The organism is Lonsdalea quercina subsp. quercina, assembly GCF_000688655.1.
In the GTDB taxonomy this organism is placed as follows: domain Bacteria; phylum Pseudomonadota; class Gammaproteobacteria; order Enterobacterales; family Enterobacteriaceae; genus Lonsdalea; species Lonsdalea quercina.
The window spans coordinates 230,687-346,029 of the sequence record NZ_JIBO01000006.1; the positions used below are offsets into that span (position 1 = coordinate 230,687).

Consider the following 115,343-nt stretch of genomic DNA (forward strand, 5'->3'; position numbering starts at 1 on the left):
GTTTCCCATTCAACGTTTTGTTTAATCCAGGCGTTACGACGGCCCATTGGGATAACCTAGCCCTCGCTTTTAGCCGATGTGGCGTAAGTGCGTAGATGTAGAGGGGGGAAACCATCACGGCTGTTAACATGATTTTCATACTGCGAAACCTTCCATTATGACTATCCGCTATCCGCGCTCTCCTGCTCATATAATTGTTTAGAACCGCAAAATAATAGCTCGTTAATAATAACCCTCGCCATGAAGAGAAAATATTTCTCTAATGAGAAGTGAGAGCAGAATCAATCTTTTTCTGAAAAAGCCATATCGAAAACAGATAATCAATTGTATTCCAACGAAAACTTATTCTACAGAAGCATTTTTTTACTTAAAAACACATAGAGCAAAAGAGAATTTTCTTCTAAAACACCTTGATTAGTAATGTTATTATAAAAAATAATTCTCTTAGCTTTTCATCATAATATTTCCGGAAGGTGAATTTCATTTCTGGAGATTATGTCATGCCGAAACTAAATGAAGATGTTTTTCTGCGGTGGCTCAAACAGGAAGTCAAACCCGCGCTGGGATGTACAGAACCCGTTGCCATAGCCTTCGCGGCCGCTATGGCCTGTAGATATTTAAACGAACCCTGTGTCAGTATTCGTGGTTTCATATCTGAAAATCTTTACAAGAATGCAATGGGCGTCACCATTCCCGGCACCCATTATGCTGGCATTGCTATGGCCGCTGCGGTGGGTGTTTTTGGCGGTAATCCTGACCAGGGACTGGAAACACTTAAGGGACTGACAGATGCACAAACGGAGCAGGCGAAAGAAATGGTCAGCCAGGGCAGGGTCAATATCACAGCTCAGGACNCTCCCGACTTTATCCATATAGACCTAACCGCTACAGGAGCAGTTAACTGCTGCCGCATCGTGATTAAAAAAAGCCATACACGTATTGAAGAGCTTTATATCAATGACCTGCCAGTGTCTCTGAAACAACAAGTTAATGAAGAAATATCAGAAACCTCCCCACAAGAATTTTCCATTGAGAATGCCTTTCATTTCATCACAACGGTACCGCTGGAAAAAATTGAATTCATTATGGAGGCCGCCAAGCTTAACAGCGCCTTATCGCAGGAAGGGCAGAGAAAACCTTATGGCCTTAATATTTCAGGGACACTGACAGCCACCGTCAGACAAGGCCTGATGAGCAATGATCTATTATCGAAAATGCTTATCCAAACGGTGGCCGCTTCAGACGCCAGAATGGGCGGAGCGCCGGTGACAGCCATGTCCAACTTCGGCTCAGGTAATCAGGGCATTACTGCAACCATGCCTGTCGTGGTCCTTGCTGCGGAACTTAAAAGCAGTCAGGAAGAACTCATCAGGGCACTCGCCTTATCCCACTTAGTGGCAATTTCTGTCCACGCCCGTTACACCCGTTTGTCCGCACTGTGCGCCGCGTCCACCGCCGCGATGGGGGCCGCGGCGGGGATGGCATGGCTGTTTACCCGCGACCTGAATGTCATTCAGGCGACCATCATCAATATGGTTAGCGATATCAGCGGGATCATCTGCGATGGTGCATCTAACAGCTGTGCCATGAAGGTCTCCTCCGTCACGATGAGTGCATTCAAGTCCGTGCTCATGGCCAAGCAAGGCACACAAGTGAGCAGTCACGACGGTATCGTTAGCCAGGATGCAGAACAGACGATCAACAACCTTAGCCGTCTGGTGAATGAAGCTATGCCTGCAACAGATAAAAAAATTATCCACATCATGACTGAAAAAGATGCTCTGGCGGATAGCTGAGCGCGGATGAATATATCACCCGGCCAATTGAGCGCATGTGCGCAAGTTGGCCCAGGAGAAACGTGATGAATAAAAAGGCGACAGTTTTAAGGGGTATTAGCGCTGTAATGCCTCTCTGTATTGGAGATTTCCCGTTTTCATTTATCGTTGGAGCCCTTAGCGTCAGCATGGGGATGAGTGTCTGGCAGAGTACCGCGTGGTCATGCATTGTGATCGCAGGTTCAGCACAAATGCTGGCATTGAATATGCTAAAAGCCGGTGCCAGCCTGGGCGTCATTATATTCACTACTTTTGTTATAAACCTTCGTCATGTGCTTTATAGCGCATCCATGGCAGAAAAGGTCAGGGAAGCATCTTTATTTAAAAAATGCTTTATTTCTTACGCCCTGACCGATGAAGTCTACGCCACAACAATAAAAAACATGGATGAAAACAAAAGCGATAAATATCTTTTCTATTTCACGGTTATGTCGACTTTCTGGATTTTCTGGGTATTGGCCGATTTTCTGGGCGCCGTCATTGGTTCATCTTTCCCAGATATTGAGAAATACGGTCTGGACTTTGCGATGGTTGCCGCTTTTATTGCCATTGTGGTGCCTCAGATTAAATGTCAGGCCTGTACGGTAGCCGCATTGGTTGCTTCAGTATCTGGTGTACTGCTCGTCATTATTCCTTGTTCTCTGGGCATCGTAGTGGCTTCCTTATTAGGTATATCAGCAGGCTTAAGTATTGACCTTATGGAAGAAAGAAAGATTAATTCAGAAAACACCCTTCACGAACCGCTTCAGAATAATAAGGTAGCCGAAAATGAATAATAGTTATTTTATTGCCCTGACGTTAGGAATGGCCGCAGTGACATTCCTCATTAGATTCTCCTTTATAGGAATAGCAGGGAAACTGAATATGAGTGAGCGAGTAAAAAAAACACTTCGCTTTGTTCCCGCCACGGTGTTACCGGCAATCATTACTGTTCAGATTTTAGAGATAAATTCACACATGCAGTTTGATCTTCAAAATCCCAAAGTTATCGCAGCGATTATTTGCACACTGATAAGTTTCAGGTTTGGCCTAATCTGGGTTGTTATCAGTGGCGTGGGATCACTGCTTTTGTTAAGCCATTTTATGTAACGGAAAGAGGTAAACATTCATGAAAATTATTAATACGAAAAACGCCCCTGCGGCTATTGGTCCTTATGTTCAAGGGATCAATACCGGCAACGTGGTCATTACATCAGGTCAATTACCTGTAGAACCGCTATCCGGAGTTATGCCGGATGGGATTGAGGCGCAAACACATCAATCACTGGAAAACGTGAGAGCCGTAATAGAAGCTGCGGGCCTGGACGTAAGTAACATCATCAAGACGACAATATTTGTTAAAGACCTGAATGATTTTTCAGCAGTAAATAGTGTCTATGAGGCTTTCTTTACTCAGTACGACGCTTCTTTCCCAGCACGTTCCTGTGTTGAAGTCGCCCGACTACCTAAGGATGCAAAAATAGAAATAGAAGCCATCGCGGTTGCTTAATCGCATGGGTCAATCATACAACAGCAGCGGTGAGGCTGCTGTTGTACCGCTAAGCGTTAATTCTCATCTGTCCACATCTCCCGGATTGTTCCCCCCAAAGGCATCCTTTTTTAACGTAGATTGATTAAACATTGTCTAACTACGGTGATCTCAACCCTTTCTGATGGAGCGCGAAAGTAGAGTTATGCAGCGCGTAACACGTGCTGTTTTGGGCCTTTCTCGATTAAAAAGCCAATGCCATTCTGTGGATTACCATTGTCATTCGTCCCGTGAGGCAAATAGACGAAGAAACTACCGCACCTGATGTCATCAGATGCGGTGCCGACACGTTTACGCGTCGGACTTGATCAGCTTCAGGACATGCCCCAGACGTTCACGCTGTTTCGGCTTGATATCTCGTCCTGCGGCGTAGCCCGCATTGCGAATAATGGTTTCATTCAAACCAATTAGCCAGTCGTAAATGTAGTAGGCCGTGCTGTTGGTCGGCGTCACGGACAGACGCGTCAGACGCTGTGTCGCGCCAAAACTGCCAGCCTGCTTTTCGGGACGAGCAAAGATTTTCTGCCCTTTATTCACCCGGCTCTCTGGACGTTCCGCTTCTTTGACTCGCTGGAAGCCCAGCCAGGCGACAAAGTCGCCCAGCACGGTCAACGCACGAGAGACCTGACGGTCGGTTTTATTTTCCCGATTCAAATCCAACTGCTCTGCGTTCACCAAGACCGTCAGCAACTCTTCTTCAATTTTCAGGCGAATTCCGGCGGTGATCAGTTCTTCCACCAACATTTCAATGGTAGGCCGAGCCACACCGAGCAATTCGATAATGGCGTCGTTTTCCGGCAAATTACGCAGATGCATGATCCAATAACGATAGACGCTGCGAGCGAACTCGGCTTCGTATCCCTGACTGTCCGCAATATCTGTCTCCGGGGCCTCAGGCTCTAAGGCGTCTTTGGGGTCTTCACCAACCGGTTCATCGCTGAACAGGTCGATTTCCAGCCCCACACCAAAGGGTTCATAGCTCGCCAACGGCGCAACGGCGTCCGAATCGTCCTGATGCGCGTTGAAATTGCGCGGAGATGACTCCTGCTGTTGCATATATAGCCTGCGCAGCTCATCACGCGACGGTAACAGACGCTCCAACATCTCGCCGTGAACGCCGGTACGCGTCTGCAACGCTTTCAGCATCGACTCGGCGATTTGCTGTTTTTTCGCTGGCGCGTCCGCACCGGTAGGCTGATACCAGCTACCCAACAGATTCTCTGTCAGCTCACGCTGCAACTCGCTCAACTGTTCGTTGACGCGGTTAAGTTTCACCTCGCGGCGAACTTCCGCATCCAACCAGGCCGCCATGCGATTTACACCGCGTTTGTCCAGCGCCAGCATTGTTCCCCAAGCATCGCCGGGATTGCCGACGTAGCGTTGAACCGCTTCATCGTTGTTATGCCCATGGGTGAAACGACGGTCGAATTTGGTGACCGCCCATATTAATCCGGGTTTACGTCGGCTGCGGACCTGTGGGTTTTCACCCTGGGTATGACGCACCCAATAGTCCAGCGCTTTACCGACAGTCTTCACGTCCTGCTTACCCGCTGCGGCCGTACAGACCAGCAGCACATTCATCTCCTGACTGTCGGTATAGCGTTCCAACAGGTAGGCGCGTTTAGCATAGAGCAGGGTCTGCGCCAGCGGGTGAGGGGCGCTCCGTAACGGACGGCTGAAGTCTTCTTCTNCCTCATCCGGCTCATCGTTCACCAGACTGAAACCGGGGAAGTCCAGCAAATCGACCTGTTCGAACAGCGTTTCACGCGGTGCGTTGAGCAGCGGAATTTGCAGCTCAGCCGTCAGCATCATCAGCTCCGCCAAAGACAGCTCGACGGTTTTCGCTGCACGGCCGCCCACGATAGGACGCACCTGTACGCTCATGTCGGCCGGGCTATTCAGTCGATCGAACAGTCCGGCATTCAGGATACCGCCATCGGCGTGGAGGCTTTCATCAACCAATACGGACAGCGGCGCCAACACTTTCCGCGCACTGGAGAGGTGTTGCAACGTATAGGCAAAGTAGCGGTAGGCGGCCGTGATATCAGCCTGTTCGGCCCACAACAGAGAGAATAGGCTGGCGCGATCGTCTGCGCTTAGGAAAGGCGCTAACTCCACCGCCGTCGGCCAGAACTGGCCAGCCAGGATCGTCTGACGCTTGGCGTCGTGACGCACCAGATAGTCCCACAGCGCGACCACGTCGTCACTGTCCATACCAGGCACCGGCGTAGTTTGCCGGTGCATCGCCAGCATTTTCAGGTGCTCGGCGATGTGCTGCTCATCCAGCTCTTCATTCGCCGGAGTACGCCGGTGATACAAAAAAGCATTCGCCATAATCCGCGCGATATCCGCTTCATTCAGCAATTTCAGCTGAACCGGATTCGGCGTGTTTTTACCTTCAGCCTGACGGGTAAAGCGGGTCACAAACGCCGAAGACTGGCCGGTTGGATTGAGATGCTTTTGATAGTCCAGCGTCAATCCGCCGACGCTGGTTTCCAGCCGACCGTTTTCACCCGCGGCCAGAGAGGAAATCAGGTAGGACTTGCCCACCTGTGACAGGCCGAAGAAACCCATCGCGATTTCTTTAGTCGCGGAGTCCATCAGGTCGCGCGCCTGATTACGGCTGCTGCGCAGCTTGATGCTCAGGCGATCGGCTTCCATATCCAGACGCGGTACGTTGCGCCGCGTATCGTCCAGCCAGGCTATCGCTTCGTCGATGCCCTGAGAAACGGATTGCAGCTGGCGACTGAGTCGGCTCGATAGTTGTTTGGGCGTTAGTGGTTTCATTTCTTAAAGACGCTCCCGCTATCGATCCAGTAATGAGTCATGCCCGAGCCGGTGCTGGCCAGGGTATTCAGACGGAGTTTCAGATGTTGTGGCGACACCGGTTCGCCATCGCCCAGAATCGCCTCGGCAATCTCGAAACACTCCGGCGTATCGTGGCCTTCGCCTTTGACGACGTCCAGACGCACATGCAGCACGCTGTCGCCCGCGACTTTTCTTGCCAGCTCGGGATCCACAATCGAGAGGGAGTACAGAGGAGAAGCGGGCCAGCGGTCGTTATCCAACTGACGGAAACCGAGGCACAGCGATCCGCGTACGTCGAAACCGGGCTGCTCGCGCAGGCTGAAGTCGGGGACATCCAGATCGATATCGTGGTAGTAAACATTATCCGTGGTCAACGCCTGGCTGCTGTCCAGCATTCCCAGATAACGCACGGTCGAATAAGGCTGGAAATCGCCAGCCTTGAAATAGAAGCCCGGCAGACGCAGGTCGAGCGCCAGCAGGCACAACATGGCACCCACTGCCGCAGTCGATTTCGGATTGTCGATCCGGCCGCGCTTGTTAAACGGATACCAGTCGCTGGTGTGGTAACCATCCAAAGACAGCATGCGGTTGATCGGCAGCGGTTGAAGATGGCGGAACAGGGCTTGAATACCGGGGAAGCGCGAAGGGCGTCCTGTTAACAGCAGCACGTCGCAGGCGTAAAGCGAGACGACTTCGGACATCAGACGCAGGTGCTGGGTGATGCTCATGCGGTTGGACAGGAACTCGGCGTGCAGCTTGCTTAAGCGCAGAACCAGCGGCACCTGCAAAATATCGAAGCCGACTTCTTCTTCCGGCAGCTCGCGCTGCACGCCGCTGTTGACGTAATCCAGGACTTTCTGCGTCGGCAGTTGGCTCAGCAGCTCGCCGAAGGTTGCGTCAATCTCGGCATTTAGATCCAGCGGATCGAAGTTTTCATACGCCTCCAGCACCGCCTGGCCGATCGGGATGAACAGCTGCAAGGTCACCTGCTGACGCAGCGTCAACTGACCGTCCATCCGGCCTTCGCTACCAAACAGGCGGGTCATCACGCCTTCCGGGCTGGTCATGCCGGCTTTTTTCAGCGCGGCTTGCAGCGCAGGAAGGACGTACATCTGAATGACGTCAAGCAGGATATCGTCGCCCGCGACTTTGAATCCTTCACGGAAGAGCAGACGCGGAATGATCTTCACATTGCTGCCGACGCCGTCGTCCAGCCAATACTGCGTGATAGCAAGGTCGGTCGTGCCGCCGCCTATATCAATGGAGGCGATGCGCAGCGTTTTGCCGGGCTGCTCATCGTCCGCAAGCTCTTTGTCGGGACGCGCCATGCTGGCGAAGAACGCTTCCGCTCGGCCGCCGAAATTCACCTGCGCTTCGTTATACAGGTACACCATCTGGCCGCAGGTTGCTTCGTCCCACTCCATCTGGACTTCCGGCACAGGAACGCGGCTTAGCGCTTTATCCTGCGACGTGTGGAAGTCTTCATCCGCCGGGTGCCAGCCCATGGCTTTCCATACCAGTCCGATGGCTTCATACATGCGGCGACGGAAGATCTCCCGCTCCGGCTTCGGCATTGCCGAGGGCAGGGTCAGAATGATGTTGCGCAGCTGACGCGGCGCGTTGGCGTGGATCATTTTCTGGCGCTGAGCCGCGCTATTCATCTGCATCAGCGCCTGCGCCAGCAGTTCGGACAGCATGAATGTCATGACCGCGCTGCGGCTGTAGTGGGGCGCGAATACCGGCAGTCTCTCGTCCAAAGGGAGATTAAACAGCGGCTGACCTTCGTCGTTGATCAGCATGGTCAATGGCATCGCCGTCGCCAACGGTTCCTGCTGGGCTGCGCCCACTGGCTGACCAAAACGCCAGCCGGGCATGTAAGGTTCCTCATCCCACAGATAGCGACGCGGGCTAGAGATACCGCTGGAGCCTTCCGTCCCCTGACGCTGTAGCGCCATACGACTGGCCTCGCGTCCGACACGGGTGATGGACGGCCATACAAAAGCGTCTTCGCGACCGCTTTCATACGAGAAATTCTGTTTGCCGAATTTGGCCTGTGCAAACTCCACGCGGCTGTCGAACAGCTCATTGTACTGATAGTGGGGTTCGCTCAGATCGCGGACCTGCATTTCATAAGTCTGCTTCAGACCATTGCTTTCGTCCGCATGATCTTCCACCAGAATACCGGCGGTGTGCGAGTTGCCGACATCCAGGATCAGGTCGACGTTGACGGCCGGTTCCTGCAACGTACTGGCCGTGATTTGCACCTCAGGGATTTCCAGCCGGTTGCCAAGAACGTCCAACAGATTAAGGAAATGCGCCTGATATTCGAAGTCGCGTAAACCCTGACGAATTTCATGCGGCTTGCGGCGTTCCTGTTTTGCGGCCTGCTGGGAAAAAGTCTCGCGCNGCCAGCCGTCGACCCAGGTCATATCCAGAAACTCGTACAGCTCGTCACTGTGGTAGGCCAGCGTATAGTTTCTGCCGGTATTGATATCGTTCTCGGTCGGCGCCAGCGACTCATATTCGTGGCTTTCAGGATAGACCTTGGTATCGAAGGCGAGACAGATGCGATGCGTGTTGCCGTCGTCATCCGGCTCCTCAAGCTCCAGAACCTGAACGCGCGCCCAGTTATAAGGACCGCCGAGGAACGTACGGGGCGGGTTGAAACGGAAGAACGGCAGCGGCAACCAGGCCTGGCTCAGCAGGTTCAATGATTGTTTTACCGTGAAGTTCGACTCTGGGTTTATCGCCTCCGGTAAAACATTCGTTTCGCCCGGCAGCACGAACTTGCCGTTGTTTTCGTTGTAAATCAACCGCAGGAGAGGGCCATTGGCGCTCTTGCGGATAAACCGGTTGGCAATGTCTGCCTCAGAATCAAGTTTAATCGCGAAATCAAGAAACTGGATACCGCTATTCTGAATCAGCGTAATGCGTTGTTTATAATCAGTAATGGTTGCCAGCATTATTATTTACTCTCACGCTTAATCGTCATCGGTAATATCGTATCGGCGTCAAAACGACCTTTACAGTCCGCCGCCTCAGCGCTGTCAACCCGGTTACAGATGACTTCAGGCATGCTGTAACGCGAGCCGTCGCTGCAACGCGCACGATAACGGCTGTTGATCACCAGATTGCCCGACTGATGCAGCCCGGCTTCGACGTCCGCGCGACAGGTGACTTTATCGCCATAGGTGAATCTCACGCGGCCTTTACCGTTATGGATCTGATACTTCAGCACCGGCGGTTTGCCGGTCAGCGGGTTTTTCACGATGGCGGTCGCCTGCCAGTTACCGTTCAGGAAGCGAACGGAACCAACGCGGATGGACTCCGGCGGCATGACCAGCACGCCTTTAGGCGCTGGCGTTACGTGCGCAGCGTCGCTGGCAGGTGCGTTTTCCGGCGCTTTTTCTTCAATCGCCACCGCGGGCGGGGCGACGGGCGGCATTAAGGTAGCATCGCCCAACGGCAGCCCCGCAAAGCTCAGAAGCGGAGATTCAACCGGCGAAGTCGTTGCATCCAGCACGCGTTTCTCGGGTTTGACAACCACCGTTGCAGGCGTTTTCTCTGAAGGCGGCAACGAAACACAACCACGGATCTGCATGCCTAACGTGACCAGCAAACCGGCGCAGGGGATCAGCCACCACGCACGCATCCAGACAGAACGCGCGACGGATTTCGGTTCGTCCGGCATGACGAACACCGGAGCAGGTTCAACGGGGAGGGGCTCTGGCTCAGTCGCCTGTTCAGGCTCTTGAGACTCGGGTTCAGGGGCTTCAACCGGTTCAGGCTCGGGTTCAGGGATTTTCTCGATTACAGGCGGTTCGGGCGGCGCCACGGGGCGCAAGCATTCAAGCGCATCGGCGCGGAATTTCTTACCGAGATTGACGAAGCCCCAGAAGGTAATAACCGGCCTGTCATCCACCAAATAGACATGGTTAGGGCCGGGAAACTGAATGGCTTTCGCCAGAAGGACGCCAAACAGTTTTAGCGCGGGTTTTTCGGAAGTCTGTGCCTTCTCGCTAATCTCGGCGATGGTTCGCTGGTACTGCTCCAACAATTCAAGCGCATGCTCGCGCTGTTCATCGCTCGCCGCCATCCAGGACGTCATTTTTCCTGAGATGGGCGCATACCAGTCGATGCGATCGCCTTTTTCATTGGGCTGGGGTATTGCCAGACAGTCAGCGATCGGCTGCTGTTTACGAAGACGCAGTGTTTCCCTGAGTTGCAGCGCCGAAGCGTAAACGGGCTGTCCGTTCTCTCCTAACGCCAGAAAGTCGTCCAGATTGCCACTGCGTAAAAATAGTTTTGCCACGCCAAAGAGACCTTGTGTAGTAGATGTTTCACGGCAGAAAAAGCTCGGTATATGTCTGCGCCAGCGTAAATTCTACCTTTTTGCAAGCAATTCAAACGCCAAAAGAAACGGCAAAAGGAGTAAATGCTTGCCTTATCAGCGTTAATTTTGCCCATACCAAGGGTAGTCCGTAACGCAAGGTAATGAAATGTCGAGCAGCGATCCCCTGAACCTCGGCAAAGGCCGGCCCCGCCGACGTAAGGGGAAGCGAATGGACGAAAAGAGTGCGCGGCCGCACCGGATTTGCACGATGAAACCTTTTTACTGCGGTATTCCCAGTTTGGAAAACAAACGGTTCTCTAAGCATTTCCCCCGGTGAGCCGATATCTCCGACGTCCCCAGAGGTTTCATCGCGCATTCAGTCAACACGTTACCCGTTAATCTATCTGTCTCCGCTTCCCGCGCTCTCGACAGATGGCATAGATAGTGCTTATTCCCCACTGGGTCAGCACGCGTCGTCGTACCAAAAAGGCCGGCTTCCCATCGCAGTATCGCCGTTTTTTAACGCATCCTCAGGATGTACGATGACATTGATAATCAGGGGAAATGAATAATGACAGCGCTTAGCATGCCGATTCGGGGCTCTGCCCGCACCAAGTGGATTCAAATGGTGTTGGGATTGATCTGCATGGCCTCGATATCCAGTCCGCAATACGTTTGGACCTTAATGACCAAACCGTTAACAGAGAAAATCGGCGTCAGCCTGCCTGAACTGCAAGTGACGTTTTCTCTGCTGATTATCCTGCAAACCTTCTTCTCGCCGTTTCAGGGCAAGCTGATTGACCGTTTCGGGCCACGTCTGCTGATCTCACTGGGAACGCTGTTGTCAGGACTGAGTTGGGTGCTCTCCGCACAGGTTCAAAATCTGGCGATGCTGTATCTGGTCTACGGTTGTCTGGGGGGGCTGGGAACAGGGATTGTGTACGTCGGCGTCGTAGGTTTGATGGTGCGCTGGTTCCCGCGTCATCGCGGATTCGCCGCGGGCATGGTGGCCGCAGGCTATGGCATGGGGGCAATTTTTACCACGTTCCCGATTTCAATGAGTCTGGACCAACAGGGGCTGGAGTGGACGCTGCTGGTCTTCGGAAGCATTTTCGCCGTAGTGGGCCTGCTCGCCAGCCAGGGATTGAAAGTGCCGGAGGAGGAAGACACCGCGTCACAGCCGCCCAGTAAACTGGAGCAAAGCCGTCGGCAGTTTACGTCCAAAGAGATGCTGAGGCAGCCGTTGTTCTGGCTGATGTTTCTGATGATGACGATGATGTCGACGTCCGGCCTGATGGTCACTTCGCAAATGGCGGTCTTTGCGCATGACTTCGGCATTACCAGCGCGGTCGTGTTTGGGATGGCGGCGCTGCCGCTGGCGCTGACGATTGACCGATTCACCAACGGATTGACTCGTCCTTTATTCGGCTTTATCTCTGACCGCTTCGGGCGTGAAAAGACGATGTTCATCGCCTTTGCTTTGGAAGGGTGCGCCATGACGCTCTGGCTGATGTCACGGGACAACGCATTGCTGTTCGTGCTGCTGTCGGGCGTCGTGTTCTTTGGCTGGGGGGAGATCTTCTCGCTATTTCCTTCAACGCTGACCGATACATTCGGCACGCAAAACGCCACCGCTAACTATGGCTGGTTGTATATGTCGCAGGGCATCGGCTCCATTCTGGGAGGGCCGCTGGCGGCCTTGCTGTATCAATACACGCAGGGATGGCACGTCGTCTTCGGCTGCGCGATTACGCTGGATTTTGTCACCGCGGCGCTGGCGATAGGGGTACTAAAACCTTGGCGTTCCAGGTTTATCCGCAGTCATAGCTAATGAGGCCTGCGGGGCCTACGGCTGCCTGCCCGTATGCTCTCAAAATAGTGGCTTTTGTGCCATACGCGGTGCTATCCCCCAACGCTAAGCGTGTTGATATTCTGTTTATAGGAACTCGATCGCAGTATAGTTAGAGTTAACTTTATTTTACTTTTGATTGGGTATCATGAAAAAGACCGTTGTTATGACGTTAATCCTAATAAGCTTGACGGGTTGTGTTCAGTATCAGTGGGTTAAGCCCGGCACCGACAAGCAGCAGGAGGTTATTGCTGAAACGCAATGTAAAGCGCAGGCGCTCAGGGATTTGCCACCTGACAATCAAATCTCGGGCAAGTACACATCTAAAGATGAAAAACATAAAACTATTAGTACAAGCTACTCAACGAGTGATGAAAATGAGAGTAAGCGAGACATCCTGGTGAAAGACTGCATGTATCGCAAAGGCTGGACACAGATTGAGATCCAGCATTGAGAAATAGTTGAAATTTCCTGCTGAAGATAGCCCCACATATATATGTGGGGCTTTATTAAAAATATTTATCTTTTAATCATATTGGTGATCTGACCACGGTTGATTTCATGTTTGAGACCACCCGCATCCTTATGGGTTACCAGTCCCGTAAATCAGTTGGCGCCTGACGCATTGCAGTGGGTGGACGGGACGATATCCAGGGGCAAACATGCATGATGTGATATTTGTTGAGTCTGAGTGATAACCGCTTTCTCACAGGCGTACAGGCAGTGACCGAAGACGTTGCCCCGGTCACAACCGCCGATCATCCAAATAAACCCCGCAGATAATGCGGCTCACAGCGCAAATATTGCGGCGAAACCGGTATCGTATCGCCCAGCTTAGCGGCGGCATGCCACGGCCAGCGGGGATCGAACAGTACGGCGCGGGCGAGGGCGATGAAATCCGCCTGCCCGGTTGCAATAATGGCTTCGGCCTGTTCCGCTTCGGTGATCAAGCCCACGGCAATTGTCGCGATGCTGACCGATTCGTGGATCCTGGATGCCAACGGCACCTGGTAGTTAGGGCCTACGGGGATGTCCTGTTCGGGAGCCAGGCCCCCGCTGGAGACATGGATATAATCGCAGCCTAACGCTTCCAGCTGTTTTGACAAGCTGACCGAGTCTTCAACGTTCCAGCCGCCGTCAACCCAATCGGTGGCGGAAATCCTCACGCCCACAGCGATAGAGACCGCTTCCCGGACGTCCGCGAAGACCTCCAACACCAACCGCATACGATTTTCCAACGAACCGCCATAGGCGTCGCTGCGGTGGTTGGATAGGGGGGAGAGAAACTGATGCAACAGGTAACCGTGGGCGGCATGCAGTTCAATCAGATCGAATCCCGCCTTTTCAGCCCGTTCGGCGGCAGCAACAAAATCTGCCCGCAGCTGGTGGATTTGCTCCATCGTCAGCGCCTCCGGCTGGCGGCTATCCGCATAGGCCAGCGCGGAAGGGGCCACCGTCTGCCAGCCGCCATCGGAGATGGCGACATCCGCGCCCCCTTTCCAGGGTTCCGCGGTAGAGGCCTTGCGCCCCGCATGGGCAAGCTGAATACCGAGCTTGATAGGTGAATAGCGTCGAATATTTTCTACCTGTTTCGCCAGTTCGGCGGCCTGTTCATCGTTCCAGAGCCCCAAATCTTTAGGGCTGATGCGGCCTTCGGGCTGAACCGCGGTCGCTTCCAGAATCAACAAACCGGCGCCGGATTGTGCCAGATTACCCAAGTGCATAGTGTGCCACTCGCTGGGGAACCCTTGTTCGGCGGAGTATTGGCACATTGGGGCGATGATGATGCGATTATCGAGTGTCAGCGCTCCCAATTTTGATGGGGTGAAAAGTTGGCTCATACGTTTGCCTTAGCGGTGAGAATAAAATGATGGAACCGAAATCGTTCGTTGAGTAATCAGTGTAAGCCAGAATCATCAAGGCGTCAGGGGCGATTCGGGCGAGCCCATCACAACAATAGGCCATTGACGTTCCGCGAAATCAGGCAAGATCGGTATGACTTCCTATACTTACTGTTCAGTCTCATGAACAGGAGAGAAAGCATGACCATTCACAAGAAAGGGCAAGCCCACTGGGAAGGCGATATCAAGCAGGGCAAAGGTACGGTATCGACGGAAAGCGGTGCGTTGAATCAACAGCCGTATGGTTTCAACACCCGTTTTGAAGGTAAACCAGGTACTAACCCGGAAGAGTTGATCGGTGCCGCGCATGCTGCCTGTTTTTCAATGGCGCTGTCGCTGATGCTGGGCGAAGAAGGTTTTACACCGGACAGTATTGATACCACGGCTACGGTATCGCTGGACAAAGCTAACGGCGGTTTCGCCATCACAAAAATCGCGCTGGAAAGTGCGGTCAAGGTGCCTAACATTGAAGACGCGACCTTTGACAACATCATCAAAAAAGCCAAATCCGGCTGCCCAGTTTCTCAGGTTCTGAACGCCGAGATCACACTTCAGTACAAACTTAACTAATCTCGCATCACCGTTGCCTCCGGGACGCTTCCCGGAGACAGTTGACTGACGTCCGGTTGGGCTTCAGACGACGAGAAAGAACCAAGGGAACACGACAAATAACGTCCTTGTCATCTTCAGGCACGCCTCCATCCCATTCAACACTGAGAATCGACACACCTTTTTAGTCGGTCCGCACCCGAAAATCTATCAAGTGTAATATGAGAAACCGTGTCGCCAGCGGAATCGTTAAGAACGATGACATAAAACGGCACAGCAGCGAAAAGGTGAGGGATGCTCAACTCAATGATTTACAGTAAAGGTTACATCTCGCCACAAACTCAATTTAACATAATATACATTATACGAACCAAGGGTGGGGATGGCAGAATCTGGTGGGAATCGTTGACACAGGCCGTCAACTGGCTAGTATCGATGATGATTCAAAATCATCCGTTTACTCCGAACGAATCAGAATCAAGTGTCTATCCGCAGTAAGTGAACGGCCTGNCCTCACCACTCAGGCCCGTTCATCCTCGTTATTAAGCAATGAATTACAGAAGGCATGATCATGAATATGGACTTATCACATCTAGCCAAAATGACGCCATACGCAAACGGACATTTTCGAGTTGCTTTTCGGCTCAAGTAGTAGCGGATGTCTACAACTCCAGTAAGCGCTCAAGCGGCTCAAGCGGCTCAAGCGGCTCAAGCGGCTCACTTTATCATCTACAATCTTCGAACTCTGGATGATGAAGACATCCTATGAATAGAAATATCTCCCTGCTATGCCCTGTGTGCGGAAATACCGAGATGGAACACGAGGAAGAGCGTGAAGTCGTCAGATGTGTAGGCTGCGGGAAAGAATTCACTAATGATGAGTTAATCCAAGAAAACGGGGGAAGTATTGACGCCCATGTAAATGAAATAAAAAAAGAGTTGACAAAAGATATTAAAAAACAATTTAACGATATGCCCAAAAAAGCATTTAAGGGAAGTAAAAATATAAGGATTAAATAATGACAACAAGTGATGCCATCGCTTTAGCTGCGCTTGTAGTATCGATTTACACTATCATATCATCAGAAGTAAAATCGAGAAAAAGCGATATAAAACAAAAGGATATAAAGGATGAGCAAGACAAGTTACGTAAGTTGCTTCTGGAAAAAGAAACAAAGTCAGCAATCAATGAGATGAAGGCAGAGCTTGGTGCTCGTCTCGTAAAAATAGCCAGAAACAATTATAGACTAAAGATATTTAATAGAGGGAGAGTTGAAGCTAAAAATATAGATATTCATTTCCCTAATAACGATGGTAATGAATATCTTTCAATGCATGATGTAGATGATAAATTTCCATATGAGGTATTACACCCGCAACATGGAATTGAAATTTTAGCGGGGATAAGCTCTGAAAGTAAAACTAAATACCGAATAAAACTCATATGGGATGACAATTATAAAAAAAGGAATGAAGAGGAGTTTTTCATTTCTATATAAATTGGTTTTCACAATGACGTTATGCTAAGGAGGCCGCTGCGGGAGAGATCTTCGCAGCGGCCTTTTCAACATGAAAAATCAAGCTAGCAATACGCGTAATTGCTAGCTTGAAACAAACACCCATGCTCAGTGATACTTTAGTTCAACGTGAATTTCGCCACGCCTTGATTCAAGCGCTCCGCCTGCTCTTCCAGCGACGTGGCCGACGCGGACGCATCCTGCACCAACGCGGCGTTTTGCTGAGTGACATGATCCATCTCGGAAACCGCCAGAGAGACCTGATTGATACCGCTGCTTTGCTCATCGGAAGCCAGCGCGATTTCGTTCATAATACTGGTCACATTATTGATCTCGACGACAATTTCCTTCATCGCATTGCCGGCGCTGTTCGCCAGCTCCGCTCCTTCTTTCACGCCGTTCTCAGAATCTTTGATTAATCGGGTAATATCCGTCGCCGCGTTGGCGCTGCGCTGAGCCAAATTACGCACCTCGGCGGCCACAACGGCAAACCCCTTACCCTGCTCTCCCGCACGGGCGGCCTCAACCGCGGCGTTAAGCGCCAGGATGTTGGTTTGGAACGCGATGCTGTTGATCAGTGCGATAATCTCGGAAATCTTGTCCGAACTACGAGTGATATTCGCCATCGACTCAACAACCCGATCCACAATGTCCCCCCCTTCCGTCGCCTTTTTCGAGGTGTTGCCGACGACCGTTCGGGCATGGTGCGCATTGTCGGTGTTTTGCTTCACTGTCGCCGTCAGCTGTTCCATGCTTGCGGCCGTTTCGGCCAGCGCTGCTGCCTGCTGCTCGGTGCGTGCGGACAAATCGGTATTCCCGACGGCGATTTTGCTAGAGCTGCTGTAAATGGATGCAGCGCTGTCACGCACGGAAAAAACGGTGTCATAAAGCGATTGCTGCATCTGCTGTATATTCTTGCCAAGAACACCAATTTCATTTTCACCCGTCGGGATATGAGGCTGTGTTAAGTCCCCATGAGCGATGGCCTGAACACGGGACACCCAATATCGAGTAGGATTGATAATGACGCGGCGTATAATGACAAAGGTCATAAAGACGAGCACAAGCGTCAGTATGAACGAGGCGGCCATCAGAATATAACTCAGCCTAGAATTGCTTTGAGCGTTTTCGTTGATCGCCTTTTCTCTCTCGACGCGGTACAAATAAGAGGCTTTCAACGGCACATCATATTTAACGTCTAATTCATCTACGACATCAGACTCAAAATTATTAATCTCCTGAGCCGTTCCTGTTTTAGCCAGATTGAACATCGGGGTGATGCCGATGTTAATATAATCATTGTATCTGCTTTCAAGTTCGCGATCGCGGGAGAGTTCGGATTCAGCACGATTGCCACGCTTGATATAGCCATTGAACATCTGCTGAGACAGCGAAAGGCGCATCTCAGCCGCACTCATACTGGAATTGTAACGCCCCATCTGTCCATTATTTCTGCTGTTTGCGGCATGCATCAGGTTCATTCTCGCCGCACGCATATGGTTAGCACTGTCAACCAGCTCCATACGCACATTCAGTTCCCGGTTGGAATCGTCCAGGGACAATTGTCCCTGCCACAAAAAGTAAGACGCTGTACCAATGGCCACCGCGAACAAAACTAAAACGATGGAGAAAACGAGGATGAAGAGTGGAGTCAATCGTAAATTTTGCCCCCCGCGTAACGCGACTTTTTCCCTACCGGCCGCATCTCCCTCGACGGGTACCCATTCATTAAGATCATGGCTCATATTATTTTCCCATAATATTGTATATTTCGGTTTGGTTCTGGACGTTGAGTATTTCCTGAGTCAATATCGGCATTTAAATGAAGAAATTGATTTTTTCTTCCAATACAATGAAAAAAATTTATCAGCGATGGGTAGTTAGCCATTTCAATAATTACAATATGATATTTTTATATCATGAAAAATAATCCTTAGAAATAGATGCAGAATGAGGGGTCGATTTTTCTGAATACCGCGTTTTTTTCCACTATAATGACGATCCAATCCCAACGCGGAATGAGAGTTATGCCCAGATTAACCCAGAAAGACATGACAGAAAGCGAGCAACGTCAGCTCAAAACCCTACTCGACCAGGAAAGGAAGAAGCACGGCAGACCGCTGACTAACTCAGAAAACAACCATCTGAAGGACGAGTTCATCGATAAGCTGATGCGAGAAAAGGAAATTGTCGCCAAACAAGCCCGCGCAGAAAAAAAGAAAAACAAGTTTAAACCTGATACCTCCGCAACTTATCAGTGGTCTGCAAACACCCATCTTCGTGGTCACCGTTGAATGATTATTGAGTTATTCAACGCTCAATAATACTGTTTTTAATAACACAAAAATAATGCTCTTCCTTTTCAAGGGGGCGCATTATCTTAGGCCGTCTCATACTCGGACAAATAATCTTGATTAAGCCACTGTGCTGTTTTATAAACGTAGCGTTCTAAAGAACATATAAGTAGGACTTGTTAGTGTTAATATAAATAATAACGCCATTTCATCTTTATCGATATTCAACATCGGGTTTCCATTATTTTCTTAATAACTTCATATTGGACGTGAACATGAAAATTAAAACACCTCTATTAATTCCTTTATTAATATCTCTTTCGTCAACGGCATTCAATAATGCGCACGCATCCTGGGGTATCAACGATGTTTGTCAGGGCTATGCGACAGCTACCGGCTCCGGATATTCTGGCGGCGCTCTGCTATTAGATCCTATATCCAGTGACATGGAAATTACGGCATTGAATGGCAACCAGCTCAACTATAACGGCATCAACGCCGCTATGGCGGGGGCTTATCTGAAAGTGACCGGTCCTAAAGGCAGCACGACCGTGTATGTGACCGATATTTATCCCGAAGGTGGCGATTGTGCGCTAGATTTATCTTATAACGCCTTTCAGAAAATAGGCGATGTGCAGGACGGCATAATTAATATCGAATGGCAACTGGTTGAAGCTCCGGTATCAGGTAATGTCATCTACCGTATTAAGGATGGTTCAAACCCTTATTGGGCCGCCGTGCAGGTGCGCAATGCCAAATACCCTATTATCGCCATGCAGTATATGAAGGATAACAGTTGGGTCACGGCGCCAAAAATGAACTATAACCACTTCATTCTTGAGAATTTGGGAAACAAGGTCACAAAAATCAAATTCACCGATATCAAAGGGCGTCAGTTAGAAGATGTGTTGCCGCAAATGCCGGAAAGCACGTCTCAGGCCTATATGGTGATCGGCAACGTTCAATTGCCGTAATGCGCGCCAAGTGTCGGCAAACTTAAGCGTTGTTTGACCGTACACGACACTCATTCTTTGATGATGGCCAGGCAGACTCCCTGCCCGGCCATTTGTATTGCCCCTCTCGCACCGTGTGGTCGCTCGCTCAGCCTCAAAGATCTCCAGTTTTGCGTCAGACCTGAAGTCTGTGAAAAAATAGGCATCATCTTGTTCTCAAACTCATTTTGAAGCGTGTTATACGCCGGAGATTCACATTGGCCGCACTCAGCAAGGGTTTACTGGAAGAAATACTGGAAGACGTCCGTCCGTTGATTGGGCAAGGCCATGTTGCGGATTACATCCCTGCCCTGGCCAGCGTCGCGCCGGACCATCTGGGGATCGCGGTTTGCGGCGTTGATGGTTCATGCTATCAGGCGGGCGATGCCGACACGCGTTTCTCTATCCAGTCGATATCCAAGGNCCTTTCCTTGTCCTTGGCGCTCACGCGTTATCAGGACAACGAGATCTGGCGCCGCGTCGGCAAAGATCCGTCGGGACAGCCTTTCAACTCGCTAGTGCAGCTGGAACTCGAACACGGCAAACCCCGCAACCCTTTTATCAATCCCGGCGCACTGGTCGTCTGCGACATGCTGGAAACCCGACTCGCCGCTCCGCGTCATCGGATGCTGGAACTGGTGCGTTCGCTAACCGAACAGCCCGACATCGACTACGACCGCACGGTGGCGCAGTCTGAATTCGAACATTCCGCTCGCAATGCCGCGATCGCCTGGCTAATGAAATCTTTCGGCAACTTCGATAACGACGTTCCCAAGGTACTGCAAACCTACTTTCACTACTGTTCACTCTCGATGAGCTGTGCCGAACTCGCGCGCTGCTTCCTTTTTCTCGCCAGTCATGGACGTTCACAGGGCAATACGCCCGCATTACTGTCTTCGCGTCAGACGCGTCAGGTGAATGCATTACTCATTACCAGCGGCATGTACGACGGCGCCGGTGAGTTTGCCTGGCGGGTGGGAATGCCCGCGAAGTCAGGCGTCGGCGGGGGCATCGTCGCCATCGTGCCGGGAGAAATGAGTATTGCTGTATGGTCGCCGGAGCTGGATGCATCCGGGAACTCGCTCGCGGGTATCGCCGCGCTTGAACGGCTGTCAGAACGCCTCGAGTGGTCGATTTTCTAGCATCAACTATGCAGGCCGACGACGTCTTCTCCTGACGCCCTGGGCCACAATGTTCAACTTAAATTCAGGGAGTCTTAATGAAAAACCAGTCTTATGTCACCTATAACCGCGAAGATACCGCCCGATTACTTAGCTTTTCTGCGCTGGTTGATGCGATTGCCCACGCCGCGGAAGAGTATGCGACAGGCGGGATCCTCAGCCCTGAGCGACTGGTGGTTCCCCTGTCGGAAAGCGCGGTCATGCTGAGCATGCCGGCCGTCAGCCATGATGTGGCTATCCACAAACTGGTGAACGTCGTCCCGGATAACAAAAGCCGTCACATCCCTACCATCCACGGGTTAGTCACGGTATTCGACGCACAGACCGGCGCTCCACTCTTCGTGCTCGACGGGCCGGAAGTCACCGGGCGTCGCACCGCCGCCGTATCCATGCTTGGGATTCGTACCTTTATGCAGGCGGCTCCTGAGGAAATTCTGCTCATCGGCACCGGCACGCAGGCGGTTTATCATCTGCAAGCCATTGCCGACCTGTATCCAAACTGCAAGGTGTGGGTCCGGGGATCCCGTCCCGGACGCGCTGAAGCCTTCTGCGAACAGCACGCGTCTCTTCATCCCTCGCTTGCCCCCTGCGAATTCGATGCACTCCCGGAGAGCGCCAACGTCGTCATCACCCTCACGACCAGTACTTCCGCGTTTTACCATGCGGATGCGCGTCCGGATGTGTTGGTCATCGGCGTCGGCGCCTTCAAACCGAACATGGCGGAAATCGGTTCCCGCACGCTGGCAGGGAGCGATATCTACGTTGACGACCCCGAGGGCGCAAAACAAGAAGCCGGCGATTTGCTTCAGGCTGGCGTGGATTGGGCCTCCGTCCGATCGCTGATTAGCGCCTTACGTGATGAACCGGCGACAAGACGGCCGATCGTGTACAAAACGGTGGGTACGGGGGCGTGGGATCTGGCGGCGGGTCGCGTCGCCCGCGCCGCGCTGGGAATTTAAATCTGCCTCCCCCTCTCCCTGCTACCGGCAGGGAGACTCGGCTGCGGCTCATCAAGTTGCACAAATGGAAATACGTGCATACGCTTAGTGAAGCGTGAAATGCAGCGGCCGAACTCATCGTTCTGATTTTAAGACTATTTTCTACTGTCAACGCTGCGTCCCTACACCTGCCAGAGTAACCCTGTTATGTCCCCCTATCATCATTAACGGAGGTCAAATGCCTGAATGTGCTGCTGAATGGGTGATATTTACCGATCTGGATGGTTCGCTGCTGGACCATGACACTTATCGCTGGGACCCTGCGTTGCCGTGGCTGGCACGCCTGCGGGTCGCACAGGTGCCGGTAATTATTACCACCAGTAAAACGGCCGCCGAAGTGGCGCCGCTGCAACATTCTTTGGGGCTTGGCGACATCCCGTTCATCGCCGAAAACGGCGCTTTGGTGACGCTTCCCGCGTCCTGGGAGAATCATCCTGATTTCCCTCGCAAAATCTTTAGCGCTGACTACCTGAGTCTCTGTCGAATATTAAACCGTTTGCGAACCGAATATGCGTTTGATTTTAGAGGGTTTTCAGATATGACGGACGCCGAGGTAGCCGATATAACAGGGCTGCATATGAGCGATGCGGCACTTGCACGGCGCCGGGAAGGTTCAGAACCATTGATATGGTTAGGCAATGACGTTGAACTGGAGCGCTTTGCCGCTTGTCTCAAGCCCTACCAGCTCGCGATAACTCAGGGTGGCCGCTTCTACCATGTAATGGGCAAATCCGTCAGTAAAGGCCATGCGGTGGGATGGCTGACGAAGCAATATCAATTACGGACCGGAACTACCATAACCACTGTGGGACTGGGAGACGGACCGAATGACGGCTCCCTGTTGGAGGCCACTCAGCACGCCGTCATCATTAAAGGTGCCGTGAGCGACAAAGTGACATTGTCACCTAAATATCGAGGTGAAGTCTACCACACGGAATGCCCAGGGCCACGGGGCTGGAGTGAAGGCCTCAGCCACTACCTCGGTCAAATCATAGCTGATTAATTAAACGGTTTATCGTTAAGGGAGCGTGAAGGCATGAGCGATTTTTATCAGGATGGCATCATCACCAACTTTCATAACCTGACTCAGCGTAGCGTAGAAGAGTTGGAATACGATCTTCAGGTGTTTTCAGGCCAAAACAGCATGGGTCTGATTTTGCCTTCGCTTTTTTCAGAGCTTGAGGGCCCGGCCCTCGGCAACATTGTGGACATGTTGGCGCAAGTGCCGTATCTGGGAGAAATCGTTATCGGGCTAGACCGAGCCGATCGCGATCAGTATCAGTTTGCTCATTCATTCTTCTCGCGACTGCCTCAGCGCCACCGGATTTTATGGAATGACGGTCCGCGCTTGACTAAATTGAGTCAGGAACTCGCTGAAAAGGGGCTGGCGCCGATGGAACCGGGCAAAGGCCGTAACGTCTGGTTCTGCGTGGGCTACATTCTGGCGTCTCGCCGCTCGTCCTGTATCGCGCTGCATGATTGTGACATTGTCACCTATGACCGCCATATGTTGGCCCGCCTGCTCTATCCCATCGCCAACCCTCACTTCCACTACGACTTCTGCAAGGGCTACTACGCCCGCGTCGCCGAAGGCAAACTGAATGGACGCGTTGGCCGCCTGCTGGTGTTTCCTCTGCTCAAATCGCTGCAAAATGTGTATGGCAACTCGGATTTTCTGGAATATATGCGCAGCTTCCGTTATCCGCTCTCCGGCGAGTTTGCGATGCGCAGCCACGTCTTGCGCAACCTGAGGATCCCAAGCGACTGGGGACTGGAAATTGGCGTTCTGTCGGAGATTCATCGCGGCACGGCGACCAGCCGTATTTGTCAGGTGGATATCGCGGACAACTACGACCACAAACATCAGCCGATGTCGGAAAACGATCCGAACGCCGGACTACAGCGTATGGCAATGGACATCACCAAAGCGCTCTACCGTAAATTGGCGATTCAGGGGGTGAATATCACCACCGACTCCTTCCGTGTGCTGCGCGCAACCTACTATCGTACGGCTTTGGACATGATCGATTCGTTCGAGCATGACGCCCGCATGAACGGTTTGCATTTCGACCGTCATACGGAAGAGTCCGCGGTGGAGCTGTTTGCCGATGTCATCACGCAGTCGGGTCAGGTCTTTAGCGAAAGCCCCGGAGACAAGCCGTTCGTCCCCAGCTGGAACCGTGTGCAGTCCGCGTTTCCGGATGTATTGGAACGCCTATACGAAGCGGTGGAAGCCGACCGTCAGGATATAGCCTCCGAATGACACGTTAGGTTAAGGGAGTTGGCGGTGGGTCCTACCGCTTGGCCGCCGCCTTCTGCGTCGCGGCTCGCAGCCATGCAATAAACGCGACCTGGTCACGAGGGACGTCCGCGCACCGTTCAGGCGGCGCGACGTCGGGAGAACCACACACTCGGTTCAGGCAAGCGCCAGTAAATATAACTTGTTGTTGATAATGCATATTGACTGAAGAAGAAACGGGTTGTCAGAACACCTTAAATCGCCCGTCTTTGCCCTCGGTTTGTCGCCCTGAGTTGCAATATCCCCCCTATCGACCATGATTGGAATGACCATGACCATCGCGCAGTAAAGAGGAACTGACATGATTATTTTTATTACTGGAGCCACCGCTGGATTCGGTGAGGCAATCACCCGACGTTTCATCAAGGAAGGCCACCGGGTTATCGCCTGCGGTCGCCGCCAAGAGCGTCTGGATGTGTTGAAAGAGGAGTTTGGCGACTCGCTGCATACGCTCCGTCTGGACGTACGCCATCAGCGGTCCATTGATCAGGCCATCACATCCTTGCCTGCCGCGTGGCGCAAGATCGACGTGTTGGTGAATAATGCCGGGCTGGCGCTGGGGCTGGAGCCTGCGCAGCAGGCCTACGTCAACGACTGGGAAACCATGATCGATACCAACAACAAAGGCCTGGTGTTCGTGACTCGCGCCCTGTTGCCGGAAATGGTGAACAAAAACGCCGGTCACATCATCAACATCGGCTCTACCGCCGGTAACTGGCCTTATGCCGGCGGCAACGTCTACGGCGCGACGAAAGCATTCGTACGCCAGTTCAGTTTAGGGCTGCGCGCGGACCTTTACGGTAGCCGGGTTCGCGTCACCAATCTGGAACCGGGGCTGGTGGGCGGCACGGAATTCTCCGGCATCCGCTTCAAAGGCAACGAAGACAAGGTTCAGCAGACCTACGACAAAACCAACCCGCTGCAGCCGGAAGACGTCGCCGAGGCGGTATTCTGGGTGGCGACGCTGCCGGAGCACGTCAATATTAATACGATGGAAATGATGCCGGTCAGCCAGACCTACGCAGGGCTGAAGGTTTATCGCGACGAGTAACCGACGTTGTAATGAGCACCGCTAGTGAAATAAAAACGGGAAGGCGATCTCACGAGCGCTTCCCTTTTATACTTCACGGAGTTTGACATCACCGACGCGATGCGTCGTCGCCGTCAGGGCGTTGAGCGCCGCTCGCTGACTTGCTGGCCGACGCCGCCCGCAGGACATCGCTCATCCTTAGGATTTTCCAAGGCCGAAGTCACCTGAACCACCATCACCTTGGCAGGTTCTTTACCCACCGCCCCCGACATATGGCCGACTTTATTGCCGAACGTTCCGGCATTTTTGTCATAGCCAAAGGATATTTCTCCCGGCCCCATTTCTACCCGTTTGCCATCCATCGTCTGAACAAACCAACGCCCCGATAGCGGGATAATCCACTGCGGGGATGGGTTCTTATGCCAGGGACCAACCCAGCCTACCGGCATAATGTTAAAGACATAACGCGACGTGAGCAGATCCTCTTGAGACACCCATTCGGGATCGCCTTTTGCGCTGAATTGTTCAAGTTTCAACGTATCCAACTGACACTTCGCCTGATGAGAAATGCCCGCTTTATCGACCCAGACGCTCCAATAAGGGATCGTATTGCGGATATCCGACGCCTGCGCCTGACTCAGGCCCGCGACCAGTAGCAAGGGAAAAAGAAGACGTCGATTATATATCCAGTGTCTTAACATATTTCCCCCTTCATTATGTAGAAGCTGCCATCCACCATCGTGTAAAACGCACGTGAGTTTTTTTTTCACAACATTATCGCGATGAATCCCCGTCGACTTATCGTCCTCCTGCCCGTCAATCAGAGAGTCATCAACCGGCAATGACTCCCATTGAAAGGGGATATTCATAACCGTTCCCGCCCTATCGCCGGCACTCAACTCGGCGGTCACCTTGTCGCTCGCCTCAGAATAGGTATTTTTCATCACGAGCTGCGGACTGAACGTGTTCACGAAAGACGAACCTGCGTAGGGAAATATTTCTTTAGTACTCATCAGACCTCCTGAAACCAAGAAATGGCAGCGCAAGTCGCTGTCGACAAGTATCAGTATAGTTTGAGCGGCTACTAGTCCAGTCCGACCACACGCGATTGACGTGGATGCCCGGTCGGTTATAGTTTCGTTGTCACAGACAACGTTATTGTTTTGGCATCACGGCGAGAATCGCGTTGGCACATACCGAATTCAGGGTGAAACATGAACACAAAATCATACCCATCAGCACTGCGTTTTATTATTCCGCTGTCACTGTTGTTGGCCACGGTGAGTTCGCTCCCCGCTCACGCGCAGACGGAGCATATTATTGTGGATAACGGCAACAGCGCGTTATCCAAGGAAACGGCTCGCCAGAGCAAGGAGCAGTGGGACGAAACCCAGCGACTTCGTAAGAAAGTGAATCAGCGGGTCGAGAAAGAGTTTGATAAGACGGCAAACGCGATTGACGGTAGGGAACGATGCACGACTAGCGCCAACGTCAACGCCTATTGGGAACCCAACACGTCCCGCTGTCTTGACCGCCGTACCGGCCGCACTGTCATGCCGTAACTTTTCGTCTACGCTTGTAGGGAGTTCCGACCCTTGTCCCGGCATCCAACCGGGCAGTCGTTAGGTTTCTTTGAACAAAGGTGATGAAATGAAAAAAACGATAATGTTGAGTGCCGCGCTTTTCGTGATTGCCCCCCTGGCAGCACAGGCATCGTGTGAAAGCGTTCGTGACGCTATCTCACACAAAATCATCCAGAACGGCGTACCGGAATCTGGCTTCAAGCTGGATATCGTTCCTAACGATCAGGTAGGTCAAGCTGGCGGACAAGTTGTCGGTCATTGCGAAAACGACTCGCAAAAGATTGTTTATACCCGCTTTGCGGAGGGTGACGCCCCTACGGAAAGCACGCCTACAGCGCACGCCCCGCAATAAATCAGACCCTAGTTTACCGCGTCCCGCGAAATCAACCTCGCGGGACGCGTTCTTCGCTCTGCGGTTATCGCCCCACAGACGCCTCTCCGCTGACCCAGACCTCAACCTGATGCAGACCACCATCATCCCGTAGCGGAATCAAACCGTGACTGACGCCCTGACCATCCAGCGTCATGCGATCCTCATGCTCGCCGCGTTTTACGGTAATGACGTATTGGCTGCCGCCTTCCTGATAGCGGATCTCCAATTGAGGCCAGTGGGCCGGGAGATGCGGCGCGACGGACAGGCTATCGCCGTGACGAGTGATCCCCAACAGCGACTCGGTGATGAGCCGATAGGACCAGCCCGCAGAACCGGTATACCAGCTCCAGCCGCCGCGTCCGTTATGAGGATTGACCGCGTAGATGTCGGCACAGATAACGTAAGGCTCGACCTTATAGCGCTGCGCCGATGCCGGTTCCAGACTGTGATTGATCGGGTTAATCATCGACATCAGCTCCCAGGCGCGTTCGGTATTGCCCATTTCCGCAAAGGCCATCACCGCCCAAATCGCCCCGTGCGTATACTGACCGCCGTTTTCGCGAACGCCCGGCAGATAACCGCGAATGTAGCCGGGGTTAGGACCATCACCATCGAACGGCGGCATCAGAAGTTTGATGATACCGGACGCATCGTCGATTAACTGTTCGTCCAGCGCCTTCATGGCTTTCTGCCGATACGCTTCATCGCCCGCGCCGGACAAGACCGACCAACTCTGCGCGATAGCGTCAATTTTGCACTCTTCCGACGTGTGTGAACCCAGCATCTCGCCATTATCGAAATAGCCACGACGATACCAGTCACCATCCCAGGCGTGGGTATTCAAGTTCTCTTTCAGCGTCGCCGCGTTATCCCGATAAAAATCAGCCTTCTCCGCCAGGCCACGCGTCTCAGCCAGCCTTGCATAGCGCTGCAATACGGTATATAGGAAGAAGCCAAGCCAGACACTCTCCCCCCGGCCTTGCAATCCCACCAGATTCATACCGTCATTCCAGTCGCCACAGCCCATCAACGGTAGCCCGTGCTGCCCCATCCTCAGACCATTTGCTATCGCGCGTTCGCCATGCTGCCACAGCGTTTCTATCGTAGAGCTGATACCCGGCTGTTCATAGCTCGACTCTTCGCCGGGGTTGAGCAAACGTCCTTCAAGATAGGGCACCGGCTGATCCAGCACGGCGATATCGCCGGTGACCTCCACGTAATGGCAAATAGCCAAAGGGAGCCAGAGATAGTCGTCCGAGCAGCGCGTGCGCACGCCGTTACCCAGCGGCGGATGCCACCAGTGCTGAACATCCCCTTCGATAAACTGACGTGAGGCGCAAAGGAGGATTTGCTCGCGCATCCGCTCCGGCGCGATATGTGTCAGCGCCAGCGAATCCTGCAACTGGTCGCGGAAACCAAATGCCCCCCCGGATTGATAGTATCCGCTGCGGGCGTTGATACGGCAGGCCAGCGTCTGATAAAGCAGCCAGCCGTTCGCCAGCAGATTGGTGGCCGGGTCCGGCGTCGTGATCTGCATTTTTCCCACAATGGCGCGCCAATATTGCTGCACGCGTTCCAGCTCGCTGCGCGCGCGAGTTTCGCCAAGATATTGCTGCATCAGTGCTTCCGCCTGCGCAGTATCCTGTCCTACGCCCAGCGTGAAAATCAGCGTATGCTGGTCGCCGTCGATCAGCGCAAGCGCCGACTGTACCGCGCCGCACGGGTCGAATCCCGCACCGCTTCTGTCGGAGAGACGACGCAGCTTCAGCGCTGCAGGCACCATTCGCGAACCGTTGCGACCCAAAAATTCGCGCCGGTCGCCACAGATGGAACAATGCGCGCCGGTCACGGCAAAGAATGCGGTTCGCTCTGAACCATTGCCGGTATAGTAGTTCTTGGCCAATATCGAGCATCCGCGCTCGACCGGCGTTCCCTGCGTCACGATGTGCATCGCGGACTTGGATCGCAGATCGCCAAGCACCCACTCAGCATATCCGGTGGCGGAAAGTTTACGCGGCCGCCCAGATTTATTGGTCAACGTCAGGATAAACAGTTTTACCGGCGCGTCTTCAGCGACAAACACCGTCAGCTCGCTGTCGATCCCTGACTCGCGATGTTCAAACACGCTATACCCGAACCCATGGCGCGTCAGGTAGGCTCCCCGTCCTCTGACCGGCAGCGCCATCGGCGACCATACGTGACCGCTCTCTTCATCGCGCAGATAGAAAGCTTCGCCGGAGGCGTCGCTGACCGGATCGTTTTCCCACGGGGTCAGGCGATATTCATGAGCGTTTTCGTACCAGGTATAGGCCTGACCGCTCTCGGAGACCACCGTGCCGAACTCCCGGTTGGCGATCACATTGGACCACGGCGCCGGCGTGTTTTCCCCTTCGTTCAGGACGATGTGATACTCGCGCCCCTCCTCAGAAAATCCGCCCATGCCGTTAAAGAACTGCAACTGACTGACGTCCGGGGTGAACGGCGTATGACGGTCCGGCAGCGCGGGGCTGATAGGAATGAGCGGTTTTTGCAGCAATAGCGTGTTCTGCATCCGCTGATTCAGTTGCTCGATCACGCTCTCGCCGCGGTCGTCCAGAACGATAGTGGCCGCGCTCATCAGCAGTATGCGATCTTCGTGGGACATGTGTATATCGCCTCGCACGAAGATGCCGCCGGGTTTATCCAGTTGGCTGGACGCATCGCCTGCGGAAATCAGGCCCAAAATCTGGTTTTGCAGATCTTGCTGATAGCCGCCGAGGTCGGCATTGATAATCACCAGATCTACCGGCAGCCCTTTCATACGCCAGTAGCTGTGAGCCTGAACCAACGTCGCGACCAACCCGATATTGACGCTGCTGCTAACGGACAACAGCACAATCGGTAAATCGCCGGAAATTGCGTTCCCCCACAGCCCCGACTGCCCGCGTCGGTTCGCCATGATCGTCTGCGCATCGGCCCGCAACTCCTGCGTCGGGAATAGCACGCCGCCCGCCAACCGGTTAAACAGGCTCGCATCATCTTCATTGGCATTCAGCTGGCGCAGGACGATTTGACTGTGGGAGCGAGCCAGCTCGAACACGCGATCCGCGATATTGCGGTCACGGTATTTTTCCAGCAGAGCAATGGTTGGGTCTCGCGCCTCGGTGATGCCGTAGACCAAATCGACCACGACGGGAATGCCCGGCTCTAGTTGGATCCGCTGGCGGACCGCCATGATTGGGTCAAGCACCCCGCCCGCGCTATTGGCAAGTGCGCCGTCTCGTTCCAACGCCAACGGCGTTGCGCTGTTGCGGCCCCGGCCGATAAAGGCGGCGCGGTCGGTTTCAAAGGAGGTCGCCCCGCTGTTATGACCATGAACGACCATCGTATGGAATAACCACGGGCACGCTTCTTCCGGCTCTCGCGGACGGCGATGACAGAGAATCGCGTCCTGCTCCGGCAACAGCTCCGTCTGTACGAACAGATTGCTAAAGGCCGGATGCGCGAGATCGTTAGCCGCCGATGCCAGCACCACTTCGGCATAGGAGGTTATCTCAATGCTACGGGGCTGACGGCCGCGATGAACCAACGTCAGACGACGTAGCTCAATATCATCTTCCGGCGACACCACCACATGAGTATGTACGGTCAGCGAACCATTGACGCGGATGAACTCCGCGCCCGCGTCTGTGAACACGATGCGATGCTGTCCTTCCTGACCGGCCACGGGCTGCCAGGTATTGCTCCACACTTCCCCGGTCGCCGTATCTTTCAGGTAGCAAAATGATCCCCGGTTATCGCAGGTGCTATCCTGACGCCAACGCGTTAGCGCCAAATCGCGCCAGCGGCTGTAACCGCCACCGCCCTGCGTCAACATCAGGTGGTAATCGGCGTTGGACAGCAGCTGGACTTCCGGGATCGGGCTGTCGACATCGCTAAATTCTCGAATATCATACTTCGCGGGTTTGAGTACCCCTTCATGCGACTCGAAGTGTCGGCGCGGTCGATACATCTCAACCACCTCGGACATTCGCTCTTGCAGCAAAAGTCGCGCAGACTGAAACATCGGGTTACTAGCGAAACGTTCCACCATGGGCGCATCGAGCAGTACGTGGGATAGCGCAAGCAGCCCCATCCCCTGATGATGCGCCATGTATGAGCGAATGATGGCGTAAAACTGACCTTGCGCCAGACGCGACGTCGTATAGTCCAGCGCCTCATAGAAACCGTAATTCCCTCGGGCGCCATTATTCTCCAGCGTCGTCAGGTTCTCGCACGCTTTGGCGGGATTAATCATCAACGCCAGTAAGGTGGCATAAGGCGCGACCACCGTATCGTCGCCCAGTCCGCGCCGCAGCCCCAGGCCGGGCACGCCGAACGCGTGATACTGATAATTGCGGTTGGCGTCAAAGGTATAGTAGCTCGACTCGGAAATGCCCCACGGCACGCCGCGAATCTTACCCCACGCCATCTGGCGGTTCACCGCGGACTGGCTCATCAGCTCCAGCAACGTCCCGGGGTAGTCCGGCATGACCAACTGCGGCATCAGATATTCAAACATCGATCCGCTCCACGACATCAGCGCCGGTTCGTTATCAATCACCGTAAACAGCCGCCCCAACGCGTACCAGCTTTTGGTCGGCAATTGATTAGCCGAGACGGCGACGAAGTTCGTCAGTCTCACTTCTGACGGCAGCAGGTCATAACTGCTGCTGTCCATGACGTTGGCATCGCAGTTGTAACCCACGCTGAGCAGATGCGTCACCGGGTTATAGAGGAACCGGAAATCCATATTGGCGTGGTCGCTCAGGCGTTGTTCCAGCTCGGACAGAATTGACAACCGCTGACGCGCCAGTTCGATGGCGGAGGACATGGCGATAGCGTGCGCCGTCGTGACCGACGGCGTGTACTGCGCCAACCAGACCAGCGAGGGTAGCGTGGTGACGGCGCGGTCCTCTTCCGTCATCCAGCCCAACAGCTGAGACCATTCCTGACTGATCCCGCTGATCTGGGCGTCCAGACTCTCGGCCCACTGGCGAATAACATGACTTTCAGCCGCGGCCAGCTCAGCCAACGCATGGCTTAACCCCAGCATCGCCTGTAGCTCGGCGTCGAAGCGAAACAGCGGCGCCTCATGCGCCGAGGCCCATTTTTTACGGAGCTGATTCAGCACGCCGGGCGCGCGCGTCCAAACGCGTTCGAGCAGCGACAGCGTGTCATCCAGCCCCGCCAGAATCCGGTTCACATCCATGACCGGCTGCGTACGCATAGCGACCAACCCTGAACGGAGCGTCAACAAATGTCCCGCCAGGTTGCCGCTGTCGACGCTGGAGATATAGCGTGGTGCCAGAGGCGTCAGGGTGTCAGTGCTGTACCAGTTGTAAAGGTGACCGCGAAAATGCGCCATTTTGTCGAGCGTATCCAGCGTCAGCGATGTCCGGTTGATCACGCTGGCCTGACTGACATAGCCGAAGTCCCATGCCGTCAGATTCGCCAACAGCGCCAGGCCGATGTTGGTCGGCGAGGTTCGGCGCGCAATAATCGGTCCTGGCTCTTCCTGAAAGTTATCCGGCGGCAGCCAGTTTTCTTCTGCGGTGACGAACGTTTCAAAAAACAACCAAATCTCACGGCTATGCTCGCGCAGCCGCCGACGTTGATCGTCCGTCAGCCCCGCTTTCTTCCGCTGCGGCTCCCGGCTTAACCAACACAGCAAGCGCGGCGACAGTAGCCATAGCACGCCCAGCGGAACGGAAACCACCTGTAACAGCGGATTTAAGTAGGCCGTCAGCGCCATCAGCAGCACCGCCGCGACCGGATTAGCCCACATCACCAGATAGTATTGTTGGGGGGCGTTGACGCGGCGCAGCAGATGATGACCGAGTCCCGCATCCAGACTCACCCAGTCTTGCAGGTGTCGCTTGCTGATCGCCAGACGCCACAGCGTCACGCCGATCGCTCGCAGGGTATTGACGCTTTCATACGGCAGCGTCGACAGGTTCATTCCAACACGCATCAGTCGCTGCAACGCAGTATTGAACACGGTTCGTAAGTGCTGCGAGAACGTGCGCCGCCGATTTTTTCTGATCAGTTGATAAATCAGCGTTAGCACGGTAGGCAATAGCAGAACCATAGCGACGGCCGTCAGCCAATTCGCCGGATTGGGCGCCCAGGTTAATGCGTAAAACAGCACGATCAACAGACTCGGGGAATACAAACTCCGCCGGAGGTTATCCAGCAGCTTCCAGCGGGACAACCCGCTCAACGGATTGGCGACGCGCCGACGGTCTTCCCGCCTAACGTAAAAACCCAGCCAGTTCAACAGTTGCCAGTCCCCGCGGACCCAACGGGTGCGCCGCGCCATATCGGCCAGATAACAGGTGGGATACTGTTCATACAGCAATACATCGCTTAACAGCCCGGAACGGGCATAGCACCCTTCGAGTAAGTCGTGGCTCAGTACCAGGTTTTCCGGACAGGAGCCTTCGTTAGCACGGCTAAACGTATCGACGTCGTAGATCCCCTTGCCGACGAAAGATCCTTCGCTAAACAAATCCTGATAAATATCCGACGCCATGAACGAATAGGGATCGTTGCCGGGAATGGCGCTGGACAACGCCGCGTACCGGCTCTGGCCATAACGGGGGATTTCCTCCGCCAGACGCGGCTGCAAAATACCGTATCCGGCAACCACGCGCCCTTTGTCCACATCGAAAACAGGCTGGTTAAGCGGATGCGCCATTGCGCCCACCATCTTGTGCGCGGCGTCGCGCGGCAAGACGGTATCGCTATCCAGCGTGATGACATATTTGATGTCGTCCAGCGCTTGGCGCTGGTTGCCGACGACGGTGTCGAATTCATGACTCTGCTGGCGCAGCCAGCGGTTTACCGCCTGAAGCTTGCCGCGTTTACGCTCATAACCCATCCAGACGCCCTGCTTCTCATTCCACTGAGGATCGCGGTGCAACAGAAAGAACAAAGCGTCGACCGGGTTCGCATACCGCTGGTTCAAGCGGTGAATGTGCTGGCTGGCATAGGCCAGCAGCTCGTCGTGCCACGGCTGCGTCTGGGTGGTGGAGTCCGGAAAATCCGTCAGCAGCGCAAAATAGAGATTTGGAGAGACGTTGCTGAGATAGCAGACTTCCAGGCTATTGATCAGCTTATCGACGCTGGCCCGGCTGCTGAGCAGGCATGGGATAACGACCAGCGTCCGAGAGTCCGAGGGTATGCCCGTGGAAAAGTCGAGTCTCGGCAGCGGGCTTGGCGTCCGCGTTTGCAGGGTGGCATCGCCCAGCAGATCCAGCACCAGTTGGCTAAAGACGATGACCGCGGGGATCGCCATCAGCCATAGCGTCCATCCTATGCCGGCTTCGTGGGTTCTCAATAGCAGATCGGCGCTCAGCGCGGTGGTCAACAGACTCAGGCTGCCTAGCCACGACAGAAGCGGCTCCTGATTGAACCAATGTCGCAGCCGCGTAAACGGTGGATAATGCACCTGAAGTTGCTGTTCCAGCGCAGCCCGGCCTTTGTCCACCAGGTAGTAACCGACGTGGCGCTTGCGCCCGCCTTCCGGCGCCGCTTTCGCCATCGCCAGAACGGCATCCGCCACCTCAATTTCGCTGTAGGGACACTGCCGGGACAGAATTTCGATGGTATGACGATAGTAATCTCGGGTATCAAAATGCATGGCGGCGTAAATGCCAGCGGGATCCTGCAATAATCTCTGTTCAACCAGACTCATCGACTCCGCAAAATCCGGCCAGTTGGTCTCGCTGAGCTGGCGCAGGCTGGCGATGCTGTTGCTGACCGAGAGCTGATTGATTGCCTGCTGCTGGTTGAAGCGGTGGATCATGGCGTCGGTGGTCAACCCCTCCTCGGCCAGCCGTTGCTCCACCCAGGTCAGCGGCAGCGCCAACATGTTGCCATGACCGCGCAGGCGACGAACCATTTCCGCCACAAACGAGTTGGAACGCGGTGGGTTGGACCGCGCCATATCGGCAATGATGATAATCAGGTTGGACGGATCGATTTCAGCGCCTTCCAGAAACTTATCGACCCAGGCATCGGCAAGATTGCGCTCCTGCTGCGCGGTAGCCACCTTCACGCTGACGCGTCTGAGGTTGTCGATAATGGCGAGCCGCAGCATCGCGGGCAACGCCCATAGTTCGCTGAGCGTCAGCGGCGTAATTTCCTGATAAGCGGATATATACCGCATTAACGTCTTGGCATCGAAGCGGCCGTCGCCATGGGCGATGGCTTCAGTCGCGATGTCGTAAATGCGCGGTCCATTAAACGGTGCACCCAACTGCGGCAGCCCCTTGCCGAAGTTTTTCGGCAAATGCTGAAAAACCGCGCGAATGTGTTCTTCAATCAGATAGAAGTTATCAAGCAGCCATTCCCCTGCCGGTGTAATCGCCGTTTTATCACTGGCGTTGATTACATCACAACTGCGGGTGAGTACCGTCTCATGCTCCGCCAGGTTTTTCAGCAAATAATACGGCGCATTTTCCTGTGTCAGTTTGTGGGAACGAGCCAATTTTCGGCCATAACGCTCCATTTGGTCGGCCGAAAACAATTCGGCTTTAATGGTCGTGTCGGGGTGTTCGCCAGGCTTCAGCATCGGCCCTTTTACGGGAAATGTGGGACGTGGTTCAGACTTAAACCAAGCAAGGAAATTTTTATTCACGCAGATACTCCTGAGCACGGACGCCAAAAGGCAGCCAATCACACTGCAGGAAAGTGTTCGTGCTTGATAATGGGAATCAGTGAATGGTGAAAAACCGTGACTTCACGAAGTCACTGCGGGCTACGTGTTAAAAGTAGCAAAGTCTGATGTAAACGCTCAACTTTCGAGCGATGGAACCCAAAACCCGGCAAGAATCGCCGGGTTTATGAACGCGGGGGGACTGACCGGCGTGAAAGCGCCGCTCGATAGGTTATTGCTCCAACGCGGACAAGTCGATATAGGAAGACAGTTCACGCTGTTCCGGACGCGGCAGATAAGGCAGCTCGCCCAGCTGCGGAGCCGGGATTTTTTTGCGCAGCGCGTTGATGACTTCGGCGTAATTCGCCAGACCGGGATTGATACGGTTAGCGACCCAACCCACCAACGGCAGCCCGTCGTTGAGAATGGCCTGCGACGTCAGCAGCGCATGGTTGATGCACCCCAGTTGAATGCCGACCACCATGACGACCGGCAACTGCTCCTGTATCACCCAGTCTGAGTATGTGCGCATGTCATTCATCAGCGTACGCCATCCACCGCTGCCTTCGACCACTACGGCATCCGCCATCGCAGAGATTTGCTGGAGACCTTCCGTCATGGCGCAATAATCGATGGTCAGCTCGCTGGCGCTAATCTCATCTTCAGGCAGCGCTATCGGATTGATCTGGTGATAAGGAAGAGAAAGGCTGGAAGCCTCCTGTAAGATCATCGCATCTTTGTTACGCAGCCCTTCCGGCGTTTCGATACACCCTTTGCCGATGGGCTTATAGCCCACAACCGTTTTGCCAGACTTCGCCAGCGCCTGCAATAACGCTTTTGATACCACCGTTTTACCAATGGCCGTATCCGTGCCTGTAATGAAAATACGTTTTAACATGAAGATACCACTCCGGAAGGAACCACCAAGGAAATAGATAAAATGTAAAATTCAATGTCGAAGTCAAAAGTCTAGGCGATAGCCGGAGCTGCCAGCTTGCGTTAGCTCAATATTTTGTTTTGCAGGGGCCACTAATTAGCGAATAATCGGGTATTTACGATCAGCCTTGCAACAATTTAACCAACAGACTGCCGTTGTACAACGCATCCTTTATCAACGCAGCGCCGGGCATGGTGCCCTGATTATAAAATTCGGTGGCGGTCACCTGCACATTATGACTGTACACGGGGAGCGATTGCTGCCGAATGCATGCCATTATCGCCGGATGAAGAATGTCCGCGGCGCGATTCAGCGGCGAGCCCACCAGAATTTTATCTGGGTTGAACAGGTTGACCATAATCGCCACGATCCGCCCGACATTATGGCCAACGTCCACGATAATATCGTTGGCGAGCGGATCGCCTCGCAGCGCAGCTTCACACAGGGTCTCCGCCGTCAGCGGTACACCATGCAGCGCCGAACTCATGGATTGAGACAACCGCTGCTGCACCAACTCCAGAATGCTCTCAGTGCTGGCGACCGTCTCCAGGCAACCGTGATTCCCGCAATAGCAGCGTTTACCATAGGGGTCGACCTGCGTATGACCAATTTCAATCAGGTTACGGCTACCCGCGTGCAGGATCTTTCCCCCGGTAATGACGCCTGCGCCCACATTGTGATCGATAACAATTTGAATCACATTCTGATAACCGCGCGATGCGCCAAACAGCGCTTCCNCCATCGTCCAGGCGCAAATATCATGCTGCAGGTAAACAGGGACGCCGATATGCTCAGACAATGCGGGGCCGATCGCCATTTCATGAACATCGAAGAACGGCATGCGGTGAATAATGCCGGTGATCGCATCGACGATCCCCGGCGAGGTAATGGCGATCGCCGTCAGCCTTTCAAGCTGTCGTTGATGACGGCTAAAGAAGGCGTCCACCTCTTGCAGGATGCGAGACAGCAACGGTGTGGGATGCTCGGCGGGCATCGGCAGCGTCTCTTCCGTGACCAGCGCGCTGCTGAGGTCCCGCAGGGCCAGCGTCATGGTATTGCGACTGATACGCATCGCCAGATAGTGCCACCCCTTCGTTTCGAGCACCAGACCCACAGCGGGACGCCCCCGGCTTCCGACATCGGGAAACTCCGTTTCATGGACCAGATGCGCTTCCATCAGTTCGCGGACGATTTTAGTGATGCTGGCTGGCGCCAGTTGGGCTTTTTTTGATAATTCGATGCGGGAAATGGGACCGAGTTTGTCAATCAGGCGATAAACGGCCCCTGCATTTATCTGCTTAATTTGGTCGATGTGTCCGGGCTGACCGGTGGCAATCACGCTGAAGCGACTCCTGATTTATCATGCGATGTTGTTATTTTTTACACTGCAAAATAAAAAACTGCGGCCATGGTGTCGCTTTTCATAAAAACCGTCAACTATTTGATTCGTTTTGTGATTTACCGCACATATTTGAGCCGGAGTGATTCAACATCAGCGAAATCAGCGTCTGTGCGGCGGTGCTGATCGGCCGTCGCTGATGCGTGACCAGCCACATTTCGCTAATGGCGTCTTTCTCCTGTAACGACAGATATTTCACCCCATCCACCTTGATACGCCTGAATGAGGCTGGCAACAGAGAAACCCCAAGGCCGGACGACACTAGCCCGACGATGGTCATCGCCTCTCCCACTTCCTGCGTAATATAGGGTTTCACGCCATAGTTTTTGAGCAAGGTCATCACTTCGTCATACATCGCCGTTCCTACTTCGCGGGCAAAGAAGACAAAGGGTTCTTGCGCGAGCTGGCGAACGCTGATGCAACCCTCCGGGGCCATCGCCAGGGGGTGTTCCTGATGAACGACGGCCACCAGGGGTTCATGCAGCAATACCTGATGACGCAGTGTGTCGGGCAGCGGGTTGTTACGCATGACGCCGATATCCAGCTTGCCGCTTAGCAACGGTTCGATCTGCTGTTTGGTGTTGATCTCCACCATCTGGATATGGACTTCGGGGAACGACTGGCGAAACTGAAGCAGGCTGCGGGACACGGATTTGACAAACGGCGCTGACGAGGTGAAACCAATATTCAACTCGCCCACCTCTCCGCGCTGAATGCGAGCGGCGCGATCGGCTGCCTGATTCAACTGATTGATAATGGCCCAGGCCTCTTTCAGAAACTGCGCCCCGGCGGGCGTCAGCCGAACCGTACGATTATTGCGATCCAGCAGCCGGGCGCCGATCTGCTCTTCCAGAATCTGAATTTGCTGGCTTAGTGGCGGTTGAGAGATACGGAGTTTTTCGGCGGCGCGCCCGAAATGCAGTTCTTCGGCAACGGCAATGAAATAACGCAGGTGACGCAGCTCTATATTCATATTTCAAAACTATCATTCATGATGATTAATATATTATACAAAAGAATCTGGCAGTTCTATGATCCTGGTTCCGTTTACAATAATGTCCTCTAATCCAGATAAGGATCGATTGTGAGTACCCCGCTGTCTTCACAAGGAATAGCGTCGACCATCACTGATGACGCAGACCCTCTCCCTAAAAGCACCTCTTCTATTTACAAAACACCTTATATCAAACGCGGTACCCCAGCCTTTATGCGAGTCACTTTGGCGCTGTTCTCCGCCGGCCTCGCCACCTTTGCCCTGTTATACTGCGTTCAGCCCATCCTCCCTATTCTTTCTCAAGATTTCGGCATTTCGCCAGCGACCAGTAGCCTCTCGCTGTCCGTCTCGACCGTGACCTTGGCAGTCGGGCTGCTTTTTACCGGCCCCATCTCTGATAGCGTCGGTCGCAAGAACGTCATGGTGGTCTCCCTGCTGCTAGCGGCCTTCTGTACGCTGGTCTGTAGCTTTATGACCACCTGGCAAAGTGTGCTGATTATGCGGGCGCTACTGGGACTGTCGCTGAGCGGGGNCGCCGCCGTCGCCATGAGCTACCTCAGCGAAGAAATTCATCCCAGCGTCATCGCTTTTTCAATGGGTCTGTATATCAGCGGGAACTCGATAGGCGGCATGAGCGGACGTTTGATTACCGGGGTACTGACGGATTTCTTTCCCTGGCGCGTCGCGATTTTCGTTCTGGGGATCGTGGCCTTGTTCGCTGCGTTGGCATTCTGGCGTATGCTGCCTGAATCACGCCATTTTCGCGCAGGTTCTCTGAAGCCGAAAACGCTCTGGATCAATGCGCGCCTGCACTGGCGTGATGCGGGCTTGCCGCTCTTGTTCCTCGAAGGATTTCTACTCATGGGTTCCTTCGTCACCCTGTTCAACTACATCGGCTACCGTCTGCTGGATGCGCCTTATTATATGAATCAGGCGGTCGTCGCCCTGTTGTCCGTCGTTTATTTGACGGGCAGCTATAGCTCGCCGCGCGCGGGTGCCATGACGGCAAAATACGGACGTGGCCGGGTCTTGGCTGGCGCCGTCTTACTGATGTTGACCGGATTGATATTGACGCTGTTCTCGCCGCTGGTCCTCGTATTTGCAGGCATGATGCTGTTTGCCGCAGGCTTTTTCGCCTCGCACTCAGTCGCAAGCAGTTGGATCGGCCAGCGCGCGCACCGCGCGAAAGGCCAGGCGTCATCAATGTACCTCTTCTTCTACTATCTCGGCTCCAGTTTGGCTGGCACCACCGGCGGGTTCTTCTGGTATCAGTTCGGTTGGCCAGGCGTCGTAGGATTCCTGGCTGCACTACTGCTGCTGGCGTTCTACATCAGCTTCCGCTTAAAAGCGCTGCAACGTTAATCCCATCGCCCTTCTTCCCTGATAAGCCAACGGTATAAACACGGTTGTCTCATTGGGGAAGTTGGTTTATAACTTATAGTATGTTGTAACTAATGAGGGGNTTTATGGCCGCTTACGATTTAATCGAACGAATGCATCAGCACTTTATTGCGCTGGAGAAAGAACTCCGGGAAATGCAGGAGCAGTTTTCACAGCTTAAGCTCGCCGCCGCCCGCGTGTTCACGCTCCCTCAGATAGAGAAAGGCCGTGAGCATGACCCGATCACACAGATAGCGGTGACGCCGGCGGAAGGCGAAGCCGCGCGCGAGCTGGCGTTGAAACATTTTCAGCGGCTATTTATCCATCATTATGCGGAAAACATCAGCAGCAAAGCCGCTATTCGCCTGCCCGGCGCCCTTTGCTTCACCGTTGATGAAACGGAGTTTATTGAGGCTGAGCAGCGTATTGAGCACATCAATACGTTAAAGAAGGCGCTGGAATACATCATCACCGTCGAGTCAGGGCTTGCGCCCGAGCAGCGATTTGACTTCGTACATACGCACCTGCGCGGGCTGATCACGCTGAGCGCTTACCGCACTATTCCGATGATCGTTAATCCGGCATCCGTCCGTTTTGGCTGGGCCAACAAAAACATTATCAAGAAGGTGACGCGCGACGACGTGTTGAAACAGCTGGAGAAAAGCCAACAGTCGGGCCGCACGGTTGCGCCTTATAGCCAAGAGCAATGGGCATCGCTGCTGGAACAGGAGATATCTGATGTCAAACGCCTGCCGGAGCAGGCATTACTGAAGATCAAACGACCGGTGAAAGTACAGCCGATTGCGCGGGTCTGGTATCAGGAACAGCAGAAGCAGGTGCAGTATCCTTGTCCTACGCCGCTCATCGTCCTGTGTCGTCAGAGCGACGGCGCATCAGCGCCCATCCTGGGCGATCTGAATGATTACGATGCCGACAGCATCAAGCACAAGCATAAACCCAAAGCCCATCCGTTACGGCTGCTGATCCCGCGACTTCATCTGTATACCGACGAAAGCGCTTAGCGCTTCAGGCTACCCACCATGTCTTCCGGGCGAACCCACTCATCGAACTGCTCGGAAGTCAGATAGCCCAGTTTCAGAGCCGAGGCTTTCAGCGTCAGCCCTTCCTTGTGCGCTTTCTTCGCGATTTCCGCAGATTTATCGTAGCCAATGTGCGGATTCAAGGCGGTCACCAGCATCAGCGAGTCATTAAGCAACTGTTCGATACGCGGCCGATTGGGTTCGATGCCGACGGCGCAATGCTCATTGAAGCTCTTGATTCCGTCCGCCAGCAACCGCACCGACTGCAAGAAGTTATGGATAATCATGGGCCGATAGACGTTCAGTTCGAAGTTGCCGGAAGCGCCGCCGATGTTTACCGCGACATCGTTGCCCAGTACCTGACAGCACAGCATCGTCATCGCTTCGCACTGCGTCGGATTCACCTTGCCCGGCATGATGGAACTTCCCGGCTCGTTCTCAGGAATGCTTAACTCGCCGATGCCGCAGCGCGGTCCCGACGCGAGCCAGCGAACGTCGTTGGCGATTTTCATCAATGACGCCGCCAATCCCTTCAGCGCGCCGTGTCCCTGCACTAGCGCGTCGCAGGTGCCCAACGCTTCAAACTTGCTCGGCGCCGTGACGAACGGCAGACCGGTCAGAGACGCCAGTTCCGCCGCAACCCGCACCGCATATTCCGGATGCGTGTTCAGCCCGGTCCCGACGGCGGTGCCCCCCAATGCCAGCTCGGATAAGTGAGGAATAGTATGTTCGATGTGTCGCTGACTATGCTCCAGCATGACTGACCAACCGGAGATCTCCTGCCCCAGCGTCAACGGCGTCGCGTCCTGCAGATGGGTACGGCCGATCTTGACGACGTCATGATATTGCACCGCTTTGGTTGAGAGCGTTTGCTGAAGCGTTTTCAGTTCGGGGAGAAGATGCTCGAGCACTGCGGTCACGGCGGCGACATGCATCGCCGTCGGGAAAACATCGTTGGAACTTTGGCTCTTATTCACATCGTCATTGGGATGAACCAGGCGTTCATTGCCGCGCCCTCCCCCCAGCAGTTCGCTGGCGCGGTTCGCGAGCACTTCATTCATATTCATATTGCTCTGGGTTCCGGAACCGGTCTGCCAGATCGCCAGCGGAAACTCGTTCGGATGTTGCCCCGCGAGTACCTCATCCGCCGCCTTGATGATCGCCTCGCCGCGATCCTTTGGCAATAATCCCAGATCGAGATTCACTTTCGCCGCCGCACGCTTGGTCTGCGCCAGCGCATGGATCAGCGCCCGGGGCATTTTCTCTTCTGAGATACGAAAATGTTCCAGAGAACGCTGGGTTTGCGCTCCCCACAGCCTGTCGGCGGGCACATCAACCGGTCCCATAGAGTCTTTCTCAACACGGATATCGGGCATGACCTATCTCCTTTGAAGATGCGTTTATTTTCGGATAATTGAGGTACTTGTCGTTATGGTATCGTCGCGGATAAAGCATTACCATGATGGGTATCGAGGTTCTGGATCATCACCCGTCCCCCTGAGTCTTTAACCCTTAGTTCACTACGTGAAATCATCAATAACACTAGGATCCCGTTATGCAGAAAATGCTTAACCGTATTCAGCATTATGCCTGGGGCAGCCCAAGCGCGTTGACCGAGCTGTACAGCATGGAAAATCCCGACAATCGTCCAATGGCGGAACTGTGGATGGGGGCTCACCCCAGCAGCAGCTCTCTGTTGGTGGACAATCAGGGGCAGCAGGTCAGCCTGCGGGATATCATCACCGCCGACCCGGAGCGTTATTTGGGCCAGCGCATCGCACAGCGTTTCGGTGAGCTGCCGTTTCTGTTCAAAGTGTTGTGCGCCGATCAGCCGTTGTCCATTCAGGTTCATCCCAGCAAAAGCGCCGCCGAGGAAGGTTTCGCCCGTGAAAACGCGGCGGGCATTCCCGTCACCGCTGCGGAACGTAACTACAAAGACGCCAATCACAAGCCGGAATTGGTCTTCGCGCTCACGCCGTTCAGCGCCATCAACGGGTTTCGCAAACTTGAAGAAATCGCCGAGCTGTTGCAGCCGCTGGCGGGCGCGCATCCGTCCATCGCCGCCTTTTTACAGCAGCCTGACCGTAAGAGCCTGTCGATGCTGTTCGCCAACCTGCTCGAAATGAGCGGAGAGCAGAAAGAGACCGCTATCGCGACCCTCAAAGCCGCGCTTAACAGCCGTAGCGGCGAGCCCTGGGCAACCATTCGCAACATCACGCGCTTCTATCCGGACGATAACGGGCTGTTCTCTCCGCTTCTAATGAACGTCGTCACGTTACAGCCGGGCGAAGCCATGTTTTTGACGGCGGAAACGCCCCACGCCTACCTGAATGGCGTCGCGCTTGAAGTCATGGCCAACTCAGACAACGTGCTGCGCGCCGGGCTGACGCCGAAATACATCGATATTCCCGAACTGCTGGCCAACGTGCAGTTCGAACCTAAACCGGCCGAAACGCTGCTGACGCCCCCTGTTGTCAGCGAGCAGTCATTGACCTTCTCCGTGCCGGTTGACGATTTTGCTTTCTCCCTTCACGATCTCACGGCACAGCCGCACGTGCTGGCTCAGGAGAGTGCTGCTATTCTTTTCTGCGTCAGCGGAGAAGCCACCGTGGAAAAAGCGCAACAGCGGATCACTCTGCAACCGGGAGAGTCCTGCTTTATCGGCGCTGATGAATCTCCCGTGCAGATTCACGGTACGGGTCGCATTGCCCGCGTTTATAACTAGACTTTAAACAGCATGATGCTGACGCCCCGATGAGGGGCGGTACTACACAAGATAAAAAAGGATACATAGCGTGACGAAAAAAACAGTCGTGGCCGTAGGGGTCATTATTGCTCTAGGCGCAGTTTGGACAGGAGCTTCCTGGTTTACTGGCAAACAGGTCGAAAAGCACATTGGTGAATTCACAGACAACATCAACAGCCAGTTGAAAACCAACTATCCCAACGCCGGGCTGAAGGTCAGCTACCGTGATTATCAGCGCGGCCTATTCAGCAGTCACCTGACGTATGTACTCCAGTCCGACGGCACTGCCAGCGACCATCAGGTGCTGGACAACAATCAGGAAGTCGTCTTCAACGAAACGCTCTATCACGGACCGTTCCCGCTGTCTCAGGTTAAACACCTGAATCTGATCCCGTCTATGGCGTCCGTGCACAGCGAGCTGGTGAAAACCGACGCCGTCGCGCCGCTGTTCGAACTAACGAAAGACGCTCCGTTCATCAACGCGGAAACGCGCGTAACCTATAGCGGCGATACCCACTCCGATATTCATCTGGCGGCGATCGATTTCCAGAACCCGGACCAGAAACTGAACTTCAGCGGCTCCGATCTGAAACTGTTCGTGGCGCGTGACCTCAGCCAGGCTCACATCGTGGGTAATATCGCTAATCTGGCGACCGAGAAGAAAAACCAGTTGGGCCAGAATGAAATGCTGACGCTGCAAGATCTGGCACTGGACTCCACCTCGCGTAAAAGCAAGTTCGACATCAATGTCGGTGATGCCAACATCACCCTGAAAAAACTAACGCTGAACGTCGAAAACGAAAATGGGCTGACCGTCAACGATGTGAACATCTCCAGCGAAAACAATGCGGACGACGNGAATCTGTCAGGGAAACTGGGTATCGACGTCGCCTCCGTCGTCGTGCGCGACCAGAATCTGGGCGCAGTGAACCTGAAAGCCAGCTTCGCCGGTGTCGATGGCCACGGATTGAAGCAGTTCTCCGACGCCTATCGCGCCAAGTTCCAGACGCTGATGTCCAGTCCGGAACCGATCACCACCGATGAATACCAACAGCAGATGGCAATGGTCGTGCTGCATAACCTACCGCAGCTGTTGAAAGGCAATCCGCAGATCCACATCGCGCCGCTGACCTGGAAGAATGCCAAAGGACAGAGCGACTTCAATCTGGCGCTGGATTTGACCGATCCGCTACAGAAAGACCACAACGCCATCACTGGCGTGTCTGATGAAGAAGCGCTGATCCGCCAGTCGATCAAAAATGTGGACCTGAAACTCAATTTGCCGCTGAATATGCTGACGGAGCTGTTCGTCCAGACCGGTCCGAAAGTGGCCAACGACAACGATAAAAAGCAAATTGAAGCGATGGCCCGCCAGCAGGCGCAGCTGATTGCCGGCGTCGGCCAGATGAGCCAGCTGACGGTCACTAAGGACCATGCGATCACCAGCTCGCTGCAATACGCCGACGGCACCGTGNCCTTCAACGGCCGCAAATTGACGCTGGCGGAATTCATCGCGCCGTACATTTCCGTCCCCGCTCAGGACGCGCCGCAAGCCGTCCCTGCGCCTGCCCCGCAGGCACAGTAAACCAGCACGTAGCAGGCGCCTTCCCGGGCGCCTGCCCTTACACCGTCGCCCCCCAATCCGCCCATTATCGCCCAGACACCCCGCAAAACGGCCTTCCGCTACCGCCATGTCGTAACCGTTGAGCATGAACTTTTCTGCGAATAAATGGTAATTTGACCGAGTTTATTCTTATACTAACGGCTATTTACTGACTCATTGATTTCTTTAATAAAGAGTAAAACATGATTGATCCGCACATCCCACTAACAGATATCCACCGCCACCTGGATGGTAATATCCGTCCTCAGACCATTCTTGAGTTGGGCCGCCAATTCAATATCGCGTTGCCGGGACAGGATCTGGAGTCGCTGCGTCCTCATGTGCAAATCGTCGATAATGAACCAGACCTGCTTAGCTTCCTGAAGAAACTTGACTGGGGGGTAAACGTGCTGGGTTCTTTGGACGCGTGTCGTCGCGTTGCCTACGAAAACGTTGAGGATGCGATCCGCGCCGGACTAGACTACGCCGAGCTGCGTTTTTCCCCTTACTACATGGCGCAGGCCTATCAGCTTCCGTTGGAAGGGGTTGTTGAAGCGGTCATCGACGGCATTCACGCCGGCTGCCGTGACAATGATGATAAGATCATGATCCGCCTCATGGGGATTATGAGCCGCACCTTCGGGACTCAGGCCTGTCAGCAGGAGCTGAGTTCACTGCTCGCGCACAAAGACAATATCACCGCGTTGGATTTGGCGGGCGATGAGTTGGGGTATCCCGGAGAGCTGTTTACCGACCACTTCCGTCAGGCGCGAGATGCCGGCTGGCATATCAGCGTGCACGCAGGTGAAGCCGCAGGTGCGGAAAGCATCTGGCAGGCAATTAACCAGCTGGGCGCGGAGCGTATCGGCCACGGCGTTGCAGCGATTGTCGATCGTAAGCTGATGGAGTACATGGCTGAGCACCAAATTGGCGTAGAGTCCTGCCTGACGTCCAATATCCAGACCAGCACCGTTCACTCTCTGCTCGCCCATCCGCTGGTGCACTTCCTGCGTTACGGCTTGCTCGCCACGATTAATACCGACGACCCGGCCGTACAGGGGATCGAAATCCAGCATGAATACAACGTCGCTGCGCCGCAGGCCGGATTGACGGAGGAAGATATTCATCAGGCTCAGCTAAACGGCCTGACTGTCGCCTTCATTGGCGAACAGGAAAAGGAGCAACTGCGTCAGAAAGCGAAACAGCGCGCGGCCTGATACTGTTCTCTGACAGCCCCCCACCGCTGAATTGATGCGATGGGGGGCTACATCAACACCTTCCCGCCTTATTCTGCCCCCTTCTGTCCGTGAATCTTCGTCTCCTCTCTCGCTCGCTGAACGCCTACATCCGTTTTGAATTCGCGCATGCCTAATCGCTCATCCGGCAACATTCGTTACCAAGGGTCCCGGTTTGGGTCGTTTCATGGATGAATGGCAACTACAGCGAGCTTCATTGACGTTATCCGCGCCCCGAGATAACCCCTGCCGCTGAATTCAATGTCCATGTTGGCGCCATGCCAGCCAGTTGAAGACGACGTTAGAGAAGCAAGAGGCATTCCGAGGATAAGGCGCGTGGATAGGACACAAGGACACCAGGGACAATCTGGAATGAACATCGGCCGCATTAGCACAAGTCTGTAGGGAAGGAAGAGGCGCTAAAACAGCCACGCCATGAGTTCTTGCTCATGGCGTGGTATCTTCGCGATTCGGAATGGGATCACTCTTCGGCGCTGTCTGCCTCTGCCGGCCGCTGAGCATAACGCTGGGCCAGCGTGGCGCACACCATCAACTGTATCTGGTGGAAGATCATCAGCGGAAGCACCATGGCGCCGACGGCCGCAGCAGGAAACAACACGTTGGCCATGGGGATGCCGTTAGCAAGACTTTTCTTCGAACCGCAGAACACGATCGTGACCTCATCCGCCTTCGAGAAGCCCAGTTTGCGCGCGGCCATAGTGGTGCACACCAGCACAATTCCCAGCAAGACGAACGAGCACACCACGATAGACAGCAAAGACCAGCCGTTGATTTGATGCCAAATACCCTGAACGACCGCCTCGCTAAACGCGACGTAAACCACCAGCAGTATCGATGAACGGTCAGTGATATTGACCAGCTTGCGATGGCGCTGTACCCAGTTGGCGATCAGCGGACGCGACAGATGACCCAGAACAAACGGCACCATCAATTGCAGGATGATCGACCCAATCGCATGCAGCGTATCCGTCTGTCCGCCTTGCGTATGCATGAGCAGTCCGACCAGGACCGGCGACAGAAAGACCCCGAGAATACTGGATGCCGACGCGCTGCAAATCGCCGCGGCCACATTGCCGCGCGCCATAGAAGTGAACGCAATAGCGGACTGAACCGTTGCTGGCAACGCGCAGAGATAGAGAAATCCAAGATAGACGGTCGGCGTGAGTATTTCTGGAACCAGAAACGACATGGCCAGACCGAGCAACGGGAACAGAACAAACGTGCTGGCGAAGACCACCAAATGAAGACGCCAATGGCTAATGCCGGCGCCAATCGCTTCCCGAGATAACTTCGCACCATGCATGAAGAACAGCAGGGCGATGGCAGCGGTCGTCAGGTATTCAAAGAACACCTTCACTTCTCCCTCACAGGGAAAGAACGAAGCGGTGATGACCACCAGGACCAGAACTAACAGGAATTTATCGATCTTTAAACGTTGCAACCATCCCATAACGAAACGAAATCCTCTCAATAAACAGTACAGGCGATCCTGAGATCGCCTGTGAGATAGAGAGATAATATGTGGAATAAATACCCACAACGCTAGCTATTTTTTAGCGTCACCGCGCATTTTTTCTGATTGGAAATCAGCCCAAGTTCGATCAATTCCATTACTTTGATCGCCTGCGTCACCGGAACCGGGTTTTCACCCTGACCATTCAACGCGTCGCGAACAGCGGCATAATAGGCCGTGTAATTACCGGGGATTGTCGTCACCGCTTCCTCCACCGCCGAGCCTTCCCGGTTCAGCATCAGCACGCCATCGCGTTCATCGTGTCCCCATAGCGTATCGTCATCCGGCATGTGTCCTGCCTTCAATTTCGCCTCTTGAGGGTCGAGGCCATATTTCACGTAACTGCCGTGGCAGCCGTGGACGATGTAGCGTGCGGTTTCCGCGACAGCCAGCAACGTACTGTGCAATACAACGCGGCGCTGCGGATAAATCAATGTCGCATGGAAGTAGTCGGCGGATTTCCCCCCAGGACGCAGTTGGGCGAGATCCGCATGAATGGCGACCGGCGCGCCAAACAGCTGCAAGGCCTGATCGATAAGATGGGGTCCCAGGTCGTACCAGATGCCGCTGCCCTCACTGCCGTCTTCACGCCAGCGCTGTCGAATTTCCGGACGGTAGCGATCGATGTGGGATTCCATATACACCACGTCGCCCAACACACCGCTTTGCACCAGATGTTTGAGGGTCAGAAAATCGCTGTCCCAGCGGCGGTTGTGGAAGACGGACAACACTTTTCCCATGTGGACGGCAACCTGATGCAGCTCATAAGCCTGAGACAGCGTGACGGTAAACGGTTTATCCACCACCACATGCTTGCCTGCCTCCAGTGCGCGTTTTGCCAGGGGAAAGTGCGTATCGTTCGGCGTGGGTATCACGATGAGATCGATTTCCGGGTCGTCGAATAACCCTTCCGGTTTCTCGGCTACCCGCACAGACGGCCAATCTTCATGCACCTTTTCCGGATGCCGACTTGATACCGCCACCAATGTCATCCCAGGCGTTGCGGCAATGAGCGGTGCATGAAACGTCTTGCTCGCATAGCCATATCCCAACAATCCGACACGAATGGTATCTGCCATAAATCATTCCCCCAGCCTGAGCGACAGGCTTTTCCCGTTGTAATGGAACGGCCAGTATNCCACCGCGAGCTTTACAGAATTATCGGATAACGCCATCAATACGCCGCCCCTCTCTTGCCTGTTCCTTCTGTTCAGGCTTTATACACGACCATCTGGGCGGTCGCGTGATCAAGTGATGTGAGTACGATCACAATTTCATCCCGAAAAAAGAAACCGGTTTCAGAAACCGGTTGCAACATAGAATTCAACCCGCCTACACTCCTCATCAGTGAGTTAAAGCCATCCAAGAGCGAGGTTTTTATGGCCACATTTCCGAAAGATTTCTTATGGGGCGCCGCCACCGCAGCCTATCAGGTCGAAGGCGCACACGACGCCGAGGGCAAAGGCCCATCGATTTGGGATACGTTCTCTCATCTGCCCGGCACCACCTTTGAAGGGACCAACGGCGACATCGCCGTCGATCACTATCACCGATTCCGTGAAGATGTCGCTCTGATGGCGGAGCTGGGCTTGAAGAGCTATCGCTTCTCCCTCTCCTGGCCACGACTGCTTCCCGAAGGACGCGGCAGGATCAATGAAGCGGGCGTCGCGTTTTATAGTGCGTTGATCGATGCGCTGCTGGAGCACGGCATCCAGCCCATGATCACGCTTTATCACTGGGATTTGCCGCAGGCGCTGCAAGATCAAGGCGGCTGGGAATCCCGTCAGACGATCGATGCTTTCGAGGAGTATGCCCGCCTCTGCTACCAGCGCTACGGCGACCGCGTCAAGCTGTGGTCGACGTTCAATGAAACCATCTGCTTTATCGGCTTCGGGTACATAACCGGCGCTCATCCCCCCGGTGTTCGCAACCCGGCCCGCGCTCTGCAAGCCTGCCACCATGTGTTTATCGCCCATGCGCGCGCCGTCGCCGCTTTCCGCCAGTCCGGCATTACCGGAAAAATCGGTTTCGTCAACGTACTGCAAACGAATACCCCCCTCGACGACACCCCGGAGAACGTCGCCGCGTGTCAGCTGGCGGACGGGATTTTTACCCACTGGTTATATGATCCGGTATTACGAGGCGAATATCCGATAGAGTTGCTGCATCTGGCGCAGTCAAGCCTCGGCGCGCCGGTGTTCGAACCGGGCGACGAAGCGCTGCTGCGCGACAACGTCTGCGACTTCATCGGCCTGAATTATTACAAGCGGGAAACGGTGGCGGCGAATCATGGGGAATCGCGCCTGCAAATCAATACCACGGGCCAAAAAGGCAGTGCGCATCAGGCCGGAAACGAGTTTGGGTTTAAAGATCTGTTCAAATTCGTGCGTAATCCTAACGGGGTCTACACCGACTGGGACTGGGAAATTTATCCCCAGGGACTGACCGAGGGCATCATGAATATCAAGGAGCGCTACGGTGATATCCCGATATACATCACCGAGAACGGTTTGGGCGCCAAAGACCCCATCGTGAATGGCGACATCGTGGACGACGACCGTATCGACTATCTGCGTCAGCACATCGATGCCGTCGGGGAGGCGATTGCGCAAGGCGCCGACGTTCGGGGCTACTACCCTTGGTCATTCATCGACCTGCTGAGCTGGTTGAACGGCTTCCAGAAGCAGTACGGATTCGTGTATGTCGACCATCAGCATCAACTGGCCCGTAAACGTAAGAAGAGCTTTTTCTGGTATCAACAGCTCATTCGCCGCAACGGCGAGTCTCGCTAATGCGTCAGTAAAGACGTATCAACCTCAGGCGTTTCGTCTCATAACGGGGCGCCTGACCCGCGCCTATCCTGTCACGAAGGGGCATGCACTCCCCGTCACACACATCATCGCCTCTTCTACTCTTCATCGTTCGATCGTCTCCCCAGACTGGCCTGCGAGCACAAGTTAGACGTTCAGTCTCCGGCAGCCGTCGATGACGGGCGTTCAGGTTGTCGAACCTGGGACAATACCGGATAATATGGCGATTTTATTTTGTAAGTACTGTATGAGCGAATACCCGCGACTACCGGTTGGCGCCTTTTGGCGAACGTGTCGGCTCTTACGGGCTTTACCCGACTGGTGAAATGGTGATGATGAATTTTTGGATGACGATAGCCGCACTCGGCGCACTGACGCTGACGGCGAGTTTGATGCTCGGCTACGCCTCACGCCGACGTACTCTGCGGCACCCCCCCCCCTCCGTTGAACAGCTGGAAGATCTGCTCCCGCAGACCCAGTGCCGCCAATGCGGTTACGCGGGCTGCCGTCCCTATGCGGAAGCCATGATTCACGACGGCGAACAGATCAATAAATGCGTGCCGGGGGGCGAACCTCTGATGCATAAGCTGGCTGAGCAGATGAACGTAGAACCGCAGCCCTTGCCGGATGATGCGATGCCGGGCAAGCCAGAACGCCAGGTCGCACGCATTGACGAAAGCCGTTGCATCGGCTGCACCAAATGTATTCAGGCCTGCCCGGTGGATGCCATTGTCGGCGCCGCACGTGCTATGCATACCGTCGTCAGCGAACTCTGTACCGGCTGCAATCTGTGTGTTTCCCCCTGCCCGACCGACTGCATTGCGCTGGACCCGGTCAAACCGACCCCCGACAGCTGGAACTGGGACCTGAACACGATCCCGGTGCGCGTTTTACAGGGGGGGCATCATGTTTAATTTACTGACTGCCTTCGGGAAAAATCGCATTTGGCCCATGAAGGGCGGCGTTCGCCCGCCGCAAATGAAATCGCCGTCGAATCAGATACCACTGCGTCGACTGCCGCTGCCTGACCGACTAATTATTCCACTTCAGGCCCATCTGGGACCGGACAGCGATCTGTGCGTACAGGTCGGAGAGCAGGTATTGCGCGGCCAGCCGCTGACGCGAAGTCTCGGCACAACGGTGCCGATACATGCCCCCACATCCGGCACGATACAGGCTGTCCGCTATCATACCGCCACGCATCCGTCCGGGCTGCCGGTGCTGAGCCTGATCCTGACACCCGACGGCGCCGATCGTTGGGTGGAACGACGCCCCTTGCCGAACTATCGCCAGATCGCGCCGCAGACGCTGCGGGATCATCTGCATCAAGCGGGGATCACGGGCCTTGGCAGCATCGGATATGCCACAGAGTCCCCTTGGCCAGAGACACCGTGCGACATTGACACACTCATCATCAATGCCGCCGAGTCGGAACCTTACCTCACTGCCGATGACCGCTTGATGCAAGAGTGCGCGGCCGATCTGGCCGTCGGTATCGACATTCTCGATCGCCTCTTTGCGCCTCAACGTATTTTATTGGGGATCGAAGATAATAAGCCACAGGCTATTGCTGCGTTAAAACAGGCGTTGAACGCGTCGTCGCGCGTACAAATCCGGGTCATCCCTACCCGCTACCCCTCCAGCGATGCCGCCGTGCTGACGCGAATACTCACCGGCAAAATCCTCCACGACGGCCAGCCTTCCACCCATGTGGGCGTCTCGGTGCAGAACATCAGCACCCTTTACGCCGTGAAACGCGCGGTGATTAACGGCGAGCCGTTGACAGAGCGAGTGGTGACGGTAGCGGGTCAGGCGCTTCAACAGCCAGGCAATGTCTGGGCGCGACTCGGTACGCCGGTTCGCTTTCTTCTGCGTCAAGCCGGCTATCGGGTGACCCGCGGACAACCCACGGTGATCGTGGGCGGTCCGATGACGGGATTCACGCTGCCGGAGCTGGATGTCCCGATCCTCCCGAGCAGCAGCGCGATACTGGCGCCGTCACAAGATGAAATTCAGCCCGAGACGGAGGAGCAGTCCTGTATCCGCTGCGGCGAATGTGCCGACGCCTGTCCTACGGGCCTCCAGCCGCAACAGCTGTTCAAATTGATCCGCGACGAAGACCATGAACAGGCGCGCCAGCATCGCTTGTCCGCCTGTATCGAATGCGGCGCGTGCGCCTATGTTTGCCCCAGCCATATACCACTGGTGCAATACTTTCGTCAGTCGAAAGCTGAGATTCAGTCGTGGGAACAGGAAGCCCTGCGCGCCGCCGCCGCCAAAGCGCGTTTTGTCGCGAAAAAAGCCCGGTTGGAGCGTGAAAAACAGGCACGGGAACAGCGACATCAACGAGCCGCAACGCCTGTCGCGCCTGCACCGAAGACGCAAACTGCGCCATCGGTGGACGTCAAGCCTGCTTTGGGGACGACCAGCATCACCTCTGGCAAACCCGGTGCCGCCGTCATGGCCGCCATTGAACGCGCTAAAGCGCTTCAGGCTGAAGTTAAGGTGACGCAACCGCCAGCAGCAGCCACGACTCATCAGCCCGCGCCGACTGCCGATGCTATGCCGACCCGCCCGTCGGAAAACGATCCCCGCAAAGCCGCCGTGGCCGCCGCTATCGCTCGGGTTAAAGCCCGCAAGGCCGCGCAGCAGCAGGCGTCTTCGCCTGACGCCTCACCGGTCGCAGCCGAGGAGATGAATACCCAAGCGCCGCTGAATGCCGGAACGGAAAACGATCCCCGCAAGGCCGCCGTAGCCGCCGCTATCGCCCGCGTTAAAGCCCGCAAGGCCGCGCAGCAGCAGGCGTCTTCGCCTGACGCCTCACCGGNCGCAGCCGAGGAGATGAACACCCAAGCGCCGCTGAATGCCGGAACGGAAAACGATCCCCGCAAAGCCGCCGTAGCCGCCGCTATCGCTCGGGTTAAAGCCCGCAAGGCCGCGCAGGCATCACAGAGATCTCAAACGCAACCTAAGTCTCAAGAGGAATAAATGGCTTTCAGAATTGCGAGCGCGCCGTTATTGCATCAACGGCAGACGACCTCCGGCATGATGCGATGGGTGATTTTGACCTGCGTGCCGGGTATCGCCGTACAGAGTTATTTTTTCGGCTACGGCACGATCATTCAGATAATGCTGGCCATAGTGACGGCGTTTGTCGTCGAGGGAGTGACATTGTCACTTAGAAAACAGCCCGTCGCGGCTACGCCTAAGGACAACTCAGGGCTTTTGACTGCGGTGCTGCTCGGTATTATTCTGCCGCCGCTGGCGCCTTGGTGGTGGGCCATTCTTGCCACGTCGGTGGCCGTCAGCGTGAAACAGCTCTCCGGGGGGTTGGGACACAATCGTCTTAACCCCGCGATGACGGGCTATGTCCTGCTGGTGCTGGCATTCCCCACCTCGATACTCCATGGTTTCTCAGCGGGCGCCCCCCAAGATGTGATCAGCACGCTACAGACCCTGTTCTCCGGTCAACGCGCGTTTGCATCGTTCGACCTCTTCACAGTCCCGTCTCTTGCGTTCAATACGGGTGTCGCCACACTCCCTGCGGGAGAACCGCTTGCCAAGCTATTCGACCACATCCTGTTCAACGGGTTTTCCGCTTCATTGCGTTGGGTGTGGATCAATCTGGCTTTCCTGGTCGGCGGCCTGTTACTGCTGGCCCGGGGCGTCATTCGCTGGCAGATCCCCGTGAGCTTTTTACTGGCGCTGTCGTTCTGCGCGCTCGCAGGTCGACAGCTTCAACCGGAAATCTGCGCCCCATTGTCGCTGCATCTGTTTTCTGGCTTTACATTACTGGCTGCTTTTTTCATCGTCACCGATCCCGTCACCTCGGCGACGACGGATAAAGGGCGTCTCCTGTTCGGCGCACTGACCGGTGCGTTGGTTTGGGTTATCCGTACCTACAGCGGTTATCCTGAAGGGGTGGCTTTCGCGGTGTTGTTGGGAAATCTTGCTGTTCCCTTGATTGATCGTCTCACGCAACCCCGAATATCGTCTCAGTAATGTTGAACGCTATAATGCTGGCGCTGAGCGACAATCTCGCCGTTCTGGAATGTCGTCGTGAATGCAGCGATCCCAGCACACACGCCATTGCGGTCTTTGAAGAAGGCTTTACTGCATCACTATGAATAAAGAAAAACGACTCGCCATACTGACGCGATTAAGGGAAAACAACCCTGAACCGAGGACCGAGCTACATTACACCTCGCCCTTCGAACTGTTGATTGCCGTTCTGCTCTCGGCGCAGGCCACGGATGTCAGCGTGAATAAAGCGACCGCCAAGCTTTACCCGGTCGCCAATACGCCCGAAGCCATGCTGGCGCTGGGTGTGGATGGCGTGAAAAGTTATATCAAGACGATTGGGTTGTTTAATAGCAAAGCGGAAAACGTGATCAAAACCTGTCGAATGCTGATTGAACATCACCAGGGGCAGGTGCCTGAAAATCGGGCAGCATTGGAAGCCCTCCCCGGCGTCGGCAGAAAGACGGCGAATGTGGTGCTGAATACCGCGTTCGGCTGGCCGACCATCGCCGTCGACACTCACATTTTCCGCGTGTGCAACCGTACCGGTTTTGCGCCCGGTAAGACGGTGGAGCTGGTTGAGGAAAAACTGCTGAAGGTCGTGCCGGCGGCATTTAAGGTAGATTGCCATCACTGGCTTATCCTGCATGGGCGCTACACCTGCGTCGCCCGCAAACCGCGCTGCGGTTCCTGCTTGATAGAAGATCTCTGCGAATACAAAGAGAAGGTCGACGTCTGAGGAAGGGTTATCACGGCCAGGAGTGAATCCTTTGGCCGTGAGAGACACTGCGCGGTTATTTGACGGGCAATACCACCTCTTTGAACATCGCTTCGATCTCTTCATTCGAGCGCAGCGCGATGGCGGTATCCACCACATCACGCGTCAAATGAGGGGCAAAACGCTGGATAAAGTCGTACATGTAGCTACGCAGGAAAGTGCTGCGCCGAAAACCGATTTTCGTCGTGCTGTAACTGAAGATATCGTCGGCATTCAGTTTGACCAGATCGGGTTCCGTCTGCGGGTCGNCCGCCATATTCGCGATAACCCCCACGCCGAGTCCCAGACGTACGTAGGTTTTAATGACGTCGGCATCCGTTGCGGTGAAGACGATCCGCGGCGTCAGACCGGCGCGGTTAAATGCCGTGTCCAGTTCTGAACGTCCCGTAAACCCAAAGGTGTACGTTACAATCGGGTAAGCCGCCAGCTCTTCAATAGTGATGTTGGTTTTGGACGCCAACGGATGATCGGGCTTGACTACCACGGCGCGATTCCAGTGATAGCAAGGCAACATGATCAGATCTTCATACAGATGCAGCGCTTCGGTGGCAATGGCGAAGTCGGCCGATCCTTTTGCCACCGCTTCCGCGATTTGCGTGGGCGAGCCTTGATGCATATGTAAAGACACGCGCGGGTAGCGGTCGATAAAACCTTTGATCACATCTGGTAATGCGTAGCGCGCCTGAGTATGTGTGGTGGCGATATACAGCGACCCCTTATCGGGATAGGTATGCTCACCAGCGACCGCTTTAATGGCTTCGACCTTGGACAGCACCTCCCGAGCAATACGGATAATCTCCTGCCCGGCAGGCGTCACCTGTGTTAAATGCTTCCCGCTGCGTGCAAAAATCTGAATCCCCAACTCATCTTCCAGCATCCGGACTTGTTTACTGATGCCCGGCTGGGAGGTGTAAAGGCCTTCCGCTGTAGAGGATACGTTCAGGTTGTGATTAACAACTTCAACAATATAACGAAGCTGTTGCAATTTCATAATTTATCCCATTCCAAATTGAATAGTGCGCACGACATCTTATGTTTGGACGTTTCTTGCAATGACAGACTACTACATCAACTACAACGGCATAAATCTCTGCCATATAAATGCAATTTAATCATAAGCACATTTTTTATATAACTTATTTTTTACTTTGTTCGGAAAAAGTCGACTTATCAACGCCATGTTACCCTATGCCAAGTTTCCCGGCTTCAGGTAGATGACGCGACTTTTCGTCAACCCCAAAAAAAACGCTGTTTTTTTGACCTTGCACAGTTTTTGAATTGTTCGAAATAGAAGTCCGGGCCGAGTTTCGCCTTCGGCCGCGAAGAGATGAAGAGGAGAAAGCGAGGAGACAATGCCTTTCAGCTTTTGTAAAATGTTAACATCACGTAAAACGAATTAACGACCACGCCATGAAAAAAAACAAACGATTCCGCCGAATCGCCCTTATTTTACTGCTGTTGCTCATCTATCTTTATCGCGACACCCTTAATCCCTTCAAACCCGACTGTTCTGCCAAAAATCCACAGGCGTCTCAGTTGGAAGAGTGCAAAAAACCCATCAAGGAAGTCGCGCCGGGGTTTGAAATTTAGATCCCCGTCATATAGCCCCCGTTCCCTGACAACTCCGCGTCCGAGCGCGATGTGCATCGATGACAATCGCACATCGCTCGCGCCGCATGAAGAACACCCCGGCTGACCCGGGGTGAAGAACTGAACGGCAGGCCAGAAAATGTCCCCGCCTTCCCGTCGCCCTCAGACTGCACCGCTGCGCTTTTACCGCTGCTCGGCAAACGCACCACGACGTCTCTCGGAGAACAAGGCTTCCAACGTTACCCTCCGCCAACCTGCGGTTAGGCCGTCAGCTCTGACAGCGACAGGNGGGTGATCTTCTCTCCGGCGACCGCCGCATCGATACCCAGCAGGGAACCGCCCGCGCCGCGCAGATTCAGATTGGTGTTGCCGTTATCGCCTCCCAGCACGCTTTTCACCATACCGACGGCCTGTTTAAACTTATCCATACTTTCACTGGTCATTCCGTCGTCATCCGGCTTGCTCAGCGCCTGCGCCCAGCTTTTGTCGTCCTGGACCGGCGACGAGGCGTTATCCTTCTGGTACTCCGGTTTGCCAAAAATTTCAGGATACTGGTCCATGAGCTGACCGATGATCTTGGCCGTGCCGCGATCCTCTTTGTTGACGAAATTGCGATCCACGCCGTCCCGATGAGTGTCGATATTATTCAGCGCCTGCAAACCGGCATTTTTGCCGACCCCGGAACCGACCGCGTTCCCCAACTGGGTGAAGTCAGAGGTCGTGCTCAGTCCCTGAAGACCGTTGCCGCCCAGCGATAGTGAAGACGACGTACCAGCGCTGCCGCCTGCGTTATTCCCCAGCAGTAGCGTCAGCGCATCTTTCACCCCCTGGCTATAGGCCGCTTTGTTGGCCGGGGTCGCCTGACTGTCGCTCAGCAGCGCACCGCTATTGCCGCTCTGACTCAGCGAATTGACCGTATCGCTGCCGAGCAGATTCTCCAGCGCCTTGGCAAACAGTTTATCGACGGCTTCCGTATTTTGGGTGTCGATGGGAGACAGTCCGCTTTTCGTCCCGGTGCCGCCGGTCTGCAAACCACTCTGCGTATTATCGGACTGACCTTTGCTGGCAAACATCAGAGCCGTCAGCAGGTCGGCCAGCTTATCGAGGGTGCTGCTCAGTTGATCGGCGCTGCCGCCCTGTGTTTCCGTCCCGCCGGACAGAGATCGGTAACTATCAACCCCCGAGGTTTGAGATCCGAAATCCGCGCCAGGCGTGGTCTTGATTGATATTTGAATCATGCTATTTCCTTATCCATTTGATGAGTCGTGGCAATGTCCTGCTATGACGTGCGCAACGCTGCGTCATAACGCCGGTACCTGCGGCAAACGCCTGCGCGATACTGCTAAATAAGTGACCCAAAGCGTCAAACAGTTCCTCTTTGTGATGGTTTCCTCGCCATCAATCCGTTCTTTCCAGCGCTTCACACTCCACGCCCGCCAGTTGAAACAGCTCACGCACCACCTGCGGATATTCCACGGCCGGTTGCCGAAGCAGCCATCCAATCGTCAGCACGTTGGTTTCCCGCAGGAAGATATGGGCGCCTTCGGTCTCGGCGTCACGGTCGTAGCGACGACTCAAAATCTGTCGCAACAGTCCGGGATATTGCCTGCCCGGCTCAATCGACAGCTCCAGCGCCCAGCCATCGAGTTCCCCGAATTGGAACCGCAGTTCAATGCCGGACTGCGCCAGCCAACGAGTCGGCTGCTGCCGGTTCATGGCGGCGATAAACGCCGCGCCGTTCTCAACATCGATTAACCTACTCTCCGTCATGGCAGCGCAACCTGAGTAAAATCAGCCACGCCAGTGCGCAGGTCCGGCTGCCACCAGATCACTAGTTGATGGTTTTCCGGCTGGGGACGACAGGAAACGTCCGCACACTGGGCCGTCGGCGTTTTAGCCGCACAGGCGCTCAGCAACAGCGCCAAACAGCACGAGAACAACTTGGGATACATGCTTTTCTCCTTGAAGCATCAGGGTTGGATCAGGGAAGGACGCGTCGGCGCAGCCAGACGGGCCGGCAGCAGCGCAAGGTACACTTCGGTCGACTGTCCCGGCGTCAATGTCGTTCTTGGCCAGGCCGCGACCGCCAGCGTGCGACGCCCCTGGCAGGTAGCCTCATCGAAACGCAGTGGCTGCAACCCGCGGTTTTTCACCACGCCAACCGCCAGCGTGACGGCATCATTGCTGTACCACTGGTGACGGCCGCTTTCGTAAGCCAAACCGCGCGCGCTTCGGCAGACCTCATTCAGGCGACTGCCCGCGCTATCGGCGTGAAATCCGGCGGGCGTCTGACCGCTGGCCAGATCGCGCAGCGCATTCTCCACCATGCCGTAGAGATCGGTTTTGCTGTTGCGCTGCGTGACGCGCCCCATTACGGCCTGTAGCTGCTGGCGATTATCCTGAGAAACATAACGGGTGGGATCGTTCTGGTCGCCAATGAGATGCGGCGTGAGGATAAACAGTCGCTCGCGTCGGGAAACCTCATGCCGCCGGGAGGNGAACAATTTGCCAACCCACGGGATATCGCCTAGTAACGGCACCCTTCGGTCCCGATCGCCGCTCTCCTCGACGTGAAAACCGCCCAGCACCAGCGCGCGGTTTTCGCCAATCAGCGCCTGTGTGCTGACCGTCCCGCGCTTCACACCAGCGGCATTGCCCTCCGCGTTCGTCTCCAGCTGTCCGTCCTCGATGTCGATTACCAGCTGGATGCTGCTCTGGTCGCCTTTACCGATCACCCTCGGCGTCACCTGTAGGCTGGTGCCCGCCGTGACCGGCTGTATGTCGGCCACCCGTTCGCCGGTCGCGGTAATAAAGGCGGTCCGGCTGAAGTCCACCACCGCAGGCTGATTTTCCAGCGTCAGCACCGAGGGATTCCCCACAATCGAGGCGGTGCCTTCGCCTTCCAGCGCCTGAATATCGGCGAAGAAACGCTTGAAATCGCTGACGAACAGCGTGCTGGAGCCGGACATCAGACTGGCGCCGCCGGTCACCGATCCCAACTTGCCCTGCCAGTTCGCTTCCAGCCTTGAAAGCGCCGTGCGGTCGACGTCGAGGATAACCGCATCGATATTGACCAGATTTTGCGGAATATCGATGCTGTCGATGAGTTGCTGATATTCCGGACGTCGTTTCTCGTCATCCCGAATCAACAACGCGTTATTGCGCACGTCGGCAGACACCTTGCCATCAAGCGCCGCTTTGCCGGCACGGCTGCGGAGAGGCGTGCGCGTTGCCCAGCGCGTTAGCACGTTGCGCGATTCGCTCTCCAGCGCTTTGTTGGAGTAGCCGGTGGCTGGTTCGCCCCCAGCCGTTGCATTAGCCCCGCTATCGGCGGCCGTTGCCCCGACGGGCGGAGTCCGATTGCCATCCATTAACTCGTTCAAAATAGTGGCGACGCCTGGGATCACCAGCGTCTGGTCGCGATAGTGAATTGTGCGGTCGGATACCGCAGCGAAGCGCAACGGAAAATTCATCACCTTGTGGCGCTCTTGCCGNCTTTCGCGTTTACGAGCGAAGCCGCTAACCAGATTGACGTACTCCTGAGGCCCGGTGACCAGCACCACGCCCTCCTCCGGCAACTCCCCCCAGCCAAAGTGCGGGTCGAGCAGACCGATACCGGTCAGTGCCTGCTTCAGATCGGGCACGGCTTCCGGCGAGATCTCCAGACTCNCCGACGTTTGTTCGTCCTGTGGACTGACATACAGCGTGTTGCTGTACACAAACCATTGAAAATGGTGTTCCAGCGCCAGCCGGTCGAGAAAGGCCACCGGACTGTCGGCCCGAATTTTACCGTTGACCTCGCTATCAGAAAGTTCACCAAGCCTCAGTTCAACACCGTGACTGTCGGCAAAACCCTGTAATACCTGCGATAGCGGCGCCTTTTCCGCCGAATAGGCATAAGCGCCCTTATTCCACGACGACGGCGTGGCGGCATGCGCTAACGGCACCATCCCGATCGCCACCAGCGACCAGCACAACAGACGATAAAGAGCGAATAGAAATGAACAGATCAGGTTACGCATGCCAATCTCCTTGCGACCAGGCCAGCGTGTGTAGGTTAGTGACCGGGAGGTCGGTTTTGCGGCGTTCCGGGAACAACAGTCCCTGCCAGGCATCCCGCTGATTCACCAAGTTTTCCAGCGCGCGGCAAAGCGCCTGAGGCTCATCCGGCTCGTGGCGCATCAGTAGCCAGAGCTGTTTGTCCGCTTCGGCGTAGGCCAGCGCGGCCGCCTGCCAGCCAAAGCGCTGCAGCGAGGCGGTTGAAAACACCAGCGCCCGCGGCAGTAAGGCATCGTCTACCTCCTTCCCAGTCGTCAACCGCGCCGAACAGCCGATGCCGCGCGGATAGCGGGTCAGCAAAACCGGCCCGCCGTCGATATCAAGCGAGAGCGGGCCGTCCACGCTGTTCAGCCAGTGTTCAATGAGGTGGATCAGCTCAGTTGAAGTCATTGATGATGGCCTTGGCCAGACCGTGTTTGACGCTCAGTAGCTGTCCGGTCGCCCAGTTGGCGTTGGCGTAGTCCATGCTGGCTTCAAAAAAAGCATGACTGTCCGCCATGTTTGCGCCCTCTTCCGCCACATTCAGCGCCATCGCATCCAGCTGCGACTGGGCATCGACAAACGCGGTATCCAGCCGACGCTGTATTCCCACCGACGAAGACATGATGCGTACTCCTGTAGTTGTTGAACCTGCCATTAGGTGGTCAACCATTCGCGGTGGTTCCAGAGGAGGGAAAAAGTTCGAACGAGGAGGCACTACATCAAAGGATTGGGGCAGAACNCCCGCCACGCCGATCCTTCCAAATCATGCTCAAAGGATCGGCATCCCATCAGCATGCGGGGGCCGATGGGCGCTTAGCCGATGAGGCGTCGGGAAGTTCGACGCCACGCGACGGCCGTGCAGGCTAAGGCGTAGAAGCAGGCGCAGGGATCAGCTGTTCCACCGCCCGGCGCCAGCTCAGGTTCATGACGCCCTGAGGCGTCATAAGCTGCAGTTCATCTTTATTCAATACGTCGTCGGTGGCTAATTGCCATCCCAAATGCGTGTGGTTTTCCAGCCAGTTCGCGACCTGCGCCTGCTGCTCGGGATGACAATAGAGCACACCGCGCCCTTCGCCGCTCTGATGGCGCAATAGCTGGCGCAGTAACGCGGAGGTACGCTGCTCGTCCGGTACGTCTTGCACCAGTTGGCGCATCGCATCATTCAGCACCTGACCCGCCTGTTCGGCCATAAAGGCCTCCATCTGCGCCCTTTCCTGTTGCCATCCGCGCAGGATGTCGTCCGCCTGTTGCATAAAACGCGCCTCGGCCTGCCGAATCGTCCGCCCTNCCTCGGTCTCCGCCCGGTTCTCAGCAGCCGCCAACAACGCCTTCGCTTGCCGTTCGGCGGTCTCAATCACCTGATTCCCACATTGATGCTGCTGTAGTCGGTCCGCTTTGATGACCGTGTCTTCCTCGGTATCCCTACCCGTAACTAGCTTCAATTGTTTTCGTGTCAGCATACAGATTCCCTTTTTTCCATTTCACTCAAGCCTCTCTTCTATGACGAACAAACACGCCGACGTCGTCACCGTCCGGCGCAGCGCTAAGGCGCGCTTTCCATATCGCAGCGTCGCACAGCGCGTTCACTCGACTTACGGGCAACGCCGCTGCGGGCGTCTCCTCAACACCGACGCTCCATGAGCGGGGAAACAGCAGTCGAACACGCGGCCAAGCGGCTGCGGATAAACAATGCCTCAGCAGGCAAAGCGCATCGCTCTGCCGCCGTGCGGTAAAACTCAGGTTTTCGGGCAGCCAGAGTCCAGGGCGCAGCGCTTTCGCCAGCCGCCGGCACCATTGCGCCGGCGCCGGCGGCAGGGGACGCTCCGGCGCACGGCAGACGGACGCGATCAGCTCAAGCGCCCAGACGCGCTGGTCCGGCGTCAGGGCAATCAGTGCCCACAACGTCTCCGAGGGGGGATCCGGCAGGCTTTCCGGCAGGCTCCAACGCGCGCGCATACACGAATGCTGATGCAGGGACAGACTCTCCATCGCCGTTCGCCCTCCCGCCAGCCCGGCATCAACCTGCCAGCTGCCGTCCGCCTCCAGAATGCAGCCGTAGGCCCACCAGCGGACCCATCTCAACTGCGACTCCCGGCTCATTCCCTCAAGGAGCGTCATCGGTCAGGACTCCTGCGTCGTCGGCTTTTTACGCGCTTGCTGTTGCCGCCACCAGGGCTTCGCCATCAGTCCGCCCACGCCCCCGGCTATCACCAATGCCAGAAAAAAACCGGCCCACTGGAGGTGATTGACCCCTTGCGGCGTCAGCTTCAGCGGTCCCAGCGAGACAGTTTCCACGCTGTCCTGATAGGGCTTAGCCAGAGAAAAAACGATGGACAGATCTTTGTCGCTTTTTCCGCTCAGTCCCGGAATACTGCTGGCGACCATGCGCCGAATGCGCGGCCTGATGCTGTCCGGATCCAGATCAGCGCGATGTTTGATGAAAACAGCCGCCGAGGCGGGTTGAATCGGCTCGCCGGGGGCAATACGCTCCGGCAGGACCACGTGCACGCGGGCGACCACAATGCCGTCGATCTGGCTAAGCGTGGACTCCACTTCTTGCGACAACGCATAGATGTAGCGCGCCCGCTCTTCCAGCGGTGTTGAGATAACCCCGGTTTTCTGAAAGACCTCGCCCAGATTGGTTCGGTTCTGCCTCGGCAGCCCGGCGGCATTCAGAATATTCACCGCTCGCTCGATATCGTAGGCGTCGATCAGCAACGTAATGCCGGTTTTATCGATGCTTTTCTCAGCATCGATGTGATAACTGCCAAGTTCAGCAATCACCTCGTTGGCATCGTTTTCCGACAGATTGCGATACAGCTCCACTCGGTCGCCGCATCCCGCCAGAATCCAGATGAGCAGCAGGAGCAACCCGCGTTTAAGCGCGCAGTGACGCATGACTTCAACCTCACTGTAAATTAGTAATCTTTTCAATACTTTGAACGCTTTTTGCCACGACTTTCGCGTTGAGCAAACTCTCGAGATAAAACGAAGACAGTGTCCGTGTAGCGTCCATCACATCCTTGGGATTATTACTATTAATGCTTTTTCCGACCTGTCGTTCGGCTTTCTGCCTAAGCCCGTCGAGATGGCTGGAACGGCCAGCCAGCGCATCAATCCAGACGGCATTGCCCTTTTCCGGCTCATTCGCCGTCGCGCCGGGCGAGATCGCCGTGCTAAACCACGATACGTCTTCCGCCGCGGGCGCCGTCGTCGCGTCTTGTCCGTCCATGCCCGACAAGGCGTGGCTCGCACCTGAAATCTGAGAAATTTTCATCCTGTTTCTGCCTCTTACCGATGAAATTTCNCCTATAAAAAACCGGGGGAATCCCCCGGCCATTCGATTAGCGATAACGGCGATCAGAACTGGATCGACTTCGCAGTTTTGGTGCTGGCGTTCATCGCTTTGGATGCAGAGTCCATCTGCATATCGGCGATGGAGTTCATCGCATCCGTTTTCATTTTCTGGCTCTGAGCCGCCGTGGTCATGGCGGTGGTTTCCGCCATGGTTTTATCCAGAGTCTGCATTGAGGCCAGGGATGCGGCACTTGAAAGTCCAAACATGTTGTTATCTCCAGTGAATAAGGGTCGTTGAGAGTGTGGTGAACCGGATGACGACCCTGTCATCGTGTTCATCTATTAAGTAGGAGATAGCGGTCAACGGTTCCGGATGAACTCAACTTTTTCGCAGCCAGCCCTCAGCCCGTCAAAATCCACGTGAGGAGACCTTCAACAGCTTCAGGCGGTGATAAAGGGTTCGTTTGGGGATCCCCAATTCTGTCACCACGTCGTCAATACAGTGGCCGTTGCGCCGCAAAGCATCCTGAATCAGAAATTTTTCGATGCGCCGCAGCCGGTGCTTTAGCTGCGTCGGCGCCGTCCCGGCCTCGGAGCGCGATGCCAGCGGGGAAAGCCCTAGCACCCAACGTTCGGCGGCGGCTTTAAGCTCGCGAAGATTGCCCGGCCAGCTATGGGTCAGCAGCCGCTCGTTCACCTCAGCGCAAAGGGCAGGCGCCGGGCGGTGCAGCCTTTCGGCGGCGGCACGCGCAAAGCGCTGGAACATGGGTAAGATGATGTCACTGCGGGAGCGTAGCGTGGGCAGCTGGATTTTGACCGTATCCAGACGAAAATAGAGATCGCGGCGAAAACGCCCCTCTTCCACCAGCTTGATAAGCGGCGTCTGCGTCGCGACGATCACTCGCATGTCCACGGGCTTGAACTGCGTACTGCCCAACCGCTCGATGCCGCGATTCTCGAGCACGCGCAGCATCTTGGCCTGTAACGTCAGCGGCATGCTATCGATCTCGTCGAGAAACAAGATGCCTTTATCCGCGGTCTCCAGGTAGCCGGCGCGCGAGCGGTTGGCGCCGGTATAGGCGCCGGACACCACCCCGAACAGTTCACTTTCCGCCAAATTTTCCGGGACCGCGGCACAGTTGACCGCCACCAGCGGTCCTGAACAGCCGGAGAGGCGATGAATTCGTCGTGCCAGCGTATCTTTTCCTGTCCCCGTCTCTCCTTCAAGAATGATATCAACGTTCAGCGGAGCGATATCGTTGATTAGGGCGCCTAACTCGGCATGAATATCTTCTTCCTGGCTCTCAAAAAAGGTTCCGCAATCAATATAGGGAAGATGTCGACTCGATACATGACGGTTTCTGATGCTCATGACAACTCCTGTACCCTTGAGGGCTATCCTTATCCAGGCGACCATTGTCAATGGTTTAGCCTACGACTTCATTATTATGCTTACGATTTCTTAACGATTCACGCACAAAAAAAAGCAACATCTAACAGTTGCCTGACGAAGCCGCTAAAGCATTACCGTCATCGCTATTTGAAACCATCAGTCAACTGCTGAAGTTGCTGTAGGAATAAACGGTGAAAAAGTAGGGAAATCCTTACCCGGAGACTTTGCGTGGTTATTTTCTAGCCTGGAACATCCATGCCGCATTACGGGATCAATCGTTGGCTTAATGCGTATTTGACGATATCGACGTTGGAAGTGAACTGCATTTTTTCCATCAAACGCGACTTGTGGGTGCTGACCGTTTTGTTGCTGATTGCCAGCGCCTCCGCAATCGCATTGACGCCCATTCCCTGCGCCAGCATGATCATCACCTGGTGTTCCCGCGCCGTCAGCACACTATGGCTAGGGCAATCGTCCGTCAGATAATCCGCAAAGACAATTTGCTCGGCGATAGTCTGGTCGATATAGCGCGCCCCCTGCGCCACCCGGCGGATAGCGATCAGCAGCGCTTCCGGATCTTTGTCTTTAGTGATATAGCCCAACGCGCCGCTCTTGAGCACGCGTCGCGCAATCTGCGGTTCGCTATACATGCTCAGAACCAGAATGGGTAGGCGCGGATACTGCGCCAACACCCGGATAATCAGCTCCTCTCCGCAGATACCCGGCATACTCATGTCCAGTAACAGCAGATCGATTTCAACCTCTCGTAACGTGGTCAGCACCTGCGCCCCATTTCCCGCTTCCGCCACCACTTGCAGCGTTTCGTCCAGCGCAAATATCTGTTTTAGTCCCTCCCGCATGATGACGTGATCGTCGGCAATCATTAATCGGATGAGTTTCATTCAGTAAATCTCCTAAGATGTTGACCGTGTTTTCCCTGCTAGCCTGTCGGACCGTGTCAGCGTGCGACGGCACGCTGCGGGAACATCATGCGGATCAACGTACCGCTGCCGGGCTGGCTGGTGATCGTTACCTCGCCGCCCAACATTCTTCCGCGCTCTTTCATGCCCATCAGGCCGAACGTGTTGGGTTTTTGCTCCCGGGCGTCGAAGCCTTTGCCGTTATCCTGCACGCTTAGCACAATTAGCCCCTCCCGGTTTTCGAGCGCAATCAGCACCTCGCTGGCGGCGGCATGGCGAGCGATATTAGTCAGCGACTCCTGCACCACGCGAAACGCGGCGGTCGCGCATTCGTCATTCATCAAGACCTCGGGTTCCGGCGCGCGCAGCTGGCACTGGACGCCGTATTGGCGAACAAAATCATCCCGTAGCCACTCCAGCGCCGGCGTCAGCCCCATATCCAGCACGTTCGGACGTAATCGTGTCGCCACATTCCGCACAACCTGAATAGTCTTATCGGATAGCGCCATCAGATTCTGTAACGGCGTCAACAACGAGGGATGTTCCTTGGCGAACTGCATACGCAGCAGCGACAAACCGATACGCATAGACGTCAGGTGCTGCCCCAGTTCGTCATGAATTTCCCGGGCGATGTGCTTCCGTTCTTCCTCCCGGGAAATTTCTCGCTGGCGCGTAAGTAGCCGCAGCTGACTGTGGGATTCCTCAAGCCGTTTCTCCGCATATCGGATCGCGGAAATATCGCGTCCGACGGTGAGAATAGAGGACAGCTGGCCGTTCTGGCCGAACTCGGGGACGCAGCGAATATGGTGCACGGCGCGCGGTTTATCACCCAACTCCTGCGTATCCTCCTCCAGCTCCCCCTCCACACTGCTGTGCGTGTCCACAACCAACTGCACCAGTTGCTGAATATGCTGAGCGCAGCAGGCATCGGGCATCAGGTCGGTCAACCGATGGCCGAGCAGCTGATCGGCGGTGAACCCCAGATGAGTCAGCGTGGCCGGATTCGCATACTGGCAGGTCATCTGCGGACCAAAACGAACGACCAGATCGGGCGTATTTTCCACCAAAGCCCGGAACTCCTGTTCTCGCGCGTAAGCGATATTCTCGATGTGTTTGCGCTCCCGGATATCACGCACGACGCACATACTGTATTTCCGTCCTTTATGGATGAAATGGTTGACGCTGACCTCGACCGGAATCATCGCGCCGAATCGGCTGATATGCTGGGTTTCAAATGTCAGCCCGCGCTTCCAGTCGCGCCAGCTGTGCTGAATCAACTCCGCGCTCCGGCAAGGATCGATATCCCAGAGGGACATGTCCTGAAACTCCTGCTGGCTGTAGTGCAGCGCCCGACAGGCTTCGGCGTTGGCGTAACAAAACTGGTTATGCTCATTGATGATGTAGATCGCGTCTTTTATCCGGCTGAACGCGAACGCGAGCAGTTCCATCGGTGGAACCTCCTCCGAATGAGGGGATTCAGGGGGCGTCGGGGGGTATAACATAGCCATCTCCATGCTGTCGCAGATCTGCCCGGACTCCAGCTCGGCGCCACGGGCAGTACGGGGTTACAGTCATCTCCGGATGACAGGGTCTGTAACCGGGTATTCAAATTGAATGACGAGTGGTTCTCTTTTACCGCGAGGTCACAGAAAAGCTCAGGCCTCTACGGCCTGACGCAGAAAGCCCCTCGCACGGGAAAGGCGGGACCGCACCGTACCGATCGGGATGTCTAACCGTGCGGCAATATCCTGATAGCTGGCATCGGTGTCGACCAGCATCACGAGCATGTGTCGGGTCTCCTCCGGTAAATGCGTACTCGCCATCAGCACACGATGCAGGGCATGGCCCCACTCGATAATGCGGCTGGGATCGCTGTCGCAGGAGAGCTTTTCCAGTTCATCCTCGGCGGCTTCGTGTAGGTGCGCTTTCGCCTGTTTGTAGTGGTTGCGGACAAGGTTCAGCGCAATGCCGAACACCCACGTTTCCGGGCGCGATGCGCCGGCGAATTTTTCGCGATTTCTGAGCACCTCCAGGTAGGTCATCTGCTGCAAGTCTTCCACATCCTCTTTGTTAGCCACGCGTTTACGAAGGAAATGCTGCAGGCGTTTGCCATGCTGCCGAAAGACCTGTTCCCAGTCTACAGCCTCAGGATGAGATTCAATCGTGCAGACCTTTTCCGGTGACAAAACGAGTGTTTCCATTTGCTGGTTCTCCATGGTTGCGCCGTGAGTGGCGCACAGGAGATAGCAAGGCGTATGCCAGCGAAAAAAACATTAGCAATACGTTGTTTTTACTGAACTTTATATAATTAATCACAGCCCAATCGCGCCACATTTTGCCGGGGCGCACTGACTAAAATGCAAACGATTGCAATCACACTGTCATCCCTGGTCCGCGCATTTGGTGACAATAAAAACGATAGGGACCAACGCGGGAACCAGATTTCTCTTAACGCCACATAACCGCATACCTTTAATCAAAAGATGGATTCAGGCAGGACTGACTATGGTTGCCATTCCCCCGCTCTCTCCGGCGATAGCCAATCCGGCGACGCCCTTTAGCGCCGCCGTGGACGCGGAGACACCGACCGCCGCCCCCGCTCAGCCTTCGTCGCCGAAGGCGTCTCACGACAAAGCCATCCATGATGGGATGGAAGAGGTGTCGGCCGCATTCGGCGAACAGATGGAGCGCAAAAGCAAGTCGCTGAACCGCAGGCAGATCAGCCAGACGCAAAACCGGATGGAAGCGAATATCGAGCGTATAGAAAAACTGACCGAGCTGTTTCACCTGTTGGAAAATCCCCGTCAGCCGACGCTGGACCAGCAGGTCCGGAGTATGCGGCAGCTGATGCTGCAAACCTCCTCGGCCTCAGTCGATGCGCTGGTACAGGCGGCGGGCGGCGATGCGGCGCGCGCCGATATCGTTCTGCGCCATGTACTGGCGCAGGCCCAACAACAGGGTGACGCGTCGCTGCAACACGCGGCCCAGTCAAGTCTGGAACGGCTTCAACAGGAGAAAGGCCCCGAGGTGCGAGCCGGGCTGAACACCGCCGCCGCCCTCTCCCTGTTCAGCACCGACCCGCAGCAGAAACAGATCCTGCGCGAGCTTTATTACGCACGTATCGTCCATCAGCAATCACCGAGCTCGCTGCTGGACGCCCTGTTGGAACGCTTTGACGCCCAGCACTTCGCGGCTGGCCTGCGTACTCTGCAACGGGCGCTCGCCGCCGATATCGCCTCGCTGGCGTCATCCATTTCAAAAACCGCGCTGAGCCAGATGCTGAAGCACCTCAACGATGCTCGTCAGCTGAGCCACACGCTGTCGTCCAGCCAACAGCTGCTGGAGCACGACGCCCACCGCTTCCCGGCGGCAACGCTCGGCGCGGTAGAACTGACGCGACGGCTGATCGGCCTGAGCGCCAATGGCGCCTACGTTCGCGACTTGCACAATCTGGGGCGTGAAGTCGCCGGGCAACATGCCGAGCGGCAATTACTGTTTTTCAACGCCCTGCTGCGGCTCGTGGGCGGTCTGCCGCAGACGCTGTGGCGAGATAGCAAACATCGCCNCACCGCGATGCACCTTATCCGCGGTCTGATCGGCGACCTATCCCGCCACGAGACGGACGGAAGGGCCGCCACGCCGGGCAAGGAGTAGCAGATGACCCTACTGATCTCCTGGCTCAACCGCATCGCCATCAGCGCCATGCAGCGTTCAGAAATCGTGGGCGCGGTGATTGTGATGGCCATTGTCTTCATGATGATCATCCCGCTGCCGACGGGGCTGATTGACGTGTTGATCGCCTTCAACATCTGCATCTCTTCGCTCCTGATCGTGCTGGCGATGTATCTGCCCAAGCCGCTGGCCTTTTCGACCTTTCCCGCCGTGCTGCTGTTGACCACCATGTTTCGGTTGGCTCTGTCTATCTCGACAACCCGGCAGATTCTGTTGCAACAGGACGCGGGCCACGTGGTGGAGGCCTTCGGCAACTTCGTCGTGGGCGGCAATCTGGCGGTCGGTCTGGTGATCTTCCTGATCCTGACGGTGGTGAACTTTCTGGTGATCACCAAAGGGTCCGAACGTGTGGCTGAAGTGGCGGCGCGTTTTACGCTGGATGCCATGCCGGGCAAGCAGATGTCCATCGACAGCGATCTGCGCGCGGGGCTGATCGACGCCCAGCAGGCCCGCCAGCGACGCGAAAATCTCACGAAAGAGAGCCAGCTGTTCGGCGCGATGGACGGCGCGATGAAGTTCGTCAAAGGCGACGCGATCGCCAGCCTGGTGATCGTGTTCATCAATATGATCGGCGGCTTCGCCATCGGGGTCATGCAACACCAGATGGCGGCCGGCGACGCCATGCACGTCTACTCGGTATTGACCATCGGTGACGGCCTGATCGCGCAGATCCCGGCACTGCTGATCTCCCTGACCGCCGGGATGATCATCACGCGCGTCTCCGCCGACGGACAAAAGGNGGATAACAACATCGGCCGCGAGATCGCCGAGCAGCTGACCAGCCAGCCGAAGGCGTGGATTATCTCCGCCATCGGCATGTTCGGCTTCGCGCTGCTGCCGGGCATGCCGACGATGGTTTTCCTGCTTATCAGCCTGCTCTCTCTGTCCAGCGGGCTTTTTCAGCTGTGGCGGGCCAAGCAGCTCGGTCTGGCTGAGTTCAACGCGCTGGCGGCGGACAACATGCCCGCCGAGCAAAACGGTTATCAGGATCTTCGTCGGTTCAACCCCACGCGCGCCTACCTGCTGCGCTTCCACACCGACTGCCGCAACGCGCCCTACGCCGCACTGCTGGTGCAAAATATCCGGCGTTTGCGCAACCGGCTGGTCTACCAGTTCGGCTTTACGCTGCCTTCGTTCGACATCGAATTCACCCCTGAAATGGCGCCGGACGAATTTCAATTCTGCGTCTATGAGATCCCCCTGCTGCGCGCCACCTTCGGTACCGCGCGCCTGGCGGTCGCCCGCCAAGATGTGCCGCCGGAAGCCACGGAGGAGGAAGCCCTGAGCGCAGGCCATCCCGCCCGCGACGAAGCGCACTGGCTATGGCTACCCCCCGATCATGCGCTATTGCAACACTCGGCGTTGGCGCGTCAGACGGAAGAAGCGCTGATTCTGTTGCGGATGGAAAACGCCATTCATCGGAGCGCGGCCCAGTTCATCGGCCTGCAGGAGACCAAGTCCATTCTCGCCTGGCTCGAAAGCGAACAGCCGGAGCTGGCGCAGGAGCTGCAGCGCATTATGCCGCTCTCCCGCTTCGCCAGCGTGCTGCAAAAGCTGGCGGGCGAACGCATTCCGTTGCGCGCCGTGCGCCCGATAGCGGAAGCGCTGATCGAGGTCGGCCAGCATGAGCGCGACGTTAACGCGCTGACGGATTACGTCCGTCTGCAATTGAAAGCGCAGATCTGTCACCAATACAGCCGGGACGACAGCCTGTCCGTCTGGCTATTGACGCCGGAAACGGAAGAGCTGCTGCGCGACGCCCTGCGCCAAACGCAAAACGACACCTTCTTCGCGTTGGCGCAACACGATGCGGCCGCGCTGCTGACGCAACTACGAGACAGCTTTCCGCCTACCGCGCCGCTGTCGTCCCTGCTGCTGGTCGCGCAGGATTTGCGCAGTCCCCTTCGGGCGCTGGTGCAGGACCAATTTCACGCTTTGCCGGTGCTGTCATTCACCGAGCTGGAGTCGTACCTATCCATCAACGTGGTAGGCCGCATCGACCTGCATGACATTACCGCTCACAACTAAGAAGAAGGCAGAATCATGTTTGAACTGCGCGTACTGACCGGGCTGCATCGGGGAGCCGCCCTGCCATTGAACGGACAATCGTGCTGTATCGGCGCCGCCGACGATGCGGATATGGTGCTGTACGACCCCGGTATTCGCGACTGTCACTGCCTGTTGGAAAAACAGGGAGAGGCATGGGTACTCTCCGCGCTGGAGGGCGTGGTGAACGACAGCGAGGGNCATCCGGTGGACGCGTCGATCGCGCTGCCGCCGGGCACGCCGTTCGCTGCGGGCGCCATCTGGCTATGCATCGTCAGCGCGGAGACGCCGTGGCAGGAAGAAGCGAAGACGGACGAGCCTGACCCTACACCCGAGCCGGTGGCGGAGGAGCCGTCAACACCGCCCGACGATGTCCCCGCCGAAACGCCCAGCGCTAAGACGAAAGCCCGCCTGCCGCTGTGGGCGAAATGCAGTTACCTGCTGCTCATCGGAACGCTGGTGCTGCTGACCGGCAGTTGGCTGATGCAGGATAGCGTCGCCATGCCGTCCGCACCGCCGTCCGATACCCGTATTCCGATGACGTCGCTGGCTCAATCCGCCGCCACGCTGCAAGCCATGCTGAACGAGCGCGAGTTAAGCAACGTGCAGGTCGTCCAACAGACGGATCGCATCATCCTCAGCGGCGCGCTCGCCGCAGATCAAATGCCGATGATCAATCGCATGCTGGTGCGGTTTCAACAGCGTTACCGTGTCACGCAGCCGATTGAAAATCACACCCGGGTAAAAGGCGATACGCTGCCGTTTCGCATCGTACAAGTGACCAGCGGCGCGCAGGCCAACGTGGTGACGTCCAACGGTCAACGTCTGTTCGTGGGCGACGAGGTGGATGGACTTCGGCTGGTCGGCATCGATAACAATCAGATCGAATTTAACGGCAAACAGCAGATTAAGGTGAACTGGTAATGGCTATGCTATCGACCGACGAACCGGGCCGCTATCCGCTGCTCGAACGCTGGCTGACCACGCAGCGACGGCGTCTGGCCGACTATGCGCCGGTTCAGCTGCGGGGACGGATTACGGGTATCAGCGGCATCCTGCTGGAGTCCTGCCTGCCGCAGGCCCGGATTGGCGATCTGTGCCGAATTGAACGCCACGATCAGACGCAGGTGCTGGCCGAAGTCGTCGGCTTCAGTCCGCAGCACGTCTTTCTGTCTGCGTTGGGGGCGCTGGACGGCATCGCGCAAGGCGCGGTGGTCACGCCGCTCTATCAGCCGCACTGCGTTCAGGTTTCCGACAGTCTGTTAGGCAGCGTGCTGGACGGTTTCGGCAGACCGCTGACGGCGGAGAGCCAGTCAGCTTTCGTCGAACCCGGTACGGAATGCCCTCACCCCATTCCCGTCATCGGCGACGCGCCGCCGCCCACCGAACGCCCGCGCATCAGCGAGCCGCTGCCGACCGGACTGCGCGCGATCGACGGCCTGCTGACCGTGGGCCGCGGCCAACGGGTGGGGATTTTTGCCGGCGCGGGCTGCGGTAAAACCACGCTGTTAGCGGAACTGGCCCGCAACACGCCTTGCGACGCCATCGTCTTCGGGCTGATCGGCGAGCGCGGCCGCGAACTGCGTGAATTTCTCGACCACGAACTGGACGACACGCTGCGCCGACGCACCGTGCTGGTGTGTTCAACATCCGACCGCAGCAGCATGGAGCGCGCTCGCGCCGCCTTCACGGCCACCGCCATCGCGGAAGCCTTTCGAGCCGAGGGCAAACAGGTGCTGCTGATCGTCGACTCGCTGACCCGTTTCGCCCGCGCGCAGCGTGAAATCGGTCTGGCCCTCGGCGAACCTCAAGGGCGCGGCGGCCTGCCGCCGTCGGTGTATNCCCTGCTGCCGCGGCTGGTGGAGCGGGCCGGACAAACCCGTCAGGGCGCGATCACCGCGCTGTACTCGGTGCTGATCGAACAGGACTCCATGCACGATCCGGTCGCGGACGAAGTGAGGTCGCTCATCGACGGTCACATCGTGCTTTCGCGGCGGCTGGCGGAGCGTAATCACTATCCGGCGATCGATATCTTGATGAGCCTGAGCCGCACCATGAGCAGCGTGGCTAGCGCAGCGCACCTCCGGGACGCGGGGGCGCTGCGACGACTGATGGCCGCCTATCAGCAGGTCGAGATGCTGATCCGACTCGGCGAGTATCAGCGGGGGCACGATGCCCTGACGGACGCCGCGGTCACCGCTCATGGGGAAATCAACGCCTTCCTGCAACAGCCGATGCGCGAACCCCTTACCTTTGCGGAGATTACCGCCCGACTCAGCGAGGTCAGCCGCTATGCCGACGTCTAATACGCAGACGCTCTGGACCGTGGGCGCGCCATGTCCTCGCTGAACGCCACCCTCCAACTGCTGCTGCCTATCCGTCGTCAGCGCCTGCGCCGCGCCGAATCGCAATTGCGAGAAGAAACGGAGACGCTGGCGCAGCAGGAAACCGCGCTCGACGTGCTGTGGCAGGAACGAGAGGCGCAGCAGGAACATTACCGGCAACAGCAAGAAGCGTTACGTCAGCACCAGCAGGAACAAGCGCAGTCGCTGGACAGTCTGCAACAGCAGCGTGAGCGGACGCAGAGACAGATCGGCCGCCTGCGACAACAGCAGCAGCAATACGAAGACGGAGAGGCGCGCTGCCAACAGCACCGACGGCGGGTCGCCGACAAGCGCGCGCTGCTGCGCCAGCGCCAAAAGGCCGTCGAAAAACTGGAATTTTTACTGACCCTGAATCAGGAGCCATGATGAGTGCTTATCTTCCGCCAGCCGCCCCCTCATCCCCGTCGCGCACGGTTCCGTCGCCCTCGGCGGAGAAACCGTTGCCGCGCTCGCGCGGAGGTGCCGCCCATTCCGGCGATGAAGCGACGGCGCCTCCCTTGGACTTCGAACTTCTGCTATCTGCACCGCCCTACAATTTCTGTACGCCCGGGTCGGCGTCTGAGGATACCGGCACCCGGTCGTCGGGTTTGACGCGTGACGCCACCGCCGATGAAGTGACAACGTCACTCATTTCAGCACTGCACGCTGAGCTGACCGCCCGACGCGATCTCGCCTGCCACAGTCCGTTCTCTTTCAGTCTGCAACTGCCGCAGCTGGGCGACGTCGATGTACGGATGAGCACGCTGCACCCCACCGGCTGGGAGGTGATGTTGCGATTCCAGCGTTCAGCCTTCCAAGAGGTCCGTCGGCAGCGAGAACGCTGCCGACGGGCGCTATCTGCGGCGCTCGACGGCCCAATCCGGTTGGAATTTGAAGTTCAGGAGGAGCCATGAACACCTCGTTATCGCCATCCCCCCTTAGGCTACGCGCGCTCACGCCGTCGCAGGCGCGGGTATCCCAGCAGTTGGCGGAGGGCTGCCGCTTCGCGTTCAGCTTTGACGACGGGCGTCAGGGCGAGCTGCGTTTGTCGCTGGCGTCGCTGCGAGAATCTAAGCCTCCCGCACGCGTCTGGCAAAGCGCGGCGGGTTGCTTCTCGCTCAGCGACCCAACGCCAGCGCTGTCGCTGATGTCCGACTGCCCGGCGCTGCTGCCGACGCAAGAAGACGATCCGACGGCGGCCGCGTGGTTTTGGGCGCTGTTTAATCATGCCCTCAGCCCACAGCTATACACGCTGCTGGGACCGCTGACGCCGGTTAACGGCGATATCGCCGCCGATGCAATCCCGCTGTGGCTGGACGTACAGGTCGCGGCCCGGCGCGCCCGTAGTCTGCTTTGTATGGCCGGTAGCGAGCTGCTGTCATTACTGCGTCAGCCCGGCTGGTTTTCTTCTGTTTTCCCTTTGCCGCAGACACTGCCGATCTCGATGCCCCTGACGCTGGCGGAAGTGACATTGTCACCTAGACAAGTTTACGCGTTGGAACCGGGCGACCTGATTTACCCACCTACTTGCAGTTTTTCCCCGCAGGGCGATGGCCATATTTCGGTCGGCGGGAGACGGTTTCGGGGCCAGCTTCAGTGGAGCGGCCTGACGCCTACCCACTTTATTATTGCTGAACAGGAGGAGTGTCCGGTGAATGACGCTTTCGAATTTTCATCTCCACATGACATGCCGTTTGCCGACGAGATGGCGACGACCGCAACGGCTGATGACGCGCCATTGCCCGCGCTGCCTCTCACATTGACGGTCCGCTGCGGGCACCTTTCTCTTACGCTACAGGCGTTGCAGCAGTTGTCGTGCGGCAGCGTGGTTCCGGTCCAGCAGACGCTGCCGGGCGAAGCGATGCTTTATCACGGCGAGGTGCCGCTGGCCCGGGGCGAACTGGTGGAGGTTGCGGGACGGCTGGGCCTGCAAATCACCCAACGGCTCGGCGCATTGCAGCCGGATCGGGAGCCTATGTCATGACGGCGGGCGCGTTCGATCCGGTGATGTTCGCCCTGATGTTAGGGGCCTTGTCGCTGATGCCGCTCATGATGGTGGTTTGTACCTGTTTTTTGAAAATCGCCACCGTATTGTTGATCACCCGGAACGCTATCGGGGTACAGCAAGTGCCGCCGAATATGGCGCTGTACGGCATCGCGCTCGCCGCCACTTTGTTCGTGATGGCGCCGGTCTTCGGCGATATCAAACAACGCTTTCAGGATACGCCGCTGGATATGAGTGATCTCGGCACGCTGGAAACCACCGCGACGCACGGCATCGAACCGTTGCAGAAGTTTATGTCTCGCAATACCGACCCTGATATTCTCACCCATCTGCATGAAAACAGCATCCGCATGTGGCCCCCCGCCATGTCCGAAAAAGCGACTACGGACAATATCTTGCTGGTGATCCCGGCTTTTGTTCTCTCCGAATTGCAGGCGGGATTCAAAATTGGTTTCTTGATTTACATACCGTTCATCGTCATCGACCTGATCGTCTCTAATGTGCTGCTGGCGCTGGGAATGCAGATGGTCGCGCCGACGACGCTCTCGCTGCCGCTCAAGCTGCTGCTGTTCGTGCTGGTCAGCGGCTGGACCCGGCTGCTCGACGGCCTGTTTTATAGCTACCTGTGAGGCGAATGTGGAAATGTTGAATCTGTTTCGACAGGCCATGGTGCTGGTTGTGATGCTGTCCGCGCCGCCGCTGGTCGTCGCCGTGATCGTGGGCGTCCTGATTTCGCTGCTGCAAGCCGTCATGCAGCTACAGGACCAGACGCTCCCTTTCGCCATCAAGCTGGTGGCGGTCGGTCTGGTGCTGGCCATGACCGGTCGTTGGATTGGCGTCGAGCTGATCCAGCTGACCCTGCTGGCTTTCAATATGATCGAACAAACCCGCGCATGAGGCCACGATGCTGACCCTCGCCACTCTCGAACGTCTTTATGACTTTATCTTTGCCCTGACGCTCGGCATGGCCAGGCTCTATCCCTGCCTGTTTCTGTTGCCGCTGTTTTCGTTCACGCTGGTGAAAGGCTTGCTCCGAAATGCCCTCGTGCTAGCACTGGCGCTGGTGCCGGCCGCCGCCATCCAGCAGCAAATGCAGGACACGACGCTCAGCTGGCCGCTATTGCCGGGCCTGTTGCTCAAGGAGCTGGTGGTCGGGCTGCTGTTGGGCTGCATTCTGGCGATGCCGTTCTGGCTGTTTGAATCTGTAGGTGCATTATTCGATAACCAGCGCGGCGCGTTGATCGGAGGACAACTCAACCCCGCGCTCGGCAGCGACGCGACGCCCCTCGGCCATATGATGAAGCAACTGTTGGGACTGATGCTGTTGCTGACGCTGGGCCTCTCCGGTCTGACGCAGCTGCTCTGGGACAGCTATCGCCTGTGGCCCGCGCTGATGTGGCTGCCGCCGCTCGGCGAAGCCGGCTTCCATGCCTATCTGGACCTGCTGGCCGACACTTTTACGCATCTGGTCATCTTCGCCGGGCCGCTGGTGGCGCTGCTGCTACTGCTTGAGTTCAGCATCGCCATACTCAGTCTGTATAGCCCGCAGTTACAAGTCTATGTGTTGTCCGTGCCCGCCAAATGTCTCGCCGGGATGGCGTTCTTCATCGTGTACCTGCCGGTGCTGCAATATCTTGCCGAGGTGCGGATTCTGGCGCTGCCGGATCTGAAACACGTACTGCCGCAGTTTTTCCCCGCGCTCCCCTGAGGGGCTAGCAGAGGCTGACGCATGAGCGAAAAAACCGAAAAGCCGACTCCAAAGAAGCTACGTGATGCGCGTCGCAAAGGCGAAGTCGGCCAAAGTCAGGACATTCCCAAGCTGTTGATTAGCGCCGCGCTGCTGGAAATGATCCTGGCGCTGGTCAATCACGGCATGGAAAAGTTGGAAATGCTGATGCAGCTGCCGCTGAAACGTCTGACCGATCCCTTCGGACACGCGGTCAACGAGATCGTCGGCGAGGCGCTCAGCCTGTTGGCAACGTTATGTTTGCTGACCGTCGCGGTTGCGATATTGATGCGAATTGTCGGCGCCTGGATCCAATACGGCCCCTTGTTCGCCCCCGAGGCGCTTAAAGTGGATTTTAACCGGCTCAATCCCGTCAATCAGGTCAAGCAGATGTTTTCTATGCGCAAGCTGACGGAGATGCTGACCAACATCCTGAAGACCGTCACCATCGGCATTATCTTTTATCACGTGGTTATCCCGCAGTTGGAGTGGTTGGTCGAACTGGCTTACGGCGACCTGGATGGCTTCTGGCACGGCGTCGCGGTGGTACTCCAGCGCGTGGAGCGCACGACGCTGGCGGCGCTGCTCGCCCTGGCCGTACTCGACTTCGGACTACAGAAATACTACTTCCTGAAACAGCAGCGCATGAGTCATGAAGATCTTCGCAACGAACACAAGGATTCCGAGGGCGATCCGCATATGAAAGGCCAGCGTAAGTCGCTGGCGCGCGATATCCTTAACGCGCCAGCCAAGCCGCGTCCGGCAGGCAACGTGGAAAATGCCGACTTACTGCTGGTCAACCCTACCCACTACGCGGTGGCGCTGTTTTACAGGCCGGGACAAACCCCGCTGCCGCGCATCCTGTGCAAAGGCGAAGATGCGGAAGCGCGCCAGCTCATCGAGCGCGCGCATCAGGCCAACATCCCTGTGATTCGCTTCGTCTGGCTCGCCCGCACGCTCTACCGTCAGCCGGAAGGGCGTTACATTCCGAGAGACACGCTACAGGCCGTCGCTCAGGTCTATCGGGTGCTGCGACAGTTGGAGCAGGACACCACGCGCGGGGCGGAGGTGACCGATAGGGATAACGAGCCGGTGGTGTGACGTTCGCTCGCCAAAACAATGAATGCGGTCGCCGACCTCGCGGGAAGAAAACGATGCTGAATTTGGTAAAAATTGAGAAATAGTTTCAATATAATCCTGCACATCCGTTCACTATCTGGTATTACTCAACGCATGGTAATCCATTGAACTCAGCGCAGAATCGCCTACCCGGCAACGACCGCCGCGGTTCGTTCGGCAGGCAGCCGACTCTGTGCATCGGCGTTTAACAGGTAAGACATACTCTATGTTCAAATCGTTTTTTCCTCATCCCAAACTGTTCTTCTCTTCCGCCGCGATCTGGACGCTGATCTGCATCGCTATCTGGTACGCTTGCGCCCGCCCTCTGGGGGCCAATCTGCTGAATCTGACCGATCAGCCGCTGCCCACCAGCGCCGCCCGTTTCTGGAGCCCGGCCTTCCTGTGGTTTTACGGCTACTATGCGATCGCCGTCGCTCTGTTCTCAGCCTGCTGGTTCATATTCAGCCCGCATCGCTGGCAGCGCTGGTCCATTCTCGGTTCGGCTCTGATTATCTTCGTCACCTACTTCTCCGTGGAAGTCGGCGTCGCGGTCAACGCCTGGTACGTGCCCTTCTACGACTTGATCCAGAAAGCGCTCGGCACCCCGCACGCCGTCACCATCGGCGCGTTCTATCACGAACTGGCGGTCTTTCTGGGCATCGCGCTGTGTGCGGNGGTGGTGGGCGTGCTGAATATGTTTTTCGTCAGCCACTACGTCTTTCGCTGGCGCATGGCGATGAACGACTACTACATGACGCACTGGCCTCGGCTGCGCCATGTTGAAGGGGCCGCCCAGCGTATCCAGGAAGACAGTATGCGCTTCGCATCCACGGTCGAGAGTCTGGGCGTCAATCTGATTCAGTCGGTCATGACGCTGATCGCCTTCCTGCCGGTGCTGATCACGCTTTCCGTTCACGTCAAAGAAGTGCCCATCCTCGGCCAAATTCCCTATGCGCTCCTTATCGCCGCGCTAATCTGGTCGCTGGCGGGAACGGGGCTGCTGGCTTTTATCGGGATCAAGCTGCCGGGACTGGAGTTCAACAACCAGCGCGTGGAAGCGGCTTACCGTAAAGAGCTGGTATACGGCGAGGATCATGCCGAGCGCGCCACGCCGCCGACCGTACGCGAGCTGTTTACCAACGTGCGAAAAAACTACTTCCGGCTGTATTTCCACTACACCTACTTCAACATTGCGCGCGTGCTGTATCTGCAAGTGGACAATGTCTTCGGGATTGTCGTGTTGCTGCCCTCCATCGTGGCCGGTGCGCTCACGCTAGGCCTGATGTCGCAGATTAACAACGTGTTCGATCAGGTCCGCAGCTCGTTCCAGTATTTGATCAACTCCTGGACCACGATTGTGGAGTTGCTGTCGATCTATAAACGTCTGCGCAGCTTCGAGTCCATTATTCAGGACGACGATGCGCCCAATCCCGATTATCTCTCCTCGCCGGATGCCTGACGGCGATTCTGCGGTAGGCGATATGACGGAACTTGCATGCCGCGCCGGTCCGGTCCGTTAACCGCGGTCATCCCCACAAAGAAAGCCCCGAGTTCTTCAGCTCGGGGCTTTCTGTTTCAACGCCAACAGCAAACGACTCATGGCGGTGCGGTCACCTGCGCTGACCGAATTCACTTCAGGGAGCAATCCCCCCTATCCATGCTGTGCGCCGCGCAGCTTTTCACTGCGGCGTCGCAGTACTTCCATCACGATCAGCAACAGCAGCGCGGCTCCCACCATCATCGATGCGGCCGCCGCGATCGTCGGATCGAGGTTTTCACGGATCCCGGCAAACATCTGTAATGGCAGCGTGCGCTGTCGCGGACTGGCCAGAAACAGCGTGACGATTACCTCGTCGAACGATGTCGCGAACGCGAACAGCGCGCCGGAAAACACGCCGGGCGCAATCAACGGCAGCGTGACCTTACGGAAGGCCAACAGCGGCGGTGCGCCCAGGCTGGCGGCGGCGCGGGTGAGGTTTTGATCGTAGTTTTTCAGTACGGCCGTGACGGTGATCACCACGAAAGGCACCCCCAACATCGCATGCGCCAGCACCAGTCCCAGATAACTGTTCAGCAACGAAAGCTTGGCGAAGAAGAAAAACAGGCCGACGGCGACGATCACCACGGGCGCAATCATCGGCGAGATCAGCACCGCCATGACCAAAGATTTACCGCGAAATTCACCACGCACCAGCCCGACCGCCGCAAGTACCCCCAGCACGGTCGCCAACAGCGTCGCCAGCGGCGCGATCAGCAGACTGTTGCCGAGAGAGCTTAACCACTCGCTCGAGTGGAAAAACTCGCGATACCAGCGCAGCGAAAAACCGGCCAGCGGATAGCTCAGAAACGATCCCGCATTGAACGACAGCGGCACAATCACCAGCACGGGTACAATCAGGAACAGCAGCATTGCCGCGCCGTAGAAATTAAAGAACGCATTCCACAAACGGACACCCAGCGTGTTTTGTTGTCTCATTTCCCTGTCCTCCTGTTAGTGCGCGGCAATTTCTGCGTTGGTGCGAGTCACACGGATGTAGACCACATACAGCAAGGTGACGATGACCAGCAGTTGCGTCCCCAGCGCCGCCGCCATCCCCCAGTTCATGGTGGTATTGGTGAAGAACGCCACAAAGTAGCTCAACATCTGATCCCCCGGACCGCCCAACAGCGCGGGCGTAATGTAGTAGCCAATCGCCATCATGAAAACCAGCAGCGCACCCGCCGTCACGCCGGCATAGGTCTGCGGCACATAGACGCGCCAGAAGGCGATAAACGGATGCGCGCCCAGCGAAATGGCAGCGCGGACATAGTTGGGCGAAATCCCCTTCATCACCGCGTAGAGCGGCAGAACAAAAAACGGCATCAGGATGTGCGTCATCGAGATGTAAACCCCGACGCGGTTGAACACCAGCACCAGCGGATGGTCGATGATATTCAGTGCCATCAGCGATCGGTTAATTAGCCCGCCGGACTGCAACAGCACAATCCAGCTCGCCGTGCGCACGATCAACGAAGTCCAGAACGGCAGCAGCACGAGGATCATCAGCAAATTGGCGCGATTTGACGGCTGTTTGGCCAACCAGTACGACAGCGGATAGCCCAGCCCCACGCACAGCAGCGTGACCACTCCCGCCATTTTTAGCGTGCGCACCAGTACATCGACATAAAGCGACTGTTCCGGCGGCTGCGCCGTTATCACATTGGTCTGCGGGTCAACCCGGTGATCAAACACGGCAAGCAGGTAATAGCTGGTAAACGGGCGCGACGCACGTTGAAGGGTTTTCCAGGTGTTCAGTTCACCCCACAGCGGCTGATCCGCAATGAGCTGTTCACGTACCGAGTCGCTATCGGCGGGCGGCATTTTACGCAGTGTGCGGTTAATCAACGTACGGTATTGACCGTCTTCATACCCCAACCGTTTCGTGATCGCCGCCACTTGGCCGCCGCTGCGGGCCTGACGGAGATCGGTAATCAACGCCTTGAACACGTCCTCATCAGGAACCTCATTGCCCGACCACTCTTTTAACGCGGCGATAGTGGCGGGCATATGGGTACGCAGTTCAGGGTTGGATACGCTCTTGCCCAGAATCGAAAAAATGGGGAACAGAAAGCTGGCCAGGATAAACAGAAACAGCGGCGCAATTAGCAGCAGCGAACGTTTTTTATAACGCGTCTGGGCATGACGCAGCTGCTGTTTCAGGCTGGCGTTTTCCAGGGGCTGGGCCGGTGGCGCAACAGCCACCCTTTCGTTCTGGGTCATCAATTTTCTCCTTACTCTTTTAGACCATCGCGGGATTACTGCTGAGCAGCCCAGGAATTAAAGCGCTGTTCCAACTCTTCCCCGTGATCGATCCAAAATTCGGTATCCACTGCCAAAGATTGTTCCAAGTTTTCCGGCGCTGTCGGCAAGTTAGAGCGGATGGCGGCAGGCAGCAGTTCGTTGGTTTTGATATTGGTAGGGCCGTAGGCGATGTTTTCCGCAAAGACCTTCTGATTTTCCGGTTTGTTGGCAAAGGCGATAAACTGTTCCGCCAGCGCCTTGTGCTTGGAGCCTTTGACGATGGCCCAGCTATCCAAGTCGTAAATGCTGTCTTTCCAGACGATATTGATGCCCGGCTTCTCTTTCTGCGCTACGGCGACGCGACCGTTATAGGCGGAGGTCATCACGACATCGCCGGAAACCAGCCACTGCAGCGGCTGTGCGCCGGACTCCCACCACTGGATATTGGACTTGATTTGATCGAGTTTCTTGAACGCGCGATCCACGCCGGCGGGCGTTGCCAACACTTTATACAGATCTTCACGCTTCACGCCGTCGGCCAACAGGGCGATTTCCAGCGTGAACTTGGCGCTTTTACGTAAGGCACGTTTGCCGGGGAACTTCTGCACATCCCAGAAATCGGCCCAGCTGGTCGGCGCCTGTTTCAATTTGTTGGCGTTGTAGGTCAGCACCGTCGACCAGACGAAGATCCCGGCGCCGCATTCGGAAACGGAACCTTTCACAAACTGGGACGGATCTCCCAGCTTTTTCCAGTCCAGCGGTTCCAGCAGCCCTTCGTTACAGCCGCGGAGCAGCTCCGGCCCTTCGNCTTCGACGATGTCCCAGCTGATCTGGCCAGTTTCAACCATAGCGCGCAGGCGCGCCATTTCGCCGTTATATTCCCCGGATTCAATCGTGCCCTTGCCCGCCGCCATAAACGGCTTGTAAAACGCTTTGTCCTGCGCATCCTTGTTGGTGCCGCCAAAGGAAATTACGGTCAGGTTTTCAGCCCAGGCCTGAGAGCTTATTGCGGCAATCAGCGCGGATAAAGCAAATTTTTTCAACATAATCTGACTCCTGGTAAAAGTGTGAACGCAATGCCAAACGGCGGCACTTTAGAGTTGTGTGAACAATCATTGCTGTGGTGATGAAGCCCCTCTTTGTAAAAGCATATTTCGTGCCACTTTGGGTAAAAAAGGGGGAATTCAGGCGGCGTTGGGCGGGATAAGGACCTAGCCTGAACATGTGCAGTGCGCACGATTTTATAGGGGAAGCGTTCTGGGGAAGATTTGCTTTAGGGTGGTGCATTCAGTGAGTTCGAATGCACCACAATGTGACGGAGCGGTGACACGGAATGGTCTTCCGCGTCAGTCCGGCATCAGGCTGATGGCGTGAGATCCACGCAAAGATATTTCATCTCCAGATACTCTTCGATGCCGAAGCGCGATCCTTCGCGACCCAGTCCGGACTGCTTGACGCCGCCAAACGGCGCGACTTCGTTGGAGATAAGCCCGGTGTTGATGCCGACCATGCCGTACTCAATCGCCTCCGGCACGCGCCACTGACGAACGGCATCACGCGTGAAGACATACGCCGCCAGTCCAAACTCAGTGTCGTTCGCCATCGCAATGGCGTCGGCTTCATCTGTGAACGGAAACAGCGGCGCGACCGGGCCAAAGGTCTCTTCGCGCGCAAACCGCATCTCGCGCGTGACGTCGCCAATCACCGTTGGGGTGAAGAATGTGCCGCCCAGCTCGTGGGACTTGCCGCCGAGCAACAGCGTGGCGCCTTTCGTCAACGCGTCGTCGATGTGCTGACGCACTTTGTCGACGGCCTGTTCATCAATCAGTGGCCCCTGCGTGACGCCAGGCTCAGTGCCGTCGCCGNCCTTGAGTTTTTTCACCTCTTCGACCAACCGGGCCGCCAGCGCCGGATAAATCCCGCGCTGTACGTAGATTCGGTTAGCGCAAACGCAGGTCTGGCCGCTATTGCGGAATTTGGAGGCCATGATGCCTTTCACCGCCAGTTCAAGGTCAGCGTCGTCAAACACGATCACCGGCGCGTTACCGCCCAGTTCCAGAGACAGCTTTTTCACCGTCGGCGCGCTTTGCGCCATCAGGATACGCCCGACTTCGGTCGAGCCGGTAAAACTGAGTTTGCGTACCACCGGGCTGTCGCACAGCACTTTGCCCACCGCCGGTGCTTCGCCGGTGATCACTTGCAATACGCCAGCGGGAATGCCGGCCTGAACAGCCAGTTCACCCAGCGCCAGAGCGGTAAACGGCGTCTGTTCGGCCGGTTTGACGATCATGGTGCAGCCTGCCGCCAGCGCTGGCGCGGCCTTACGGGTAATCATCGCCGCCGGGAAGTTCCAAGGGGTGATGGCCGCCGTCACGCCGATAGGCTGTTTCAGCACCAGCAGTCGCTGATTGGCCTGTGGAGACGGGAGTACGCTCCCCTCAATGCGTTTGGCCTCTTCCGCAAACCACTCGATAAACGCATTGGCATAGCCGATTTCGCCGGATGCTTCCGCCAGCGATTTTCCCTGCTCGGCCGTCAGCAGCGCCGCCAGATCGGCCTGATTTTCGCGGATCAGACGCGCCCATTCGAGCAGTACGGCGGCGCGCTCTTTGCCCGTGCGCTGACGCCAAGACGACAGCGCTTTTTCCGCCGCGGCGATTGCTTGTTGAGTCTGTTCCGCCGTCACCAGCGGGATTGTCCCCAGCGCCTTCCCGGTTGCCGGGTTGTTGACGCTGAGCGTTTCGCCGCTCAGGCTATCCTGCCATTGGCCGTCAATAAGACATGACTGACGAAATAATGTTTTATTTTTCAATTGCATGAAGCCACCTTTACTGAGACAGAACGCGGGACAGGAGCGTCAGGGCCTGGCTGAACTGGGCATCGGGAATCGTCAGCGGATACAGGAACCGGATGACGTTGCCGTGCACGCCGCAGGTCAGCAGCAGCAGCCCCTGATCCAGCGCCGCCTTCTGATATTTTTTGGTGATTTCCGCGCTCGGTTTGCCCGTCTGCGGGTCGTTGAATTCCACCGCGACCATCGAACCGCGAGCACGAATATCCGCGATTGCCGGACAGTGCGCTTTCGCCTGTTCCAGCGTCTCTACCAGTGTAGCGCCGAGCTTCTGCGCTCGCTGGCACAGTTGCTCTTCTTCGATAACATCCAGTACGGCCAGGGCGGAAGCGACCGCCAGCGGGTTACCAGCGTAGGTGCCGCCCAGTCCGCCAGGCCCCGGCGCATCCATCACGTCGGCTCGTCCCNCCACGCCGGAGATCGGGAAACCGCCGCCGAGGCTTTTCGCCATCGTAATCAGATCCGCTTTGTCCTGGTAATACTCCATGGCGAACACTTTGCCGGTACGCGCGAACCCGCTCTGAACTTCGTCGGCGATCAGCAATATGCCATGCTGGTCGCACAACTTGCGCAGTGCGCTGATGAATTCCGGCGGCGCCACATTGAAGCCGCCTTCACCTTGAATCGGCTCAAGAATAATGGCCGCGACCTGATCGGCGGCAATGTCCGTATGCAGCAGGCGATCGATGCTTTCCATCGCCTGTTCAACGCTGATGCCCTGATGCTCATTGGGATAGAGCGCATGGAAAATGGATCCGGGGAACGGCCCGAAACCCGTTGAATAAGGGGCCACTTTGCCGGTCAGGGTCATCGTCAGCAGCGTTCGTCCATGAAAAGCGGCGCCGAAAGCGATAACCCCCGGACGATGAGTATGCGCACGTGCGATTTTAACCGCATTTTCAACGGCTTCCGCGCCAGTAGTGAAAAAAGTGGTTTTAGCCGGGCCGTCGATAGGCGCCAGCCCGNTGATGCGCTCCGCGAGGGTGACGTAGCTGCCGTATGGCACAATTTGATAAGCGGTATGCGTAAAGCATTCCAGCTGTTCGCGCACCGCTGCCAGCAGTTTGGGATGGCGGTGACCGGTGTTCAGTACGGCGATACCCGCAGAAAAGTCAATATATTCATTACCTTCCACATCCCACAACGTCGCATTTTCCGCCTTGGCCGCAAAAAAATCACACATGACGCCGACACCACGCGGTGTGGCCGCCAAACGACGTTGATTGAGTTCGCTATTTTTCATTTTGTTGACTCCGATTCTATAAACTGACGCATTGTTTGCGGCTGACGATTGACGTCTGTTGCTATTTACCGCCTGCATGGTTCTATAATCCAGAGCCAGTTTATAAAATTTGAGGGATCCAATTTGCGCTCGCTACTTACAGACCTGCTGTTGCAGGGGTTGGAAAACCAGCAGGATGGGACGTTGAATAAACGGCTGAATGACGCGATTCGGCTGGCCATCCTGGAAGGCGCTATCGCTCCCGGCTGCCGCCTGCCCTCATCTCGGGATTTGGCGCAGCAACTGTCGCTGTCGCGCAATACGGTGATTGCCGCCTACGAACAGCTGTTGGCCGAGGGCTATATCGAAACGCGCACCGGCAGCGGAACTTACGTTACCGAGCAACTGCCGCCCGTCGCCGTTCCCCCGCTGCGGGACAATAGCGATGGCGCTGTGCGGCCCTCGGTGCAAGAGCTTTCGCGTCGCGGAATGAACCTGCTCGGTTATACCGGCGCGTCGGCGCGTCAGTGGGGGGCGNTCATGCCGGGGATCCCGGATATCACCTGTTTTCCTCACGATTTGTGGCGCAGGCTGCAAACGCGCATCACCCGTCGCATGAAGCCGGAGCAGCTTTCGTACTCGCCGAAAGGCGGCAGCCCCGAACTTCAAGAGGCGCTAGTCGACTATCTGCGCGTCGCACGTTCGGTGGAGTGCCGCCCAGAGCAAATACTCATCACGGAGGGAACGCATCAGGCGATGGATCTGCTGGCGAAAATGCTCTGCAATCCCGGGGATCTGGCCTGGTTGGAAGAGCCGTGCTACTGGGGGATGCGCAATGTACTGACTATCAACGGGCTGCGCATTGCGCCTGTCGATGTGGACGAGCAAGGCATGGTGCCACCTGAAACGATTTCGCCTCAGTCGATACCGCGCCTCATCTGCGTCACGCCATCGCATCAGTATCCGCTGGGTGCGGTGATGAGCCTGGCGCGTCGCCAGCGATTACTCGCCTTGGCGCAGGAGCACGGCAGCTGGGTTATCGAGGACGACTACGACAGCGAATTTCGCTTTTCCGGCAGCCCGATCCCGGCGCTGCGCGGCTTGAAGAATCAACCGCCGGTAATATATATCGGCACGTTCAGCAAAACGCTCTATCCGGGTCTGCGGGTGAGTTACATGGTGCTGCCGATGCATCTGGCGCGAGAGCTTAAAACCGGTCACGACGAGCTGTACCGCGGCGGTCACATGCTGACGCAGCTGACCCTCAGCCAGTTTCTGCGCGAGGGCCACTATGCCGCGCATATTCGCCGGATGCGCCTGCTGTACGGCCGCCGCCGGGCATTGCTTAGCGAGCTGATCGTAGAACATCTCGGCGAAGACTATCTGGGCTATAACAGCAACGCCGGTCTGCACCTGATTTTACGGCTGCCCGAGGCGACCGATGACGTGCTGCTCAGCAGCCGCATCATTCAGCGCGGCGTCATGGTGAAACCCCTTTCCAGCTACTATCTCCACCCTCGCCCCCAGCGCGGTCTGCTGCTGGGGTACGCTTGCGTCAAGGAGGAAAATATGGCGCGGGCGTTCTCCGTGATCGTGAGCTGTTTGAAGGAGATGCGGACCCGTGCCAAGCCGGCTTAACGAGGCACGCGAAGGCACTATTTTGGTNCCTTATTCCCTGAATGCGTTCACCATTATGAGGCATCGCCTCTGTTACCCTCGCGCTCGCCGTATCGAAAACTGTTCAACCTGCCCAGTCATACTGTTGTTAACAGCGGCAAACCACTCACGTCATTTTCCTCGCGGCGACCTTGAGATATCCGTCCTGCCCACGGCCTAACGCGCAGGTCATCCCGGCGACACTCCCACGTTGCCACCCGCAATTTTTCAAGCAGGCATGATTTATGCATCTATCGTTGAATACAGACACAGTGAGAGAGTGCCTTAATGAAAAACTTTGTCAGCTTCAAAAATATTCAAAAAACCTACGATGGCGATCGTCTGGTCGTCAAGAACCTGAATCTGGATATCCAGGAAGGCGAATTTCTGACGATGCTTGGCCCGTCCGGCTCGGGTAAAACCACCAGTTTGATGATGCTGGCCGGGTTCGAAACCCCGACGCAGGGAGAGATACTGCTGCGCGATACCCCGTTGCATAATCAGCCTGCGCACCAACGCGGCATCGGCATGGTATTTCAAAATTACGCCCTGTTTCCGCATATGACCGTAGCGGAAAACCTGGCCTTTCCCCTCTCTATCCGCCGCCTGAATCGCAGTGACATCAAAGAGAAGGTCGACCGCGTTCTGGACCGCGTCAAATTGACCACGCTGGCCGACCGCTATCCGGCGCAGATGTCCGGCGGACAACAGCAGCGCGTGGCGCTGGCGCGCGCGTTGGTGTTTGAGCCGCGTTTAGTGCTGATGGATGAACCGCTAGGGGCGCTCGATAAACAGCTGCGTGAACATATGCAATTGGAGATTAAAGAGCTGCATCGCGCATTGGAGCTGACGGTGGTTTATGTGACTCACGATCAGAGCGAAGCGATGACGATGTCCGACCGGGTGGCGGTATTTAATGACGGCATCATCCAGCAGATGGACAGCCCCAACGATATCTACGAACGTCCGCAAAATGCGTTCGTGGCGCAGTTTATCGGCGAGAACAACACGCTGATCGGCACGCAGTCAGGCAGCGATGGCGACTATTACAACGTGACGCTGGGTGATGGCACCGTGTTGAAAGCGCTGAAGGTCCGCCCCAGCTCTCCCGGCAAAACGGTTTCGCTGTGTATCCGTCCGGAAAGGGTCAAAATCAACGCCGAACATCTACAACCCGGCGCGCAGCAGGTGAATGCGCGTATCAGTCAGTTTATCTATCTGGGCGATCACGTACGGATGATGACCGACGTCGCGGGGCAATCTCAATTTATGGTGAAACTACCGGCGAGCGATGTGGATCCGTCCTGGAAGGTCGGCACGGGGGTAAAACTGTCCTGGATGCCAGAAAATCTGCGCGCATTGGATGTGATCACGACACATTGATTTCCGCCAGCGACACCTCGAAAACTCACTTGAGTTAAGGCAGTCAGGCTGGCGTGGCTCTTTTTCTCGCCAGTCCGACGCGACATTTGTGGACGTGTCCCCATCAATCATGTTGCTCATGCTGTCTCGCCAGCCGGGTGAGCACTCCGCCGCCTTACCATCATCCTCCGGGCATAAAAAAGGGCGGCTTACGCCGCCCACATGAGGGTATGAAACCTGGATTACATCGCGGCCGCAAAGATAGATACGATGTCAGCGTGCGTACCTTGTCTTGGGTTGGTCAGGCTGCAGGCATCCTTCAGGGCGTTGTCGGCGAGCGTGTTGAAGTCTTCTTCTTTTACGCCCAGTTCTTTCAAACCGGTTGGAATGCCAATGTCGTTGGACAGCCTGACGATAGCGGCAATCGCCGCCTCGGCCGCCTCGGCGTCGCTTAAGGTAGCCACGTCAACGCCCAGAGCTTTCGCCACATCTTTCAGGCGAGCGGCGGCAACAGCGGCGTTATAGCGCACAACGTGCGGCAGCAGGACGGCGTTGCAGACGCCGTGCGGCAGGTTGTAGAAACCGCCCAACTGGTGAGCCATCGCATGCACATAACCCAGAGACGCGTTGTTGAAGGCCATCCCCGCCATAAACTGCGCGTACGCCATTTGTTCACGCGCTTCCATATTTTTACCGTCGTGTACCGCATTGCTCAAATGGTCGCGAATCAGCTCAATCGCTTTGATCGCGACGGCATCCGTGATGGGATCTGCGGCGGTTGATACGTAAGCTTCGATCGCATGCGTTAATGCATCCATACCTGTTGCCGCCGTTAATGACGCCGGCATACCGACCATCAATGCCGGATCGTTAATAGACATGAGAGGAGTGACGTTCTGATCGACGATAGCCATTTTCACGTGGCGAACTTCATCAGTGATGATGCAGAAGCGCGTCATTTCAGATGCCGTCCCCGCCGTCGTGTTGATGCCGAACAGCGCCAGCTGCGGACAATGTGATTGATCAACCCCTTCGTAATCTGCAATCTGGCCACCGTTGGTCGCCAGCAACGCAATCCCTTTCGCACAGTCATGTGACGAGCCGCCGCCCAAGGAAACAATGCAGTCACAGTCGTTGGACTTCAGCAAGTTCAGTCCTTCATCCACGTTTTTGACCGTCGGATTAGGTTGCACGCCATCATAAACAGCACTGAAAACCTGATGTTCACTCAGCAAGGCCTGCACCGTGGCGACCACGCCGATTTTGTTCAATACGCTATCAGTCACAATCAGCGCGCGCTTGAAGCCCTGCGCCTGAATCTGCCGTGCCGCTTCCTGTAAAGATCCTTCGCCCATCAGGTTTACTGCCGGAATATAAAATGCGCTACTCATTTTTTTCACCATATCCATTGATTTTAAATGTTAACTGGCTGCAATCCTACCACCGAGGTATGCGGGTTAAATTGATTTAAAACAACTTAAACGGACGGGTTATATCGCAATTGAGCAGAACACCCCTTAAAAACATCAATGATTTACGTGATTATGTTAATGAAATGATAAACATTTTCGAATCACAAGGGATATCGAAAAAAGTCAGAATGCCGCCGAGAACCGTTAGCTGGCGCGGGGTGAAGGATACCTTATAGCTTAAATAATTATTTTAATAAAAATAAATATTAAATTTAAGTAACAAAACAAAATAAGGGTGGCGACAGGGATATAAAAGAGAAATATATGGATGACGGAAAGCAGGAAAGCAGGAAAGCAGGAAAGCAGGAAAGCAGGAAAGCAGGAAAGCAGGAAAGCAGGAAAGCAGGAAAGCAGGAAAGCAGGAAAGCAGATTTTTTCACGTCCGCACCCCATCGGATGCGGACTGGGAGCGCTAAAAGCTAACTGCGAATTTTACGATAGATCCAAAGCACCACCAGAGAACCAATAACGGCCACGATAAAACTGCCAAAGTTGAAACCGTCTACGCGGCCATAGCCGAAGAAGGTACTGATATACCCGCCAACAACCGCACCAATGACGCCCAACAGAACCGTCATGAAGAAACCGCCGCCATCATTCCCCGGCATGATCCACTTGGCGAGGATACCCGCGATCAAACCGAAGATAACCCATGAAAGAATGCCCATACCTACCTCATCTAGTTAGTGACTGAACTGTTTGCCCATTATATGGCTCGCAGCTTAATGGTTTATCAACCATCGCAATTCGAAACCGAGGTTAAGTATAGTCAAAATTCCACGTTACATCTCTCACTGAATTCGACTGCTTGTTTGTTGACCTCTCGCTGTTTTTAACTAACTTCGCGTCCCTGTAACAGGCGGAGAACGTCGTATCGCATCACAAAAAAACGACTAGACCGGAATGCCTTTTTATTAGTTAATAGCTTTCTCACGGTTAGGCGCCATTCATCTGCGATAACCCTTTAGCTATAACGTCTCAACTACGGTGACGGGGATGCTTAGCGTTGTATCCAAAGCATTTATCACCCGATTCCTAGATATATTTCCGCGTTTTTTTCCTAAACTGAGATAATTGTACTGTTTAAACCCTGGCAGCCACGCATACGGAGGATAGAGATGAAAGTCAGTAGAGAGAGGTTTATCGGACTTGAATGGCTCCGTTTCCTGCTGGGATGTTACGTCATGGTCTACCATACGCTGCACGTTTATCCTCAGCGGTTCAACATCCCGTTTCTGGATGAATTGACCAGTATGGGGTTCTTTGCGACGAGCACTTTCTTCGTGTTGTCCGGGTTCTTGCTCGCCCACGTGTATATCCGGGACGGTCAGCTACGTGAACCAGCCCGACGATTTATGGCCAAGCGTCTGTTCAATCTCTACCCCATTCACATCATTGGCCTGGTCAGCTCGATCCTGGTCGTCATGTTGATGCAATGGCTGGCAATACCGCCGGAAGGCCAGGTCGCCAGCGCGCGGTTCGTGATATATGACAGTAATCAACCTGGCGTCGACCCGGCCACGCTGCGTCACTATATGGATAACGTCCAGCTCACGTTCAACAGCCTGCTGCAACTGTTGTTGCTACAGGCGTGGAACCCTTATTTTCTGACCTTTAACGCGCCATTGTGGTCGCTATCCACCCTGTTCTTCTTCTATCTGCTGTTTCCGCTGCTGGCGCCCCGGCTGATGAATAGCCGCTATCCGCGCCGTTGGCTGGCGTTCATCTTCGTACTCTATCTGGTGCCCGCGGTATGGGTGGTCTGGCACAAACTGTACGGCATGCCGTATACCGGTCTGTTGCAACGCGGTCCCATTTTCCGGCTGCCCGAGTTTCTGGCGGGGATTCTCGGTTATGCGATTTTCCGACAGTACAAAGACGGCGTCGTCCCTGCGCTGACAGCGCGTCAGCGCAGAGGGCTGGTGGCCTTTATTGTGGTCTGTTTCATCATCGCCACCGCTCTATTTACCCGTGGAAGAGCGCACTGGTACTTCCTGCTGCACAACGGTCTTTTACTGCCTTCGCAGGTCCTGCTAGTCTGTCTGTCGGCGCAAGCCCGCGACCCCAGCAGCGAGATGATCAGGAAATGGTCCCCGCGACTGGGCGCCGCGTCGTTGTCTATCTTTGCGCTGCATGTGCCATTATTTAATCTTTACCGCACGCTTGAGCAGTTGGTCCGGGCCAATCCCATGACCTGCTTCACCAATTGGTCTCAGTGCGTTGTTACGGCGGGTCAAGTACAGCTTTCAATGACCGGTTACGGCATTTTCCTATTAACGACGGTCGCGCTGTGCGTCATATTTCAGGAACAGGTGGTAGTGCGGATACGTAACGCGCTGACGGACCGCTTTCTGAGCCGCCGACTCACAGAGTCGAGCAGCGCAGCTTGATCTTTTCGCCGTGGGAAGCGCGAGTTTCCCACACGGTTATACCGGTAAATCGTTAATGACCTCGGTTATAACGATTTACATTCTAATCGATACTCACTTATGCCTAGAGACACGACTCGTTTCCTGTTAATGTTTGCGGCACCGGTATCAACCGGTGTTCTAACGGCCGAGCGTCTCAAGGACGTCTTTCCACATCAGTCACCCTTTGTTTATCTCACAACATGACATATTCCAAATTTGCACTATCCACTCTCGGCCTTTACGTCGGCCTGAGTGTCGCAGGTGTTTCCACCAGCTACGCCGCCGATACCCTCTGGCTGACCAATGGTGACAAAGTCACTGGACAAATTACCCTGCTGGACAGCGGCAAGCTGTTCATCAAAACGGACTATGCCGATACGCTGTCCGTTTCCTGGGATAAGGTTAAAACCTTTCAGACAGACCACGCGATGGTTATTCAGGGACATCGTTATGAAGAAGGTGTGCTCTACCCGGCCATCAAACCAGCGGAAACCCGCGGGATTGTGGTTCAGAAGCCTCTGAGCGACGGCGGCGTTCAGGCTGGAACGTCGAACGAAGGCACGCTTGCGCTAAGTGACATCAACTCTATGATCGTCCCTAAGCCGCTGGTGCAGGACCTCTCCTGGAAAGGCAACATCGATGCCAGCCTGTCGCATAAGAAAAGCTCGACGACGACCAACAATCACGATGTGGTGTTAAGCACTAAACTTCTGCACGGCACATGGCGTCATAACCTGGACGCTGGCTATCATATGGCCGAAGAAGACGACGTAGACAGCACCAAGAACGTCGGGGGTGAATATGCGCTGGATAAATTCATCGACGAAAATTGGTTCTGGCAGGGCCGCTACCAATACAAACGCGACTGGGTGGAAGAGATCAAAATCAGCCGCTCAATCGGTACCGGTCCGGGTTATCAGTTCTGGGATAATGATTTGGGCGCCTTCTCCATGACCGCATTGGTAAGCAGCCAGCAGTTCGTCTATCAGGAAGAAGGCCAGGACGACTTCTTCGCTGGGGCTTTGAAATGGGACTACAGCCGTTACTTCTCCGGGAAAAAAACACAGCTCTTCACCACGGGCGAAGTCGGACGTTCCTTCGATGAAACGACCAAACTGTACTTCAAAGCCGGGGCGGGACTGCGTTATAAGCTTACCAACTGGTCTTCCGTGAGCATGCAGGTGGCTCGTAACCGCACGCAAAGCGTACAGGGCAATGTCAACGACACCCTGTACTCGCTAGGTCTGGGTGTCGGCTGGTAATTCCGAGCGTGCTGCTGCATCGGTAGGCCCCCTTCTGCTACGGGCATAAAAAACCATCGGCCTCGCGGTCGATGGTTTTTTTTGCGGCTCTCTCACCGCCGTTGCACCGCCGCATGTATACGCCGGGCAGCGTGGTCGCTCTACTTGGAGATATCGTCGTAATACAACATGGAGTTGGCCAGACTTTGTTTGACGTCCTTCAGATTGTCGCGCACCGCCACGAGACGCATGCCCTGAAGCATCACCACGAACGGGGAACGCTCGCGAATCTCCTGCTGTAACGTTTGGTACAACGCTTGCCGTTTCTCACGATCGCGCTCGGCCGCCGCCGCCTGCGTCTGCCGGCTTAGCTCCGGAATATCCCAACCCACGCGCCACGCCAGCGTTTTCGGGCCGTTTGGCACGTTATAGGCAAAGGTGCTGGCATTCGTATTCGGGTCTATGTAGTCCGGCCCCCAGTAAACAAAAATCGACTGGAAATTGCGCGAGCGCATTTTCGTCCATAACTCGCTTTCCACCACCGGCTGCACGTCGATATGAATGTCGGCTTGGGCAAAACTCGCCTGTAGCGCCTGCGCAATATCCGTGTACGGCGGCTGATTGATCACGGTGAGCGCGAAACGAGTGCCCGATTTGATACCGGCATCGCTGAGGATTTTCTTCGCTTTATCGACGTCCAGCTTAAAGGGTTGCGCTTTCGCCGCGCCATCAAACCCTTCCGGCAGGAAGTTCTGATGCACGATGAATTGACCGTTAAGCAGGTTTTTCGAGATCCCTTCATAATCCACCAGCCAGCGTGCCGCCTGCCAAAAGGCAGGGTTACCCAGCGTCGGCGCCTGTTTATCTTGCGTATTGAAGCCGAGATAGTAGATTTTGCCGCCCGGCGAGGTGCTGATCCTGACGCCCGGCTGATTCGCCAGTGCGCTGAACTGATCCGCGCCCAAATCATACGCCACATCGGCATCGCCCTGAATCAACAGCAGACGACGCGCGCCCGGATCGGCCACATCCTTTAAAATGACCTGCTTGAGCTTCGGCTGTTTCACCCCGTGCGTGTTGGCAGTCAGCACCAGCGCCTGCTGCGGAATATAGTTGCGGAGCTGATAGGCGCCGCTCCCCGCGGAGTGATTTTTCAACCAGCCGCTGCCAAAATCATCGTTGACGCTATGGCTGGACACCACTTTGCTGTCGACGACGGACGCCACGCCGGAGGACAGCAGCCGGAGCGCCAGGTCGCTGCCGATATCCGCCGGCCAGCGGACCTCCAGTTGATGGTCATCCCGCTTTTTAAACTGCGCATCCACGTTTTCCGGTTTCCAGCCCAGCTCGTTTAAAATAAACGCCGGCGTTTTGTTCAGCTTCACCGCCCGAGTGAACGAGTAAATCACGTCGTCTGCCAATACCGGATTGCCGGAGGCAAAAGTGGCTTTCGGATCCAGCGTGAAGATCAGACTTCGCCCGTCCGCGCCGACCTGCCAGGATGTTGCCAGGTCGGGGTTGAGCTGAGTCGGGTTAACGCGATCGCTTTTCACCAGCGCCTGATACAGTGCATCCAGCGAACTGGTGCTGACCGTTTCAAAACTCTCTGCAGGATCCAGGCTGATAATACCGTTGAGGGAAATCGCCACCACCAGCGTATTCGGCGGTGTCGCCGCTCGCAGCAACGGACTGGCAAGCAAAACCGTCGCCAGGATAACGGGAAGCCACTTTTTCATATTGTCTCCATGGCACAAGTTCAATGTTGGATAGAGTCTAGAGAAAACACCGGTTATTGCGCTATTGGCATTAAACGCTTTGATATAACCGTTGATGATAATCACGTCAGACCGTCAGCAGACGCCCTTGCGACATAGCCGCCGCCCGGTCGCACAGATGGTCGATCACGTTGCCGTCGTGACTGACCAATATCAGGGTCAGGTCGCCCGCCGATTTCAGTTCGTTCAGCAGGTTGAGAATTTCGGCCTGCACCGACATATCCAGCGCGGATGTCGGCTCATCCAGCAGCAACAGCTCCGGCTCAAGCAGCAGCGCCCGGATGATCGCCACCCGCTGACGCTGGCCGCCGGAAAGCTGATGCGGATAGCGATCCAGCAGCGTCAGCGGCAAATCGACGCGCTGAAAAGCGCGTTCAATCCGTCCGTCGATATCCGTTTCCTTGAGCAGTTTTAGCGGCTCGGACAGCGTACGCCTCAGGCGATGGCGAGGATGCAGAGAAGCAAACGGATCCTGAAAGACCATCTGTACCCGACGGCGCAGTTCTCCCGTAAAGGCATGGAGCGGTTTCACGAGCTGACCCAGCAATGTCATCTCGCCCTGCCAGTTCAGATTCAGGCCCGCCAGCGCCCACAGCAACGACGATTTGCCGCAACCGGACGGGCCGACCAGCCCAAAACATTCGCCGCGGGAAATGGTCAGATCGACCTCGTGAACGACCTGATTAACGTGTCCCCCTTGCGGGTGAGACACGCTTAAATGACGCAGAACCACAGCATCACGACTCATGACAACGACTCCAGCAACGCGCGATCCAAGACGGGCAGCACCTGCCCCCGAGTGTGTTTACCCGGCTGACAGTTCCACAATGTTCGGGTATACGGGTGGGTGGCCTGCGGTAAATCCTCCGCCTGCAAGGCATCCATCAATCGCCCTTTGTACATCACCAGCACGCGTTCGCAGTGACGCGCCACCTGAGGTAAATCATGGCTGATCAACAACAGTCCCATATTGCGTTCGTCAACCAGCCGGTCGATCAGCGCCAGCACCTGATCGCGTCGCTCGTGGTCGAGGGCGGACGTCGGCTCATCGGCGATCAGTAGCGCCGGTTCAGTGATCAGCGCAATAGCCAGCATGACGCGCTGCCCCATTCCGCCGGAAAGCTGATGTGGGTACTGATGATACAACCGTTTCGGTTCCGCCAACCCGACGGCGTTGAGCATGTCCAATACCTTTTCGCGTCGTTCGCGCGCCGGGAGCGAGGTATGCAGTTTCAGCGGCTCTTCCACCTGCCAGCCGACCTGACGCATCGGGTTCAGCGCATGTTTCGGATCCTGCAATACCATCGACACCCGGTCGCCGCGCCATTGACGCCATTGGCTTTCGCTCAACGAGGCCAGCGACTGGCCGTTCATCACGACATCGCCGCTGCGAATTCGGCATGCGTGAGGCAGCAATCCCATCAAGGCTTTGGCCGTCAGGGATTTGCCGGAGCCTGATTCGCCGACCAGCGCGACGCGCTCCCGGCCCAGACGAAACGATAAGGGATGCACCAACAGCGTGTCGGGGTCATCCGCCAATCCAATGGACAGCTGGTTGACGTCCAGCAACGGGGGATTACTGTTTTTCATGTCGCGGGTCCAATTTATCGCGCAGGCCGTCGCCCAGCAGATTAAACGTCAGGCTGGCGAACAAAATTGCGCCGCCCGGCGCAGCCGCCACCCACCATTGGTCAAAAATGACCTTGCTCCCTTCCGCGACCATGGAGCCCCATTCGGCGGTCGGCGGCTGTACGCCCATCCCCAGGAAGCCCAGTCCGGCGGCGGCCAGGATAATGCCGCCCAGACTCAGCGCGGCACGCACCACCGCGCCCGGCAAGCAGAGCGGCAAGATATGCCCGCTCATCAGCCGCAGGCCGGTAATGCCCTGCATTCGGGCGGCGGCCAAATAGTCGCTGCGCCGAAGCGCCAGCGTCTCTGCTCGGGCCTGACGGGCGAACTGAGGCCAACTGGTCAGCGCCAAAGCCAGCGCTCCGTTAACCAGTCCCGGTCCAAGCACCGCCACCATCGCCAGCGCGATCACCAGCCCCGGCAGAGAAAGGACGATATCGGTCAGCCGCATGAGCACTTTCTCGCTCCAGCCGCCGAGATAGCCCGCGCTGATCCCCACCAGCAGCCCGACCGGCACGGTCAGAACCAGGATCAGCGAGACCAGCAGTAACGTCGGCCGTGCGCCATACAGCACCCGTGATAGCAGATCCCGACCGAAACCATCCGTGCCCAGCCAGTGTTCGGGCGAAGGCGGCAGCAGGCGCTGGGTGATGGACTGCGCATTCGGGTCAAACGGCGCCAGCCACGGAGCAAGCAGCGCGATCCCGATTAACAGGACCAGGAGAACGCCGCCGATATTCAGACTGTTGGCGGCAGGCCAGAGAGTTCGTCGGGCGCGCGGCTGCGAGCGCAGTCCCTTAAAGCGTGTCAATCGCATCATCGTGTCCGAGGGTCGGTCAGGTAAATCAGCGCATCGGCCAGCGCGTTCATCAGGACAAAGCACAGGCCAATAAGGAGAGTGGAGCCTAAAATGGCGGGAATGTCCGCGCCAAACAGCGCCGTCGTCAGATAGCGCCCCACGCCAGGCCATGAGAAGACCGTTTCGGTCAGCACCGCGCCTTCAAGCAGGCTGGCATAAGACAGCATCAGCACGGTGACCATGACGCCGCGAATATTGGGCAGGACGTGGCAGAGCAAGATCCGCAGTTGTCCGGCGCCCTTGGCGCGAGCCAGCAAAACATACTCTTTATGGCATTCATCCAGCATGGCCGCGCGCAGCAGCCGGGTGATGCCCGCCATGGACAGCAGGCCGAGCACGCTGGCGGGTAGCCACAGATGCCGAACGGCGTTACGGAACATCTCCGGATCGCCGCTGAGCCAGGTATCGATCAGGACGAATCCCGTACGCGGCTCCATCGTGTATTGGTAGATGTCGTCCAATCGTCCCGGTCCGCCGGCCCAATGCAAGACCGCATAAAATAGCAGCAGACTCAGCAGTCCCAGCCAGAAAATGGGGACGGAGTAACCGACCAGAGAGAACATCCGCACCGCATTGTCCAGTAGGCTGCCGGGCTTCAGCACCGACAGCAGCGCCAGCGTCACGCCAAAGACGAATCCGATGATAATGGCGCAGGTCGCCAGCTCCAGCGTCGCAGGGAACGCCCGCGTCAAATCATCGAAAACAGGCTGAGAGGTGCTGCGGGAGATCCCGAGATCGCCGTGAGCCAGCGCCGCCAGATAATGCCAGAACTGTACCCAGAGCGGTTGGTCCAACCCCAACTGCTGTCGGACTTGCAGGTAGGTTGCCTCGCTGGCGCGGTCGCCGGCTATTTGCAGCGCCGGGTCGATAGGCGCCAGATGAGTGAGTAAAAAAGTGAATAGCAGAAGCCCCAGCAGCGTGACGGCCAGCGCCAAGACACGGCTTAGCCCCCTTCCCATTCGTTGCCACCCGGCCTGGAGGTGTTCATGAATTGTCCGCACTGCCTAATCCCTCATTGCCGAGCAAAAAATAAGGTCCGGAGTGTAGGCGAGATGACAAAAGCGTATGAAATTATATTCAGCAATATCAATATAACTATAAATTATATAACGGTGTGGGGAAGATTATTCGCGGACGGGTGCCGCGTTCAATAGTTCTCTCACCCGCAGCGCCAGCGCGATCAGATTATCGTCCGGCATACCATAATGCTGGAGTTCACGCTCCAAGGAGAAAAGGTATTGTGCGTTAGTGCCCAGCGGACCTCGGGCGCGGGCGATGAGCGGCGCCACACTCTGGATACAGGTGTCCTGTTCCAATAATGGGTGGTCAGGATTGATGACGAAAACCAGCGCGGTGAGGTGGCCACCTTCGGCACATTCCAGCTCACACCACAGTGGGCGATAGCAGCCGGTCAGCATCTCTCGTTTCCACAGCAGTTCAAGCTCTTCACGCACGCGTTCTTCCGGTAAACGATAGGCCAGACCGGTCGTTTCACCGCCCGGCTTGAGTCCAAGCATTCTGCCGGGTTGTGCGATAGTGCCCCGCCCTGCGGTCAAACGTAAGCAGAACGCGCGCTGCCACCCTTTCAGCGTGGCGAGACAACTTTCTGTCGCGTCAAATGCCGGGTTCCACATGAGCGAACCGTAGCCAAAAATCCACACGCCCTCATGGTCGGGGCGACAGGATAAAGTGGTTTCCAGAGAGTCTGCTCGCTGCTGCGGGGTAAGCAATAAATGTTCTTCGATGTGGCCGAACGACGTCCGGCAATCGGCTTTCCGTAAAAAATCACGCGTTAACACAAGTTTTTTTCCTTACCCCTTACACGCTGTCCTGCCGAATGGCGTCACCCGGCTATTCTGAACGATCATGAACCGTACAATCAACGCGCACGTTGTTTATTTTGCCGCCGCGCCGGAAACGTTCACCTGGCTGACCAAGGTAGTTAACATCATGAAGCATAATGGTAATTTTCTATTTTCTTGTTTGTGGAAACGACCATCATGTTCTTAGGCGGAATCGCCCTCGTGTCGTCCCTAGAGTGAAGTCAGTATGCCCTGCCGCCTGCGGTTAAAAACGAAAACTTAATGGAATCCGCTTCTTACGCTCTTTTTCATCGGTTGGTTTGGAAACATCACCATAATATGCCCAAAAATCGCTCACGAGAAGTGATTAAATAGTGACTAATTGTAGCAATTTCGTTTATTATTAGAGAGATAAAAGTAAAAACATAAAAATAATATATTCAGATATCTTTTTGCAGAAAACGCATAGCTAGAGTCACATTTTCAGGCTTTTAGTGGCGCTTGGTGTTTGGCATGGCGATTATTCGATTACGACGTTATACGTTATTTCTATCAGCAAGCTCGCTACACGAACTAAGGAACCTTCAAGCATGACCTCATCCGCCGAAACGGTGAAAACCCGTCACCACGAATATACGCTCGTCCTTCCTATCCTGACTCTACTGGTGCTGGTCATGTGGGGCGATACCGCCAGTCTGGGGGCGATCATCGCCATCAACGCCCTGGCGCTGGTCGGGATCCTTTCCAGCGCCTTCAGCGTGGTACGTCACGCCGACGTGCTGGCTCACCGTCTGGGAGAACCTTTTGGATCGCTGATCCTCAGCCTGTCCGTCGTCATTCTGGAAGTCAGTCTGATCTCCGCTCTGATGGCGAGCGGCGATGCCGGCCCGCATTTAATGCGCGATACGCTCTACTCCATCATCATGATTGTCACCGGGGGCCTGGTGGGATTCGCCCTGATCCTGGGCGGACGTAAATTCGCCACGCAGTACGTTAATCTGGGCGGCATCAAACAGTATCTGATGGCGATTATTCCTTTGGCCGTACTGGTATTGGTCTTTCCCGCCGCGCTACCGGCAGGTAACTTTTCCGTCTCGCAGTCACTGATCATCGCGTTGATCTCGGCGGTGATGTACGGCGTCTTCCTGAAGATCCAAACCCGTACTCACCAAAGTTTGTTCGTCTATGAACATGAAGATGAGAGCGACGGCGAAGGGGACAGTCATCACGGCAAACCGTCGGCCCATAGCTCGCTCTGGCATGCGGTATGGCTGTTGGTTCATCTGATTGCCGTCATTAGCGTCACCAAAATGGATTCCAAGCTCTTGGAAACGCTGCTTGAACGCATGAACGCGCCGTCCCAGTTCACCGGTTTCCTCGTCGCGCTGTTGATTTTGTCGCCGGAAGGCCTGGGCGCCATCAAAGCCGTCCTGCAAAATCAGGTTCAGCGGGCGATGAATCTGTTTTTTGGCTCCGTGCTGGCGACCATCTCACTGACTGTTCCTGCCGTCACGCTGATTGCGATGATCACGGGCAACACGCTGAACTTCGCGCTGGATATGCCGCACATCGTCGTGATGGTGACGGTATTAGTCCTGTGTCACATCTCCTTTTCCACCGGCCGCACCAATGTCCTGAACGGAAGTGCGCATTTGGCGATGTTTGCCGCCTACATCATGACCATCATGCTGTGATCCCATTCTGAAAGAGCATCGTGGCAAGATGCGGTGCCCTTTCTCTTCCATTTTAAGCTTCCTCACTGCGGTTTCCCTCGCTTCTCTCTGAACAAACGACCTGCGCGCTTAACGGATATTCATGAACCTCTAGCCCTTAGGGCATTGGCTCGGACGATAAGCCTTTTTTCAAACGTTCTACTCATTACCTTTGGTGCATGTTTAACGGTTCCAGCAGGACCTAAAAGGTAATACATAATGCTTTTCTATTGATTTACATCTGGATCTTCGCAGAACAATGAGCGTATCGTAATGCTTTAACCCGCGACGGGCCTCCTGCCGACCCGCCATCTGTTTTCATTTTGTTGGTCCTAGTCTTAGATGAAATCATACCTATTCAACGGCATTAAACCGTTTAGCGCGTTTATTGACGCCTGCTGGCGGGAAAAATACACGTTTAAACGTTTTTCCCAAGACTTTATCGCCGGTATCACTGTCGGCATTATTGCTATTCCTCTGGCGATGGCGTTGGCGATTGCCAGCGGCGTTCCCCCCCAATTTGGTCTGTATACGGCCGCTGTCGCCGGCCTAATCACCGCGTTATGCGGCGGTTCGCGTTATAGCGTATCTGGCCCCACGGCGGCGTTCGTCGTCATTCTTTATCCAGTTTCCCAGCAATACGGGCTATCCGGCCTGTTGATCGCGACGTTGCTCTCCGGGGTCTTCCTCCTCGTGCTCGGACTCTGTCGCATGGGCAGGTTAATCGAATATATACCGGTCTCGGTCACGCTGGGATTCACCTCCGGTATCGCTATCACCATCGCCACCATGCAGGTCAAAGACTTCTTCGGCCTGACCATTCCGACAATGCCGGAGCATTACGTCGGCAAAGTGATGGCGCTGGGCGGCGCGCTGCCGTCTATGCATTTGGGCGACACGCTGATTGGCATTGTCACGCTGGCCGTGCTGGTGATATGGCCCAAGCTCGGCATTCGCCTGCCCGGTCATCTGCCCGCGCTATTGGCGGGGACGCTGGTGATGGGGCTGCTGTCATTGATGGATATCCACGTCGCCACTATTGGCTCCCGTTTCAGCTACCTGCTGGCTGACGGCACGTCGGGACACGGTATTCCGCCGATCCTGCCTCAGTTCGTCCTGCCGTGGAATATGCCGGGGAGCGACGGTAGCGTTATGCCCCTGAGTTGGAGCACCGTTTCCGACCTGCTGCCCGCCGCCTTCTCCATGGCTATCCTCGGCGCCATCGAGTCCCTGCTTTGCGCTGTCGTACTCGACGGTATGACCGGCCGTAAACATAACTCCAATACCGAGCTGATTGGTCAGGGTATCGGCAACATCGTCACGCCGTTCTTTGGAGGCATCACCGCGACGGCCGCGATCGCCCGTTCCGCCGCTAACGTACGCGCCGGCGCCACATCGCCGATTTCCGCCGTGGTGCATGCGCTGCTGGTGATCCTCGCGCTGCTGGTGCTGGCGCCCTGGCTATCTTATCTGCCGCTGGCGGCGATGGCCTCTCTGCTGCTGCTGGTCGCCTGGAATATGAGCGAGGCGCGCAAGGTCATCGACCTGATGCGTCACGCGCCGAAAGACGACATTATTGTGATGGTGCTTTGTCTGGCCCTGACGGTCCTGTTCGATATGGTGATTGCGATTACGGTCGGCATCGTTCTCGCGTCTATCCTGTTCATGCGTCGGATAGCGAAAATGACGCGCCTGAGCGAACTGCCCTCTACCGTGCAGGGGCAGCGTTTAGTCATTCGCGTCAACGGTCCGCTGTTCTTTGCCGCCGCTGAACGTATCTTCGGGGAATTGCTGCTCCACAGCGAAGAATACCAGACCATCATCCTGCAATGGGATGCCGTGCCGGTACTGGATGCGGGCGGACTGAACGCGCTCTTACGCTTCAGCGAACTGCTGCCGCCCGAAAAACGGCTGGTGATTACCGACATCCCGTTCCAACCGTTGAAGACGTTGGCCCGCGCCAATGTGGTGCCCATAGAAAACCGACTGGCGTTCTATCCCACGCTGGAGCAGGCGCTTGAAGCGACGCCGCTTCCGCTAACCGCCTGATCGCCGTCTTCCATTTACCGGCCAACCCTAGCGCTGGCCGGTTTCTTCGCCGTCCCCCCGCTATCGCGCACTCATTCTGAATACCCTTTTTCTGCTCGCCTGCCTCCGTTTGGCCGACAGCTTTTAACACCCGCTTACGCTTCACACATGGTTACAAAAGGTGACGCGCGCTATGCTGTAGCCGAATCAAAAAAAGAGTTCGACGGTATGTATAAGATTGTTTTTGTTGAAGACGATCCCGAAGTGGGAAAACTGATTGCCGCCTATCTGGGCAAACACGATATTGAGGTGCACATCGAGCCGCGCGGGGACACCGCATCAGCGGTGATCGAGCAAAATAAACCCGACCTGGTTTTGCTGGATATCATGCTGCCGGGCAAAGACGGGATGACGCTGTGCCGCGAGCTGCGCCCTTGTTTCTCAGGCCCCATCGTGCTGCTGACCTCGCTGGACAGCGACATGAACCATATTCTCGCATTGGAAATGGGCGCAGACGATTACATTCTGAAAACGACTCCGCCCGCCGTGCTGTTGGCGCGGCTGCGTCTGCACTTTCGGCAGTATGCCACCCCGCCCCAGCCGACGCTGGAAACCAGCGCGACAGTACAGGTACACAAGTCGCTAAACTTCGGTCTGCTGTGTATCGATCCGGTGAACCGTCAGGTTCTGCTGGCCGGCGAGGACATTACCCTGTCGACGGCTGATTTCGACCTGCTATGGCAGCTAGCCACCCACGCCGGACAAATCATGGATCGCGACGCACTGCTCAAAAACCTGCGCGGCGTCAGCTATGACGGCATGGATCGCAGCATCGATGTGGCCATCTCCCGCCTGCGCAAAAAACTGTACGATNCGGCGCCGGAGGCGGTGCGCATCAAAACCATCCGTAACAAAGGTTATCTGTTCGCCCCTAACGCCTGGGAGACCCTCGCGCCATGAAAAAACTGTTCATTCAGTTCTTTCTCCTGCTGTTCGCCAGCTTTCTGGTGATGACCCTGCTGGTCGGGTTGGTCTACAAGGCCACGGCCGAGCGCGCGGGACGTCAATCAATGGACGATCTGATGAAAAGCTCGCTCTATCTGATCCGCAACGAACTGCGCACCCTGCCGCCGCGCGAGTGGCACAAAACCATCAGCCAGCTGGATCTCAACCTGTCGTTCAAAATGCACATTGAGCCGATAAATAAATACAAGCTCAGCAACAAAGCGCAGCAGCGCCTGACGCAGGGCGAAATTATCGCGCTGGACGACGAATACACCTTCATACAGCGCATTCCCCGCAGTCACTATGTGCTGGCGGTCGGCCCGATCCCTTATCTGTTTTTCCTACACGAAATGCGGATGCTGAACCTGCTGATGCTGGTTATCATCGGGCTTTCTCTTGCGCTGCCGGTCTTTTTATGGATACGGCCGCACTGGAAAGCGATGTTGCAATTGGAAACCGCGGCGCAGCGGCTCGGCGACGGTCATCTGGAGGAGCGCACCCACTTCGACAATACCTCCAGCCTGTTTCGTCTCGGCGTAGCGTTCAACCTAATGGCGGACAACCTCAATCAGCTAATCGCCAGCAAAAAACAGCTTATCGACAATATCGCGCATGANCTCCGCACGCCGCTGGTGCGCCTGCGTTACCGTCTCGCGATGAGCGAAAACCTGTCGGAAGACGAGCAAGAGGCGATTAATCGGGATATTGGCCAGTTAGAGTCTCTTATCGACGAGCTGCTGACCTACGCACGGCTGGACCGCCCTCAGGTAACGTTGCATCTCGAAGAGATCGATCTGCCCGCGTGGTTGGAGCAGCGGATAGCAGNCTTTCGGCTGGTCCATGCCGACAAGAGACTGGAACTGAACGCGCCCCGCCATCAGCGCTTCGGCTATGTGGACCTGCGTCTGATGGAGCGCGTGCTGAATAATCTGGTCAATAACGCACTGCGCTTCTGCCAACAAAGCATTCGCGTGGGGCTGACGCTCGATCGCGGCGTCGCCTGTCTGCAGATAGAGGATGACGGACCCGGCATTGCGCCGCAGGACCGGGAGAGCATCTTCGAGCCGTTTGTGCGCCTGGAGGCGGGCATACAGAACAGCAGCGGCGGCTGTGGGCTGGGGCTGGCGATCGTCCACGCGATCGTCCGCGCCTATGGCGGCACCATTCGCGCGGAGTCCAGCCCATTGGGCGGCGCCAAAATGACGTTTCTCTGGCCTATCGTCACCAGCGCGGCGGCGGCGGATAAGCTGGCGGCTAACGTTGTACAAACCGTTACACGCGGAAACCAAACACTCACAGACCGTTAGCGCATCATTCCCTATGCTCCTTACATCGGCCCAACACTGGGGTTCGAACGTAAACGGACAATGAGGAATTGATGATGAATAAAGTATTAGTGATGATCGCTGGCGCAACACTGGGTCTGTCCTCTGTAGCTTTTGCTGCCGACACCACCACCGCGCCTGCTGCAAACGCACCGACTACAACGACCACCACCACTCAGACCAAAGCCGATCACGCCAAAAAACACGTGAAAAAACAGGCAAAGAAAGCAACCGAGCAGAAAGCTCAGGCGACGAAAAAAGCGGCTAAGAAAAAAGCGGTAGCACCGGCTCAGAAAGCGCAGGCCGCCAAGAAAAAACACGCGAAAAAACCGGCTGCACAGAAAGCTCAGGCCGCTAAAAAACACGTGAAGAAAGCCAAAAAAGCCGTCACAACGCCGGCAGCCTAAGTCATAGGTCACACCACAGTACCTGACTCAATCCCCGCGCGAGCGGGGATCTATTTTGAAACAACGGTCTGAGATAAAAATAGATTCCTGAGCGAGCGGTTTTATCATGTTGAGTCAAAGGCACGTTTATCAACCGTCCGGCACCCCATCCAACGGGCGTCGATTTCATGGAGCCAGGATGATGTTACGTCGTTACTCCTTTGAAATTGTATTATCGCTTCTGCTCCTCGGCGCGTTGATCATCATGCTGTTTTTTCTCTGACGTTCGATCACTCGATAGCGTTTTCGACACCACGATAGCGCGTTCAACCCCCGCCCATCCGCCAACGCCGAAAACACCGTCGCCCCGCTCAGCTCTGAATTTTTGTACGTCGTTTCCATAATCGGGGAACTTGACCATACTGTTAACAGAAAATTTTTTGTTAAAGGCGAATTATTTCATGCGCATATCGGCCTGGCTGCTCTGTTCTTTCACCTTGTTGTCGACGGGCGTCAACGCCACCCCGCCGAAAGACGTCTTGCAGCAGCAACGCATTTTGTTCTTCCACCATGATGACCGCGACATCGTAGCGGATACCGCGCTTTGGCCGTGGCAGGCCATTGGTCAGGTAGAGACCGCCAGCGGCAATCTCTGCACGGCGACGCTGATCTCGCCGCATCTTGCGCTCACCGCCGGACACTGCGTACTGGCGCCTCCCGGCGTGGCTGACAAACCGGTGGCGCTGCGTTTTCACGCCACGCCGTCGGGATGGAAATATGAAACGCACAAGCTGGAAGCGATGGTCAATAAGCTGTTGGCTAAACAGCTCAAGGCAGACGGCGACGGTTGGATCGTCCCCCCTTCGGCGGCGCCGTTGGACTATGCGTTGATCAGGTTGGAAAAAACGCCGCCGGGCATTGCGCCACTGCCGCTGTGGCAAGGGTCCGCACAGGATCTCAAATCGGCGTTAAAACAGGCTGGCCGCAAAGTGACACAGGCCGGGTATCCCGAAGATCATCCCGATACGCTGTACCGGCATCATGACTGCCTTGTCACCGGTTGGAAAAATCAGGCGGTGTTGACGCACCGCTGCGATACGCTGCCTGGCGACAGCGGTTCGCCGCTGATGCTGAAAACGGGCGATAGCTGGGCGTTGGTGGCAATTCAGAGTTCGGCGCCGGACGCCAGCGAACGGGACCGGGCGGATAATCAGGCTGTCGCCGTTACGGCCATCCGTCAATCGCTGGATGTGTTATCCCAGCGCCCGGCACCGTGATCATTTCGGCGGCAGCTGGGGCTGGATGTCAGCCACCTCATGGTGAAGCACCAGAGGATCGGAGATCGAACCGAACTGTTCGTCGTCAGGGTACGTGACGGCCAACGGATAATCTTCGCCCGCAAACTGCCGTATCGCAGACAGGTCGTTCCAGTAGGNCGCCAGAAAAAGTGCTCACAGGCTCCCTGACGCCGCTGCTGCACTTCTGTCCCGCAGTTGCCGGGAATGCCTCGCGCATGATCGATGCCGGTGCGCTGCAAATGGCGGGCAAAGCCCCGCGCATGTTCGATGGGAACGCAGCCGTGCCAGGTTCTGACGATCATGGAGTAACGCCCGTATTGATTGACAAGTTATGCACGAAAAGTGCATTTACAACATTCAAATCAGCGTCAGTCGCAACAAATGACAACCCGCTCTACGTTGCATAATTCACCATCATTTATTACACCTAGATCACCTTCCGCCATTATGCGAGCTGCTCATGACCCTGATAGAACACCCCGACGATCTGCGTGCGCTTCAACAGGCCGTCACGCTGCTGGAAGCCCCGGCGCTGACGCTGCAAATCGCCGATGTGATTGGAAAGCCGTTGACCTGGAGCCTCGCGAGGCTGCCGCAGAGTCTGCAACGCAAGATCCAACAGAGCGTCCGGGCCGCGCTGCACAAAGCGGTTGATACCGCGCTCTATACGCTGGAGGATAATCCGCACCACGCCCCCTCACAGGGACTGCACCGGGTCGCCGCCGCCGCAACCGGCGCGGTCTCAGGATTCTTTGGGATGACCGGACTGCTGGTGGAACTGCCCATCAGCACAGCAATTATGATGCGCGCGGTGGCGGATATCGCCCGTAGCGAAGGGTTTTCGCTCGCGGACGAAGAAGTAAAAAGCGCCTGTGTGGAAGTCTTTGCGTTAGGCGGGCGAGACAAGACGCTGGACCCAACGGACTCGGGCTACTACGCGTCGCGGGCCATTCTGTCCGATATCACTCGCCATGCGTCGCGCGAGCTTATGGCAATGGTCAGCAAGAAAGGGTCGACGCGCACAGTGAGTTCACGCCACGCGGCGTCGATTCTGGCGAAGGTGATTGACGCGGTCGCCGCCCGGTTTGGCGTGACGCTGACGCAAAAAATGGCGGCGCAGATCATACCGGTGATTGGCGCCGCCAGCGGCGCCACGATCAATACTCTCTTCACCCAGCATTATCAAAACATGGCCAAAGGGCACTTCACGGTCAAACGTCTTGAATTGAAGTATGGCGAAGAGGAGATCAAAACGGCCTATCAGGGCATCAAAAATCGGACGCTAAGCCTGCCTGACGCTTAGCGTCCCCGAAACGGCGGCGTTACTCCGCCACCTGCTCCATCGCCTGCAGCACGCGCTTATCGGAGATAGGATAAGGCGTGCCCAGCTGCTGAGCGAAGTAGCTGACCCGCAGTTCCTCGATCATCCAGCGAATGGCTTTTACCTCCTCCGCTTCCTGCCGATCCGGCGGCAGCTTGTTCAACCACTGCTGCCATGCCTGACGCACCTGCTCCACCTTCAACATCTGCGCGCGGTCGCGGTGGACGTCCTGAGCCAGCTTATCCAACCGCCGTTCGATCGCATTCAAGTAGCGCAGGACATCCGGCAGACGCCGCCAACCGCTTTCCGTGACGAAGCCCCGAAAGACCAGACCGCTCATCTGGCTTTTGATATCGCTCAATCCCAGCGCCATCGCCATATCCACCCGCCCTTTCAGACGTTTGTTGATGGCGAAGACCGCGGTGAGGATTTTCTCCACCTGGCTGGCAATCTCGACCACCGTATCGTTCAACTCCGCGCGGACTTTATCGTGCAGACGCTGATAACCCTCTTCGCTCCACACCGGGCCGCCGGCCTCGGCGATCAGTTTGTCCACGCCGCAGGCGATGCAGTCGTCAATCAAATCCAGCACTTTGCCATAAGGGTTAAAGTACAGTCCCAGCTTCGCTTTGTTCGGCAGCTTTTCATGCAGGTATTTTATCGGCGATGGAATATTCAGTAACAGCAATCGACGCAGCCCTTTCCACATGGTCTGCTGCTGCTCATGCGGCGTGTCGAATAAGCGGATCGCCACGCTGTCCTTCTCGTCCACCAGTGCAGGATAGGCTTTGACCGCATAGCCGCCGCGTTTCTGTTCATAGCGGGTCGGGAGATCACCGAAACTCCAGATATGTAAATCGCTCTGTTCGATACCGTCGTCCGCCACGGCGGACAGCGTCTCCTGCACTTTCTCTTTGAGCTGCTCTTTCAGCGCGCTCAGGCTTTTACCCTCGCGCAACGGGCGATTTTTTTCATCGATAACGCGAAAGGTCATCTGCAAATGTTCAGGCACCTGCTCCCAATGCCACTCTTCACGAGGAATTGTGACGCCGGTCATCAGGCGCAGTTCACGCTCCAGCGCATCCAGCAGCCCTCGTTCCAGCGGTTTGGCGCGCGCCAGGAAGGCTTCGGCGTAGTTTGGCGCAGGCACGAAGCTACGGCGTATCGGCTTCGGTAACGACTTGATCAACGCAATCACCAGATCGCGACGAACGCCAGGGATCTGCCACTCAAAGCCTTCGTCCTGTACCTGATTGAGGATCGGCAGCGGAATATGCACGGTAACGCCGTCGGCGTCGGCGCCCGGTTCAAACTGGTAGCTCAGCCGCAGCTTCAGGTTGCCCTGCTGCCAGAAGTTTGGATAGTCCAACGCGCTGATGCTGCCCGCGCCCTCCTTGATCAGCATGGTTTTTTCGAAGTTGAGCAGGTCGGGGTTATCCGCTTCGGCCTTCTTCCACCACGCGTCGAAATGCCGGGAGGACACCACATCGTGCGGGATCCGCTGATCGTAGAAAGCGTACAGCGTTTCATCGTCCACCAAAATATCGCGGCGACGAGATTTATTTTCCAGATCCTCGACTTCGGCCATCAATTTCAAGTTGGCGCGGAAGAACGCATGACGCGTACGCCAGTCGCCTTCCACCAAGGCGTGACGAATAAACAGCTCGCGGGACACCACCGGGTCGATCGCGCCGTAGTTGACCTTGCGTGCCGCCACGATAGGCAAACCGTACAATGTCACTTTTTCCTGCGCGATCACCGCGCCCTGGGCTTTTTCCCAGTGCGGGTCGCTGTAACTGCGCTTGATCAGATGCTGCGCCAGCGGTTCCACCCACTCCGGCTCAATCCGCGCGGCGATGCGCCCCCACAGACGGCTGGTTTCCACCAGCTCGGCCACCATGGTCCACTTGGGCGGTTTCTTGAACAGACCGGAGGCGGGAAAAATGGAAAAGCGCATATTGCGCGCGCCGCTGAACTCCGGCTTCTCTACGTCTTTCTGACCGATGTGGGACAGCAGACCGGTCAGCAGCGCGCCATGCAGGCTGCGGTAGTCCGCGGGCTCGCTATTGACCGGCAGCCCCAGCGTTTTAACCGCCTGACGCAGCTGGGTATAGATATCCTGCCATTCACGCACCCGCAAATAGTTGAGGAAGTCGGTGCGGCACTGGCGACGGAACTGGCTCGACGACAGCGCTTTCTGCTGCTCCTGGAGATAGTTCCACAGGTTGACGAAGGCCATGAAATCGGACTCTTTATCAGCGAAACGACGATGCTTTTCATCCGACGCCTGCTTTTTGTCCAACGGCCGTTCGCGCGGGTCCTGAATGGACAGCGCGGCGGTCACAATCATCACTTCGCGCACGCAGCGCGTTTTTTGCGCTTCCAGCACCATGCGCGCCAATCGAGGGTCGATAGGCAGTTGCGCCAGCTGTCGGCCGAGCGGAGACAGTCGATAGTGGCCGTTTTCCACCGTCTGGATCGCACCCAACTCTTCCAACAAACGCACGCCGTCCTGAATATGGCGGCTGTCCGGCGCTTCCACAAACGGAAACGCGGCGATGTCGCCCAGACCGAGCGAGGTCATCTGCAAAATCACGGACGCCAAATTGGTGCGCAATATCTCCGGATCGGTGAACTCCGGACGCGACAGGAAGTCCTGCTCCGAGTAAAGGCGGATGCAGACCCCTGCCGCCACACGCCCGCAGCGTCCTTTACGTTGGTTGGCGGACGCCTGAGAAATCGCTTCGATCGGCAGGCGCTGCACCTTGGTGCGATAGCTATAACGGCTGATCCGCGCCGTGCCGGGGTCGATCACATAACGAATGCCGGGTACCGTTAGCGAGGTTTCTGCCACGTTGGNGGAGAGCACGATGCGCCTGCCGTGATGGGACTGAAAAACGCGGTTTTGCTCCTGATGGGACAGACGCGCATACAGCGGCAATATTTCGGTGTTCGGCAAATCGCGTCGCGTCAGCGCATCCGCCGTATCGCGAATTTCGCGCTCGCCGCTGAGGAAAATCAGAATATCGCCCGGACCTTCGTGACTCAGCTCATCCACCGCGTCGAAAATGGCCTGCAGCTGATCGCGATCGTTGTCCTCCGCCTCTTCCACCACCGGGCGGTAGCGCACGTCAACCGGATAGGTTCGACCGGAAACCTCGACGATGGGCGCGTTGTTAAAGTGACGAGAGAAGCGTTGCGGATCGATCGTCGCCGAGGTAATGATAACTTTCAAATCGGGCCGTTTCGGCAGCAGTTGGCGCAGATAACCCAGGATAAAGTCGATATTAAGGCTGCGTTCGTGCGCCTCATCGATGATGATGGTGTCGTACTGCATCAACAGTCGATCCTGTTGAATTTCCGCCAGCAGGATCCCGTCCGTCATCAGTTTGACCAGCGTATTGTCGCCGNCCTGATCGTTAAAACGAACCTTATAGCCCACCGTGCCGCCGAGCGGTATTTCCAGTTCGGCGGCAATACGATCCGCCACCGTGCGCGCCGCCAGACGACGCGGCTGGGTGTGGCCGATCAATCCCGTCACGCCACGGCCCAGCTCCAGACACATTTTCGGCAGCTGGGTCGTTTTCCCCGACCCCGTCTCCCCGGCCACAATCACCACCTGATGGTCGCGAATCGCCTGCATGATCGCGTCTTTTTTCTGGCTGACCGGCAACGCGTCGGGATAGCGAATGGCCGGCAGCGAGGCGCGGCGATTTTCCACCCGCTGGCGGGCCGTCGCCACGTCGGCT

The 115,343-nt window shown here is 56.1% G+C and carries 97 protein-coding genes and 1 pseudogene (1 of these 98 cut by a window edge); 53 read left to right on the forward strand and 45 right to left on the reverse strand.

The genetic code is table 11. The features are described 5' to 3' along the window. Positions 1-500: 500 nt before the first annotated feature. The 4 genes from RZ35_RS06160 to RZ35_RS06175 all read left to right on the forward strand — a co-directional run bounded on the left by RZ35_RS06160 (position 501) and on the right by RZ35_RS06175 (position 3,324). A complete protein-coding gene (locus tag RZ35_RS06160) occupies positions 501-1,796 on the forward strand; it encodes an L-cysteine desulfidase family protein (RefSeq protein WP_026742513.1) in 1,296 nt (431 codons plus the stop codon). A gap of 65 nt (positions 1,797-1,861) precedes the next feature. Next, positions 1,862-2,611, forward strand: a complete 750-nt coding sequence (locus tag RZ35_RS06165; RefSeq protein WP_026742514.1) for an AzlC family ABC transporter permease — start codon at positions 1,862-1,864, stop codon at positions 2,609-2,611. Beyond that, positions 2,604-2,924 carry an AzlD domain-containing protein gene (locus RZ35_RS06170; protein WP_026742515.1) on the forward strand — a complete coding sequence of 107 codons (321 nt, stop codon included), beginning with the start codon at positions 2,604-2,606 and terminating at the stop codon, positions 2,922-2,924. Before RZ35_RS06165 ends, RZ35_RS06170 begins: the two co-directional genes overlap by 8 nt. 19 nt (positions 2,925-2,943) lie before the next feature. Then, a complete protein-coding gene (locus RZ35_RS06175; protein ID WP_026742516.1) occupies positions 2,944-3,324 on the forward strand; it encodes a RidA family protein in 381 nt (126 codons plus the stop codon). A gap of 330 nt (positions 3,325-3,654) precedes the next feature. Here the strand turns inward: RZ35_RS06175 and RZ35_RS06180 are convergent, their stop codons facing one another. The 4 genes from RZ35_RS06180 to RZ35_RS17935 all read right to left on the reverse strand — a co-directional run bounded on the left by RZ35_RS06180 (position 3,655) and on the right by RZ35_RS17935 (position 10,880). Then, positions 3,655-6,150 carry a putative virulence factor gene (locus RZ35_RS06180; RefSeq protein ID WP_026742517.1) on the reverse strand — a complete coding sequence of 832 codons (2,496 nt, stop codon included), beginning with the start codon at positions 6,148-6,150 and terminating at the stop codon, positions 3,655-3,657. After that, positions 6,147-9,134: a virulence factor SrfB gene (locus RZ35_RS06185; protein ID WP_026742518.1), complete on the reverse strand. Its 2,988-nt coding sequence runs from the start codon at positions 9,132-9,134 to the stop codon at positions 6,147-6,149. Before RZ35_RS06185 ends, RZ35_RS06180 begins: the two co-directional genes overlap by 4 nt. 2 nt (positions 9,135-9,136) lie before the next feature. Further along, positions 9,137-10,483 carry an SrfA family protein gene (locus RZ35_RS06190; RefSeq protein ID WP_026742519.1) on the reverse strand — a complete coding sequence of 449 codons (1,347 nt, stop codon included), beginning with the start codon at positions 10,481-10,483 and terminating at the stop codon, positions 9,137-9,139. A 91-nt stretch (positions 10,484-10,574) separates the two neighbouring features. Next, a complete protein-coding gene (locus tag RZ35_RS17935; RefSeq protein WP_157755370.1) occupies positions 10,575-10,880 on the reverse strand; it encodes a hypothetical protein in 306 nt (101 codons plus the stop codon). A 195-nt stretch (positions 10,881-11,075) separates the two neighbouring features. Here RZ35_RS17935 and oxlT point away from each other — a divergent pair, with 195 nt between their 5' ends. Continuing rightward, positions 11,076-12,335 carry an oxalate/formate MFS antiporter gene (gene oxlT / locus RZ35_RS06195; protein ID WP_026742520.1) on the forward strand — a complete coding sequence of 420 codons (1,260 nt, stop codon included), beginning with the start codon at positions 11,076-11,078 and terminating at the stop codon, positions 12,333-12,335. 166 nt (positions 12,336-12,501) lie between these two features. Further along, entirely contained in the window at positions 12,502-12,807 is a 306-nt protein-coding gene (locus RZ35_RS06200) for a hypothetical protein (RefSeq protein ID WP_026740107.1), read from the forward strand. Between the two features lie 304 nt (positions 12,808-13,111). On the opposite strand, the gene RZ35_RS06205 is transcribed toward RZ35_RS06200, so the two are convergent. Beyond that, a complete protein-coding gene (locus RZ35_RS06205) occupies positions 13,112-14,194 on the reverse strand; it encodes an NADH:flavin oxidoreductase/NADH oxidase (RefSeq protein ID WP_026742521.1) in 1,083 nt (360 codons plus the stop codon). Positions 14,195-14,395: 201 nt separating this feature from the next. On the opposite strand from RZ35_RS06205, the gene RZ35_RS06210 reads away from it, so the two are divergent. From RZ35_RS06210 to RZ35_RS06220, 3 genes are all read left to right on the forward strand, one after another. After that, on the forward strand, positions 14,396-14,824 hold the full coding sequence (locus RZ35_RS06210) for an OsmC family protein (protein WP_026742522.1): 429 nt from the start codon (positions 14,396-14,398) through the stop codon (positions 14,822-14,824). A 744-nt stretch (positions 14,825-15,568) separates the two neighbouring features. Next, the gene (locus RZ35_RS06215; RefSeq protein ID WP_026742523.1) at positions 15,569-15,823 is read left to right on the forward strand and encodes an ECs_2282 family putative zinc-binding protein; all 255 of its coding nucleotides are present in this window, start codon (positions 15,569-15,571) and stop codon (positions 15,821-15,823) included. Next, a complete protein-coding gene (locus RZ35_RS06220; protein WP_026742524.1) occupies positions 15,823-16,302 on the forward strand; it encodes a hypothetical protein in 480 nt (159 codons plus the stop codon). Before RZ35_RS06215 ends, RZ35_RS06220 begins: the two co-directional genes overlap by 1 nt. Positions 16,303-16,439: 137 nt before the next feature. Here the strand turns inward: RZ35_RS06220 and RZ35_RS06225 are convergent, their stop codons facing one another. Then, on the reverse strand, positions 16,440-18,065 hold the full coding sequence (locus RZ35_RS06225; protein WP_081825700.1) for a methyl-accepting chemotaxis protein: 1,626 nt from the start codon (positions 18,063-18,065) through the stop codon (positions 16,440-16,442). 282 nt (positions 18,066-18,347) lie between these two features. On the opposite strand from RZ35_RS06225, the gene RZ35_RS06230 reads away from it, so the two are divergent. From RZ35_RS06230 to ydfG, 7 genes are all read left to right on the forward strand, one after another. Beyond that, positions 18,348-18,614, forward strand: a complete 267-nt coding sequence (locus tag RZ35_RS06230; protein ID WP_026742525.1) for a DUF3811 domain-containing protein — start codon at positions 18,348-18,350, stop codon at positions 18,612-18,614. 275 nt (positions 18,615-18,889) lie between these two features. Then, positions 18,890-19,588 carry an expansin EXLX1 family cellulose-binding protein gene (locus tag RZ35_RS06235; protein ID WP_026742526.1) on the forward strand — a complete coding sequence of 233 codons (699 nt, stop codon included), beginning with the start codon at positions 18,890-18,892 and terminating at the stop codon, positions 19,586-19,588. Between the two features lie 236 nt (positions 19,589-19,824). After that, positions 19,825-20,748 (forward strand): glutaminase B, encoded by a 924-nt coding sequence (glsB, locus tag RZ35_RS06240; RefSeq protein WP_026742527.1) that lies wholly within the window; start codon positions 19,825-19,827, stop codon positions 20,746-20,748. Positions 20,749-20,825: 77 nt separating this feature from the next. Further along, entirely contained in the window at positions 20,826-21,746 is a 921-nt protein-coding gene (lhpI, locus tag RZ35_RS06245) for a bifunctional Delta(1)-pyrroline-2-carboxylate/Delta(1)-piperideine-2-carboxylate reductase (protein ID WP_026742528.1), read from the forward strand. Positions 21,747-21,963: 217 nt separating this feature from the next. Then, complete coding sequence (locus RZ35_RS06250) at positions 21,964-22,788, forward strand: mannosyl-3-phosphoglycerate phosphatase-related protein (protein WP_026742529.1); 825 nt, start codon at positions 21,964-21,966, stop codon at positions 22,786-22,788. Between the two features lie 33 nt (positions 22,789-22,821). Then, complete coding sequence (locus RZ35_RS06255; protein ID WP_026742530.1) at positions 22,822-24,048, forward strand: glycosyltransferase family protein; 1,227 nt, start codon at positions 22,822-22,824, stop codon at positions 24,046-24,048. Between the two features lie 337 nt (positions 24,049-24,385). After that, entirely contained in the window at positions 24,386-25,135 is a 750-nt protein-coding gene (gene ydfG, locus RZ35_RS06265) for a bifunctional NADP-dependent 3-hydroxy acid dehydrogenase/3-hydroxypropionate dehydrogenase YdfG (protein ID WP_026740123.1), read from the forward strand. 113 nt (positions 25,136-25,248) lie between these two features. On the opposite strand, the gene RZ35_RS18175 is transcribed toward ydfG, so the two are convergent. Then, positions 25,249-26,127: a cupin domain-containing protein gene (locus tag RZ35_RS18175; RefSeq protein WP_200873750.1), complete on the reverse strand. Its 879-nt coding sequence runs from the start codon at positions 26,125-26,127 to the stop codon at positions 25,249-25,251. Positions 26,128-26,328: 201 nt separating this feature from the next. Between RZ35_RS18175 and RZ35_RS06275 the strand changes: the two genes are divergently transcribed. Together RZ35_RS06275 and RZ35_RS06280 are read left to right on the forward strand one after the other, a co-directional pair. Then, on the forward strand, positions 26,329-26,676 hold the full coding sequence (locus RZ35_RS06275; RefSeq protein ID WP_026742532.1) for a DUF1283 family protein: 348 nt from the start codon (positions 26,329-26,331) through the stop codon (positions 26,674-26,676). Positions 26,677-26,764: 88 nt separating this feature from the next. Further along, the gene (locus RZ35_RS06280) at positions 26,765-27,049 is read left to right on the forward strand and encodes a DUF1161 domain-containing protein (protein ID WP_026742533.1); all 285 of its coding nucleotides are present in this window, start codon (positions 26,765-26,767) and stop codon (positions 27,047-27,049) included. Positions 27,050-27,113: 64 nt separating this feature from the next. Here the strand turns inward: RZ35_RS06280 and RZ35_RS06285 are convergent, their stop codons facing one another. From RZ35_RS06285 to RZ35_RS06300, 4 genes are all read right to left on the reverse strand, one after another. Continuing rightward, the gene (locus RZ35_RS06285) at positions 27,114-35,732 is read right to left on the reverse strand and encodes a glycoside hydrolase family 94 protein (protein WP_071999763.1); all 8,619 of its coding nucleotides are present in this window, start codon (positions 35,730-35,732) and stop codon (positions 27,114-27,116) included. Positions 35,733-35,982: 250 nt separating this feature from the next. Continuing rightward, a complete protein-coding gene (gene bioD / locus RZ35_RS06290; RefSeq protein WP_026742534.1) occupies positions 35,983-36,648 on the reverse strand; it encodes a dethiobiotin synthase in 666 nt (221 codons plus the stop codon). Between the two features lie 160 nt (positions 36,649-36,808). Beyond that, a complete protein-coding gene (mlc, locus tag RZ35_RS06295; protein ID WP_026742535.1) occupies positions 36,809-38,026 on the reverse strand; it encodes a sugar metabolism global transcriptional regulator Mlc in 1,218 nt (405 codons plus the stop codon). Positions 38,027-38,120: 94 nt separating this feature from the next. Beyond that, positions 38,121-39,059 carry a LysR family transcriptional regulator gene (locus tag RZ35_RS06300; protein WP_026742536.1) on the reverse strand — a complete coding sequence of 313 codons (939 nt, stop codon included), beginning with the start codon at positions 39,057-39,059 and terminating at the stop codon, positions 38,121-38,123. Positions 39,060-39,197: 138 nt separating this feature from the next. Between RZ35_RS06300 and RZ35_RS06305 the strand changes: the two genes are divergently transcribed. Both RZ35_RS06305 and tus read left to right on the forward strand, forming a co-directional pair. Then, the gene (locus RZ35_RS06305) at positions 39,198-40,442 is read left to right on the forward strand and encodes an MFS transporter (RefSeq protein ID WP_051625506.1); all 1,245 of its coding nucleotides are present in this window, start codon (positions 39,198-39,200) and stop codon (positions 40,440-40,442) included. A 104-nt stretch (positions 40,443-40,546) separates the two neighbouring features. Beyond that, entirely contained in the window at positions 40,547-41,482 is a 936-nt protein-coding gene (gene tus / locus RZ35_RS06310; protein ID WP_026742538.1) for a DNA replication terminus site-binding protein, read from the forward strand. Here the strand turns inward: tus and fumC are convergent. Further along, complete coding sequence (gene fumC / locus RZ35_RS06315) at positions 41,479-42,876, reverse strand: class II fumarate hydratase (protein WP_026742539.1); 1,398 nt, start codon at positions 42,874-42,876, stop codon at positions 41,479-41,481. The two genes, tus and fumC, sit on opposite strands and share 4 nt — an antisense overlap. 179 nt (positions 42,877-43,055) lie before the next feature. Between fumC and manA the strand changes: the two genes are divergently transcribed. From manA to add, 3 genes are all read left to right on the forward strand, one after another. Next, a complete protein-coding gene (manA, locus tag RZ35_RS06320; protein WP_026742540.1) occupies positions 43,056-44,225 on the forward strand; it encodes a mannose-6-phosphate isomerase in 1,170 nt (389 codons plus the stop codon). An 88-nt stretch (positions 44,226-44,313) separates the two neighbouring features. Continuing rightward, the gene (locus tag RZ35_RS06325) at positions 44,314-45,831 is read left to right on the forward strand and encodes a YdgA family protein (protein WP_455709698.1); all 1,518 of its coding nucleotides are present in this window, start codon (positions 44,314-44,316) and stop codon (positions 45,829-45,831) included. A gap of 221 nt (positions 45,832-46,052) precedes the next feature. Continuing rightward, positions 46,053-47,066: an adenosine deaminase gene (gene add / locus RZ35_RS06330; protein WP_026742542.1), complete on the forward strand. Its 1,014-nt coding sequence runs from the start codon at positions 46,053-46,055 to the stop codon at positions 47,064-47,066. Between the two features lie 499 nt (positions 47,067-47,565). On the opposite strand, the gene RZ35_RS06335 is transcribed toward add, so the two are convergent. Together RZ35_RS06335 and RZ35_RS06340 are read right to left on the reverse strand one after the other, a co-directional pair. Continuing rightward, the gene (locus RZ35_RS06335; protein WP_026742543.1) at positions 47,566-48,555 is read right to left on the reverse strand and encodes a bile acid:sodium symporter family protein; all 990 of its coding nucleotides are present in this window, start codon (positions 48,553-48,555) and stop codon (positions 47,566-47,568) included. Positions 48,556-48,647: 92 nt separating this feature from the next. Then, positions 48,648-49,697 carry an oxidoreductase gene (locus RZ35_RS06340; RefSeq protein ID WP_026742544.1) on the reverse strand — a complete coding sequence of 350 codons (1,050 nt, stop codon included), beginning with the start codon at positions 49,695-49,697 and terminating at the stop codon, positions 48,648-48,650. A gap of 300 nt (positions 49,698-49,997) precedes the next feature. On the opposite strand from RZ35_RS06340, the gene RZ35_RS06345 reads away from it, so the two are divergent. The 6 genes from RZ35_RS06345 (at position 49,998) to nth (ending at position 56,187) form a co-directional block, all read left to right on the forward strand. Then, positions 49,998-51,410, forward strand: coding sequence for a GH1 family beta-glucosidase (locus RZ35_RS06345; protein WP_026742545.1), 1,413 nt, complete (start codon positions 49,998-50,000; stop codon positions 51,408-51,410). 350 nt (positions 51,411-51,760) lie between these two features. Next, positions 51,761-52,342: an electron transport complex subunit RsxB gene (gene rsxB, locus RZ35_RS06350; RefSeq protein ID WP_026742546.1), complete on the forward strand. Its 582-nt coding sequence runs from the start codon at positions 51,761-51,763 to the stop codon at positions 52,340-52,342. A 37-nt stretch (positions 52,343-52,379) separates the two neighbouring features. After that, positions 52,380-54,416 carry an electron transport complex subunit RsxC gene (rsxC, locus tag RZ35_RS06355; protein ID WP_455709699.1) on the forward strand — a complete coding sequence of 679 codons (2,037 nt, stop codon included), beginning with the start codon at positions 52,380-52,382 and terminating at the stop codon, positions 54,414-54,416. Then, a complete protein-coding gene (locus RZ35_RS06360) occupies positions 54,417-55,430 on the forward strand; it encodes an RnfABCDGE type electron transport complex subunit D (RefSeq protein ID WP_026742547.1) in 1,014 nt (337 codons plus the stop codon). Then, positions 55,430-55,555, forward strand: a complete 126-nt coding sequence (locus tag RZ35_RS18445) for a hypothetical protein (RefSeq protein ID WP_268748618.1) — start codon at positions 55,430-55,432, stop codon at positions 55,553-55,555. Before RZ35_RS06360 ends, RZ35_RS18445 begins: the two co-directional genes overlap by 1 nt. After that, a complete protein-coding gene (gene nth, locus RZ35_RS06365; RefSeq protein WP_026742548.1) occupies positions 55,552-56,187 on the forward strand; it encodes an endonuclease III in 636 nt (211 codons plus the stop codon). Before RZ35_RS18445 ends, nth begins: the two co-directional genes overlap by 4 nt. Before the next feature lie 55 nt (positions 56,188-56,242). Here the strand turns inward: nth and cysB are convergent, their stop codons facing one another. After that, complete coding sequence (cysB, locus tag RZ35_RS06370; RefSeq protein WP_026742549.1) at positions 56,243-57,217, reverse strand: HTH-type transcriptional regulator CysB; 975 nt, start codon at positions 57,215-57,217, stop codon at positions 56,243-56,245. A 419-nt stretch (positions 57,218-57,636) separates the two neighbouring features. Between cysB and RZ35_RS06375 the strand changes: the two genes are divergently transcribed. Then, complete coding sequence (locus RZ35_RS06375; RefSeq protein WP_026740146.1) at positions 57,637-57,816, forward strand: hypothetical protein; 180 nt, start codon at positions 57,637-57,639, stop codon at positions 57,814-57,816. Between the two features lie 260 nt (positions 57,817-58,076). On the opposite strand, the gene RZ35_RS06380 is transcribed toward RZ35_RS06375, so the two are convergent. The 15 genes from RZ35_RS06380 to RZ35_RS06450 all read right to left on the reverse strand — a co-directional run bounded on the left by RZ35_RS06380 (position 58,077) and on the right by RZ35_RS06450 (position 69,668). Then, complete coding sequence (locus RZ35_RS06380) at positions 58,077-59,054, reverse strand: type III secretion protein HrpN (protein ID WP_099049248.1); 978 nt, start codon at positions 59,052-59,054, stop codon at positions 58,077-58,079. Between the two features lie 160 nt (positions 59,055-59,214). Continuing rightward, on the reverse strand, positions 59,215-59,586 hold the full coding sequence (locus RZ35_RS06385; protein WP_051625488.1) for a hypothetical protein: 372 nt from the start codon (positions 59,584-59,586) through the stop codon (positions 59,215-59,217). Continuing rightward, complete coding sequence (hrpT, locus tag RZ35_RS06390) at positions 59,583-59,768, reverse strand: HrpT family type III secretion system protein (protein WP_026742551.1); 186 nt, start codon at positions 59,766-59,768, stop codon at positions 59,583-59,585. Before hrpT ends, RZ35_RS06385 begins: the two co-directional genes overlap by 4 nt. An 18-nt stretch (positions 59,769-59,786) precedes the next feature. Further along, positions 59,787-61,838, reverse strand: a complete 2,052-nt coding sequence (gene sctC, locus RZ35_RS06395) for a type III secretion system outer membrane ring subunit SctC (RefSeq protein WP_026742552.1) — start codon at positions 61,836-61,838, stop codon at positions 59,787-59,789. Beyond that, complete coding sequence (locus tag RZ35_RS06400; RefSeq protein ID WP_026742553.1) at positions 61,831-62,265, reverse strand: type III secretion system chaperone; 435 nt, start codon at positions 62,263-62,265, stop codon at positions 61,831-61,833. The genes sctC and RZ35_RS06400 overlap by 8 nt, the downstream gene beginning before the upstream one ends. Beyond that, a complete protein-coding gene (locus tag RZ35_RS06405) occupies positions 62,252-62,479 on the reverse strand; it encodes a serine kinase (RefSeq protein WP_026742554.1) in 228 nt (75 codons plus the stop codon). Before RZ35_RS06405 ends, RZ35_RS06400 begins: the two co-directional genes overlap by 14 nt. A gap of 241 nt (positions 62,480-62,720) precedes the next feature. Then, complete coding sequence (gene sctL, locus RZ35_RS06410; RefSeq protein ID WP_026742555.1) at positions 62,721-63,317, reverse strand: type III secretion system stator protein SctL; 597 nt, start codon at positions 63,315-63,317, stop codon at positions 62,721-62,723. Positions 63,318-63,342: 25 nt separating this feature from the next. Then, positions 63,343-63,975 carry a protein kinase family protein gene (locus RZ35_RS06415; protein ID WP_139171478.1) on the reverse strand — a complete coding sequence of 211 codons (633 nt, stop codon included), beginning with the start codon at positions 63,973-63,975 and terminating at the stop codon, positions 63,343-63,345. 3 nt (positions 63,976-63,978) lie between these two features. Beyond that, the gene (gene sctJ / locus RZ35_RS06420) at positions 63,979-64,755 is read right to left on the reverse strand and encodes a type III secretion system inner membrane ring lipoprotein SctJ (protein ID WP_026742556.1); all 777 of its coding nucleotides are present in this window, start codon (positions 64,753-64,755) and stop codon (positions 63,979-63,981) included. 10 nt (positions 64,756-64,765) lie between these two features. After that, positions 64,766-65,089 carry an EscI/YscI/HrpB family type III secretion system inner rod protein gene (locus tag RZ35_RS06425; protein WP_235195092.1) on the reverse strand — a complete coding sequence of 108 codons (324 nt, stop codon included), beginning with the start codon at positions 65,087-65,089 and terminating at the stop codon, positions 64,766-64,768. Positions 65,090-65,217: 128 nt separating this feature from the next. Further along, positions 65,218-65,421, reverse strand: coding sequence for a hypothetical protein (locus RZ35_RS06430; RefSeq protein ID WP_026740155.1), 204 nt, complete (start codon positions 65,419-65,421; stop codon positions 65,218-65,220). Between the two features lie 142 nt (positions 65,422-65,563). Next, complete coding sequence (locus RZ35_RS06435) at positions 65,564-66,526, reverse strand: sigma 54-interacting transcriptional regulator (protein ID WP_026742558.1); 963 nt, start codon at positions 66,524-66,526, stop codon at positions 65,564-65,566. A gap of 284 nt (positions 66,527-66,810) precedes the next feature. Further along, positions 66,811-67,449, reverse strand: a complete 639-nt coding sequence (locus tag RZ35_RS06440; RefSeq protein WP_026742559.1) for a response regulator — start codon at positions 67,447-67,449, stop codon at positions 66,811-66,813. Between the two features lie 56 nt (positions 67,450-67,505). After that, positions 67,506-68,969 carry a PAS domain-containing sensor histidine kinase gene (locus RZ35_RS06445; protein ID WP_026742560.1) on the reverse strand — a complete coding sequence of 488 codons (1,464 nt, stop codon included), beginning with the start codon at positions 68,967-68,969 and terminating at the stop codon, positions 67,506-67,508. Between the two features lie 153 nt (positions 68,970-69,122). Next, complete coding sequence (locus RZ35_RS06450) at positions 69,123-69,668, reverse strand: RNA polymerase sigma factor (RefSeq protein ID WP_026742561.1); 546 nt, start codon at positions 69,666-69,668, stop codon at positions 69,123-69,125. Between the two features lie 304 nt (positions 69,669-69,972). Between RZ35_RS06450 and sctW the strand changes: the two genes are divergently transcribed. The 12 genes from sctW to sbmA all read left to right on the forward strand — a co-directional run bounded on the left by sctW (position 69,973) and on the right by sbmA (position 81,917). After that, on the forward strand, positions 69,973-71,121 hold the full coding sequence (gene sctW, locus RZ35_RS06455) for a type III secretion system gatekeeper subunit SctW (RefSeq protein WP_051625490.1): 1,149 nt from the start codon (positions 69,973-69,975) through the stop codon (positions 71,119-71,121). Between the two features lie 3 nt (positions 71,122-71,124). After that, a complete protein-coding gene (gene sctV, locus RZ35_RS06460; RefSeq protein ID WP_026742562.1) occupies positions 71,125-73,227 on the forward strand; it encodes a type III secretion system export apparatus subunit SctV in 2,103 nt (700 codons plus the stop codon). A gap of 15 nt (positions 73,228-73,242) precedes the next feature. Beyond that, positions 73,243-74,169 (forward strand): FHA domain-containing protein, encoded by a 927-nt coding sequence (locus RZ35_RS06465; protein WP_026742563.1) that lies wholly within the window; start codon positions 73,243-73,245, stop codon positions 74,167-74,169. A gap of 5 nt (positions 74,170-74,174) precedes the next feature. Then, complete coding sequence (gene sctN, locus RZ35_RS06470) at positions 74,175-75,551, forward strand: type III secretion system ATPase SctN (protein WP_036152877.1); 1,377 nt, start codon at positions 74,175-74,177, stop codon at positions 75,549-75,551. A gap of 30 nt (positions 75,552-75,581) precedes the next feature. Beyond that, positions 75,582-75,995, forward strand: coding sequence for a hypothetical protein (locus RZ35_RS06475; RefSeq protein ID WP_051625491.1), 414 nt, complete (start codon positions 75,582-75,584; stop codon positions 75,993-75,995). Beyond that, positions 75,995-76,522, forward strand: a complete 528-nt coding sequence (locus RZ35_RS16925; RefSeq protein ID WP_051625492.1) for a type III secretion system HrpP C-terminal domain-containing protein — start codon at positions 75,995-75,997, stop codon at positions 76,520-76,522. The genes RZ35_RS06475 and RZ35_RS16925 overlap by 1 nt, the downstream gene beginning before the upstream one ends. Further along, the gene (locus RZ35_RS06485) at positions 76,519-77,592 is read left to right on the forward strand and encodes a FliM/FliN family flagellar motor switch protein (RefSeq protein WP_036152809.1); all 1,074 of its coding nucleotides are present in this window, start codon (positions 76,519-76,521) and stop codon (positions 77,590-77,592) included. The genes RZ35_RS16925 and RZ35_RS06485 overlap by 4 nt, the downstream gene beginning before the upstream one ends. Then, positions 77,589-78,242, forward strand: a complete 654-nt coding sequence (sctR, locus tag RZ35_RS06490; protein WP_026742565.1) for a type III secretion system export apparatus subunit SctR — start codon at positions 77,589-77,591, stop codon at positions 78,240-78,242. The genes RZ35_RS06485 and sctR overlap by 4 nt, the downstream gene beginning before the upstream one ends. A gap of 7 nt (positions 78,243-78,249) precedes the next feature. Continuing rightward, positions 78,250-78,510 carry a type III secretion system export apparatus subunit SctS gene (gene sctS, locus RZ35_RS06495; protein WP_026742566.1) on the forward strand — a complete coding sequence of 87 codons (261 nt, stop codon included), beginning with the start codon at positions 78,250-78,252 and terminating at the stop codon, positions 78,508-78,510. Between the two features lie 7 nt (positions 78,511-78,517). Beyond that, positions 78,518-79,321 carry a type III secretion system export apparatus subunit SctT gene (gene sctT, locus RZ35_RS06500; protein WP_026742567.1) on the forward strand — a complete coding sequence of 268 codons (804 nt, stop codon included), beginning with the start codon at positions 78,518-78,520 and terminating at the stop codon, positions 79,319-79,321. A 21-nt stretch (positions 79,322-79,342) separates the two neighbouring features. Beyond that, the gene (gene sctU, locus RZ35_RS06505; RefSeq protein ID WP_026742568.1) at positions 79,343-80,440 is read left to right on the forward strand and encodes a type III secretion system export apparatus subunit SctU; all 1,098 of its coding nucleotides are present in this window, start codon (positions 79,343-79,345) and stop codon (positions 80,438-80,440) included. A 244-nt stretch (positions 80,441-80,684) separates the two neighbouring features. Beyond that, complete coding sequence (gene sbmA, locus RZ35_RS06510) at positions 80,685-81,917, forward strand: peptide antibiotic transporter SbmA (RefSeq protein ID WP_026742569.1); 1,233 nt, start codon at positions 80,685-80,687, stop codon at positions 81,915-81,917. Between the two features lie 192 nt (positions 81,918-82,109). Here the strand turns inward: sbmA and RZ35_RS06515 are convergent, their stop codons facing one another. From RZ35_RS06515 to RZ35_RS06535, 5 genes are all read right to left on the reverse strand, one after another. Then, complete coding sequence (locus RZ35_RS06515) at positions 82,110-82,934, reverse strand: ABC transporter permease (protein WP_026742570.1); 825 nt, start codon at positions 82,932-82,934, stop codon at positions 82,110-82,112. A 15-nt stretch (positions 82,935-82,949) separates the two neighbouring features. Next, entirely contained in the window at positions 82,950-84,218 is a 1,269-nt protein-coding gene (locus RZ35_RS06520) for an ABC transporter permease (protein ID WP_026742571.1), read from the reverse strand. Between the two features lie 35 nt (positions 84,219-84,253). Beyond that, positions 84,254-85,285, reverse strand: a complete 1,032-nt coding sequence (locus RZ35_RS06525) for an ABC transporter substrate-binding protein (protein WP_026742572.1) — start codon at positions 85,283-85,285, stop codon at positions 84,254-84,256. 311 nt (positions 85,286-85,596) lie between these two features. Beyond that, positions 85,597-87,057 carry an NAD-dependent succinate-semialdehyde dehydrogenase gene (locus tag RZ35_RS06530; protein WP_026742573.1) on the reverse strand — a complete coding sequence of 487 codons (1,461 nt, stop codon included), beginning with the start codon at positions 87,055-87,057 and terminating at the stop codon, positions 85,597-85,599. 10 nt (positions 87,058-87,067) lie between these two features. After that, complete coding sequence (locus tag RZ35_RS06535; RefSeq protein WP_026742574.1) at positions 87,068-88,333, reverse strand: 4-aminobutyrate--2-oxoglutarate transaminase; 1,266 nt, start codon at positions 88,331-88,333, stop codon at positions 87,068-87,070. Positions 88,334-88,456: 123 nt separating this feature from the next. Between RZ35_RS06535 and pdxR the strand changes: the two genes are divergently transcribed. Both pdxR and RZ35_RS06545 read left to right on the forward strand, forming a co-directional pair. Further along, a complete protein-coding gene (pdxR, locus tag RZ35_RS06540) occupies positions 88,457-89,950 on the forward strand; it encodes a MocR-like pyridoxine biosynthesis transcription factor PdxR (RefSeq protein ID WP_026742575.1) in 1,494 nt (497 codons plus the stop codon). A gap of 306 nt (positions 89,951-90,256) precedes the next feature. Next, complete coding sequence (locus RZ35_RS06545) at positions 90,257-91,351, forward strand: ABC transporter ATP-binding protein (protein WP_026742576.1); 1,095 nt, start codon at positions 90,257-90,259, stop codon at positions 91,349-91,351. Between the two features lie 221 nt (positions 91,352-91,572). On the opposite strand, the gene yiaY is transcribed toward RZ35_RS06545, so the two are convergent. Further along, on the reverse strand, positions 91,573-92,721 hold the full coding sequence (gene yiaY, locus RZ35_RS06550; protein WP_026742577.1) for an L-threonine dehydrogenase: 1,149 nt from the start codon (positions 92,719-92,721) through the stop codon (positions 91,573-91,575). 500 nt (positions 92,722-93,221) lie between these two features. Then, positions 93,222-93,470 carry a GlsB/YeaQ/YmgE family stress response membrane protein gene (locus RZ35_RS06555; RefSeq protein WP_026742578.1) on the reverse strand — a complete coding sequence of 83 codons (249 nt, stop codon included), beginning with the start codon at positions 93,468-93,470 and terminating at the stop codon, positions 93,222-93,224. Positions 93,471-93,920: 450 nt separating this feature from the next. Here RZ35_RS06555 and RZ35_RS06560 point away from each other — a divergent pair, with 450 nt between their 5' ends. Together RZ35_RS06560 and RZ35_RS06565 are read left to right on the forward strand one after the other, a co-directional pair. Continuing rightward, positions 93,921-95,192 carry an acyltransferase family protein gene (locus RZ35_RS06560; protein WP_026742579.1) on the forward strand — a complete coding sequence of 424 codons (1,272 nt, stop codon included), beginning with the start codon at positions 93,921-93,923 and terminating at the stop codon, positions 95,190-95,192. A gap of 221 nt (positions 95,193-95,413) precedes the next feature. After that, positions 95,414-96,475, forward strand: a complete 1,062-nt coding sequence (locus RZ35_RS06565; RefSeq protein ID WP_026742580.1) for a DUF481 domain-containing protein — start codon at positions 95,414-95,416, stop codon at positions 96,473-96,475. A gap of 140 nt (positions 96,476-96,615) precedes the next feature. Here RZ35_RS06565 and RZ35_RS06570 read toward each other — a convergent pair whose 3' ends face one another. The 6 genes from RZ35_RS06570 to RZ35_RS06595 all read right to left on the reverse strand — a co-directional run bounded on the left by RZ35_RS06570 (position 96,616) and on the right by RZ35_RS06595 (position 102,516). Further along, a complete protein-coding gene (locus RZ35_RS06570; RefSeq protein WP_026742581.1) occupies positions 96,616-98,190 on the reverse strand; it encodes an ABC transporter substrate-binding protein in 1,575 nt (524 codons plus the stop codon). A gap of 106 nt (positions 98,191-98,296) precedes the next feature. Beyond that, complete coding sequence (locus RZ35_RS06575) at positions 98,297-98,977, reverse strand: ABC transporter ATP-binding protein (RefSeq protein WP_026742582.1); 681 nt, start codon at positions 98,975-98,977, stop codon at positions 98,297-98,299. Beyond that, positions 98,974-99,819 carry an ABC transporter ATP-binding protein gene (locus tag RZ35_RS06580; RefSeq protein WP_026742583.1) on the reverse strand — a complete coding sequence of 282 codons (846 nt, stop codon included), beginning with the start codon at positions 99,817-99,819 and terminating at the stop codon, positions 98,974-98,976. Before RZ35_RS06580 ends, RZ35_RS06575 begins: the two co-directional genes overlap by 4 nt. After that, the gene (locus RZ35_RS06585; RefSeq protein WP_175527795.1) at positions 99,806-100,675 is read right to left on the reverse strand and encodes an ABC transporter permease; all 870 of its coding nucleotides are present in this window, start codon (positions 100,673-100,675) and stop codon (positions 99,806-99,808) included. Before RZ35_RS06585 ends, RZ35_RS06580 begins: the two co-directional genes overlap by 14 nt. Then, positions 100,675-101,676 carry an ABC transporter permease gene (locus RZ35_RS06590; RefSeq protein WP_051625493.1) on the reverse strand — a complete coding sequence of 334 codons (1,002 nt, stop codon included), beginning with the start codon at positions 101,674-101,676 and terminating at the stop codon, positions 100,675-100,677. Before RZ35_RS06590 ends, RZ35_RS06585 begins: the two co-directional genes overlap by 1 nt. 165 nt (positions 101,677-101,841) lie before the next feature. Further along, a complete protein-coding gene (locus RZ35_RS06595) occupies positions 101,842-102,516 on the reverse strand; it encodes a gamma-glutamylcyclotransferase (protein WP_026742586.1) in 675 nt (224 codons plus the stop codon). 593 nt (positions 102,517-103,109) lie between these two features. Here RZ35_RS06595 and chaA point away from each other — a divergent pair. The 6 genes from chaA to RZ35_RS06625 all read left to right on the forward strand — a co-directional run bounded on the left by chaA (position 103,110) and on the right by RZ35_RS06625 (position 110,252). Beyond that, the gene (gene chaA / locus RZ35_RS06600; protein WP_026742587.1) at positions 103,110-104,213 is read left to right on the forward strand and encodes a sodium-potassium/proton antiporter ChaA; all 1,104 of its coding nucleotides are present in this window, start codon (positions 103,110-103,112) and stop codon (positions 104,211-104,213) included. Between the two features lie 360 nt (positions 104,214-104,573). After that, a complete protein-coding gene (dauA, locus tag RZ35_RS06605; protein ID WP_026742588.1) occupies positions 104,574-106,280 on the forward strand; it encodes a C4-dicarboxylic acid transporter DauA in 1,707 nt (568 codons plus the stop codon). A gap of 207 nt (positions 106,281-106,487) precedes the next feature. Then, complete coding sequence (gene rstA, locus RZ35_RS06610) at positions 106,488-107,219, forward strand: two-component system response regulator RstA (RefSeq protein ID WP_026742589.1); 732 nt, start codon at positions 106,488-106,490, stop codon at positions 107,217-107,219. Continuing rightward, positions 107,216-108,571 carry a two-component system sensor histidine kinase RstB gene (gene rstB / locus RZ35_RS06615; protein WP_026742590.1) on the forward strand — a complete coding sequence of 452 codons (1,356 nt, stop codon included), beginning with the start codon at positions 107,216-107,218 and terminating at the stop codon, positions 108,569-108,571. The genes rstA and rstB overlap by 4 nt, the downstream gene beginning before the upstream one ends. Positions 108,572-108,645: 74 nt before the next feature. Further along, entirely contained in the window at positions 108,646-108,996 is a 351-nt protein-coding gene (gene asr / locus RZ35_RS06620) for an acid resistance repetitive basic protein Asr (RefSeq protein WP_026742591.1), read from the forward strand. Between the two features lie 440 nt (positions 108,997-109,436). Next, positions 109,437-110,252: a trypsin-like serine peptidase gene (locus RZ35_RS06625; RefSeq protein ID WP_026742592.1), complete on the forward strand. Its 816-nt coding sequence runs from the start codon at positions 109,437-109,439 to the stop codon at positions 110,250-110,252. Here the strand turns inward: RZ35_RS06625 and RZ35_RS06630 are convergent. Beyond that, a pseudogene (locus RZ35_RS06630) lies at positions 110,253-110,575 on the reverse strand (hypothetical protein). Between the two features lie 158 nt (positions 110,576-110,733). On the opposite strand from RZ35_RS06630, the gene RZ35_RS06635 reads away from it, so the two are divergent. Then, positions 110,734-111,576, forward strand: a complete 843-nt coding sequence (locus tag RZ35_RS06635; protein ID WP_036152818.1) for an EcsC family protein — start codon at positions 110,734-110,736, stop codon at positions 111,574-111,576. Between the two features lie 19 nt (positions 111,577-111,595). Here the strand turns inward: RZ35_RS06635 and hrpA are convergent, their stop codons facing one another. Beyond that, positions 111,596-115,343: the 3' portion of an ATP-dependent RNA helicase HrpA gene (hrpA, locus tag RZ35_RS06640; RefSeq protein WP_026742595.1), read on the reverse strand. Its footprint extends 140 nt past the window's final position; only the last 3,748 of its 3,888 coding nucleotides appear in the window; its start codon lies beyond the right edge, outside the window; it ends in the stop codon at positions 111,596-111,598.

Bases quoted from the DNA above. Each gene is read 5' to 3' on its own strand.
- RZ35_RS06635 (WP_036152818.1), top strand. From the start codon at position 110,734: ATGACCCTGATAGAACACCCCGACGATCTGCGTGCGCTTCAACAGGCC.
- sctT (WP_026742567.1), top strand. From the start codon at position 78,518: ATGCTGACCCTCGCCACTCTCGAACGTCTTTATGACTTTATCTTTGCC.
- RZ35_RS06255 (WP_026742530.1), top strand. From the start codon at position 22,822: ATGAGCGATTTTTATCAGGATGGCATCATCACCAACTTTCATAACCTG.
- RZ35_RS06200 (WP_026740107.1), top strand. From the start codon at position 12,502: ATGAAAAAGACCGTTGTTATGACGTTAATCCTAATAAGCTTGACGGGT.
- RZ35_RS06210 (WP_026742522.1), top strand. From the start codon at position 14,396: ATGACCATTCACAAGAAAGGGCAAGCCCACTGGGAAGGCGATATCAAG.
- RZ35_RS06515 (WP_026742570.1), bottom strand. From the start codon at position 82,934: ATGAGACAACAAAACACGCTGGGTGTCCGTTTGTGGAATGCGTTCTTT.
- add (WP_026742542.1), top strand. From the start codon at position 46,053: ATGATTGATCCGCACATCCCACTAACAGATATCCACCGCCACCTGGAT.
- sctU (WP_026742568.1), top strand. From the start codon at position 79,343: ATGAGCGAAAAAACCGAAAAGCCGACTCCAAAGAAGCTACGTGATGCG.
- RZ35_RS06445 (WP_026742560.1), bottom strand. From the start codon at position 68,969: ATGTTATACCCCCCGACGCCCCCTGAATCCCCTCATTCGGAGGAGGTT.
- RZ35_RS06300 (WP_026742536.1), bottom strand. From the start codon at position 39,059: ATGAATATAGAGCTGCGTCACCTGCGTTATTTCATTGCCGTTGCCGAA.
- RZ35_RS06165 (WP_026742514.1), top strand. From the start codon at position 1,862: ATGAATAAAAAGGCGACAGTTTTAAGGGGTATTAGCGCTGTAATGCCT.
- RZ35_RS18175 (WP_200873750.1), bottom strand. From the start codon at position 26,127: ATGAGTACTAAAGAAATATTTCCCTACGCAGGTTCGTCTTTCGTGAAC.
- chaA (WP_026742587.1), top strand. From the start codon at position 103,110: ATGACCTCATCCGCCGAAACGGTGAAAACCCGTCACCACGAATATACG.
- RZ35_RS06570 (WP_026742581.1), bottom strand. From the start codon at position 98,190: ATGAAAAAGTGGCTTCCCGTTATCCTGGCGACGGTTTTGCTTGCCAGT.
- yiaY (WP_026742577.1), bottom strand. From the start codon at position 92,721: ATGAGTAGCGCATTTTATATTCCGGCAGTAAACCTGATGGGCGAAGGA.
- sctR (WP_026742565.1), top strand. From the start codon at position 77,589: ATGACGGCGGGCGCGTTCGATCCGGTGATGTTCGCCCTGATGTTAGGG.
- RZ35_RS06220 (WP_026742524.1), top strand. From the start codon at position 15,823: ATGACAACAAGTGATGCCATCGCTTTAGCTGCGCTTGTAGTATCGATT.
- RZ35_RS06280 (WP_026742533.1), top strand. From the start codon at position 26,765: ATGAAAAAAACGATAATGTTGAGTGCCGCGCTTTTCGTGATTGCCCCC.
- rsxB (WP_026742546.1), top strand. From the start codon at position 51,761: ATGATGAATTTTTGGATGACGATAGCCGCACTCGGCGCACTGACGCTG.
- RZ35_RS06375 (WP_026740146.1), top strand. From the start codon at position 57,637: ATGAAAAAAAACAAACGATTCCGCCGAATCGCCCTTATTTTACTGCTG.
- RZ35_RS06360 (WP_026742547.1), top strand. From the start codon at position 54,417: ATGGCTTTCAGAATTGCGAGCGCGCCGTTATTGCATCAACGGCAGACG.
- RZ35_RS18445 (WP_268748618.1), top strand. From the start codon at position 55,430: ATGTTGAACGCTATAATGCTGGCGCTGAGCGACAATCTCGCCGTTCTG.
- nth (WP_026742548.1), top strand. From the start codon at position 55,552: ATGAATAAAGAAAAACGACTCGCCATACTGACGCGATTAAGGGAAAAC.
- lhpI (WP_026742528.1), top strand. From the start codon at position 20,826: ATGAAAAACCAGTCTTATGTCACCTATAACCGCGAAGATACCGCCCGA.
- RZ35_RS06475 (WP_051625491.1), top strand. From the start codon at position 75,582: ATGTCCTCGCTGAACGCCACCCTCCAACTGCTGCTGCCTATCCGTCGT.
- RZ35_RS06545 (WP_026742576.1), top strand. From the start codon at position 90,257: ATGAAAAACTTTGTCAGCTTCAAAAATATTCAAAAAACCTACGATGGC.
- RZ35_RS06565 (WP_026742580.1), top strand. From the start codon at position 95,414: ATGACATATTCCAAATTTGCACTATCCACTCTCGGCCTTTACGTCGGC.
- sctJ (WP_026742556.1), bottom strand. From the start codon at position 64,755: ATGCGTCACTGCGCGCTTAAACGCGGGTTGCTCCTGCTGCTCATCTGG.
- RZ35_RS06425 (WP_235195092.1), bottom strand. From the start codon at position 65,089: ATGGACGGACAAGACGCGACGACGGCGCCCGCGGCGGAAGACGTATCG.
- fumC (WP_026742539.1), bottom strand. From the start codon at position 42,876: ATGCCCGATATCCGTGTTGAGAAAGACTCTATGGGACCGGTTGATGTG.
- RZ35_RS06175 (WP_026742516.1), top strand. From the start codon at position 2,944: ATGAAAATTATTAATACGAAAAACGCCCCTGCGGCTATTGGTCCTTAT.
- RZ35_RS06440 (WP_026742559.1), bottom strand. From the start codon at position 67,449: ATGAAACTCATCCGATTAATGATTGCCGACGATCACGTCATCATGCGG.
- RZ35_RS06235 (WP_026742526.1), top strand. From the start codon at position 18,890: ATGAAAATTAAAACACCTCTATTAATTCCTTTATTAATATCTCTTTCG.
- RZ35_RS06580 (WP_026742583.1), bottom strand. From the start codon at position 99,819: ATGAAAAACAGTAATCCCCCGTTGCTGGACGTCAACCAGCTGTCCATT.
- RZ35_RS06590 (WP_051625493.1), bottom strand. From the start codon at position 101,676: ATGGGAAGGGGGCTAAGCCGTGTCTTGGCGCTGGCCGTCACGCTGCTG.
- RZ35_RS16925 (WP_051625492.1), top strand. From the start codon at position 75,995: ATGAGTGCTTATCTTCCGCCAGCCGCCCCCTCATCCCCGTCGCGCACG.
- RZ35_RS06205 (WP_026742521.1), bottom strand. From the start codon at position 14,194: ATGAGCCAACTTTTCACCCCATCAAAATTGGGAGCGCTGACACTCGAT.
- ydfG (WP_026740123.1), top strand. From the start codon at position 24,386: ATGATTATTTTTATTACTGGAGCCACCGCTGGATTCGGTGAGGCAATC.
- RZ35_RS06170 (WP_026742515.1), top strand. From the start codon at position 2,604: ATGAATAATAGTTATTTTATTGCCCTGACGTTAGGAATGGCCGCAGTG.
- RZ35_RS06485 (WP_036152809.1), top strand. From the start codon at position 76,519: ATGAACACCTCGTTATCGCCATCCCCCCTTAGGCTACGCGCGCTCACG.
- RZ35_RS06585 (WP_175527795.1), bottom strand. From the start codon at position 100,675: ATGCGATTGACACGCTTTAAGGGACTGCGCTCGCAGCCGCGCGCCCGA.
- bioD (WP_026742534.1), bottom strand. From the start codon at position 36,648: ATGTTAAAACGTATTTTCATTACAGGCACGGATACGGCCATTGGTAAA.
- oxlT (WP_026742520.1), top strand. From the start codon at position 11,076: ATGACAGCGCTTAGCATGCCGATTCGGGGCTCTGCCCGCACCAAGTGG.
- RZ35_RS17935 (WP_157755370.1), bottom strand. From the start codon at position 10,880: ATGCGCGATGAAACCTCTGGGGACGTCGGAGATATCGGCTCACCGGGG.
- RZ35_RS06415 (WP_139171478.1), bottom strand. From the start codon at position 63,975: ATGACGCTCCTTGAGGGAATGAGCCGGGAGTCGCAGTTGAGATGGGTC.
- RZ35_RS06625 (WP_026742592.1), top strand. From the start codon at position 109,437: ATGCGCATATCGGCCTGGCTGCTCTGTTCTTTCACCTTGTTGTCGACG.
- manA (WP_026742540.1), top strand. From the start codon at position 43,056: ATGCAGAAAATGCTTAACCGTATTCAGCATTATGCCTGGGGCAGCCCA.
- RZ35_RS06575 (WP_026742582.1), bottom strand. From the start codon at position 98,977: ATGAGTCGTGATGCTGTGGTTCTGCGTCATTTAAGCGTGTCTCACCCG.
- RZ35_RS06345 (WP_026742545.1), top strand. From the start codon at position 49,998: ATGGCCACATTTCCGAAAGATTTCTTATGGGGCGCCGCCACCGCAGCC.
- RZ35_RS06435 (WP_026742558.1), bottom strand. From the start codon at position 66,526: ATGAGCATCAGAAACCGTCATGTATCGAGTCGACATCTTCCCTATATT.
- RZ35_RS06430 (WP_026740155.1), bottom strand. From the start codon at position 65,421: ATGTTTGGACTTTCAAGTGCCGCATCCCTGGCCTCAATGCAGACTCTG.
- RZ35_RS06250 (WP_026742529.1), top strand. From the start codon at position 21,964: ATGCCTGAATGTGCTGCTGAATGGGTGATATTTACCGATCTGGATGGT.
- RZ35_RS06450 (WP_026742561.1), bottom strand. From the start codon at position 69,668: ATGGAAACACTCGTTTTGTCACCGGAAAAGGTCTGCACGATTGAATCT.
- RZ35_RS06215 (WP_026742523.1), top strand. From the start codon at position 15,569: ATGAATAGAAATATCTCCCTGCTATGCCCTGTGTGCGGAAATACCGAG.
- RZ35_RS06560 (WP_026742579.1), top strand. From the start codon at position 93,921: ATGAAAGTCAGTAGAGAGAGGTTTATCGGACTTGAATGGCTCCGTTTC.
- RZ35_RS06555 (WP_026742578.1), bottom strand. From the start codon at position 93,470: ATGGGCATTCTTTCATGGGTTATCTTCGGTTTGATCGCGGGTATCCTC.
- RZ35_RS06335 (WP_026742543.1), bottom strand. From the start codon at position 48,555: ATGGGATGGTTGCAACGTTTAAAGATCGATAAATTCCTGTTAGTTCTG.
- RZ35_RS06385 (WP_051625488.1), bottom strand. From the start codon at position 59,586: ATGACGGAGAGTAGGTTAATCGATGTTGAGAACGGCGCGGCGTTTATC.
- tus (WP_026742538.1), top strand. From the start codon at position 40,547: ATGGCCGCTTACGATTTAATCGAACGAATGCATCAGCACTTTATTGCG.
- hrpT (WP_026742551.1), bottom strand. From the start codon at position 59,768: ATGTATCCCAAGTTGTTCTCGTGCTGTTTGGCGCTGTTGCTGAGCGCC.
- asr (WP_026742591.1), top strand. From the start codon at position 108,646: ATGAATAAAGTATTAGTGATGATCGCTGGCGCAACACTGGGTCTGTCC.
- RZ35_RS06230 (WP_026742525.1), top strand. From the start codon at position 18,348: ATGCCCAGATTAACCCAGAAAGACATGACAGAAAGCGAGCAACGTCAG.
- RZ35_RS06225 (WP_081825700.1), bottom strand. From the start codon at position 18,065: ATGAGCCATGATCTTAATGAATGGGTACCCGTCGAGGGAGATGCGGCC.
- dauA (WP_026742588.1), top strand. From the start codon at position 104,574: ATGAAATCATACCTATTCAACGGCATTAAACCGTTTAGCGCGTTTATT.
- RZ35_RS06405 (WP_026742554.1), bottom strand. From the start codon at position 62,479: ATGTCTTCGTCGGTGGGAATACAGCGTCGGCTGGATACCGCGTTTGTC.
- RZ35_RS06340 (WP_026742544.1), bottom strand. From the start codon at position 49,697: ATGGCAGATACCATTCGTGTCGGATTGTTGGGATATGGCTATGCGAGC.
- RZ35_RS06520 (WP_026742571.1), bottom strand. From the start codon at position 84,218: ATGACCCAGAACGAAAGGGTGGCTGTTGCGCCACCGGCCCAGCCCCTG.
- RZ35_RS06400 (WP_026742553.1), bottom strand. From the start codon at position 62,265: ATGACTTCAACTGAGCTGATCCACCTCATTGAACACTGGCTGAACAGC.
- RZ35_RS06275 (WP_026742532.1), top strand. From the start codon at position 26,329: ATGAACACAAAATCATACCCATCAGCACTGCGTTTTATTATTCCGCTG.